General features: G+C 71.0%; 114 protein-coding genes and 1 tRNA gene (2 of these 115 cut by a window edge). 69 read left to right on the top strand and 46 right to left on the bottom strand.

The window, feature by feature from the left end; translation table 11 throughout:
* From J3S20_RS04540 to J3S20_RS04515, 6 genes are all read left to right on the top strand, one after another.
* Positions 1-458: the end of a respiratory chain complex I subunit 1 family protein gene (locus J3S20_RS04540; protein WP_216834995.1), read on the top strand. The gene continues 502 nt to the left of window position 1, outside the view; the window shows 458 of its 960 coding nt (coding positions 503-960); its start codon lies off the left edge, out of view; its stop codon occupies positions 456-458.
* Positions 459-648: 190 nt separating this feature from the next.
* Positions 649-1,323, top strand: coding sequence for a hydrogenase-4 component E (locus J3S20_RS04535; protein WP_216834994.1), 675 nt, complete (start codon positions 649-651; stop codon positions 1,321-1,323).
* Positions 1,323-2,777, top strand: a complete 1,455-nt coding sequence (locus J3S20_RS04530) for a hydrogenase 4 subunit F (RefSeq protein WP_216834992.1) — start codon at positions 1,323-1,325, stop codon at positions 2,775-2,777. The genes J3S20_RS04535 and J3S20_RS04530 overlap by 1 nt, the downstream gene beginning before the upstream one ends.
* On the top strand, positions 2,774-4,282 hold the full coding sequence (locus J3S20_RS04525; RefSeq protein WP_216834991.1) for a hydrogenase large subunit: 1,509 nt from the start codon (positions 2,774-2,776) through the stop codon (positions 4,280-4,282). Before J3S20_RS04530 ends, J3S20_RS04525 begins: the two co-directional genes overlap by 4 nt.
* Positions 4,283-4,667: 385 nt before the next feature.
* Entirely contained in the window at positions 4,668-4,904 is a 237-nt protein-coding gene (locus J3S20_RS04520; RefSeq protein WP_216834989.1) for a hypothetical protein, read from the top strand.
* A gap of 14 nt (positions 4,905-4,918) precedes the next feature.
* Complete coding sequence (locus J3S20_RS04515; RefSeq protein WP_216834987.1) at positions 4,919-5,452, top strand: NADH-quinone oxidoreductase subunit B family protein; 534 nt, start codon at positions 4,919-4,921, stop codon at positions 5,450-5,452.
* A gap of 22 nt (positions 5,453-5,474) precedes the next feature.
* Here J3S20_RS04515 and J3S20_RS04510 read toward each other — a convergent pair whose 3' ends face one another.
* Positions 5,475-5,801, bottom strand: a complete 327-nt coding sequence (locus J3S20_RS04510; protein WP_216834986.1) for a hypothetical protein — start codon at positions 5,799-5,801, stop codon at positions 5,475-5,477.
* A 125-nt stretch (positions 5,802-5,926) separates the two neighbouring features.
* Positions 5,927-6,862 (bottom strand): threonine/serine dehydratase, encoded by a 936-nt coding sequence (locus tag J3S20_RS04505; RefSeq protein ID WP_216834984.1) that lies wholly within the window; start codon positions 6,860-6,862, stop codon positions 5,927-5,929.
* Between the two features lie 133 nt (positions 6,863-6,995).
* On the opposite strand from J3S20_RS04505, the gene J3S20_RS04500 reads away from it, so the two are divergent.
* The 6 genes from J3S20_RS04500 (at position 6,996) to J3S20_RS04475 (ending at position 11,432) form a co-directional block, all read left to right on the top strand.
* Entirely contained in the window at positions 6,996-7,463 is a 468-nt protein-coding gene (locus J3S20_RS04500) for an HPr kinase/phosphorylase (protein WP_216834983.1), read from the top strand.
* On the top strand, positions 7,460-8,380 hold the full coding sequence (rapZ, locus tag J3S20_RS04495; protein WP_216834981.1) for an RNase adapter RapZ: 921 nt from the start codon (positions 7,460-7,462) through the stop codon (positions 8,378-8,380). The genes J3S20_RS04500 and rapZ overlap by 4 nt, the downstream gene beginning before the upstream one ends.
* A complete protein-coding gene (locus tag J3S20_RS04490) occupies positions 8,377-8,841 on the top strand; it encodes a PTS sugar transporter subunit IIA (protein ID WP_216834978.1) in 465 nt (154 codons plus the stop codon). Before rapZ ends, J3S20_RS04490 begins: the two co-directional genes overlap by 4 nt.
* A gap of 104 nt (positions 8,842-8,945) precedes the next feature.
* The gene (locus J3S20_RS04485) at positions 8,946-9,209 is read left to right on the top strand and encodes an HPr family phosphocarrier protein (RefSeq protein ID WP_246602255.1); all 264 of its coding nucleotides are present in this window, start codon (positions 8,946-8,948) and stop codon (positions 9,207-9,209) included.
* Between the two features lie 15 nt (positions 9,210-9,224).
* A complete protein-coding gene (gene ptsP, locus J3S20_RS04480) occupies positions 9,225-11,054 on the top strand; it encodes a phosphoenolpyruvate--protein phosphotransferase (protein ID WP_216834975.1) in 1,830 nt (609 codons plus the stop codon).
* Between the two features lie 102 nt (positions 11,055-11,156).
* Positions 11,157-11,432 (top strand): hypothetical protein, encoded by a 276-nt coding sequence (locus J3S20_RS04475; protein ID WP_216834974.1) that lies wholly within the window; start codon positions 11,157-11,159, stop codon positions 11,430-11,432.
* Positions 11,433-11,443: 11 nt separating this feature from the next.
* On the opposite strand, the gene J3S20_RS04470 is transcribed toward J3S20_RS04475, so the two are convergent.
* Positions 11,444-12,052, bottom strand: a complete 609-nt coding sequence (locus J3S20_RS04470; RefSeq protein ID WP_216834973.1) for a DUF938 domain-containing protein — start codon at positions 12,050-12,052, stop codon at positions 11,444-11,446.
* Positions 12,053-12,195: 143 nt separating this feature from the next.
* On the opposite strand from J3S20_RS04470, the gene J3S20_RS04465 reads away from it, so the two are divergent.
* Genes J3S20_RS04465 through J3S20_RS04455 form a run of 3 tightly spaced genes read left to right on the top strand, consistent with a single transcriptional unit; the run spans position 12,196 to position 15,297 of the window.
* Positions 12,196-13,416 (top strand): PQQ-dependent sugar dehydrogenase, encoded by a 1,221-nt coding sequence (locus J3S20_RS04465; protein WP_216834972.1) that lies wholly within the window; start codon positions 12,196-12,198, stop codon positions 13,414-13,416.
* Positions 13,413-14,021 carry a c-type cytochrome gene (locus J3S20_RS04460; protein ID WP_216834971.1) on the top strand — a complete coding sequence of 203 codons (609 nt, stop codon included), beginning with the start codon at positions 13,413-13,415 and terminating at the stop codon, positions 14,019-14,021. Before J3S20_RS04465 ends, J3S20_RS04460 begins: the two co-directional genes overlap by 4 nt.
* Positions 14,022-14,052: 31 nt before the next feature.
* On the top strand, positions 14,053-15,297 hold the full coding sequence (locus J3S20_RS04455; RefSeq protein ID WP_216834970.1) for an MgtC/SapB family protein: 1,245 nt from the start codon (positions 14,053-14,055) through the stop codon (positions 15,295-15,297).
* Between the two features lie 6 nt (positions 15,298-15,303).
* Here the strand turns inward: J3S20_RS04455 and J3S20_RS04450 are convergent, their stop codons facing one another.
* Complete coding sequence (locus J3S20_RS04450) at positions 15,304-16,887, bottom strand: bifunctional metallophosphatase/5'-nucleotidase (RefSeq protein ID WP_216834969.1); 1,584 nt, start codon at positions 16,885-16,887, stop codon at positions 15,304-15,306.
* A 219-nt stretch (positions 16,888-17,106) separates the two neighbouring features.
* Between J3S20_RS04450 and J3S20_RS04445 the strand changes: the two genes are divergently transcribed.
* The 5 genes from J3S20_RS04445 to J3S20_RS04425 all read left to right on the top strand — a co-directional run bounded on the left by J3S20_RS04445 (position 17,107) and on the right by J3S20_RS04425 (position 20,804).
* Positions 17,107-18,015 (top strand): sulfite exporter TauE/SafE family protein, encoded by a 909-nt coding sequence (locus J3S20_RS04445; protein ID WP_216834968.1) that lies wholly within the window; start codon positions 17,107-17,109, stop codon positions 18,013-18,015.
* The gene (locus J3S20_RS04440) at positions 18,012-18,770 is read left to right on the top strand and encodes a TIGR02186 family protein (RefSeq protein WP_216834966.1); all 759 of its coding nucleotides are present in this window, start codon (positions 18,012-18,014) and stop codon (positions 18,768-18,770) included. The genes J3S20_RS04445 and J3S20_RS04440 overlap by 4 nt, the downstream gene beginning before the upstream one ends.
* A 37-nt stretch (positions 18,771-18,807) precedes the next feature.
* Complete coding sequence (locus tag J3S20_RS04435; protein ID WP_216834964.1) at positions 18,808-19,302, top strand: universal stress protein; 495 nt, start codon at positions 18,808-18,810, stop codon at positions 19,300-19,302.
* A gap of 218 nt (positions 19,303-19,520) precedes the next feature.
* Positions 19,521-20,087 (top strand): NifU family protein, encoded by a 567-nt coding sequence (locus J3S20_RS04430; protein WP_216834962.1) that lies wholly within the window; start codon positions 19,521-19,523, stop codon positions 20,085-20,087.
* A gap of 120 nt (positions 20,088-20,207) precedes the next feature.
* Positions 20,208-20,804, top strand: coding sequence for a malonic semialdehyde reductase (locus J3S20_RS04425; RefSeq protein ID WP_216834960.1), 597 nt, complete (start codon positions 20,208-20,210; stop codon positions 20,802-20,804).
* Positions 20,805-21,086: 282 nt separating this feature from the next.
* On the opposite strand, the gene J3S20_RS04420 is transcribed toward J3S20_RS04425, so the two are convergent.
* The 7 genes from J3S20_RS04420 to sdhC all read right to left on the bottom strand — a co-directional run bounded on the left by J3S20_RS04420 (position 21,087) and on the right by sdhC (position 27,155).
* Positions 21,087-21,890, bottom strand: a complete 804-nt coding sequence (locus J3S20_RS04420) for an undecaprenyl-diphosphate phosphatase (RefSeq protein WP_216834958.1) — start codon at positions 21,888-21,890, stop codon at positions 21,087-21,089.
* An 89-nt stretch (positions 21,891-21,979) separates the two neighbouring features.
* Complete coding sequence (locus J3S20_RS04415; protein WP_216834956.1) at positions 21,980-23,068, bottom strand: TRAP transporter substrate-binding protein; 1,089 nt, start codon at positions 23,066-23,068, stop codon at positions 21,980-21,982.
* Positions 23,069-23,173: 105 nt separating this feature from the next.
* Positions 23,174-23,593 (bottom strand): DUF4149 domain-containing protein, encoded by a 420-nt coding sequence (locus tag J3S20_RS04410; RefSeq protein ID WP_216834954.1) that lies wholly within the window; start codon positions 23,591-23,593, stop codon positions 23,174-23,176.
* Between the two features lie 25 nt (positions 23,594-23,618).
* Complete coding sequence (locus J3S20_RS04405) at positions 23,619-24,401, bottom strand: succinate dehydrogenase iron-sulfur subunit (protein ID WP_216834952.1); 783 nt, start codon at positions 24,399-24,401, stop codon at positions 23,619-23,621.
* Positions 24,402-24,417: 16 nt separating this feature from the next.
* Complete coding sequence (sdhA, locus tag J3S20_RS04400; protein ID WP_216834950.1) at positions 24,418-26,235, bottom strand: succinate dehydrogenase flavoprotein subunit; 1,818 nt, start codon at positions 26,233-26,235, stop codon at positions 24,418-24,420.
* A gap of 72 nt (positions 26,236-26,307) precedes the next feature.
* Complete coding sequence (sdhD, locus tag J3S20_RS04395; protein WP_216834948.1) at positions 26,308-26,700, bottom strand: succinate dehydrogenase, hydrophobic membrane anchor protein; 393 nt, start codon at positions 26,698-26,700, stop codon at positions 26,308-26,310.
* An 11-nt stretch (positions 26,701-26,711) separates the two neighbouring features.
* Positions 26,712-27,155: a succinate dehydrogenase, cytochrome b556 subunit gene (gene sdhC / locus J3S20_RS04390; RefSeq protein ID WP_216834946.1), complete on the bottom strand. Its 444-nt coding sequence runs from the start codon at positions 27,153-27,155 to the stop codon at positions 26,712-26,714.
* A gap of 157 nt (positions 27,156-27,312) precedes the next feature.
* Between sdhC and J3S20_RS04385 the strand changes: the two genes are divergently transcribed.
* Positions 27,313-27,471, top strand: coding sequence for a hypothetical protein (locus J3S20_RS04385; protein WP_216834944.1), 159 nt, complete (start codon positions 27,313-27,315; stop codon positions 27,469-27,471).
* 25 nt (positions 27,472-27,496) lie between these two features.
* On the opposite strand, the gene J3S20_RS04380 is transcribed toward J3S20_RS04385, so the two are convergent.
* From J3S20_RS04380 to J3S20_RS04370, 3 genes are all read right to left on the bottom strand, one after another.
* Positions 27,497-28,519, bottom strand: coding sequence for an aspartate-semialdehyde dehydrogenase (locus J3S20_RS04380; protein WP_216834942.1), 1,023 nt, complete (start codon positions 28,517-28,519; stop codon positions 27,497-27,499).
* Between the two features lie 83 nt (positions 28,520-28,602).
* A complete protein-coding gene (locus J3S20_RS04375) occupies positions 28,603-30,870 on the bottom strand; it encodes a methyl-accepting chemotaxis protein (protein ID WP_343215150.1) in 2,268 nt (755 codons plus the stop codon).
* A gap of 209 nt (positions 30,871-31,079) precedes the next feature.
* Positions 31,080-32,072: a TAXI family TRAP transporter solute-binding subunit gene (locus tag J3S20_RS04370; RefSeq protein WP_216834938.1), complete on the bottom strand. Its 993-nt coding sequence runs from the start codon at positions 32,070-32,072 to the stop codon at positions 31,080-31,082.
* Between the two features lie 128 nt (positions 32,073-32,200).
* On the opposite strand from J3S20_RS04370, the gene J3S20_RS04365 reads away from it, so the two are divergent.
* Positions 32,201-32,626, top strand: a complete 426-nt coding sequence (locus J3S20_RS04365) for a DUF1489 family protein (RefSeq protein WP_216834936.1) — start codon at positions 32,201-32,203, stop codon at positions 32,624-32,626.
* A 123-nt stretch (positions 32,627-32,749) separates the two neighbouring features.
* The gene (locus tag J3S20_RS04360; RefSeq protein ID WP_216834934.1) at positions 32,750-33,244 is read left to right on the top strand and encodes a hypothetical protein; all 495 of its coding nucleotides are present in this window, start codon (positions 32,750-32,752) and stop codon (positions 33,242-33,244) included.
* Positions 33,245-33,282: 38 nt separating this feature from the next.
* On the opposite strand, the gene J3S20_RS04355 is transcribed toward J3S20_RS04360, so the two are convergent.
* The gene (locus tag J3S20_RS04355; protein WP_216834932.1) at positions 33,283-33,933 is read right to left on the bottom strand and encodes a CoA transferase subunit B; all 651 of its coding nucleotides are present in this window, start codon (positions 33,931-33,933) and stop codon (positions 33,283-33,285) included.
* 183 nt (positions 33,934-34,116) lie between these two features.
* Positions 34,117-34,818 carry a CoA transferase subunit A gene (locus J3S20_RS04350; RefSeq protein WP_216834930.1) on the bottom strand — a complete coding sequence of 234 codons (702 nt, stop codon included), beginning with the start codon at positions 34,816-34,818 and terminating at the stop codon, positions 34,117-34,119.
* 166 nt (positions 34,819-34,984) lie between these two features.
* On the opposite strand from J3S20_RS04350, the gene J3S20_RS04345 reads away from it, so the two are divergent.
* Positions 34,985-35,060 (top strand) — tRNA-Ala (locus J3S20_RS04345).
* Between the two features lie 153 nt (positions 35,061-35,213).
* Positions 35,214-37,427 (top strand): catalase/peroxidase HPI, encoded by a 2,214-nt coding sequence (katG, locus tag J3S20_RS04340; protein ID WP_216834928.1) that lies wholly within the window; start codon positions 35,214-35,216, stop codon positions 37,425-37,427.
* 62 nt (positions 37,428-37,489) lie between these two features.
* Here katG and J3S20_RS04335 read toward each other — a convergent pair whose 3' ends face one another.
* The 6 genes from J3S20_RS04335 to J3S20_RS04310 all read right to left on the bottom strand — a co-directional run bounded on the left by J3S20_RS04335 (position 37,490) and on the right by J3S20_RS04310 (position 44,715).
* Complete coding sequence (locus tag J3S20_RS04335) at positions 37,490-37,864, bottom strand: hypothetical protein (protein ID WP_216834926.1); 375 nt, start codon at positions 37,862-37,864, stop codon at positions 37,490-37,492.
* Between the two features lie 49 nt (positions 37,865-37,913).
* Positions 37,914-39,758 (bottom strand): potassium transporter Kup, encoded by a 1,845-nt coding sequence (locus J3S20_RS04330; protein WP_216834924.1) that lies wholly within the window; start codon positions 39,756-39,758, stop codon positions 37,914-37,916.
* A 355-nt stretch (positions 39,759-40,113) separates the two neighbouring features.
* Entirely contained in the window at positions 40,114-40,908 is a 795-nt protein-coding gene (locus J3S20_RS04325; RefSeq protein WP_456305688.1) for an amino acid ABC transporter ATP-binding protein, read from the bottom strand.
* 8 nt (positions 40,909-40,916) lie between these two features.
* Entirely contained in the window at positions 40,917-42,059 is a 1,143-nt protein-coding gene (locus J3S20_RS04320) for an amino acid ABC transporter permease (protein ID WP_216834922.1), read from the bottom strand.
* Between the two features lie 108 nt (positions 42,060-42,167).
* Positions 42,168-43,373 (bottom strand): amino acid ABC transporter permease, encoded by a 1,206-nt coding sequence (locus tag J3S20_RS04315; protein ID WP_216834920.1) that lies wholly within the window; start codon positions 43,371-43,373, stop codon positions 42,168-42,170.
* 310 nt (positions 43,374-43,683) lie between these two features.
* Positions 43,684-44,715, bottom strand: a complete 1,032-nt coding sequence (locus J3S20_RS04310; protein ID WP_216834918.1) for an amino acid ABC transporter substrate-binding protein — start codon at positions 44,713-44,715, stop codon at positions 43,684-43,686.
* A 243-nt stretch (positions 44,716-44,958) separates the two neighbouring features.
* Here J3S20_RS04310 and lhpI point away from each other — a divergent pair, with 243 nt between their 5' ends.
* Positions 44,959-45,867, top strand: a complete 909-nt coding sequence (gene lhpI / locus J3S20_RS04305; protein ID WP_216834916.1) for a bifunctional Delta(1)-pyrroline-2-carboxylate/Delta(1)-piperideine-2-carboxylate reductase — start codon at positions 44,959-44,961, stop codon at positions 45,865-45,867.
* Positions 45,868-45,889: 22 nt separating this feature from the next.
* On the opposite strand, the gene J3S20_RS04300 is transcribed toward lhpI, so the two are convergent.
* Positions 45,890-46,150 (bottom strand): hypothetical protein, encoded by a 261-nt coding sequence (locus J3S20_RS04300; protein WP_216835507.1) that lies wholly within the window; start codon positions 46,148-46,150, stop codon positions 45,890-45,892.
* 125 nt (positions 46,151-46,275) lie between these two features.
* On the opposite strand from J3S20_RS04300, the gene J3S20_RS04295 reads away from it, so the two are divergent.
* Positions 46,276-47,871, top strand: a complete 1,596-nt coding sequence (locus tag J3S20_RS04295) for an alpha-amylase family glycosyl hydrolase (protein WP_216834914.1) — start codon at positions 46,276-46,278, stop codon at positions 47,869-47,871.
* Positions 47,872-47,884: 13 nt separating this feature from the next.
* Here the strand turns inward: J3S20_RS04295 and J3S20_RS04290 are convergent, their stop codons facing one another.
* Positions 47,885-48,640 carry an SDR family oxidoreductase gene (locus J3S20_RS04290; protein ID WP_216834913.1) on the bottom strand — a complete coding sequence of 252 codons (756 nt, stop codon included), beginning with the start codon at positions 48,638-48,640 and terminating at the stop codon, positions 47,885-47,887.
* 163 nt (positions 48,641-48,803) lie between these two features.
* Here J3S20_RS04290 and J3S20_RS04285 point away from each other — a divergent pair, with 163 nt between their 5' ends.
* A complete protein-coding gene (locus tag J3S20_RS04285) occupies positions 48,804-49,511 on the top strand; it encodes a ribonuclease activity regulator RraA (protein WP_168049130.1) in 708 nt (235 codons plus the stop codon).
* A gap of 33 nt (positions 49,512-49,544) precedes the next feature.
* Here J3S20_RS04285 and J3S20_RS04280 read toward each other — a convergent pair whose 3' ends face one another.
* Entirely contained in the window at positions 49,545-50,453 is a 909-nt protein-coding gene (locus J3S20_RS04280) for a LysR substrate-binding domain-containing protein (RefSeq protein ID WP_216834911.1), read from the bottom strand.
* A gap of 79 nt (positions 50,454-50,532) precedes the next feature.
* Here J3S20_RS04280 and J3S20_RS04275 point away from each other — a divergent pair, with 79 nt between their 5' ends.
* Both J3S20_RS04275 and J3S20_RS04270 read left to right on the top strand, forming a co-directional pair.
* A complete protein-coding gene (locus J3S20_RS04275; RefSeq protein ID WP_216834910.1) occupies positions 50,533-51,681 on the top strand; it encodes a mandelate racemase/muconate lactonizing enzyme family protein in 1,149 nt (382 codons plus the stop codon).
* 28 nt (positions 51,682-51,709) lie between these two features.
* Positions 51,710-52,687 (top strand): Bug family tripartite tricarboxylate transporter substrate binding protein, encoded by a 978-nt coding sequence (locus J3S20_RS04270; protein ID WP_216834908.1) that lies wholly within the window; start codon positions 51,710-51,712, stop codon positions 52,685-52,687.
* 45 nt (positions 52,688-52,732) lie between these two features.
* Here J3S20_RS04270 and J3S20_RS04265 read toward each other — a convergent pair whose 3' ends face one another.
* From J3S20_RS04265 to J3S20_RS04240, 6 genes are all read right to left on the bottom strand, one after another.
* Positions 52,733-53,848, bottom strand: a complete 1,116-nt coding sequence (locus tag J3S20_RS04265; protein ID WP_216834906.1) for an NADH:flavin oxidoreductase/NADH oxidase — start codon at positions 53,846-53,848, stop codon at positions 52,733-52,735.
* A 17-nt stretch (positions 53,849-53,865) separates the two neighbouring features.
* The gene (locus J3S20_RS04260) at positions 53,866-54,684 is read right to left on the bottom strand and encodes a DUF2272 domain-containing protein (RefSeq protein ID WP_216834905.1); all 819 of its coding nucleotides are present in this window, start codon (positions 54,682-54,684) and stop codon (positions 53,866-53,868) included.
* 24 nt (positions 54,685-54,708) lie between these two features.
* The gene (locus J3S20_RS04255) at positions 54,709-56,631 is read right to left on the bottom strand and encodes a hypothetical protein (RefSeq protein WP_216834903.1); all 1,923 of its coding nucleotides are present in this window, start codon (positions 56,629-56,631) and stop codon (positions 54,709-54,711) included.
* 268 nt (positions 56,632-56,899) lie between these two features.
* Complete coding sequence (locus J3S20_RS04250; RefSeq protein WP_216834901.1) at positions 56,900-58,300, bottom strand: NAD(P)H-dependent flavin oxidoreductase; 1,401 nt, start codon at positions 58,298-58,300, stop codon at positions 56,900-56,902.
* A gap of 173 nt (positions 58,301-58,473) precedes the next feature.
* Complete coding sequence (pnp, locus tag J3S20_RS04245; RefSeq protein ID WP_216834900.1) at positions 58,474-60,702, bottom strand: polyribonucleotide nucleotidyltransferase; 2,229 nt, start codon at positions 60,700-60,702, stop codon at positions 58,474-58,476.
* A 377-nt stretch (positions 60,703-61,079) separates the two neighbouring features.
* The gene (locus tag J3S20_RS04240) at positions 61,080-61,712 is read right to left on the bottom strand and encodes a LolA family protein (RefSeq protein ID WP_216834898.1); all 633 of its coding nucleotides are present in this window, start codon (positions 61,710-61,712) and stop codon (positions 61,080-61,082) included.
* Positions 61,713-61,873: 161 nt separating this feature from the next.
* Here J3S20_RS04240 and J3S20_RS04235 point away from each other — a divergent pair, with 161 nt between their 5' ends.
* From J3S20_RS04235 to J3S20_RS04225, 3 genes are all read left to right on the top strand, one after another.
* Entirely contained in the window at positions 61,874-62,152 is a 279-nt protein-coding gene (locus J3S20_RS04235; protein ID WP_216834897.1) for a hypothetical protein, read from the top strand.
* Positions 62,153-62,214: 62 nt separating this feature from the next.
* Complete coding sequence (locus J3S20_RS04230; protein WP_216834896.1) at positions 62,215-63,003, top strand: hypothetical protein; 789 nt, start codon at positions 62,215-62,217, stop codon at positions 63,001-63,003.
* Between the two features lie 8 nt (positions 63,004-63,011).
* Positions 63,012-63,404, top strand: a complete 393-nt coding sequence (locus J3S20_RS04225) for a hypothetical protein (RefSeq protein WP_216834895.1) — start codon at positions 63,012-63,014, stop codon at positions 63,402-63,404.
* Here J3S20_RS04225 and J3S20_RS04220 read toward each other — a convergent pair.
* The gene (locus tag J3S20_RS04220; RefSeq protein ID WP_216834893.1) at positions 63,389-63,607 is read right to left on the bottom strand and encodes a hypothetical protein; all 219 of its coding nucleotides are present in this window, start codon (positions 63,605-63,607) and stop codon (positions 63,389-63,391) included. The two genes, J3S20_RS04225 and J3S20_RS04220, sit on opposite strands and share 16 nt — an antisense overlap.
* Before the next feature lie 148 nt (positions 63,608-63,755).
* Here J3S20_RS04220 and J3S20_RS04215 point away from each other — a divergent pair, with 148 nt between their 5' ends.
* The 4 genes from J3S20_RS04215 to J3S20_RS04200 all read left to right on the top strand — a co-directional run bounded on the left by J3S20_RS04215 (position 63,756) and on the right by J3S20_RS04200 (position 70,844).
* On the top strand, positions 63,756-65,006 hold the full coding sequence (locus J3S20_RS04215; RefSeq protein WP_216834891.1) for a putative DNA modification/repair radical SAM protein: 1,251 nt from the start codon (positions 63,756-63,758) through the stop codon (positions 65,004-65,006).
* Positions 65,006-66,499, top strand: coding sequence for a UdgX family uracil-DNA binding protein (locus tag J3S20_RS04210; RefSeq protein ID WP_216834889.1), 1,494 nt, complete (start codon positions 65,006-65,008; stop codon positions 66,497-66,499). The genes J3S20_RS04215 and J3S20_RS04210 overlap by 1 nt, the downstream gene beginning before the upstream one ends.
* Positions 66,500-66,576: 77 nt before the next feature.
* The gene (locus J3S20_RS04205) at positions 66,577-70,320 is read left to right on the top strand and encodes a Calx-beta domain-containing protein (RefSeq protein WP_216834886.1); all 3,744 of its coding nucleotides are present in this window, start codon (positions 66,577-66,579) and stop codon (positions 70,318-70,320) included.
* A gap of 119 nt (positions 70,321-70,439) precedes the next feature.
* Complete coding sequence (locus tag J3S20_RS04200; protein ID WP_216834885.1) at positions 70,440-70,844, top strand: hypothetical protein; 405 nt, start codon at positions 70,440-70,442, stop codon at positions 70,842-70,844.
* A gap of 227 nt (positions 70,845-71,071) precedes the next feature.
* Here the strand turns inward: J3S20_RS04200 and J3S20_RS04195 are convergent, their stop codons facing one another.
* From J3S20_RS04195 to hisB, 9 genes are all read right to left on the bottom strand, one after another.
* Positions 71,072-71,926 carry a SirB1 family protein gene (locus tag J3S20_RS04195; protein ID WP_216834883.1) on the bottom strand — a complete coding sequence of 285 codons (855 nt, stop codon included), beginning with the start codon at positions 71,924-71,926 and terminating at the stop codon, positions 71,072-71,074.
* 3 nt (positions 71,927-71,929) lie between these two features.
* Entirely contained in the window at positions 71,930-72,316 is a 387-nt protein-coding gene (locus J3S20_RS04190; protein ID WP_216834881.1) for a histidine triad nucleotide-binding protein, read from the bottom strand.
* Positions 72,317-72,385: 69 nt separating this feature from the next.
* Positions 72,386-73,012: a phosphoribosyl-ATP diphosphatase gene (locus tag J3S20_RS31220; protein WP_216834880.1), complete on the bottom strand. Its 627-nt coding sequence runs from the start codon at positions 73,010-73,012 to the stop codon at positions 72,386-72,388.
* Complete coding sequence (gene hisF / locus J3S20_RS04180; RefSeq protein WP_216834878.1) at positions 73,012-73,782, bottom strand: imidazole glycerol phosphate synthase subunit HisF; 771 nt, start codon at positions 73,780-73,782, stop codon at positions 73,012-73,014. Before hisF ends, J3S20_RS31220 begins: the two co-directional genes overlap by 1 nt.
* Before the next feature lie 137 nt (positions 73,783-73,919).
* On the bottom strand, positions 73,920-74,645 hold the full coding sequence (gene hisA, locus J3S20_RS04175; RefSeq protein WP_216834876.1) for a 1-(5-phosphoribosyl)-5-[(5-phosphoribosylamino)methylideneamino]imidazole-4-carboxamide isomerase: 726 nt from the start codon (positions 74,643-74,645) through the stop codon (positions 73,920-73,922).
* A 9-nt stretch (positions 74,646-74,654) separates the two neighbouring features.
* Positions 74,655-75,233 (bottom strand): GNAT family N-acetyltransferase, encoded by a 579-nt coding sequence (locus J3S20_RS04170; protein WP_216834874.1) that lies wholly within the window; start codon positions 75,231-75,233, stop codon positions 74,655-74,657.
* A gap of 10 nt (positions 75,234-75,243) precedes the next feature.
* A complete protein-coding gene (hisH, locus tag J3S20_RS04165; RefSeq protein WP_216834871.1) occupies positions 75,244-75,900 on the bottom strand; it encodes an imidazole glycerol phosphate synthase subunit HisH in 657 nt (218 codons plus the stop codon).
* Positions 75,897-76,295, bottom strand: a complete 399-nt coding sequence (locus tag J3S20_RS04160) for a DUF2628 domain-containing protein (RefSeq protein WP_216834870.1) — start codon at positions 76,293-76,295, stop codon at positions 75,897-75,899. The genes hisH and J3S20_RS04160 overlap by 4 nt, the downstream gene beginning before the upstream one ends.
* A gap of 1 nt (position 76,296) precedes the next feature.
* Positions 76,297-76,893 carry an imidazoleglycerol-phosphate dehydratase HisB gene (gene hisB, locus J3S20_RS04155; protein WP_216834868.1) on the bottom strand — a complete coding sequence of 199 codons (597 nt, stop codon included), beginning with the start codon at positions 76,891-76,893 and terminating at the stop codon, positions 76,297-76,299.
* 161 nt (positions 76,894-77,054) lie between these two features.
* On the opposite strand from hisB, the gene J3S20_RS04150 reads away from it, so the two are divergent.
* From J3S20_RS04150 to J3S20_RS04090, 13 genes are all read left to right on the top strand, one after another.
* The gene (locus J3S20_RS04150) at positions 77,055-78,158 is read left to right on the top strand and encodes an ABC transporter ATP-binding protein (RefSeq protein WP_343215149.1); all 1,104 of its coding nucleotides are present in this window, start codon (positions 77,055-77,057) and stop codon (positions 78,156-78,158) included.
* Positions 78,151-79,062, top strand: a complete 912-nt coding sequence (locus J3S20_RS04145) for a carbohydrate ABC transporter permease (RefSeq protein WP_246602252.1) — start codon at positions 78,151-78,153, stop codon at positions 79,060-79,062. Before J3S20_RS04150 ends, J3S20_RS04145 begins: the two co-directional genes overlap by 8 nt.
* Complete coding sequence (locus tag J3S20_RS04140; RefSeq protein ID WP_216834862.1) at positions 79,055-79,891, top strand: carbohydrate ABC transporter permease; 837 nt, start codon at positions 79,055-79,057, stop codon at positions 79,889-79,891. Before J3S20_RS04145 ends, J3S20_RS04140 begins: the two co-directional genes overlap by 8 nt.
* Positions 79,892-79,916: 25 nt before the next feature.
* A complete protein-coding gene (locus tag J3S20_RS04135) occupies positions 79,917-81,188 on the top strand; it encodes an ABC transporter substrate-binding protein (RefSeq protein WP_216834860.1) in 1,272 nt (423 codons plus the stop codon).
* Between the two features lie 4 nt (positions 81,189-81,192).
* The gene (locus tag J3S20_RS04130; RefSeq protein WP_216834859.1) at positions 81,193-82,020 is read left to right on the top strand and encodes a metallophosphoesterase family protein; all 828 of its coding nucleotides are present in this window, start codon (positions 81,193-81,195) and stop codon (positions 82,018-82,020) included.
* A gap of 161 nt (positions 82,021-82,181) precedes the next feature.
* Positions 82,182-82,760, top strand: a complete 579-nt coding sequence (hslV, locus tag J3S20_RS04125; protein WP_216834857.1) for an ATP-dependent protease subunit HslV — start codon at positions 82,182-82,184, stop codon at positions 82,758-82,760.
* A complete protein-coding gene (gene hslU, locus J3S20_RS04120) occupies positions 82,757-84,073 on the top strand; it encodes an ATP-dependent protease ATPase subunit HslU (RefSeq protein WP_216834855.1) in 1,317 nt (438 codons plus the stop codon). Before hslV ends, hslU begins: the two co-directional genes overlap by 4 nt.
* A gap of 98 nt (positions 84,074-84,171) precedes the next feature.
* Entirely contained in the window at positions 84,172-84,396 is a 225-nt protein-coding gene (locus tag J3S20_RS04115) for an AbrB/MazE/SpoVT family DNA-binding domain-containing protein (RefSeq protein WP_216834853.1), read from the top strand.
* Between the two features lie 13 nt (positions 84,397-84,409).
* Positions 84,410-84,799, top strand: a complete 390-nt coding sequence (locus J3S20_RS04110) for a type II toxin-antitoxin system death-on-curing family toxin (RefSeq protein ID WP_216834851.1) — start codon at positions 84,410-84,412, stop codon at positions 84,797-84,799.
* Between the two features lie 18 nt (positions 84,800-84,817).
* On the top strand, positions 84,818-85,639 hold the full coding sequence (locus J3S20_RS04105) for an EcsC family protein (protein ID WP_216834849.1): 822 nt from the start codon (positions 84,818-84,820) through the stop codon (positions 85,637-85,639).
* Positions 85,640-85,685: 46 nt separating this feature from the next.
* The gene (locus J3S20_RS04100) at positions 85,686-86,363 is read left to right on the top strand and encodes an AzlC family ABC transporter permease (protein ID WP_216834847.1); all 678 of its coding nucleotides are present in this window, start codon (positions 85,686-85,688) and stop codon (positions 86,361-86,363) included.
* On the top strand, positions 86,360-86,683 hold the full coding sequence (locus J3S20_RS04095) for a hypothetical protein (protein WP_216834846.1): 324 nt from the start codon (positions 86,360-86,362) through the stop codon (positions 86,681-86,683). The genes J3S20_RS04100 and J3S20_RS04095 overlap by 4 nt, the downstream gene beginning before the upstream one ends.
* A gap of 57 nt (positions 86,684-86,740) precedes the next feature.
* Positions 86,741-87,757, top strand: coding sequence for a PAS domain-containing sensor histidine kinase (locus J3S20_RS04090; protein WP_216834844.1), 1,017 nt, complete (start codon positions 86,741-86,743; stop codon positions 87,755-87,757).
* Here J3S20_RS04090 and J3S20_RS04085 read toward each other — a convergent pair.
* On the bottom strand, positions 87,742-88,593 hold the full coding sequence (locus J3S20_RS04085; protein WP_216834842.1) for an amidohydrolase family protein: 852 nt from the start codon (positions 88,591-88,593) through the stop codon (positions 87,742-87,744). The genes J3S20_RS04090 and J3S20_RS04085 overlap by 16 nt on opposite strands.
* A gap of 67 nt (positions 88,594-88,660) precedes the next feature.
* Between J3S20_RS04085 and J3S20_RS04080 the strand changes: the two genes are divergently transcribed.
* The gene (locus J3S20_RS04080; protein ID WP_343215148.1) at positions 88,661-89,671 is read left to right on the top strand and encodes an NAD(P)-dependent oxidoreductase; all 1,011 of its coding nucleotides are present in this window, start codon (positions 88,661-88,663) and stop codon (positions 89,669-89,671) included.
* The gene (locus tag J3S20_RS04075; RefSeq protein WP_216834838.1) at positions 89,668-90,432 is read left to right on the top strand and encodes a hypothetical protein; all 765 of its coding nucleotides are present in this window, start codon (positions 89,668-89,670) and stop codon (positions 90,430-90,432) included. Before J3S20_RS04080 ends, J3S20_RS04075 begins: the two co-directional genes overlap by 4 nt.
* Here J3S20_RS04075 and J3S20_RS04070 read toward each other — a convergent pair.
* The 3 genes from J3S20_RS04070 to J3S20_RS04060 all read right to left on the bottom strand — a co-directional run bounded on the left by J3S20_RS04070 (position 90,416) and on the right by J3S20_RS04060 (position 93,404).
* Complete coding sequence (locus tag J3S20_RS04070) at positions 90,416-91,576, bottom strand: MFS transporter (RefSeq protein WP_216834836.1); 1,161 nt, start codon at positions 91,574-91,576, stop codon at positions 90,416-90,418. The genes J3S20_RS04075 and J3S20_RS04070 overlap by 17 nt on opposite strands.
* A 126-nt stretch (positions 91,577-91,702) precedes the next feature.
* Positions 91,703-92,893, bottom strand: coding sequence for a 23S rRNA (adenine(2503)-C(2))-methyltransferase RlmN (gene rlmN / locus J3S20_RS04065; RefSeq protein WP_343215147.1), 1,191 nt, complete (start codon positions 92,891-92,893; stop codon positions 91,703-91,705).
* A gap of 4 nt (positions 92,894-92,897) precedes the next feature.
* Positions 92,898-93,404 carry an invasion associated locus B family protein gene (locus J3S20_RS04060; protein ID WP_216834833.1) on the bottom strand — a complete coding sequence of 169 codons (507 nt, stop codon included), beginning with the start codon at positions 93,402-93,404 and terminating at the stop codon, positions 92,898-92,900.
* Positions 93,405-93,555: 151 nt separating this feature from the next.
* On the opposite strand from J3S20_RS04060, the gene J3S20_RS04055 reads away from it, so the two are divergent.
* The gene (locus J3S20_RS04055; protein WP_216834831.1) at positions 93,556-94,800 is read left to right on the top strand and encodes a class I SAM-dependent methyltransferase; all 1,245 of its coding nucleotides are present in this window, start codon (positions 93,556-93,558) and stop codon (positions 94,798-94,800) included.
* A 4-nt stretch (positions 94,801-94,804) separates the two neighbouring features.
* On the top strand, positions 94,805-95,317 hold the full coding sequence (locus J3S20_RS04050) for a YdcF family protein (RefSeq protein ID WP_216834829.1): 513 nt from the start codon (positions 94,805-94,807) through the stop codon (positions 95,315-95,317).
* A gap of 27 nt (positions 95,318-95,344) precedes the next feature.
* Here J3S20_RS04050 and J3S20_RS04045 read toward each other — a convergent pair whose 3' ends face one another.
* Positions 95,345-95,668, bottom strand: coding sequence for a TIGR02300 family protein (locus J3S20_RS04045; protein ID WP_216834827.1), 324 nt, complete (start codon positions 95,666-95,668; stop codon positions 95,345-95,347).
* A gap of 114 nt (positions 95,669-95,782) precedes the next feature.
* Between J3S20_RS04045 and J3S20_RS04040 the strand changes: the two genes are divergently transcribed.
* From J3S20_RS04040 to J3S20_RS03970, 15 genes are all read left to right on the top strand, one after another.
* Positions 95,783-97,159: a 3-phosphoshikimate 1-carboxyvinyltransferase gene (locus J3S20_RS04040; RefSeq protein WP_216834824.1), complete on the top strand. Its 1,377-nt coding sequence runs from the start codon at positions 95,783-95,785 to the stop codon at positions 97,157-97,159.
* Entirely contained in the window at positions 97,156-97,791 is a 636-nt protein-coding gene (cmk, locus tag J3S20_RS04035; RefSeq protein ID WP_216834822.1) for a (d)CMP kinase, read from the top strand. Before J3S20_RS04040 ends, cmk begins: the two co-directional genes overlap by 4 nt.
* Before the next feature lie 275 nt (positions 97,792-98,066).
* Complete coding sequence (gene rpsA, locus J3S20_RS04030) at positions 98,067-99,776, top strand: 30S ribosomal protein S1 (protein ID WP_216834820.1); 1,710 nt, start codon at positions 98,067-98,069, stop codon at positions 99,774-99,776.
* A 7-nt stretch (positions 99,777-99,783) separates the two neighbouring features.
* The gene (locus J3S20_RS04025) at positions 99,784-100,344 is read left to right on the top strand and encodes a YdcF family protein (protein ID WP_216834818.1); all 561 of its coding nucleotides are present in this window, start codon (positions 99,784-99,786) and stop codon (positions 100,342-100,344) included.
* A 130-nt stretch (positions 100,345-100,474) separates the two neighbouring features.
* Positions 100,475-101,395: a signal peptide peptidase SppA gene (sppA, locus tag J3S20_RS04020; RefSeq protein WP_216834817.1), complete on the top strand. Its 921-nt coding sequence runs from the start codon at positions 100,475-100,477 to the stop codon at positions 101,393-101,395.
* A gap of 53 nt (positions 101,396-101,448) precedes the next feature.
* Positions 101,449-101,784 carry an integration host factor subunit beta gene (ihfB, locus tag J3S20_RS04015; RefSeq protein ID WP_216834815.1) on the top strand — a complete coding sequence of 112 codons (336 nt, stop codon included), beginning with the start codon at positions 101,449-101,451 and terminating at the stop codon, positions 101,782-101,784.
* 93 nt (positions 101,785-101,877) lie between these two features.
* Positions 101,878-102,210 carry a LapA family protein gene (locus J3S20_RS04010; RefSeq protein WP_216834813.1) on the top strand — a complete coding sequence of 111 codons (333 nt, stop codon included), beginning with the start codon at positions 101,878-101,880 and terminating at the stop codon, positions 102,208-102,210.
* 2 nt (positions 102,211-102,212) lie between these two features.
* Positions 102,213-102,908, top strand: coding sequence for an orotidine-5'-phosphate decarboxylase (gene pyrF, locus J3S20_RS04005; RefSeq protein ID WP_216834810.1), 696 nt, complete (start codon positions 102,213-102,215; stop codon positions 102,906-102,908).
* Positions 102,908-103,543, top strand: coding sequence for a phosphoribosylanthranilate isomerase (locus tag J3S20_RS04000; protein WP_379793625.1), 636 nt, complete (start codon positions 102,908-102,910; stop codon positions 103,541-103,543). Before pyrF ends, J3S20_RS04000 begins: the two co-directional genes overlap by 1 nt.
* Positions 103,543-104,088, top strand: a complete 546-nt coding sequence (locus J3S20_RS03995; RefSeq protein WP_216834808.1) for a GNAT family N-acetyltransferase — start codon at positions 103,543-103,545, stop codon at positions 104,086-104,088. Before J3S20_RS04000 ends, J3S20_RS03995 begins: the two co-directional genes overlap by 1 nt.
* A gap of 165 nt (positions 104,089-104,253) precedes the next feature.
* On the top strand, positions 104,254-105,492 hold the full coding sequence (trpB, locus tag J3S20_RS03990; RefSeq protein ID WP_216834806.1) for a tryptophan synthase subunit beta: 1,239 nt from the start codon (positions 104,254-104,256) through the stop codon (positions 105,490-105,492).
* 1 nt (position 105,493) lies between these two features.
* Positions 105,494-106,312, top strand: coding sequence for a tryptophan synthase subunit alpha (gene trpA / locus J3S20_RS03985; protein ID WP_216834805.1), 819 nt, complete (start codon positions 105,494-105,496; stop codon positions 106,310-106,312).
* A gap of 16 nt (positions 106,313-106,328) precedes the next feature.
* Positions 106,329-107,381, top strand: coding sequence for a gentisate 1,2-dioxygenase (gene gtdA / locus J3S20_RS03980; protein ID WP_216834803.1), 1,053 nt, complete (start codon positions 106,329-106,331; stop codon positions 107,379-107,381).
* A gap of 66 nt (positions 107,382-107,447) precedes the next feature.
* The gene (locus tag J3S20_RS03975) at positions 107,448-109,523 is read left to right on the top strand and encodes a S8 family serine peptidase (RefSeq protein WP_216834800.1); all 2,076 of its coding nucleotides are present in this window, start codon (positions 107,448-107,450) and stop codon (positions 109,521-109,523) included.
* 111 nt (positions 109,524-109,634) lie between these two features.
* A protein-coding gene (locus tag J3S20_RS03970; protein WP_216834799.1) for a hypothetical protein crosses the window boundary here: on the top strand, positions 109,635-109,695 show its 5' portion. The gene runs 269 nt beyond the window's last position; only the first 61 of its 330 coding nucleotides appear in the window; it begins with the start codon at positions 109,635-109,637; the stop codon falls past the right edge of the window.

Raw genomic sequence — 109,695 nt, 5'->3', positions numbered from 1 at the left:
TCCAGGATGGCAGCCTCGGTCTGCGGGTCTCGCTGGGGCTGGCGCTGGTGGCGCTGCTGGCGGTGGCGCTGGCGGAAAATGGCCGCATCCCGGTGGACAATCCGGCCACGCATCTCGAACTCACCATGGTGCATGAGGCCATGGTCCTCGAAGCCTCGGGCCGGCATCTGGCGCTATGGGAGGCCGCCGCCGCGCTGCGGCTGACGCTGTGGCTGGCCCTGCTGGCGGCGATCTTTTTCCCCTTCGGCACGGCGCCGGTGGGCTTCGCGCCGCTCGGCTGGCTGGTGGGGCTGCTGGCCTGGGGCGCGAAGATGGCGGTGCTGTGCCTGGCGCTGGCGGGGCTGGAGAGCGCGATCGCCAAGATGCGGGTGTTCCGGGTGCCGGAGTTTCTGGGGACGGCGCTGCTGCTCGGGCTGCTGGCGGCGCTGCTGCTGTTCCTGTCGACGAGGCTGGCGTGATGCGGAAGGCGGGCCTTTTCGGCGCAGCCCCCCCACCCAACCCTCCCCCCCCCGTAGGGGGGAGAGGGCTCCTGTGCTGCTGGCAAAGCCCTCTCCACCCGCAGGGGGGGGAGGGTTGGGTGGGGGGGGCTGCGCCAGACCTGGCACCGGCTTCCCCGCCCGCGGCGCAGATTCACCGGGACGCCCCGCCATGACCTTCGGCAGCACCGGCTACGACATCGCCCACCTCCTCGGCGGCGGCATCCTGCTGCTGTCCTTCGTGCTGCTGTATCAGCGGCGGCTCGATGCGGTGATCAATGCCTTCGCGGTGCAGGGCGGGCTGCTGGCGGCCGCGGCGGCCTGGCAGGCGCATCTGCAGTCCGAACCCGGCCTCTATGTCACCGCCCTGCTCGCCTTCGGCGCCAAGGCGTTGCTGATCCCGCTGGCGCTGCGGCTGCTGCTGCGCAGGCTTGGCCTGCATCGCACGGTGGAGACGGCGCTGGGCATCGGGCCCTCCCTGCTCGCCGCCGCCGCGCTGGTCGGGCTCGCGGTGATGGTGGTGCTGCCGGTCACCGCCGGCCAGGCCCAGGCGCTGACGCGCGAGAACCTGGCGCTGGCGCTGTCCGTGGTGCTGCTGGGCATGCTGATGATGATCGCGCGGCGCAATGCCATCAGCCAGGTGATCGGCCTGCTGAGCCTGGAGAACGGCCTGGTCCTGGCCGCGATCGGCGTGCAGGGCATGCCGCTGGTGGTGGAACTGTCCACCGCCGCCCTGGTGCTGATGCTGGCGCTGGTCGCGGGCATCGTGGTCTTCCTGCTGCGCGACCGCATGGCGACGCTGGATACCGGCTTGCTGGACCGCCAGCGCGGCGAGGGCCCGCCCTGATGGCCGATTTCTTCCCCCTGCCCTGGCTCATCGTCTTCCTGCCCTGGGCCGGCGCGGTGGTTCTCGCCCTGCTGGCACCGGGCGGGCGCTGGCCGCCGCTGGTCAATTGCGGCGTCTCCGCCGCCAGCGCCGCCCTCGCGCTCGGGCTGCTGGCGGCGCCGGAGGGGGTGCAGGGCTGGACCCGGGTGGATGGGGTGAACCAGCCGCTGGTGGCGCTGGGCGGGATCATCGGCCTGGCCACGGCCCTGTTCTCCGCCGCCACGGTCGAGGCCGAGCGCTTCGACGGGCTGCGCGCGCGGGCCTATCACGCCGCCTTCCAGATCTTTATGGGCGCGCAGTTCCTGGCGCTGCTGTCCGACAATCTCGGCGTCATGTGGGTGGCGATCGAGATCGCGACGCTCGCCTCGGTGCTGATGGTGGCGGTGCATGGCACGCCGGCGGCGATCGAGGCGGCGTGGAAGTTTTTTGTTCTATGCGGCGTCGGCATCGCCCTGGCGCTGTTCGGCACGATCCTGCTTTATCTGGCGGCGCAGCCGCTGGTCGGCCACGGTGATCCGGGTCTGTCCTGGGCCGCCTTGCGGCTGGTGGCGGATCGCTGCGATCCCGGGATCCTCTCGCTCGCCTTCGTCTTCCTGATGGTGGGCTATGGCACCAAGGCCGGGCTGGTGCCGCTGCATGGCTGGCTGCCGGATGCCGAGGCCGAGGGGCCGCTGCCGATCTCTGCCGTGCTGTCGGGCCTGTTGCTGAACGCGGCGCTGGTCGCGGTGCTGCGGGCCAAGGCGATCGTCGGGATCAATCCCGGGGCGCTGGAACCGGGACCGCTGCTGCTGGGCTTCGGCCTGGCCTCCCTGCTGCTGGCCTCGCTGGCGCTGTGGCGGCGGCGGGATGCAAGGCGGCTGTTTGCCTGGAGCAGCATCGAGCATATGGGCCTGTCCGCCATCGCCTTCGGGCTGGGCGCCCATGTCGCGGGGATGCTGCACCTGATGGGCCATTCCCTGGTGAAGAGCGCGGTCTTCTTCGGCATCGGCGCCGCGGCGCAGCTCAAGGGCAGCCAGAAGATTTCGGACATTGGCGGGCTGGCGGGCAGCCATCCGGCGCTGGGTTGGGGGCTGGCGCTGGGCATTGCGGGCCTCGCCGGGTTGCCGCCCTTCTCGCTCTTCGTCTCGGAATTCCGGCTGGTGACGGCGGCGGCGGCGGCGCAGCCCTGGCTGCTGCTGCCGCTCGGCCTCGGCCTGCTGCTGGCGGGGGCGGCGCTGGTGCGGGTGATGCAGTCACTCTGCCTCGGCCCCGCCACGCCGGATGCGCCGGTGGCGGGCGCCTTCGCGCGGCCCGGCGGGCTGTGGTGGGCCAGCGGGCCGGTCTGGGCGCTGCTGGCGCTGTCCGTCCTGCTCGGCTTCGCGCTGCCGGCCTGGTTCGCGGCGCTGCTCGGCGATGCGGCGAGGCTGCTGGGATGAGCGTCAGCGCCCTGATCCGCCGCGGCACCCCCCAGCCCTGCCGCCCCGTGCCGCGCCACCTGCTGGCGCCCGAGGATTTTGCGCGGTTGCCGGTCGCGCTGCTGGAGGAGCCGGGGGTCGCGCTGCTGTCGATGTGGGCGGAGCCCGGCTTCGTGCATGTCGCGCTACTGGAGGAAGCCAGCGCCACCCTGCTGCTGGCCAGCAGCCCGGCGGAGGGCGGCCGCTACCCGGCACTCTCCCCCGCCCGGCCCGGCGCGGTGCGGTTCGAGCGGATGATCCGCGACCTCTGGGGCCTGCAGGCGGAGGGCGCGGCGGATCTCCGCCCGTGGCTCGACCACGGCCGCTGGCCGCTGACCGCGCCGCTGTCCGCGCGCCCGCTGCGGAACCAGGTGCCGGCGGAGCAGCCGGTGTTCCTGCCCGTGGAGGGCGAGGGCTGGCACCAGATTCCGGTCGGGCCGGTGCATGCCGGCGTCATCGAATCCGGCCATTTCCGCTTCACCGTGCAGGGCGAGCTGGTGGTGCGGCTGGAACAGCGCCTCGGCTACAACCACAAGGGCACGCTCGGCCTGATGCTCGGCAAGTCGCCCCGCACCGCGGCCCGCTTCGCCGCCCGCCTGTCCGGCGACAGCACCGTGGCGCATTCCCTGGCCTTCGCGGAAGCCGCCGAGGCCGCCACCGCCACCACGCCACCGCCACGCGCCATCTGGCTGCGCGCGGCGATGCTGGAGCTGGAGCGGATCGCCAACCACCTGGGCGACTGGGGCGCCGTCTGCAACGACGCGTCCTTCGCCTGGCCGCAGGCCCGCTGCGGCTTGCTGCGCGAAGGCCTTTTGCGCGCGAACTTCGAGGCCTTCGGACACCGGCTGATGATGGACCGGGTGACGCCGGGCGGCGTGGCGGCGGAGCCGATGCCCTCCGGCATCGCGGCGATCCTGGCCGCGCTGGCGGCGGTGGAGGCGGAGCTGCCGGCGCTGGCGGCCGTCTATGACAGCCATGCCAGCCTGCAGGACCGGGTGGTGGGCACCGGGGTGGTGACGGCGGCGCTCGCCGCGGGATTCGCGGCAGGCGGCGTGGTCGGCCGCGCCTCCGGCCGCGGCTTCGATGCGCGCCTCGCCTTCCCCAATGGCCCCTATGCCGGCGGCCCGCCTCGCCTGGCGCTGCGGGAGGAGGGCGACGTGGATGCCCGGCTGCGGGTGCGGGCTGCGGAAATCCCCGAAAGCATCCGCCTGGTCCGCCGCATCCTGGCCACCCTGCCGCCGGGCGAGATCTACGCGCCCCTGCCGCAGCAGGGCGGCGAGGGGCTGGCGCTGGTCGAGGGGTTCCGGGGCGAGATCGTCACCTGGATGGCGCTGGACGATGGCGGGCTTATCCGCGCCGTCTTCCCGCGCGACCCGTCCTGGCTGCAATGGCCACTGCTGGAAGCCGCCATGCAGGACAACATCGTCGCGGACTTTCCCTTGTGCAACAAGAGCTTCAACTGTTCGTACAGCGGGGTGGACCTGTGACGGCGCACCCCGCCTCCCCGCGCCGGCGGCCGCAGGCCGAGGCCGCGAAGGCGGCCCGCGCCCAGACGAGCCGCCCCGCCCGGCGCACCAGTGCACCGGCGCGAAGCCAAGGCCGCGGATGCGGCCGCCCGGCGTCTGAGGGCACAGGACAAATCCAGGCCGCGAAGGCGGCCCGCGCCCAGACCCACCGCCCCGCCTGGCGCACCAGTGCACCGGCGCGAAGCCAAGGCCGCGGATGCGGCCTCCCGGCGTCTGAGGGCACAGGACAAATCCAGGCCGCGAAGGCGGCCCGCGCCCAGACGAGCCGCCCCGCCCGGCGCGCCAGTGCACCGGCGCGAAGCCAAGGCCGCGGATGCGGCCGCCCGGCGTATGAGGGCACCAAAAGATGAGTGGGCGCCATCCGTCGCGCGCGGGGGCGGCGCAGGGGGCCTCGGGGCTCTTCACCATCACCCTGATCAAGCCGGGCCCGGGCCGCGGCATCCTCGAACACTGGGCCTATGACGACCGCGCCCATGCGCTGGACGAGATCGGATGGCTGGCCGAGCGGGTCGCCCCCGGCACCGAACTCGTTCTCCGCGACCCCGAGGGCAACGACCTGTTCCGCGTGGCAAGAACGGCATGAGGAGTGGCGAGAAAATGCTCTGGCCCAAGCTCGCACGCGCCCTCACCTCCCGCCCGCTGAGCGAGCCGGTGCAGGCGCCGCCGGAGGAGGTGGTGCAGGCGCTGGCGGCGAAGCTGGAGACGACGGCGCGCACCCGGCTCGGCCGCAGCCTTTCGATCCGGCATGTCGATGCAGGGTCCTGCAATGGCTGCGAGCTGGAGATCACCGCCCTATCCGGCGTGCTCTATGACCTGGAGCGTTTCGGGCTGCGCTTCGTCGCCTCCCCCCGCCATGCCGATGTGCTGCTGGTGACCGGCCCCGCCAGCCGGAACATGCGGGAGGCGGTGGAGCGCACGCGCGCCGCGGCGGCGGAGCCCTGCTGGGTGGTGGCCGCCGGGGATTGCGCGGTGGATGGCGGCGTCTTCAAGGGCAGCTATGCGGTGGAAGGCGGCATCGCGCAGCTGCTGCCGGTGGACCTGCTGATCCCCGGCTGCCCGCCCAGCCCGGCGCAGATGCTGGAAGGGCTGCTCGCCCTGATGCAGGCCCAGGCCGCCCCCGCCTCGCGCTGAGGCGGCCCGGATCGCGAAGGGATCAGCCGACCGGCGTGGTGGCCGGCTGGCGGCTGCGGCGCGACTGGCCAGGCTGGCGCGTGGCGCGGGCGGTGCGGGTTTCCGCGCTGCGGGCGCGGCGCGCCTGGGCGGTCTGACGGCGGCTGCTGCTGCGGGTGGCAGCGCTGCGGCTGCGCCGCGGCGTGGTGCTGGCGCTGCGGCGGGTGCGGCGCGGCGTGGTGGCCTGGGGCGCTGCGCCCTCGGTCACCTGCGGGGTGGTGGACTGGGCCTGGGCCGGTGCGGGCGCGGAAAGCCAGAGCGGTGCGCCCAGCAGGGCGGCGGCGAAAAGCAGGCGAAGCGTCTTGCGCATGAAGGTGGTCCTCTCCGGGGTGCAGCGGTTTCGCGGGCAACCGGGGGGAATCGCCATCGAAGAAGGCCATCCTGCGCGCCGCCGCCTGACGGCCGCATGGGGCGGCGCTGAATTCGCGGTAAGCCTCAGGCCACCTTCGCCGGATCCGTGTTCGAGCCGCAGAGAATCACGGCCACCCTGGCGCCCGGCGGCGGGATGAAGGCGCCGCTGGTGAGCGCGGCCAGCGCCGCGGCCCCGCCGGGCTCGGCCACCAGGCGCAGGGCGGAGAACAGCCGGCGCTGGGCATCGGCGATCGCTGCATCCGGCACCAGCACGGCCTGCGCCACATGCTGCCGCGCGACCGCGAAGGACAGCGCGCCGATCTGCTTCGCGCCGAGACTATCCGCCGCCAGGCCACCGACCGGGGCGGGCAGCGGATGGCCAGCTGCCAGGGCGTGGTGCAGGGCCGGGCAGCCCTCCGGCTCCACGCTGATCACCTGCGCGCCCTTATCGGCATACCAGGCGGCGATGCCGCCGATCAGCCCGCCGCCGCCGGTCGCCACCAGCACATGGGTCGCCTCCGGCGCGTCCTGCCACAGCTCCAGCCCGACGGTGCCCTGGCCGGCCAGGATTTCGGGCTGGTCATAGGCATGCACCAGCAGCGCGCCGGTCTTTTGCGCATGCGCCTCGCTGGCGATGCGCGCCTCGTCATAGGCGGCGCCCACCCGATGCAGCTTGGCGCCGTAGCTCTCGATCCGCTCGGTCTTGGCGGCCGGCGTCGGCAATGGACAAAAGACCTCCGCCCGATGGCCCAGCGCGCGGGCGGCATAGGCCACCGCCGCGCCGTGATTGCCGCCGGAGGCGGTGACCACCCCGGCTTCCGGCACCGGCACCGACAGCATGCGGTTGAAGGCGCCGCGCGGCTTGAAGGACCCGCTGGCCTGCAGCAGTTCCAGCTTCAGGATCAGCGGGATGTCCAGCCCGAGATCAACGCCGGCCATGCGCAGCACCGGGGTGCGCCGGATGTAGGGGGCCAGGCGGGCGGCCGCCGCTTCGATGGTCGTTTGGCTGGGTTCGGTCATGCGGCCGGAAGCTGGCAGGGCGATCCCAGGCTGGCAACCGGTCTGGCAACCGCTCGCGCTTTCGGGAGTCCCCTTTAACCCCCGCCACCTTTCTGCCATGGTCTGGCCGACCAGACGAGGTTAACTGCCTGTCATGTCGCTGCATGGGTCCTGCGTGGCCCTGGATGAGCAAGGGGTTCTGATCCTGGGTCCTTCGGGCAGCGGGAAATCCGATCTCGTCCTGCGCCTGCTCGGCCGGGGCTGGGATCTGGTGGCGGACGACCAGGTGGAGGTCGCGGCGGCGGATGGCGCGCTGCTGGCCGAAGCCCCGGCACCGCTGCGCGGCATGCTGGAAATCCGCGGCCTTGGCCTGATGCAGGACCTGCCGAGCAAGGGCCCCGTCCGGCTGCGGCTGGTGGCGCGGCTGCTGCCCGAGGGGGCGCCGATGCCGCGGCTGCCGGCGCCCGCCAGCTACGAGGCGCTGGGCCTGTCCCTGCCCATGGTCGCGCTGCACGGCCTGCGGGCCTCGGCGCCGGACCGGTTGGGCTTCGCGCTCGCCGCCGCCTGCGGCCGGGCGCGGATGGCGGCCGGCGCCTTCGAAACGGGCGATGCCCTGGCATGAGCGCGCGCCCCGTCCTCCTGGTCACCGGCCTGTCCGGCGCCGGCAAGGCCAGCATCCTGCGCACCCTGGAAGACCTCGGCTTCGAGACGGTGGACAACCCGCCGCTGCAGATCCTTGACGAGCTGGTGGCGGATGGCGACGCGCCGCTGGCGATCGGCGTCGATACCCGTTCCCGCGGCTTCGATGCCTCCGCCCTGCTGGGCCAGCTGTCGCGACTCCGGGCCGATCCGCGCATCGCCGCCAACCTGGTCTTCGCCACGGCGGAGGAAGGGGTGCTGCTGCGCCGCTTCTCCGAAACCCGCCGCCGCCACCCGCTCGCCCCCGGCGGCGCCCTGGGCAGCCGCGTCACGGAAGGCATCGCGCGGGAGGCGGCGCTGCTGGCGCCGCTGCGGGATGCGGCGGATTGGGTGGTCGATACCTCCGAATTGCCGCTGCCGGAGCTGCGCCGGCTGATCGAGCGCCGCTTCCGGCCGGAAAATGCGGCGGGGCTGGCCATCGGCATCGTCTCCTTCGGGTTTCCGAAAGGACTTCCGCGCGAAGCTGACCTGGTCTGGGACGTGCGCTTCCTGCGCAACCCGCATTACGACCCGGCGCTGCGCCCGATGACGGGGCGCGATGCGCCGATCGCCGCCTTTGTCGAGTCCGATGCCGCCTTCACCCCATTCTGGGACCGCATGACGGGGATGATGGAGCTGCTGTTGCCGCGCTACGCCGCGGAGGGGAAGAAGTACCTGACAGTCGCGATCGGCTGCACCGGAGGGCGGCACCGCTCCGTCCTTGTGGCGGAGCGTCTGGCATCCCATCTGGCGTCTCTTGGCTGGCGGGTGGACCTGATCCACCGCGACCTGGCCACCCCCCCTTCTGCAACCGGGGGGGCATCGACTGCGGGGCGGGAGGCCCTGGCGCACATATCATGATCGGTCTCGTGCTCGTCACCCACGGCCGCCTCGCCGAGGAGCTTCGCCTCGCCATGGAACACGTGGTGGGGCCGCAGGGCGCCGTCGCGACGGTCTGCATCTACCCCGAGGACAAGCTGGAAGCGCGGCGGGAGGATATCCGCCACTGCATCGCCCGCGTCGACCAGGGCGATGGCGTGGTGGTGCTGACCGATATCCTGGGCGGCACCCCCTCCAACCTCGCCTTCCAGCTGTGTGACCACCGCACGGTGGAGGTGATTGCGGGCGTGAACCTGCCGCTTCTGGTGAAGCTCGCAAAAATTCGCGGCACGGAGCCCTTGCCGGAGGCTGTCGCGCATGCGACCGCGGCAGGGCGGAAATACATCGCCAGTGCCGCGGATATGTCGGACGGCGCCAGGACCATGCCGGTGAACGGCCATGCCACGCCGGAGGGAGGCCCCAAACGGGGAGACGACCAATGAACGAATGGCCCGACGAAGCCGGCGAATCCAAGGCCGGCTCGCAGCCGCCCTCCCTCACGGCCGAGCCCGGGCCCTGCGGCTGCGACCCTTCGGGGGGGTTGGCCATGCGGAAAACCGTAAAGATCATCAACAGCCGCGGGCTGCATGCCCGGGCCGCGGCCAAGCTGGTCACGGTTGCGGAACGCTTCTCCGCCTGCGTCAATGTCTCCCGCCACGGGCAATCGGTGCCGGCCTGCTCCATCATGGGGCTGATGATGCTGGGCGCCGGCCAGGGCAGCGAGGTGGTGGTGGAGGCCGAGGGCTGGGACGCCAAGGAGGCGATGGAGGCCATCGTCGGCCTGATGGAGGCCGGGTTCCATGAGGACTAGCCCCCGGGACGTCAGATGAAGGCGGAAAAGCCGGAAGCCAGGCGCGCGCCGCGCCGCACCAAGGAAATCGTCATCCGGGGCATCCCGGTGTCGCAGGGCATCGCCATCGGCGCCGTCTTCGACACCACCGAACCCCCGGCCGAGGCGCCGCGCCGCAGCATCGCCGAAGCGGCCGTCGAATCCGAAAAGCAGCGCCTGGCGGCGGCCGTCAGCGCCTCCCGCAAGCAGGTCGCCAAGCTGAAGATGCGCCTCGGCGTGCTGCCGGAGGAGGCGCAGGAAGAACTCGAACCCCTGCTCGACGCCTATGCCATGATGCTGGGCGACAGTCGCCTGATCCGCGGCGCCCGCAAGCGCATCGAATCCGGCCTGCTGGCGGCCGAGACCGCGGTGGGGGACGAGGCCGATGCGATCGCCGAGGTCATCCTCTCGGCCCGCGACGACGACAAGAACGGCCTGAAGCGCCGCGCGGGGGAAGTGCGGGAGATCGCCCGGCGCCTGACCCGCAACCTGACCCAGAACCCCTTCCGCAGCTTCAAGGACGTGCCGGAAGGCGCGATCCTGGTGGCGGAGGAAGTCACGCCCGCGGATGCCGCGCTGCTCGACCCCAGCCGCATCGCCGGCGTGGCGACGGAGGAAGGCGGCGCCGATGGCCATACCGCCATCATGCTGCGGGCGCTGGGCATCCCCGCCGTCCTCGGCGCGCATGGGCTGACGGAAGCCGCGCGCCGCGGCGACCAGATGGTGCTGGACGGCGCGGCGGGGACCATTGCCCTGCACCCCACCCCGGCCACCCTGGTCTGGGCCAAGGACCAGGTCGCCGGCTACGCCAAGGAACGCACCCGGCTGGCAAAACTGCGGCGGCTGCCGGCGGTGACCACGGATGGCGAGGCGGTGGAGCTGCTCGCCAATATGGAAATCCCGGCGGAGCTGCCGCTGATCGCCCAGGCCGGCGCCCAGGGCATCGGCCTGCTCCGCACCGAATTCCTCTTCATGAACCGCGAGGACCTGCCGGACGAGGAGGCGCAGCTGGCCGCCTACGGCCCCATCGTCGCGGCCATGGCGGGCGACCCCGTGACCATCCGCGTGCTGGACTGGGGCGGGGAGAAGGACATGGAGGCGCTGGCCGCCGGCATCGAGCCGCTGCATGCCAGCCCCAACCCCGCGCTCGGCCTGCGCGGCATCCGCATGCTGCTGAAGCGGCCGGAGCTGCTGGAGGCGCAATTCGCCGCCATCCTCCGCGTCGCCGGCGGCGCGCCGGAAGGGGCGGTGCGCGTGCTGCTGCCGATGGTGACCATCCCGTCCGAGGTGAAGCAGGCGCGCGAGATCTATGAGCGCGTCGCCCGCCGCCTGCGCCGCCGCGGCGAGAAGCTGCCGGAAAAACTGCCCGAGCTGGGCGCGATGATCGAGACGCCGGGCGCCGCCCTGGCGGCGGATGCCATCGCGCTGGAGGCCGATTTCTTCGCCATCGGCACCAATGACCTGGCCATGTACACCTTGGCGGTGGATCGCGGCGATGCCGAGGTCAGCCATCTGTACGACCCGTTGCACCCCGCCGTGCTGCGGCTGATGCAATTCGCCACGGAAGCCGCGCTGCGGCTGCGCATGCCGGTCTCCGTCTGCGGCGAGATGGGCGGCAATCCGCGGCTGGTCCCCCTGCTGCTGGGGCTCGGCATCCGTTGCCTGTCGATGAATGCCAGCGCCATCCCCCGCGTGAAGCAGGCGGTCCGCGCGCTGGATATCGGCGACTGCGCCCGCTTCGCCCGGCGGGTGATGGAACAGTCGGATCCGGCCCGGATCAGGGAGTTGGTGGACGGGTTTGCCACGGGGGTGACGGAACGCGGCTGATCGCGCTGGCGTGATGGCCTGCCGCTTTGTCGCCACGCGGGTGCCACCCATGTGCCCCGCCAAGCCGGCGCAATGGGCGGGCATCACGGAAGGATCCGCCACATGCGCCATATCCGCCGCGCCGCCGTCACCGGCCTTCTCGCCGTCTGGCTCGCCCCGCTGGGCGCCATGGCCGAAAGCCAGTCCTCCAACAGTTCCTCCAACTGCTCGAATGGTCGCTGCAGCCGGGTGGAAACCCTGGTGGTGGAGGATGAGCGTGGTCGCAGTGGCTGGACGCGCATGGAACGCTGGCGGGAGGATGACGACCGCCGCCGCGACGCGGACCGCCGCACCCCGCGGCGCGACCGCGACGATGATGACGACGACGACGACGATTGAGCCGGCCGCGCTCAGCCGCGCCGGAAGGCCACCAGCAGGTTATTCGCCGGCATCGCGCTGACGGTGGGCGGCCCGAAGCCCGCCGCCGCGGCCGCCGCCGCCACATCCTCCAGTTGCCTGAGGCCCCAGGCGGGGTCGCGGGCGCGCAGGCTGGCATCGAAATCGAGGTTGCTCGGCGCCGTCGCCACCCCCGCCTGGAGATAGGGGCCGTACAGCACCAGCGGCCCGCCCACCGGCAGCAACCTGGCGGCGCCGCGCAGCAGGCCCTCCGTCGCGGCCCAGGGCGCGATATGGATCATGTTGATGCAGAGCACGGCATCCGCCGCCGCCAGCGGCCAGTCGCCGGTGGCATCCAGCGCCAGCGCCGGGCGGATGTTTGCCGCACCGGCGCACCAGGCATCGATGCTGGCCCGCGCCCCGGGCTCCGGGTCGCTCGGCTGGAAGGTCAGGCCCGGCAGCGCCTCGGCGAAGTGCCGCGCATGTTCGCCGCTGCCGCTGGCCACCTCCAGCACCAGGCCGGCCGCGGGCAACAGGGGGCGCAGCGCGGACAGGATCGGGTCCCGGTTGCGGGCGGCGGCGGGGGCGATGCGACGCGGGTCGCCTTGGGAAATCTCCGACATGCCGGCCGTTTCCGCCGCACTGGCGCAGACGTCAACCAGCCACAGGCGCAAACGGTTGCAAAGCCGCTTGAAGCCTCGCCGCCCCCGGTTGCATCCTGCCCCGTGAAGCGGGCCGCCAAGGTCCGCAAGGAGGGGAAAGAGACATGGTCCGAACCCGTTTCGCCGCGGCAGGCCTGCTGGCGGCGCTCTGCCTGGCACCCGCCGTCCAGGCCCAGCAACCCGCCGCGCCCGCCCCCGCCTGGGCCATCGGCCGCGAGGGCAGCGGCATGGCCGCCACCCTGGCCCCGCATGCCCCGCGCCTGACGGTGACGCCGCGCGAGCAGCTGCCGCTTTCCGCCATCCGCCTGCCGCAGGGCTTCACCGCCGAAATCTATGCCCATGGCATTCCCGGCGCGCGGATGATGGCGGAAGGCCCCAACGGCACCATCTTCGCCGGCAGCCGCACCATCGGCCGCGTCTATGCCATCACCCGCAACCCGGATGGCACCACGCGCACCCGCACGCTGCTGCAGGGGCTGAACCAGCCCAACGGCATCGCGGTGATGGACGGCAATCTCTACGTCATCGCCATCAACCGCGTGCTGCGCTTCGACAATATCGAGCAGAACCTGGACAATCCGGGCAGCGGCACGGACCTGACCGCCGCCTTCGCCCTGCCGACGGAGGAGCATCACGGCTGGAAGTTCGTGACGCCCGGCCCGGATGGGCGCCTCTATATGAATGTCGGCGTGCCCTGCAATGTCTGCGACTTCGACCGCGACCGCTTCGCCCTGCTGGTCTCCTTCCGCCCCGATGGCAGCGACCGGCGGATCGAGGCGCGCGGCATCCGCAACAGCGTCGGCATGGACCACCATCCGCAGACCCGCGAGCTCTGGGCCACCAACAATGGCCGCGACTGGGCCGGCAACGACATCCCCAATGACACGCTGCACCGCGTCCGCCGCAGCGGCGAGGATCACGGCTTTCCCTTCTGTGTCGGCGACTGGGCCGACCCCGGCGCGCCGGCGCAGCGCAACTGCAGCGAATTCGCCCAGCCCGCCGCGCTGCTCGGCCCGCATGTCGCGGCACTCGGCATGCGCTTCTACACCGGCACGATGTTCCCCGAGGCCTATCGCAACCAGATCTTCATCGCCCGCCGCGGGTCCTGGAACCGCGAAAGGCTGAACGGCTACGACGTGGTGGTCGCGAAGCTGGATGCGCAGGGCAATGTCACCGGCATCGAGCCCTTCCTGGAAGGCTTCCGGGACGAGGCCAACCAGCGCTTCCTCGGCCGGCCCGTCGATGTGCATGTGATGCGCGACGGATCGCTGCTGGTGGCGGAGGAACAGTACGGCGCGATCTACCGGATCACCTACCGCCAGTGACCTTTCTGCGAAGCGCCCTGCTGGCGGCCGCACTGGCCGCCGGCGCCTTGACCCCCGCCGCCGCGCAGGATGCGGCGCGGGGCGCTGCCCTCGCCGAGGCGCGCAACTGCGCCGGCTGCCACGGCGCGGCCGGCATCAGCGAATTGGAAAAGATCCCCTCCCTGGCGGGGCAGCCGGCGGAGTTCATCACGCTGCAGATGATCCTGTTCCGCGAGAACCTGCGCCAGGCGGAGCCGATGAACCAGCTCTCCCAGGGGCTGACGGACCAGCAGGTGGAGGACCTGGCCGCGCATTTCGCCGCGCTGGCCCCGGCGCCGCCGCCGGACCTGGCACCGCGCGACGCCGCCTTGGCCGAGCGCGGCCAGCAGCTTTCGGCCAGCATGAATTGCGGCGTCTGCCACCTGCCGGACTATCGCGGCCGCAACCAGATCCCGCGCATCGCCGCCCAGCGCGAGGATTTCCTGCGCCACACCCTGGCGCAGTACCGGGACAGCCAGCGGCGCGGCACGGACACCAACATGAACGCGGTGATGTACGGCGTGCCGGACGACGCCATCGCGGCGCTGGCACATTACCTGGCGCATCAGCCGGCGCGGGCGGAGTAGCGTTCCGCGCCGCGCCGCGGCATGAGGGTGCATGGATGACCTGATCCTCCGCCTCGGCGTCGCGCTCGCTATCGGCCTGCTGGTGGGGCTGGAGCGCGGCTGGCGGGAGCGGGCGGAAGCGGATGGCCGGCGCACCGCCGGCATCCGCACCCATGGCATTGCCGCTTTGCTCGGCGCCGTCCTCGCCGCGCTGGCCACCAGCCTGCAGGCGCCGCTGGTCCTGGCGCTCGGCTTCCTCGGCTTCGCCCTGGTCTTCGGCTGGTTCCAGGCGCGGGAGGCGATGGCGGAGGACAGCCTGAGCGCCACCAGCGCCATCGTCGGCCTCTGCACCTTCGCCCTCGGCGCCCTGGCGGTGGCGGGGGATCATCGCGCGGCGGCGGCGGGCGGCGCCGCGCTGGCCGCGGTGCTGGCGAGCCGGGAGATGCTGCACGCCGCGCTGCGGCGCCTGAGCTGGGTGGAATTGCGCTCCGCCCTGATGCTGGCGGTGATGACCACCATCATTCTGCCGCTGCTGCCGGACCGCACCATCGACCCCTGGGGCGGGCTCAATCCGCGCGAGATCTGGTTCTTCACGGTCCTGACCGCGACCATCTCCTATCTCGGCTATATCGCGGCCCGCATCCTGGGGCCGCGCCGGGGCGTGCTGGCGGGCGGGCTGCTGGGGGCGGTGGTCTCCTCCACCGCCGTCACCCTGGCCTTTGCCCGCAGCGCGGCGGCGGGGGCGGAAAGCCGGGCGCTGGCCGGGGCGGCCTCGCTGGCCGCCATGGTCTCCGTGCTGCGGGTGACGGGGCTGGTGCTGATCCTGCAGCCCGCGGTGCTGGCCAGCATGGCACCCGCGGCGCTGGCCGCCGCCCTGGTCTTCGCCCTGTGCGGCGGCCTGCTGGTCTGGCGCGGTGGCGAGGCGGCGGCGGCGCCCGGCCCGGACCGCAACCCCTTCGACCTGGGGCCGCTGCTGGTCTTCGCCGCCGGCTTCGCCCTGGTCTCCACCGCCAGCGCGGCGCTGGTCGGCAGCTTCGGCACGGCCAGCCTGCTGGGCAGTTCCGCCCTGTCCGGCGCCTTCGACGTGGATGTCGCGGTGCTCAGCGCGCTGCGGCTGGAGGATGTGCCGCGCTCGGCCATCGGCCAGGCGGTGCTGGCGGCGCTGGCCGCGAATGCGCTGGTGCGGCTGCTGCTGGCCGCCGCCGCCGGGCCGCGCGCCTTCGCCTGGCCGCTGGCCGGCGCCACGCTGGCGGCGCTTCTGCTGGGCGGCGCGGTGGCCTTCGCCCTGCCGGGCTGAACCCGTTCAGCGCGCCGTGATGCGCCCCTCCAGCCGCGCCGGAACGTCGCCCAGCGCCGCCAGATGCGCCGCGAAGGCATCCTCCAACGGCGGGCCTGCGTCATAGGCCTCCAGCGCGGCATCGCGCAGCATGGCGTAGCCATCGCCGCCGCGGCGCAGGAAGTCGTTGGTCGCCACCAAGTAGTCGGCCTCCGCGTCGATCGGGCCGGGACGGCGCGCGGTGGTGATGCGCGCCTCCGCGATGCGCTGCCCGGCCGGCGCCAGCGGGTTCCAGGTGAAGGCGAGGCCCGAAACCTGCGGGAAGCGCCCGCTGCCGGGGTTGGAAACGCCATTCTCCAGCGCCGCCAGCAGCACGGCGCCGCGCAGCCGCGCGGTGGCGAGCGTGTTGGAGAAGGGCAGCGTGGTCAGCACATCGCCCAGCGTGATCTGGCCCGCCGGCAGGCCGGTGCGGATGCCGCCGGCATTGGTCAGGGCACAATCCGCCTGCGGCGCCGCGCGCAGCAGCGCATCCGCCAGCAGATTGCCGATGGCGCATTCGCCGAGCCGGCAGGTGGTATTCTCCAGCCCCCCGGCATTGCGCGCCACCGGCCGGGCGCGGAGTTCCCCGAGCGGCGCGGCGAAGCCCGCGACCAGCCGGGCCGTCGCCGCATCCTCCGGCATCTCGGCGGTGATTTCCTCCGACCCGCCGGCATGCGCGGCCACCCTTCCATCCGCGGCCAGGTCGAGGTCGAGCCGGCCGCGCCAGCGGCCCAGCGCACCGGCCTGCACGATCCGCACCGGCCGGTCCGCGCCATCCGCCAGCTGGGGCGGCGAGACCAGCGTATGCGAATGGCCGCCGACGATGACATCGATGCCCGGCACCGCCGACGCCAGCGCCTGGTCCGCCGACAGGCCGCGATGCGACAGCACGACGATGCTGGCCGGGCCCTGCGCGCGGATCGCCGCGATGGCGCGCGCCACCGCCTCCTCCGCCGCGGTGAAGCGCAGCCTGGGACCGGGGGAAGAGATCTGCGGGATATTCTCCAGCGTCAGCCCGACCACGCCGATGCGCGCGCCGCCGACCGTGAAGACGTGGTAGGGCGCGACCAGCCCAGCCAGCTCCGGCTCCGCCGCCGCATCCAGGTTGGCGGCCAGCAAGGGCACGCCGAGCGCCCGCAGATAGGCGCCGAGCACCGCCGGCCCGCCATTGAAGTCGTGGTTGCCCGGCGCCATGGCCTGCACGCCCCACTGCCGCTGCACCGCGGCCTCCGCCATCCCCTTGTGCAGCGTGTAGAACAGGCTGCCGAGGAACTGGTCCCCCGCATCCAGCGCCAGCACCGCGCGGCCTTCCGCCACCGCCGCCGCACGCGCCGCATGGAAGCCGGCCACAAGCCGCGCCGCTCCGCCGGCGCAGGGCGCGCCCGCGCGGCAGGCGGCGCCGGAGGGCTGCGCCCCCTCATGCCGGCTGTGAAAGTCGTTCAGATGCAGCAGCGTCACACGCGCCGCGGTCTGCGCCGCGGGCGCGCGCAGCGCCGGGGCGGCAAGGGCGAGCGGCAGTGTGGCGAAAAGCCGGCGACCCAGAATGGGGCCCAGGATGGGGTGCTGCGTCATGGCGGCATGCTCCGGTTCGCGCCCCGGATAGCGGATCGGCCCCGCCGCGTCATGCGCATCCTGGTGACAGGTGCAACAGGTGACGGGCGCAACAGGCGCGCGCACGCCGATCTGACCGAAACGACCACACTTCCCGCGCCTGCCCGGGTTGCGGCCCCCTGCGCAGAGGTTGATACCGCCTTCTTGTCGCCACGCCGCCAGCCGAGACTCGCCCGCGGAATGCAGGTCTATCTGCCGATTGCCGAAATGTCGGTCGATGCCCTGCTGCTGCTGGGCATCGGCTTTGGCGTGGGCTGGCTCTCGGGCCTGTTCGGCGTCGGCGGCGGCTTCCTGCTGACGCCGCTGCTGATCCTGATCGGCATTCCCTCGCCCGTCGCCGTCGGCTCCGGCGCCAACCAGACGCTCGGCGCCTCCGTCTCCGGCCTCATCGCGCAGTGGCGGCGCGGCAATGTCGATGTGCGGATGGGCACGGTGCTCATCATCGGAGGCTTCCTCGGTTCGCTCGCCGGCGTGCAGCTGTTCGCCTGGCTGCGCCGCGCGGGGCAGGTCGATCTCGCCGTGGCCATCTTCTACGTCGTCGTGCTGGGCAGCGTCGGCGGGCTGATGGTGCGCGAAAGCCTGACCGCGATCCTGCGCCGCAAGCGGGCGCGGCCGCAGCGGCTGCACGAGCACCTCTGGATGCACGGCCTGCCCTTCAAGATGCGGTTCCGCAAGTCGCGGCTGTACATCTCGGTCATCCCGCCGCTCGGCATCGGCTTCGCCATCGGCGTGCTCTCCGCCGTCATGGGCGTGGGCGGTGGCTTCATGCTGGTGCCGGCGATGATCTACCTGCTCGGCATGCCGACCGCCGTCGTGATCGGCACCTCGCTGTTCCAGGTGGTCTTCGTCACCGCCAATGTCACCTTCCTGCAGGCCATCCAGGTCGGCAGCGTCGATGTCGTGCTGACCCTGCTGCTGCTGGCCGGCGGCGTCTCCGGCGCGCAATTCGGCGCCGCCATGGGCACCAAGCTGCGCGGAGAGGAGATGCGCGCGCTGCTCGGCGCGCTGGTGCTGGCCGTGGCGCTGTCCCTGCTCTGGGACCTGCTGCGGGTGCCGGAGTCGCTCTTCGTTATCGGCCCGGTTCCATGATGCGGGCGGCTTGCCTGCTGCTGCTGCTGCTACTGGGCCTGCCCGCGGCCCGGGCGCAGGAGGCCGCGGCGGTGCCGCCTTCCCTCACCGCCGAACTCTCGGTGCGCCGGGTGGAAGTGACCACCGCCTTCTCCGGCGCCGAGATCCTGGTCTTCGGCGCCACCGAACGCCTGATCGGGCCGGAGGGGGACGAGGTGCTGGTGCTGGTCATCGGGCCCGAGACCTCGATGATGGTGCGCCAGAAGGTCAATGCGATGGGCTTCTGGATCAACGGCCCCTCCGCCCGCTTCAACCGGGTGCCGAGCTACTGGGCCCTGGCCTCCACCCGCCCGCTGACTGCGATGCTGGACCGGGTGGAGCGCGCCGACCTGCGCCTGGCGCTGGACCAGCTGCCGCTGGTGCAGCTCGGCGCGCAGGGGCCCACCTTCCGCAATGCCCTGGCCAATCTGCAGCAGGAGGCCGGGCTGTGGGTGGACCGCGACCGCCCGATCGAGGTCTCGGGCGGCCGGCTGTTCCATGCCCGCCTGCCGCTGCCGGCCACGGTGGCGCATGGGCTGTACCAGGTGCAGGTGATGCTGGTGCGCAACCGCCGCGTGGTGGCGCGGCAGGAGCTGCGGCTGGATGTGGTGCGCACCGGCACCTCCGCCTTCATCGCCGACGTCGCGCGGGAGCAGCCTGTGTTGTATGCCATCGCCTGCATCATCATGGCGGGCCTGGCCGGCTGGATCGGCAGCGTCGTCTTCCGGCGCGGCTGAGGGGCCACCCGTCCCGGCGACTTCTGGGGTATCGAGCATGGGCGAAACGGCGGAAGCGGCGCAGGCGCGACGGGACCGGGTCTTCCTGGTGGTGGTGGATGACAGCCCCGAACGCAGCCTGGCGCTGCGCTACGCGGCGCTGCGGGTGCGCAAATCCGGCGGCCGCGTCGCCCTGCTGCGGGTGATCGAGCCCGCTGGCCAGGTGGAATGGGCCGGCGTCGGCGCCATGCTGGCCGAGGAACGGCGGGAGGAGGCGGAGCGGCTTCTCTCCGGCCTCGCGGCCGAGGTGAACGAGCTGACCGGCGGCCTGCCCATCCTGCTGATCCGGGAGGGCGATCCGCGCGACGAGCTGCTGGCCCTGCTGGCGGAGGATCCGCGCATCTCCATCCTGGTGCTGGCCAGCTCCACCGGCGGCTCCGGCCCCGGCCCGCTGATCCAGGCGCTGACCGGCCGCTACGCCACCAAGCTGCTGGTGCCGATGACCATCGTGCCCGGCGGGATGAGCGATGCGGAGCTGGAGCGGGTGACTTAAATGCTTGCCCTCAAACGGCGGGCGCGCGCTCCGCGCGCTTGCCTTCGCGGCATGAGCCGCGGGCGCCGTTCGGCGCCTCGGCCCGCCTGAAGCGCGGCGGGCCGCCTCTCCTGGGACCGTCGGGACACGCTTCCAACCTCCCCAAAGCCACCGGTTGCAGCAGGCCCTAAAACGGACCACATAGGTCAGGTATCGCCAGCACCGCGGAACTCAGAAGAATGTTCATCGAGACGGAAGCCACGCCGAACCCCGCCACATTGAAGTTCCTGCCGGGCCGCGATGTCATGGCGAGCCGCGGCACCGCGGACTTCACCTCGGCCGAGGACACCGCCGGGCGCAGCCCGCTGGCGGCCCGCATCTTCGCCGTCGGCGACGTCGCCCGCGTCTTCCTCGGCCAGGATTTTGTGACTGTCACCAAGGCTGAGTCTGCCGACTGGCAGATGCTGCGTCCCCGCATTCTCGGCGCCGTCATGGAACACTACCTGGCCGGCCTGCCGGTGATGGAAGGCGAGGACGCCGTCGCGGAGGAGGAGGACTTCGCCGCGGAGGACGAGGAAATCGTCACCCAGATCAAGGAACTGCTCGACACCCGCGTGCGCCCGGCGGTGGCCGGCGACGGCGGCGACATCGTCTTCCGCGGCTTCCGCGAAGGCGTCGTCCGCCTGCATATGCAAGGCGCCTGCGCCGGCTGCCCCTCCTCCCGCGCCACGCTCAAGCACGGGGTCGAGACCATGCTGCGGCACTACGTGCCGGAAGTGGTCCGGGTGGAGCAGGTGGAGGCCTGATCCACCCCGCCGTCCATTGCACCGGCGGATGACGGATATGGCGGCGGGCGATTGGCCCGCCGCGCCAAAGCATCGTATCCCCGCGCCAAGGCCGCCCCGGCGGCGACAACGGAGATTGCGATGACGGACCGCACGACCCTCGACGACCAGGCCCTGGACACCCTGTTCCGCGAGGCCCGCACCGCGAACAAGTGGCAGGACCGCCCGGTTCCGGACAGCAAGATTGAGGAGATCTACAACCTCCTGAAATTCGCGCCCACCTCGGCCAATTCCTCGCCCGCGCGCTTCGTCTTCATCCGCACGCCGGACGCCAAGGCCCGCCTGAAGGAAGCCCTCTCGCCCGGCAACCTCGAAAAGACCATGACGGCGCCCGTCATCGCCATCGTGGCCCACGACACCGCCTTCTACGACAAGCTGCCCTTCCTCTTCCCGCACGCCGACGCACGGTCCTGGTTCGCCGGCAACCCCGCCCTGGCCGAAACCACCGCCTTCCGCAACGGCACCCTGCAAGGCGCCTACCTGATCCTGGCCGCCCGCGCCGCCGGCCTCGACGCCGGCCCGATGAGCGGCTTCGACAACGCCAAGGTCGACGAACTCTTCCTGGCCGGCACCACCTGGAAATCCAACTTCCTGGTCAACCTCGGCTACGGCGACAACACCGGCCTCTTCCCCCGCAGCCCGCGCCTGAGCTTCGATGAGGCGGCCCGGCTGGAATAGGCTGCGCGAGTGGCTCTGCAGGGGGACGCTGTCCCCCATCGGACGCATGCGTCCGATCCCCTGCCAAGGGGCAGTGGCCCCTTGGAACCCTTGAATCATGAGTAGAAATGGAGAGGGGGCCAGCGGTACCGCAGATCATGCGGCAGCCACGGCCCCCTCTCCATTTCTACTCAAAGGTCCTGAGGTCCAGGAGGCCACTGCCTCCTGGCGGGGAGGGTGCGGGAGGGGCAGAGCCCCTCCTGCAAACCACCCAGCGCCGCCTGCCTCCAGCCGCGGCCGGCCTCAGCGCAGGATGAGGAAGGCGAGCATCAGGGTGCCGAGGGCGATGCGGTAGTAGCCGAAGGGGGTGAAGCCGATGCGGGAGATCACGCGCATCAGCCAGCGCACGATCACCAGGGCGACGATGAAGGCGGTGATGAAGCCGATGCTGATCTGGCCGAGGTCGGAGAGGTCGAGGTCGGCGCGGGCCTTGTAGAGGCTGTAGGCTGTGGCGGCGGCCATGGTGGGGATGGCGAGGACGAAGCTGAATTCGGCGGCGGTGCGGCGTTCGACGCCGACGAGGAGGGCGGTGATGATGGTGGCGCCGGAGCGGGAGGTGCCGGGGATCATCGCCAGCGCCTGGCCGAGGCCGATCAGCAGGGCGGCGAGGGGTCCCATCTGGGGGACGGAGTGGATGCTGGGGTTGGGTCGCCAGCGTTCGATGGCGATGATGGCGATGCCGCCCAGGATCAGCGCGAAGCAGACCACCCAGGGGCTGAACAGCAGCCGGGTGATGGTGCCGTGCAGGGTGGCGCCGATGACGGCGGCGGGCAGGAAGGCCAGCAGCAGGTTCTGGGCGTAGAAGCGTTCCGGTCCGGGTTTCCAGGCCAGGGTGGCCAGGCGCCAGAGGGTGGCGCGGAAGACTACCACCACGGCGAGCACGGCGCCGAGCTGGATGCAGATTTCGAAGGTCTTGCCCGGCGGGCCTTGGAAGCCGATCAGCTCGCCGAGGAGGATCAGGTGGCCGGTCGAGGAGATCGGCAGGAATTCGGTCGCGCCTTCGACCACGCCCATGGCCAGGGCGGAGAGCAGTGTCCCGAGATCCATCCGCGCGTCGTCCCTGTTGGTTCGCGCGGGCTATAGGGCAGGCGGCGGCGCGCTGCGATGCGCGCCGCCGTCGGATGGCCTCAAATTTATCAGCGGACCGTCTGGGCGGCCGAGAACGCAAAATTGTCGTAGCTGTTCTCGGCGATGCGGAACCACTGGAACTGCTCGGTGCGGAAGCGGTTGTAGCTTTCCATGATCTTGGCGAAGCGCGGATTGCCGCGGGCCAGGTCGGCGTTCAATTCCTCATTCGCCTTCCAGGCGGCTTCCAGCACCGGGCGCGGCCAGAAGCGCAGCTGGGCGCCGGCGGCGACCAGGCGGCGCAGCGCCTGCGGGTTCAGGAAGTCGTAGCGCGCGACCATCTCGGCATCCGCCTCGCCGCAGGCCACTTCCAGCGCGTGCTTGTACTGGTCCGGCAGGGCGTTCCAGGCGCGCATATTGGACATGAAGTGCAGCCGCGCGCCCGGCTCCCAGAAGCCCGGGGCGTAGTAGAAGCGCGCAACGCGGACGTAGTTCGCGCGCTCATCGTCATGCGGGCCGACGAATTCGGCGGCGTCGATCACGCCGCGCTCCAGCGAGGGGTAGATGTCGGCGGGCGCGATCAGCGTGGGCGCGGCGCCGAGGCGGGTAAACAGCTGGCCGGCCAGGCCCGTGATGCGGAACTTCAGGCCGCGCAGCTGGTCCACCGAGGTGATCTCGTTGCGGAACCAGCCGCCCATCTGCGCGCCGGTGTCGCCGCAGGTGATGCCGTGGATGTTGTACTCGTTGAAGAGCTCCGCCGCGAGCTGGTTGCCGCCGCCATGGCGGAACCAGGAGGTCAGCTGGCGGGTGTTCAGGCCGAAGCACATGGCGGTGAAGGGGGCAAAGCCCGGCTCCTTGCCGATGTAGTAGTAGGAGGCGGTGTGCCCGGCCTCGATGGTGCCGGCCTGGACGGCGTCCAGCACCTGCAGCCCGCCGACGATCTCGCCGGCCGGGAAGGTCTGGATGCGGAACTTGCCCTCGGTCAGCTGGGCGACGCGGGCGGCCACCTTCTCGAAGGTGCCGTAGAGCACGTCGAAGACGCGGGGGAAGGAGGAGGCGGCGCGCCAGCGCACCTCCGGATTGGCCTGGGCCAGGGCGGGCGTGGCGAGGGCGAGGGGCGCGGCCGCGGCGGCGGCGCCCAGCATGGCACGGCGGTTCATGGAACTTCCTCCCGGATGGGCGCGCGGGCCGGCTGCCCGCTTCTGCCGCTAGAATTAAGCGATCCTGCAGCCGCCGGAAAGTGGCGGTTTATTGCGGCGGAAACCTCAGAAGACGAATCCCGCAAGCACCACGCCGGCCGCCACCAGCTGCAGCAGATTGGCCGCGACGGAGAGGCGGTGACCGGTGTCGAAGCCGCGCTGGGCAGTGGTGTCGCCGGCCTTCACGCGGTCCGACAGCGCATTGATGCGCGGCATCAGCATCTGGCGGAGGAAGACGGTGAGGCCCGCGATGGCCGCCATGATGCCCGCATCGATCTTGGACAGCGGGAACAGCGCCACGCAGGCCGCCGCCGAGGTGGCGAGCACCCAGAGGTAGTAGGGCGGGAAGACGCTGCGGATGAAGCGCCCGGCCATGTCGCCGGGCAGCACGCGGAAGACGATGGGCGCGATGAGGGCGGCGAAGAAGGCCATGCCGCCGAACAGCAGCGCCGTGCAGAACAGCGCGATGACGAGCAGGGCGGTCATGGTCAGGCCGCCCTGCTTCCCAAAATCACACCACCCGCTCGGCGAGCATCTTCTTGATGTCACCGATGGCCTGGGCCGGGTTCAGCCCCTTCGGGCAGGTCCGGGTGCAGTTCATGATGGTGTGGCAGCGATACAGCTTGAAGGGATCCTCCAGCGCATCCAGCCGCGCGCCGGTGTGCTCATCGCGGCTGTCCGCGATCCAGCGATAGGCCTGCAGCAGCACGGCCGGGCCCAGGTAGCGGTCGCCGTTCCACCAGTAGCTCGGGCAGGCGGTGGAGCAGCAGAAGCAGAGGATGCATTCCCACAGCCCGTCGAGCTTGGCGCGCTCCTCCTTCGACTGCAGGCGCTCGCCATCCGGCGGCGGGGGGGTGTCGGCCTTCAGCCAGGGCTCCACGCTGCGCAGCTGGGCGTAGATCTGGGACAGGTCGGGCACCAGGTCCTTCACCACCGGCATATGCGGCAGCGGGTGGATGCGGACCTCGGCCTTCACATCCTCGATCGGCTTCAGGCAGGCCAGGGTGTTCAGCCCGTCGATATTCATCGAGCAGGAGCCGCAGATGCCCTCTCGGCAGGAGCGCCGGAAGGTCAGGGTGCTGTCGACCTCGTTCTTGATCTTGATGAGGGCGTCGAGAACCATCGGCCCGCACTTGTCGAGGTCGACGTCGTAGGTGTCGGTGCGCGGGTTCTCGCCGGAATCCGGATCCCAGCGATAGATCTTGAAGGTCCGCACCTTCGTCGCGCCGGCCGGCGCGGGGAAGTGCTTGCCCTTGGTGATGGTCGAGTTGCGCGGCAGCGTGAAGGTGGCCATGGCTCTGATCGGGCTCCTAGTACACGCGCGCCTTGGGCGGGAAGACCTGGACCTCGTTGGTGAGCGTCCGCATCTTCACGTCGCGATAGTCCAGCTTCACGTTCCGCTTGTCGTCCACCCAGGCCAGGGTGTGCTTCATCCAGTTCGCATCGTCGCGCTCGGGGTAGTCCTCATGCGCATGGGCGCCGCGGGATTCCTTGCGGGCCTCGGCGCCCACCACCGTGGTCAGCGCATTGCCGATCAGGTTGTCCAGCTCAAGCGCCTCCACGAGGTCGCTGTTCCAGATCAGGCTGCGGTCGGCGATGCGGATATCCTCGTAGCCCGAGGCGACCTTCGCCATCTTCTCCACGCCTTCCTTCAGCAGTTCGGAAGTGCGGAAGACAGCGGCGTGTTCCTGCATGGTGCGCTGCATCTGCAGGCGGACGTCGGAGACGGAGGAGCCGCCCTTGGCGTTCCGCACCTTGTCGAAGCGCGCCCAGCTGGAGTCGCCGGCGCCTGCGGGCAGCGGCGGCTGGCTGGCGCCGGGCTTGATCGTCTCCGCCGCGCGATGCGCGGCAGCGCGGCCGAAGACCACCAGGTCGAGCAGGCTGTTGGTGCCGAGGCGGTTGGCGCCGTGGACCGAAACGCAGGCCGCCTCGCCCACCGCCATCAGGCCGCGGACCACGCGGTCCTGGTCCTGGCTGGTGGGGTTCAGCACCTCGCAATGGATGTTCGTGGGAATGCCGCCCATGTTGTAGTGCACGGTCGGCAGCATCGGGATGGGCTCCTTCGTCACATCCACGCCCGCGAAGATCTTGGCGGTCTCGGAGATGCCGGGAAGGCGCTCATGCAGCAGGTCGGCACCCAGGTGCTCCAGGTGCAGGTGGATATGGTCCTTCAGCGGGCCGACGCCGCGGCCCTCGCGGATTTCCATCGACATGGCGCGGGAGACGACGTCGCGGGAGGCGAGGTCCTTCGCCGTCGGCGCATAGCGCTCCATGAAGCGCTCGCCCTCGGAATTCGTCAGGTAGCCACCCTCGCCGCGCGCGCCCTCGGTCACCAGGCAGCCGGAGCCGTAGATGCCGGTCGGGTGGAACTGGACGAACTCATTGTCCTGCAGCGGCAGGCCAGCGCGCAGCACCATGCCGCCGCCATCGCCGGTGCAGGTATGGGCGGAGGTGCAGGAGAAATAGGCGCGGCCATAGCCGCCGGTCGCCATCACCACCGTCTGAGCGCGGAAGCGGTGCAGGCTGCCGTCTTCCAGGTTCCAGGCGGTGACGCCGCGGCAGACGCCCTCATCGTCCATGATCAGGTCGAGGGCGATGTATTCGACGAAGAACTCGCAATTGGCCTTCAGCGCCTGCTGGTACAGCGTGTGCAGGATGGCGTGGCCGGTGCGGTCGGCGGCGGCGCAGGCGCGCATAGCCGGCGTCTTGCCGTAGTCCTGCATGTGGCCGCCGAAGGGGCGCTGGTAGATCTTGCCGTCCTCGGTCCGGCTGAAGGGCACGCCGTAGTGCTCCAGCTCGATGATCGCCGGGATCGCCTCGCGGCACATGTATTCGATGGCGTCCTGGTCGCCCAGCCAGTCCGACCCCTTCACGGTGTCGTACATGTGCCAGCGCCAGTCATCCTCGCCCATATTGCCGAGCGCGGCGCCAACGCCGCCCTGCGCGGCGACGGTGTGCGACCGCGTCGGGAAGACCTTGGTGATGCAGGCAGTCTTGAGGCCGGAGGCCCCCATGCCGAAGGTGGCGCGCAGGCCCGCACCGCCTGCGCCGACCACGACCACGTCATAGGTGTGGTCGACGATCCGATAGGCTCCGCCGCCGATTGCGGGCTTGGAGATGGCGTTCATCTGGTCTGCCGTCCATCCGTGTGGCGGGGCGAAATGGCCCGCGCCGGTTAGACCCGAGTTTGGTCCGATACCTCAGACCGCAAGGCGCAAAACGGCCAGGGCGGCCGCCAGCGCCAGCAATGCGCACACCGCCTTCACCGCGAGGATGGAGGCGATCTTCACCCATTCCGGCTTGGCATAGTCTTCCAGCACCACCTGCAGCCCGGCCGCGGTGTGGTGGAAGGTCAGGCCGATCAGCGCCAGCAGCAGCACCGCATTGACCGGGTGCCCGATCCAGGCCGCGGCCTCGAGATGCGTCAGGCCGGCCGAGGTGGCGAGCGAGACGATGAACCAAATCGTCAGCGGCAGCAGCGCCAGCGAGGTGACGCGCTGCATCCACCAGTGATGCGTGCCGGACTTCGCCGAGCCCGAGCCGCGGACGCGGCCGAGCGGGGTGCGCAGCGTGGTGGCGCGTGTCGGTTCCATGGTCTCGCCCCTCACCAGGAGATCAGCAGCGCGAGCCAGGTCAGCGCCGTCAGCACGGCGGTGCCGACCAGCACTATCCGGCCGGATTTGTAGGTGGTCGGGATGTCGTAGCCATAGCCCGCATCCCAGAACAGGTGGCGCACCCCGGCCAGGGTATGGAACCAGGCCGCGGCGGTGACGCCCATCAGCACCAGGATGCCGAGGAAGGAGCCCAGGAACCACTGCACCCAGGCGAAGGCCTCGGGGCCGGAGGCGGCGGCGACCAGCCACCACACCATCAAGGCGGCGCCGGCGGTCCAGGCGATGCCGGTGGCGCGATGCGAGATGGAAAGCGCGCTGGTCATCTGCATCATGTCGTAGACCTGCAGATGCGGCGACAGCGGCCGGCGCACCGGCGTGCCATCGGTACGGCGACCCAGCATGGTCGCGTCGCTTGCGTCGGGAACTGATGACATGCGGTGCCCGCTCCTCATCGCGCGCCTGATTGCGGGGCGCGCGCACACTGTTGACAGGCTTTTATGGTGCAGCGCGCCATAGCGTCAACGCAGGCTGGCAGGAATAGGAGAACAAATCGTGTATGGCGCGCATGATTAGGAATGATATCCTCAGGCCATGCGCCCCCGCGATCCGCCACCCCGCCTGCCCCGCTTCGCCCCGCGCGAGCCCCGCCCCGAGGCGGCTCGCCCGGCGCGGACGACGGTGCTGGACCTGGTGCACAAGCTGCTGACGGCCGGCGCGGCCCTGGCGACGATCCTGCGGGTGCTGTTCTGAAGGCGGGGTTAAGGCCGCAGGGGGCTCAGCCCCCCAGAAGCCCTTGCGCCACCAGTTCCTCCGCAATCTGCACCGCGTTCAGCGCCGCGCCCTTGCGGAGGTTGTCGCTGACGCACCAGAAGGCCAGGCCGTTCGGCACGGTCAGGTCGCGGCGCAGGCGGCTGACATAGACGGCGTCCTCGCCGGCGATCTCGGCCGGCGTCGCATAGCCGCCATCCTCCCGCCGATCGAGCACGATGATGCCCGGCGCCTCCCGCAATGCGGACCAGGCATCGGCCTCGGTGATCGGCTCCTCGAATTCCACATGCACCGCCTCGGCATGGCCGATGAAGACCGGCACGCGCACGCAGGTCGCCATCACCGCGATGTCCGGGCTGAGAATCTTGCGCGTCTCCTCCGCCATCTTCGTCTCCTCCCGGGTCGAGCCATCGGCCAGGAAGTTGTCGATATGCGGGATGACGTTGAAGGCGATCTGCTTGGTGAATTGTTCCGAGGGCGGGGTCTCGTTCACATAGACGCCGCGGGTCTGCGACCAGAGCTCGTCCATCGCCTCCCGCCCCGCGCCGGAGACGGATTGGTAGGTGGAGACCACCACCCGCTTCACCCGCGCCAGGTCATGCAGCGGCTTCAGCGCCACCACCATCTGGATGGTGGAGCAGTTCGGGTTGGCGATGATCCGCCGCTTCCTGAAGCGGGCCAGCGCCTGCGGATTCACCTCCGGCACCACCAGTGGCACGTCGGGGTCCATGCGGAACTGGCTGGTATTGTCGATCACCACGCAGCCGGCCGCCGCCGCCCGCGGCGCATGCACCGCGCTGACCGCCGCGCCGGGCGAGAACAGCGCGATGTCGATGCCCTTGAAGTCGAAGCTGTCGAGCGACTTCACCGTCAGCACCTGGTCGTCGCCGAAGGAGACCTGCTGCCCGGAGGAGCGGCCGGAGGCCAGCGCCACCATGCTGTCCACCGGGAAGCTGCGCTCCGCCAGCGTCTTGAGGATCTCGCGCCCCACCGCCCCGGTGGCGCCGACCACGGCCATCCTGTAGCCCATCTGCCGCTCCTGCCTCATTTTCGCAGGCGGGCTTAGGCGCTTCCGCCCCGGCGCGGCAAGCGCCTGGGCGGATCGCGCCTCGGCTACATGGCCCGGACGGCGCGCAGGAAGCTGTCGGTCTTCTCCCGCAGCTGGGTGGCCTGGTCGGCCAGGGTGCCGCTGTCGTCACGCATCGCCGTGGCGGCGGTGCCGGTGGCCTGGGCCGCGCCGCGCACACCCTCGATCCGCCGCGCCACGGTCTGCGTCGCCTCCGCCACCTGGCCAGCGCTGCGCGCGATCTCCTGCGTCGCGGCGCCCTGCTGTTCCACCGCGGCGGCGATGGCCGTCGCAATCTCGCTGGTGCGTTCCACCGTGCTGCCGATGCCGCGGATGGCCGTCACCGCCTGGGTGGTGGCCGTCTGCATCTGGCTGATCTGGGCCGCGATCTCCTCCGTCGCCTTGGCGGTTTGGCCGGCCAGCGACTTCACCTCGCTCGCCACCACCGCGAAGCCCTTCCCGGCCTCCCCGGCGCGGGCCGCCTCGATCGTCGCGTTCAGCGCCAGCAGATTGGTCTGGCCGGCGATGTCGCCGATCAGCCGGACCACGTCGCCGATGCGCGTCGCCGCCTCGGACAGGCCCTGCACGGTCGCATCCGTGGCGCGCGCCTCCTCCACCGCGCGGCCGGCGACCTGGGCGGCCTCCCCCACCTGGCGGGAGATTTCGCTGACGGAGCTCGCCATCTGCTCGGCGGCCGCGGCCACCGCCTGCACATCGCCCTGCGCCCGGCTGCCCGCCGCGGCCACCGCGGCGGCTTCCTCGCCCGAGGTGGCGGCGGTGCCGGAGAGTGCGATGGCGGATTGCTGCAGCCGTTCCGCCGATTGCGCCACGGCAGTGACGACGGCGCCCACCTCGTTCTCGAAGGTATCGGCCAGGCGCACCTGCTCGGTCGCCAGGGTCCAGGTCAGCATCGCGCCGCTATAGGCGCCGGCGGCGTCGCGGATGGCGGAGACGCGCAGCTCCAGCACCTCCTTCCCCAGGTTGATCCGCGCGCTATGCGGCAGGCGGGACGGGTCGGCCAGCAGCGCCAGCTGCTTCTGCGGGTGCTTGTGGAAGATGTCGATGCTCTGGCCGACCATCTCCTCCGGCGCGCAGGGCAAAAGCTGGCGCAGGCTGCCCATCAGGCGCTGCGATTCGGCGTTCATGTAGGTGATGCGGAAGCCGTCGCGCGGATCCGCGCTCATCACCGCCGAGGGCAGCTGCTCGATCATCTGGCCCTGGGCGAAGGCGCGGTTGACGGTGGCGCGCAGGCCTTCCAGCGCCTCCGCCATCTGGCCGATCTCGTCGCGTCGGCCGCGATCGGGCACCGTCACGCCGGCCTCGCCGGCCGCGATCCGCGCCATGACGGCGGAGAGCCTGCGCATCGGCGCGCCGATGCCGCGGGCCATGGCGAGGGAAGAGAGCAGCAGCACCAGGCCGATGGCGCCGCCGGACCACAGGGCGCCGGACCGCACCAGCTCGGCGCGCTGCATCACCTTCTCGCGCTGCGTCGTGGCCAGGTTAAGTCCGGCCGTGCCCAGCGCCTCCACCGCCTGCTGCAGGGCCTCGCGGGCCGTGGCGACCTGTTCGCGTCGCGCCTTGGTCACCTCCTCCCCGGCATCGAGGATCTTGGCCGCCGCCGCGCCGATGGCCTGGGCGCGTTCGGCCAGGCGGTTCACATCTTCCCGCAGCCGGCCCGGCGCTTCCAGCGAGACCAGGCCGCGGCTGTGCACGCGCGCCTGGGCGATGCCGCGCCGCACCCGGCGCAACTGCGCCTCGTCGCCCGTGGCCAGCAGCCGCTGCACGCCGATGCGCACATCGTTCACCGCGCCATGCACGGTCAGCAGGCGGTGCCGCGCATCATCCTGCTGGTCCGCCGGCAGGTCGAAGCCGAAGCTGGCGGAGACGGCCTCGAACAGCGCGTCGTAATCGGAGGAGAGGGGGAACAATTCCTTGTCGCGCGCCTGGATGATCAGCAGGCGCTGCTGCGCCACCCGCTCCAGCGCCGCGCGATAGACCTCCGCCGCCTGGCCCAGCCGATCCACGGCGGCGGCCATGACAGGCGCGTCGAGGCCGGTGAGCGAGGCGCGGACGGCGCTGACACCCTCGCGGATCGCGGCCTCGATGGCGGCCCAGGCGGGGGCCTGGCCGGCTTCCTCATGGGTCAGCAGCAGGTCGCGCTCCAGCATGGCGACCTCCCGCAGCTGGTCGGCGCCATGCTCCATCCGGTCCATGGAGGTCTGCACGCGGGCGGACACCTGCTGCTCGTCCAGGATGCCGCTGGTTTCCTGCCAGATCACCACGACCAGTCCCAGCAGCAGAAGCAAGGCAAGCACTGCCGAGGCCGCGAGTTTACGGCCGACCGACAAGTCGAGGAGAAAACGCATATTGCAGGCTCCACGGATGGCGAGCCCGCAGTGTCGCAGAGGCGTCTTGCCAGCAGGTGAACGTCCGCGGCCTGGCGGCCGGGCCGGTCAGGCCAGGCGGGGCCGCAGCCCCGCTTGCAGGCAAGGCGGGAGCCGTGGCCCCGCCCGCCGCCCCGGCCTCAGGCCATTACGAGATTGTCCGGCACCTGCTGGCCGACCTCGCGCAGGTAGCGCGCGGCGCCCGGATGGAAGGGCAGGAAGGTGTTCTTGGTCCAGTTCGCCGCCACCGTCTCCGACGCCGCGGAAATCGCCGCCTTGAAGCGGGCATTCTGCGACAGCACGGATTTGGTGATCTCATAGGCCAGGTCATCGGGCAGCGACTTGTGGCCGATGGCGAAGTTGTACATGCCGACGATGCCGAGCGGCCGCTGCTGGGTGCGATAGGTGCCGACCGGCAGCGCGCCGCCGGCCAGCTCCGGGAACTTCGCCGTCAGCTTCGCCACCTCCTCCTGCGTGAAGTCGAGGAAATTCACCTCGGCCTGCACCTCGATCTCGGAGAAGGCCGGCACCGGCACGCCGGAGGCGAAGAGGAAGCTGTCCAGCAGCCCGTCCTGGATCTGCCCGACGAGGTCCGAGGCCGAGCCATAGCGCACGGCGGACGGCGTGATGCCCAGCTCCTGCAGCAGCAGCGGGTAGTAGGTGCCGGGCGTGCCGCCGCGCGGGCCGACGCCGACGCTCTTGCCGTTCAGGTCGGCATGCTTAGTGATGCCGCTGCGCTTCAGTGCGATGCCGTGGAAGGGCGTGTCATACATCGGGAACAGCGCGCGGATATCGCGGAAGCGGTTGCCCTGGGTCCAGGCGCCGTTGCCGTTCCAGGCCTGCAGGGCGACCCCCATGGTCACCATGCCCAGCTCCACCTCCTTGCGGTTCACCAGGATGATGTTCTGGTTCGGGCCCTGCGTCGTGCGATAGGAAATCTGCACGCCGGTCGCTTCCTGCGCGATCTGGCCCCAGGCCGGCCCATACAGCGCATAGGTGCCGCCCGGCGCGGCGGTGCCCATGTTCAGGGCGCGCGGCCAGGCGGCATTGCGCGGCTGGGCCAAGGCGGGGGTGAAGAGCCCGGGCGCGGTGGCACCGAGCACGGTGGCGGCCAGCAGGTTGCGGCGAAGCATGTTTCGTCTCCCTGGGACTGTTTTATTGCTTCCGCTTAAGCCGGGATGGGTTTCGGGGCAAGCGCCCGCGTGCCTGGGAGCTGTCCGGGGCTTGCGCGGACTCGGCGCCAGGCCACATGCATCGGCCCATGCTGCATCTTCTGAAACTCTGCGTCGGGCCGAAGGAGGTGGCGGAGCTGGCCGCCGGCCAGGCGCGCCGCGCCGCGCTGGACCCGCCGCTGCGCCACCAGACCCGCATGGTGCCGAAGCGCGCGGCGGAGCTGGTGGAGGGCGGTTCGCTCTACTGGGTGCTGTCCGGCTTCATCCGCGTGCGCCAGCGGATCCTGGAGGTACGGGAGGAACGCTGGGACGACGGCACCAGCTGCGCCGGCCTGGTGCTGGACCCGGAACTCGTCCTGCTCGAGCCGCGCCCCCAGAAACCCTTCCAGGGCTGGCGCTACCTGACCGCCGAGGCGGCGCCGCCCGATGCGCCCCGCGGCCAGGCCGCCGCCGGCGGGCTGGACGCCCTGCCCCCCGCCCTGCGGCGGGAGCTGGAGGCGCTCTGCCTGCTATAGGAGGCGCCTGCCGGCCTGATCCGGCTTTCCTTGCTTGTGCGCCGCGGCCGGGCCGGTCATCTTCGCGCCAGCACGCGCCACCCCGCGCCGCCAGCCTCCTGTTCCAGACTGGGACCCCGCCCGATGCGCCGCTTTGCCCTTCTCGCCTTGCCCCTCGTCCTGTTGGCCGCCGCGCCGGCCGCGGCGCAGCACTGGAACGACGCCGGGCCCGGGCGCGACCTGCTGAGTTCCACCGTCACGGATTTCGACAGTTTCCGGCAGCGCACGCCGAATGCCCCGGCCTTCACCCCGAATGCCCCGGCCGGCGAGGCGCAGGCGCGGGGCCCGATTCCGCTGCTGGACTGGGTGCCGCCGCCGCCCGTGCCCGCCGCCGCCCCGACGACGACCCGCCGCAGCACGCCGCGCCGCACGGTCCGCCGCGCCCCCGTGCGCCAGGAGGCGCGGGAGACCACCCCGCTGCCCGCCGCCGCGCCCGCCCCCAGCCGCACCCAGGCTTCCGGCGGGCAGGACTGGGAGCGTTCGATGGCGGAGCGGGAGCGCGAGCTGGAGCGGCTGCGCCGGATCCTGGAGGAGGACCGCCTGCGCTACCAGCAGGCGCGCCAGCCGCAGCTGCAGTAATCCTTTCGTCGGGGGGCGCGATCCGCCCCCCTCGCCGTTCAGGCATTGACCAGGGCGGAGACGAAGTCGGCCTCGGTCTTCTCGCGCACCTCGGCCTCGGTGACGCCGGGCGCCAGTTCCAGCAGGCGCATCGGGCCATCGCCCTTCTTGTCGATGGCGAAGACGCCCAGCTCCGTCACCACCACATCCACCACGCGGCGGCCGGTCAGCGGCAGGGTGCACTGCTTCAGCAGCTTGGGTTTGCCGCCGGCGGTGTGCTCCATCAGCACGATCACCCGCTTCACCCCGGCCACCAGGTCCATGGCGCCGCCCATGCCCTTCACCATCTTGCCGGGGATCATCCAGTTCGCGAGATCCCCGTTCTGCGCCACCTGCAGCGCACCCAGGATGGACAGGTCGATATGCCCGCCGCGGATCATGGCGAAGGACTGGGCGCTGTCGAAGAAGCTGCTGCTGGGCAGCTGGGTGATGGTCTGCTTGCCGGCATTGATCAGGTCCGGGTCCTCCTCCCCCTCATAGGGGAAGGGGCCGAGGCCGAGCATGCCGTTCTCCGACTGCAGCTGCACCGTCATGCCGGGCGGCACGTGGTTCGCCACCAGCGTCGGGATGCCGATGCCGAGGTTGACGTAGAAGCCGTCCTGCAGCTCGCGCGCCGCGCGCGCCGCCATTTCGTCGCGGGTCCAGGGCATTTTTATCTCCAGGAAAAGGCGAGGGCGGCACGCGCCACTTCGCGCGGGCCGAGGCCGCGAATGCGGCCCGCGCACAGACCGACCTTGCGGCGCAGACCCCCAGCGGCCTGCGCGGAGCCAAGGGCGCGGAGCGCCCGCCCGTCACGCCTTTGGCGTGCCTGCGGCACGACTGAGGGCATCATGTCAGCGTTTCGTCACGGTGCGCTGCTCGATCCGCTTCTGGAAATCGGCGGGCAGCGCGATCATGCGCTTCACGAAGATGCCGGGCGTGTGGACGTGGTCGGCGTCGATCTCGCCATTCGCCACGATGTGCTCGACCTGCGCGACGGTCACCTTCGCCGCGGTGGCCATCACCGGATTGAAATTCCGCGCGGTCTTCCGATAGACGAGGTTGCCCTCCTGGTCGGCCTTCCAGGCATGGATGATGGCGAGATCGGCGAACAAGCCGCGCTCCATCACATAATGCTCGCCATCGAATTCCCGGGTCTCCTTGCCCTCCGCCACCGCCGTGCCGTAGCCGGTCTTGGTGAAGAAGGCGGGGATGCCGGCGCCGCCGGCGCGGATGCGCTCGGCCAGCGTGCCCTGCGGGTTGAATTCGATCTCCAGCTCGCCCGCCAGGTACTGCTTGGCGAAGGTCGCGTTCTCACCCACGTAGGAGCTGATCATCTTGCGGATCTGCCGCGTATGCAGCAGCAGGCCGAGGCCCGCATCGTCGATTCCGGCATTGTTGGAGATGACGGTGAGGTCCTTCACCCCGCTCGCCCGGATCGCCTCGATCAGCACCGAGGGAATGCCGCTGATGCCGAAGCCGCCGGACATGATGGTCATGCCATCCCGCAGCAGCCCGGCGAGTGCCGAGGTCGCATCCCCGTAGATCTTGCTCATCCTGCCCCTGCCACCCTTCCACGCTTCGGGGCGAAACTATGCGGGTCTGGGCCCTCACGGAAGAGGTCGCGGAAGAGGTTGCGAAGGGGCTGAAGAAAGCCGCGGGGGGCAGGCTTGCGCAGCCCCGGACCGGCCGCTATACGGCCGGCCTCGCGCTTCGGCGTGCGGGGCCATAGCTCAGTTGGTAGAGCGCTTGAATGGCATTCAAGAGGTCAGGGGTTCGACTCCCCTTGGCTCCACCAGGTTTCAGACCGCCAGTCCCGGCACCGGGGCTGGCGGTTCTCATTTGGGGCCGGTTCAATCGACGCAGTCGATGATTCTGATCGTTAGAAATCATTTCCCTGATCAGTGCCCGGCGCCTAGCCTCCCTCCACACCACAGGGAGTTCCAACGCCATGGACACCAACGTCCCCTCGCCCTCCGGCTGCCCGATGAGCAAGAAGCCGGCTGCCATGCGGTCCCTGCTGGGCCGCACCAACCGTGACTGGTGGCCGAACCAGCTTTCGCTCGACATGCTGCATCAGCACGGCCTGTCCGGCGATCCGATGGGCGACGACTTCGACTATGCGAAGGAATTCAAGTCGCTCGACTACGCCGCGGTGAAGCGCGACCTGCATGCGCTGATGACGGACAGCCAGCCCTGGTGGCCGGCCGACTACGGGCACTATGGCCCCTTCTTCATCCGCATGGCCTGGCACAGCGCCGGCACCTATCGCACCGGCGATGGCCGCGGCGGCTCCTCCTCCGGCTCGCAGCGCTTCGCGCCGCTGAACAGCTGGCCGGACAATGCGAACCTGGACAAGGCGCGCCGCCTGCTCTGGCCGGTGAAGCAGAAATACGGCCGCAAGCTGTCCTGGGCGGACCTGATGATCCTGGCCGGCAATGTCGCCATCGAATCCATGGGCGGCCCGGTCTTCGGCTTCGGTGGCGGCCGCAAGGACATCTTCGAGCCTGAGAAGGACATCTACTGGGGCACCGAGGAGAAGTGGCTGGGCGATACCCGCATCGCCGAGGACAAGGTGCTGGAAAGCCCGCTGGCCGCCATCCAGATGGGCCTCATCTACGTCAATCCCGAAGGCCCCGGCGGCGACCCCAACCCCGCGCTCTCCGCCCGCGACATCCGCGAGACCTTCGCCCGCATGGGCATGAATGACGAGGAAACCGTCGCGCTGACCGCCGGCGGCCATACCTTCGGCAAGTGCCACGGCGCCGGCGATGCCTCCCTGGTGGGCGCGGAGCCGGAGGGATCGGACATCGCCCAGCAGGGCCTCGGCTGGCAGAGCGGGCATGAGAGCGGCATCGGCGACCACACCATCACCAGCGGCCTCGAAGGCGCCTGGACGCCGAACCCCATCCAGTGGGATGGCGGCTATTTCCACATGCTGCTGGACTACGACTACGAGCTGGTGCGCAGCCCCGCCGGCGCCCAGCAGTGGCAGCCTATCAACCAGAAGCCGGAGGACATGGCGCCGGGCGCGCACAGCCCGCATCGCCGCCTGCCGACCATGATGACCACCGCCGACATGGCGATGAAGGTGGACCCGGCCTATCGCAAGATCTCGGAGCGGTTCCGCGCCCACCCCGAGCAGTTCGCCGATGCCTTCGCCCGCGCCTGGTTCAAGCTGTGCCACCGCGACATGGGCCCGAAGGCCCGCTACCTGGGCCCGGAGGTGCCGGCCGAGGACCTGATCTGGCAGGACCCGATCCCGAAGGCGGACTACGTCCAGATCTCCGCCACCAATGTCGCGACGCTGAAGGAGAAGATCGTCGCCTCCGGCCTGACCACGGCGGAGCTGGTGGCCACCGCCTGGGCCTCGGCCTCCACCTATCGCGGCTCGGACCACCGCGGCGGCGCCAATGGCGGGCGCATCCGCCTGGCTCCGCAGAAGGACTGGGAGGTGAACGAGCCCGCCCGCCTGGCCAAGGTCCTGGCCGTGCTGGAAGGCATCAAGGCGGAATTCGACGCGAAGGCCGTGGGCGGCCGCAAGGTCTCGCTCGCGGACCTGATCGTGCTCGGCGGCAACGCCGCCATCGAGCAGGCGGCCAAGGCGGCCGGCCACGGCATCGAGGTGCCCTTCACCCCGGGCCGCACCGATGCGACGGCCGAGCAGACGGACGTGGAAAACTTCCAGCCGCTGGAGCCCCGCGCGGACGGCTTCCGCAACTACCTGCAGGTGGAATTCAACGTGCCGACGGAGGAGCTGCTGGTCGACCGCGCCCAGCTGCTCGGCCTCAGCGCGCCGGAGATGACCGTGCTGGTGGGCGGGCTGCGTGTGCTGGGGGCCAACCATGGCGGCCAGAAGCACGGTGTCTTCACCGACCGGCCGGGCCAGCTGACGAACGACTTCTTCGTCAACCTGCTGGACATGAACATCGCCTGGAAGCGCATCGACGACCATGCGGACGAGGTCTACCAGGGCACCAACCGCGCGACGCATGAGCCGAAGTGGACGGCCACCCGCACCGACCTGGTCTTCGGCTCCAATTCCCAGCTGCGGGCGCTGTCGGAGGTCTATGCGGCCGCCGATGCCAGGGAGAAGTTCGTGAAGGACTTCGTCACCGCCTGGAACAAGGTGATGAACGCGGACCGCTTCGACCTGGCGGCCTGATCGGTCCGGGGGCGCGTCCCCCTCACCCAACTCTCTCCCCCTGTCAGGGGGAGAGGGCTTTTTCAGGCAACGCCGACGATCCGCCAGGCGGCCTCGCCCTCGGGGCCGGCAATCGTCACCACCTCACCCGGCCGCAGCCAGCCGGGACCGCCGAAGATGCGGTGCAGCGGTGCCTCGCTCAGCGCCCCGCCCTCGCGCGGGAAGCGCAGCGACCAGCCTTCCTCATCATGCGCGACATCGCCGTGCCGCACCGGCTCGCCCGGCGTCTCCTGCCGCGCCGGCCATGGGTCGGGGTCGGCCAGCCAGGCCGCGGCATCGGGGCCGCCCTGCGAATCCAGCGCCATGGCAAAGACGATGCGATATCCGGCATGCCCCTCGGGCTCGGCCGGACTCCAGGTCATCGCCAGGGTCACTTCCACCAGCTTCGCCGCGGTCACGGGCCCCTCCCTCGTCAGCCTCCTGCAACGCAGCAGAGCGCCACCGGGTTCAGATGGCCACCCGCACGCCAAGCTCCACCACCCGGTCCGAGGGGATGCGGAAGAATTCCGTGGCCGGCAGCGCGTTGCGGCTCATGATGGTGAACAGCCATTGGCGCCAGCGCGGCATCTTCGGCACCGCCGCCGCCACCACCGTCTCCCGCCCCAGGAAATAGCTGGCCTGCATCGGCTCGAAGGGAATGCCGATGTCGCGCAACGCCTCCAGCTCCCGCGGGATATGCGGGCTTTCCAGGAAGCCGTAGCGCAGGATCACGCGATGGATGTCGGGCGCCAGCTCCGTCACCTCCCGCCGCTCCTCGACGCGGGGAATGTCCTCGTTGATCACGGTGACGAAGAGCACGCGCTGATGCAGCACCTTGTTGTGCTTCAGATTGTGCAGCAGCGCCCCCGGCACGAAGTCCGCCTGGCCCGTCATGAACACGGCAATGCCCGGCACCCGCGTGGTGCGGGACTGCGGCAGCCGGGCCAGGAAGGACTTCAGCGGCAGGCTGTCCTGCCGGAAGCGGGCGAACAACAGGTCCCGCCCGCGCCGCCAGGTCAGCATCAGCGTCAGGATCAGCAGGCCCAGGATCAGCGGCACGTAGCCGCCCTCCGGGATCTTCAGCGCGGTCGAGATGAAGAAGGCCAGGTCCAGCAGCAGCAGCGGGCCGAAGACCGCGATCACCAGCACCCAGGACCAGTTGAACACCCGCCGGAACACCAGCAGCGCCAGGCAGGAAGTGCAGACGAAGGTGCCCGTCACCGCCAGGCCATAGGCCGCCGCCAGGCTGTCGCTGTTCTTGAACTCCAGCACCAGGATGACCACGCCGATCAGCAGCAGCATGTTCACCTGCGGCAGGTAGATCTGGCCCTGCTCCGTCTCGCTGGTGTGATGCACCGTCAGCCGCGGCAGGAAACCCATCTGCACGCACTGCCGCGCGATGGAGAAGGCACCCGAGATCATCGCCTGGCTGGCAATGATGGTCGCCATCGTCGCCAGCACCACCAGCGGCAGCCGCGCCCATTCCGGCGCCAGAAGGAAGAAGGGATTCTCGATCGCCGAAGGATCCGACAGCAGCAGCGCCCCCTGGCCGAAATAGTTCAGCGCCAGCGCCGGCAGCACGAAGGCCACCCAGGCCAGCTGGATCGGCTTGCGGCCGAAGTGGCCCATATCGGCATACAGCGCCTCCGCCCCCGTCACCGCCAGCACGACGGAGCCGAAGGCGATGAAGGCCGCCAAATGATAATAGGCGCAGAACTGGATGGCATAGCTGGGCGACAGCGCCACCAGCACCTGCGGCTCCCGCACCACCTCGATCAGCCCCAGCAGCCCGATCACGCCGAACCACAAGGCACAGATCGGGCCGAAAATCCGCCCCATGCTGCCCGTGCCACGCCACTGCACCAGGAACAGCGCCAGCAGGATGCCGAGCGCGATCGGCACCACCGCCTCCTCGAAGGCCGGCGAAATGACCTTCAACCCCTCCACCGCCGAGAGCACCGAAATGGCCGGGGTGATGATGCCATCGCCGAAGAACAGGCTGGCCCCGGCAATGCCGATCAGCGCCACCAGCCAACGCCCCCGCTCCGTCCGCGCCTGCCGCTGCGCCAGGGCCATCAGGGCCAGAATGCCACCCTCGCCCCGATTGTCGGCGCGCAGCATGAAAATCACGTACTTGACCGTGACGGTCAGCACCAAGGACCAGAAGATCAGGCTGAGAAGCCCCAGAATCTCCCACCGCTCGATGCCATCGGCCGAGAAATGCAACAACGACGCCCGCAAGGCATACAACGGGCTGGTGCCGATATCGCCATAGACGACACCCAACACACCAATCAGGGCAGCCAAGGTCACAGGACGCTCAGCCGCGGGAGAATGACTCAAAGGCGTCGCTCCACATGCGCAACCGGCGGAGCCATAGGACCGATGCCAGGGCCGGCGCAAGCAGGGCGGCAGGGGGGTGGCGCGGGCGATGCGGGGAGGGCCTTGCCCTCCCCGCACCCCACCCACCAAAGGCCAGTGGGCCTTTGGAAACCTTGACTCAAGGGGAGGGTGGAGGAGGGGCCGCGGGCGCTTCGGCCGTGCGGTCGCTCAGGCCCCTCCTCCACCCTCCCCTTCATCCCTGGGTTCAAAGGGCCAAAGCCCTTTGTGGTGGGGGTGCAGGGGGAGGCAAAGCCTCCCCCGCAATCGCCCCGCGCAACCTCCTGCCTCAGTGCCCGCGCAGGATCTGGCTCAGGAACAGGCGCAGGCGGTCGGTCTTGGGGTCGGAGAAGAGGGCTTCGGGTTCGCCGCTTTCGACGATCTCGCCGCGGTCCATGAAGACCACGCGGTCGGCCACCTGGCGGGCGAAGCCCATTTCGTGGGTCACGCAGATCATGGTCATGCCGGTTTCCGCCAGCATCACCATGGTATCCAGCACTTCCTTGATCATTTCCGGGTCGAGGGCCGAGGTCGGCTCGTCGAAGAGCATGATCTTGGGTTTCATGCACAGTGCCCGGGCGATGGCGACGCGCTGCTGCTGGCCGCCGGAGAGTTGGCCCGGGTATTTCTTGGCCTGTTCCGGGATGCGCACCCGGGTCAGGTATTCCATCGCCAGTTCCTCGGCTTCCTTCTTCGGCATCCGGCGCACCCAGATCGGGGCGAGGGTGCAGTTCTCGAGGATGGTGAGGTGCGGAAACAGGTTGAAGGACTGGAACACCATGCCGACTTCGCGGCGGATGGCGTCCAGGCTGCGCAGGTCGTCGGACAGTTCGATGCCGTCGACCATGATCTTGCCCTGCTGGTGTTGTTCCAGCCGGTTGATGCAGCGGATCATGGTGGACTTGCCGGAGCCGGAGGGCCCGCAGACCACCACGCGTTCGCCGGTCGAGACGGTGAGGTTGATGTCGCGCAGCACGTGCAGCGCGCCGAACCACTTGTTCACGTCCTGCAGCACGATGGCCGGCGGCGTGTCGGTCCGCATGGCGGAGGCGAAGCGGGCCTCGTGGTCGATGGTTTCGCTCATGGTCGTTCCTAGCGGCGGCGGTGTTGGTTGAGGTCGCGTTCCAGGTCCTGGCTGTATTTCGACATCGCGAAGCAGAACACCAGGTAGATGGCGCCGACGAAGACGTAGACTTCCACGCCGAAGCCCTGCCAAGCGGGTTCGACGATGGCGGTCTTGCCCGCGGTCAGCAGGTCGAAGATGCCGATGATGAGCACGAGGCTCGTATCCTTGAAGAAACCGATGAAGGTGTTCACCAGCGGCGGGATCACCAGGCGCAGCGCCTGCGGCAGGATGATGAAGCCGGTCTTCTGCCAGTAGGACAGGCCGAGCGCCTCGGCGGCCTCGTACTGGCCGCGCGGCAGGGTCTGCAGGCCGGCGCGGACCACCTCGGCCAGGTAGGCGCCGGCGAACAGGGTGATGGCGACCTGGGCGCGCAGCAGCTTGTCGATGTTCATGCCTTCCGGGAGGAAAAGCGGGAACATCACGCTGGCCATGAACAGCAGGCTGATCAGCGGCACGCCGCGCACCAGTTCCACGTAGAGCACGCAGAGCATCTTGATGGCCGGCAGGCGCGACCGGCGGCCGAGTGCCACCAGGATGGCCAGCGGGAAGGCGAAGGCCAGGCCGAAGGTGGACAGGATCAGCGTGATCGGCAGCCCGCCCCAGCGTTCCTGCGGCACGTAGGACAGGCCGAGGACCCCGCCCCACATCAGCACGCCGATGACGGTCAGCGTGACGATCCAGATCGGGACCAGCACCCAGTTCCAGAAGCGCCGCATGGCGGAGACGATATAGAGGCCGATGAACAGGGCGCAGACCAGCAGCGGCCGCCAGTGTTCCTCATAGGGGTAGGTGCCGAACAGGATGAAGCGGTGCTTTTCCTCGATCACGGCCCAGCAGGCGCCCGTCCCGCGGATCTCGCGGCAGGCGGCGGTATCGGGCACGTTGCCGTTCATCGGCACGGTCCAGATCGCGTTCACGAAGGCCCAGTCGATGAAGCCCATGGTCCAGCGCACGACCAGGTAGCCGAGCGCCAGGGTGACCGCGGTGTTGATCCAGGAGGAGAAGAGATTGGCCCGCAGCCAGGCCGCGGCGCCGGTGGTGGCGACGGGGGCGGTACGGGGGGCCGCTTCCGCATTGGCGGTGGCGGCGTTCAGCGTCACGTCGCTCATGCTTGGCGCTCCACCGGGATGATGCGCGCGCCGCCTTCGGCCGGGGGCTGAAGGCGCCGGGATGGGGATGATGCGCCAGGGGCGCTGCGGATCGGGCAGGGCATGGCTTTACCGCTCCACCAGCGCGATCTTGGCGTTGTACCAGTTCATGAACAGGCTGATCGACAGGCTGATGGTCAGGTAGACCAGCATGATGATGGCGATGCCCTCGATCGCCTGGCCGGTCTGGTTCAGCGTGGTATTGGCGATGCTGACGATGTCCTGGTAGCCGATGGCGACCGCGAGCGAGCTGTTCTTGGTCAGGTTCAGGTACTGGCTGGTCATCGGCGGCACGATCACCCGCAGCGCCTGCGGCAGCACGATGCGCTTCAGGATATCGCCGCGGCGCATTCCCAGCGCCTGGGCCGCCTCCCACTGCCCCTGGTTCACCGCCAGGATGCCGGCGCGGACGATCTCGGCGATGAAGCCGGCGGTGTACGTCACCAGGCCCAGCAGCAGCGCGAAGTATTCCGGCGTCATGGCGATGCCGCCACGGAAGTTGAAGCCGCGCAGTGCCGGCACATCCGGCGTGAAGGGCGCGCCATAGGCGATCCAGACCAGCAGCGGCAGCCCGACCATCAGGCCCAGCGCCGCCGGCCAGATCTTGCGCGGCTGGCCATCGGCATATTGCCGGGCGCGCATCGCCTTGGAATAGAGGAAGGTGCCAATCAGCCCCGCCACCAGCGCCACCAGCGCCCAGCTATGCGCCGGCAGCCATTCGATGAAGGGCAGCAGCAGTCCGCGATTGGACAGGAAGACGCCATCCACCGGGTTCAGCGCCTGGCGCGGCGGGGGCAGGCTCTGCAGGATGGTGTACCAGAACAGCAGCTGCAGCAGCAGCGGCAGGTCGCGGATCAGCTCGACATAGACGCCGGCGATCTTGGACAGCAGCCAGTTCTGCGACAGCCGGGCGATGCCGACCAGCGTGCCCAGGATGGTGGCCAGCACCACGCCCACAACCGCCACCTTCAGCGTGTTCAGCACGCCCACCATCAGGGCGCGGCGGTAGGTATCGGTGGGGTCGTAGTCGATCAGGGTCTCGCCGATCGGCAGCCCTGCCTCGCGGTCCAGGAAGCCGAAGCCGGTCGCGATCCGGCGCACCTCCAGGTTGTGCACCGTATTGGACCACAACCAATAGAAGATGACGCCGACGACACCGACCACCAGCACCTGCCAGACGATGCCGCGCAGGCGCTCATCGGACCAGGACAGGCGGATCGGTCGTCGTGGCGGCCCGGCCTTCGACAGGCGCGGATCGAGGGTCGAGGAGGACATGCAGCATCCCTGTTGCGGATTGGCTCCTGCGGGTTGGCTCCCGCCGGTGGTCTCTCTGGGGGTGTCTCATCCTGCGGGCCGTGGAGACCCGGCGGATGCAATAGGGGTGGAGGCTCGGGACGGACATGCAAGAGCGGGGCCGGCGAGAGCAGGGCGGATCGCCGGCCTGGCCCGCCGGGTTCTGCCAGGCGGCGGCGGCGGTTCGGCCGGCCCGCAGCCGGCGCCGGGACGGGGCCCGGCGGCGGGACCGGGCGGCTTCTCGCCGCCCGGCCCTCATCTCACGCGGCGGCGCCGCGTGCGGGGTCTGCCTTCAGCGCAGCGGCGGCGCGTATTGCAGGCCGCCATTGGTCCAGAGCGCGTTCGGGCCGCGCTGCAGGCCGATCGGCGCCAGGTTGCGCTCGAAGATCTCGCCGTAATTGCCCAGCGTGCGGATGATGTTGACCATCCACAGGTTGTCCACGCCCAGCATCTGGCCCAGCTCGCCGCTGCGGCCGAGCATGCGCTGCGCGTCCGGGCGGGCGTCGGACTGCGCCGCCTGCTGCACATTGGCGGCGGTGATGCCCAATTCCTCGGCACCCACCAGGCCGAAATGAATCCACTTCACCAGATCGGCGAAGCGCTGGTCGCCATGGCGCACGGCCACGCCCAGCGGTTCCTTGCTGATGACATCCGGCAGGATCATGTGCTCGGCCGGGCGCGGCTGGGCCGAGCGGGTGGAGGCGAGGCCGGAGACGTCGGTCGTATAGGCATCGCAGCGGCCGGAGACATAGGCGCCCACCACTTCCTCCAGCCGCTCGATCACCACCGGGGTGAAGCGGATGCGGTTGGCACGCGCCCAGTCGCTCAGGTTCTGCTCGGTGGTCGTGCCGGGCTGCACGCAGATGGTGGCGCCCTGCAGGTCGCGCGCCGTGCGCACGCCGGCCGAGGTCTTCACCATGAAGCCCTGGCCGTCATAGAAATTGGTGGTGGAGAATTCGAGGCCCAGCGAGGTGTCGCGCGACAGCGTCCAGGTCGTGTTGCGGGCCAGCATGTCGACCTCGCCCGACTGCAGCGCCGTGAAGCGGTTCTGCGCGGTGGTCGGCACGTAGCGGACCTTGGTCGGATCGTTCCACAGCGCGACGGCGACGGCGCGGCAGTAATCCACATCGAAGCCGCGCCACACGCCCTGGCTGTCCGGCTGCGCGAAGCCGGCAAGGCCGGTATTCACGCCGCAGATCAGCGTGCCACGGGCGCGGATCGCGTCCAGCGTGGGCGACTGCGTGGGGGCCTGGGCCATGGCTGGCATGGCCAGCATGGCCACGCCGCCCATCATGGCGGTCAGGGCCAGGCGAAGAGCCTTCATTCGGTCAACTCCCTCAATCTCAATGCGAAGCCTCTGGCCCGCCGGTTGGCCCGACGGCATTCTTCCCGGGGTGACCCCAGAGGCCGCATGCTGCGCCAGCCCGGTTCCGGGATCAACGCGCAAAACAGCGCGTGACGGGGCTTCGCTAGGCGGCGGCCGGCTTCCTGTCAAACCGTCCACTTTCCTGCCTCCGCGTGCCGCGGCAGGGTGCGAAGGCGGCAGCCCGAGAGGTATCATCCATTCATGCGGATCATTTCGGCGGAACAAGTGAAGGCGTCCCTGCCCTGGGCCGCGCTGGAAGCGGCGCTAGAGGCGATGTTCCGGACCGGCTGCGAGGCACCGCTGCGCCACCGCCACCCTCTGCCGGAAGCCGGGATGCTGCTGCTGATGCCGGCCTGGACCGCCCGCCATACCGGGGTGAAGACCGTGCATGTGCTGCCCGGCAATGGCGCCCGCGGCCTGCCGGCGGTGCAGGCGGTATATCTGCTCTCCGATGCCGAGACCGGCCAGCCGCTGGCCATGCTGGATGGCGGGGAGCTGACGGATCGCCGCACCGCCGCCGCCAGCACGCTCGCAGGGCGCTTCCTGGCCCGGCCGGACAGCCGCCGCCTGCTGGTGCTCGGCGCCGGCCGCGTCGCCACCGCACTGGCCGAGGCCTGGTGCGACCGCTTTCCCATCGAGCAGGTGGCGATCTGGGCCCGCAACCCGGCGCAGTCCCATGCCTTGGCGAAGCGGCTCGCGGCGCATGGCCTGCCGGCGGTGGCCGCCGCCAGCGCCGATCCGGAGGGCTATGACATCGTCTCCGCCGCCACGCTCTCGGAAACACCGCTGGTGCGGGGTGCCGCGGTCTCGCCGGGCACGCATATCGACCTGGTCGGCGCCTTCCGGCCCACCATGCGGGAGTGCGACGGCGCTCTGATGGCCCGCGCCACCCTGGTGCTGGACACCCGCGCCGGCGGCCTGGCGGAGGCCGGCGACGTGGTGCAGGCGATCGCCGAAGGCGCGATCACGGAGGCCCATGTCGCCGCCGACCTCTTCGACCTCTGCCGCGGCACGCATCCCGGCCGGCGCGACGCGGCGGAGGTCACGGTCTTCAAGTCGGTCGGCTGGGCCGGGGAGGATCTGGCGGCGGCAGTGCTGGCCACCGCCTGAGCGGGTTCAGCGCCGCCTGGATCTAGCGCCGGTGCAGCCGTTCCGGCGCGATATCCACCGGGCCGCCGCGCAGCTGGGCCTGTTCCACGGCCTCGCCCGGCTGGGCCTCGCCTGGGTGGATCGGGTCCTCGACGGTGCCGGCGGCGCGTTCATCCTCGCCGTCATCGATCGCATCCGGCGCATCGCCACTCTCACCCTCCCGCACCCGCTCGCCGCCGGGCAGGGTCGGCCGCAGCGCATCCTCCGAGCCCCGGGCCTCGTCCAGCCTGTCCTTGTCGTCCATGGCGCCTGCTCCTTATCCAAGGTTGGGGCAACGCCCTGGCCGGGCCACCGGTTCGCCCGGGACTTCGCGGGGGAACCCGGGCGCCGGCCGGGCTTTCTGACCTTGCAACGGCGCGGAGCAGGTGCATGAGTTCATGGTGGCAGGGTGCGGTGATCTACCAGGTCTATCCAAGGTCCTTCCGGGATGCGGATGGCGACGGGGTGGGCGATCTGCGCGGCCTGCTGGCGGGGCTCGACCATATCGCCAGCCTGGGCGTGGATGCGCTATGGCTTTCGCCCATCTACGTCTCGCCCCAGGCCGATTTCGGCTATGACATCGCCGACCACTGCGCCATCGACCCGGCCTATGGCACCCAGGCGGATTTCGACGCCCTGGTGGAAGCCGCGCATGCGCGCGGGCTGAAGGTGATGCTGGACCTGGTGGTGGGCCATACCAGCGTGCAGCACCCCTGGTTCATCGAAAGCCGCGCCCGCCGCACCGGCCCGCTGGCGGATCGCTACATCTGGGCCGATCCGCGGCCGGATGGCTCGCCGCCCAACAACTGGCTTTCCGTCTTCGGCGGCCCCGCCTGGCGGTGGGAGACGCGGCGCCGGCAATACTACCTGCACCACTTCCTGGCCGATCAGCCGGCGCTGAACCTGGCCGAGCCCGCGACGCGCGATGCGGTCGGGGAGATCATGCGCTTCTGGCTGTCCCGCGGCGTGGACGGTTTCCGCATCGACGCGCTGGACTTCATGCATCGCGACCCGCAGCTGCGGGACAACCCGGCGGCGCCGCCCAAGGCCGAGACCCCGTCAAAGCTCTTCGGGATGCAGCTGCACCAGTACGACATGATGGGGCCGGAGACGCCGACCATCCTGCGGCATTTCCGCGCCACGGCGGATGCCTTCCCGGATCGCGCGCTGCTGGGCGAGCTTTCCTCCCAGCCCGGGGCGCATGCGCGCGTGGCCCGCTCCACCGGGCCGGGGCTGCTGCACATGGCCTATACCCTGGCCCCGCTGCGCGGCGCCTTCGACCATCCGATCGCCACGGCCCTGGTGCAGGCGGCGGCCAATCCGGAGGGCTGGGCCTGCTGGTGCTTCAGCAACCACGACGTGGTCCGCACCGCCACGCGCTGGGCGCCGGGCCAGGTGCCGGATGCCCGCGTCACCCGCCTGCTGCTGGCCCTTCTGCTGACCCTCCGCGGCAGCATCTGCGTGTATCAGGGCGAGGAGCTCGGCCTGCCGGAAGCACAACTGCCCTTCGAAGCCCTGCGCGACCCCTTCGGCATCGCCTTCTGGCCCGATTTCGCCGGCCGCGACGGGTCCCGCACGCCCATGCCCTGGCGCGGCGCCGAACCGCATGCCGGCTTCACCACCGGCACGCCCTGGCTGCCGGTGCCCGAGGCGCATCTTCCTCTCGCGATCGACGCGCAGGAGGCCGACCCGGACAGCGCGCTGCACTTCACCCGCGCCCTGCTGAAGCTGCGCCACAGCCACCCCGCGATGATCACCGGGGACCTGGAGCCGCTCGACCTGCCTGCGCCGCTGCTGGGTTTTGATCGCGTGGACGCCGAAAGCGGCGCCCGGCTGCGCTGCCTGTTCAACCTCTCGGGCCAGCCGGCGCCGGTGCCCCCGGCGCTCCTGCTGGACGCCAAGCCGCTGGCCGATGCGATCCTGCCCGACCCGCAGGGCACGTTGCCGGCCTGGGGTGTGGCGCTCGCACGGGTGGCGAGGGCCTGACCCCGGGACGGTTTCACATGAGTCGGACCGAGATGCCGCCGTCCACCAGCATCGGGCTGCCCGTCATGAACGAGGACCGGTCCGACAGCAGGAACAGCGCTGCCTGCGCAATCTCATCCGCCGTGGCCATACGCTGCATCGGGTGAAGCGCGGCGATCAGCGCCAGGGTCGCCGCATTGCCCTCGCCCCCGGCCGGCGTGACCGTGCCACCCGGCAGCAGAGCGTTGACGCGGATGTCGGCTGCCGCGTGATCCGAGGCCAGGGATCGCACCAGGCCGATCAGCCCGGCCTTGGAGGCGGCATAGGCCGCCATCCCCGGCATGCCTCCATTGCTGAACCCCACGAAGGAGGAGGTGAAGACGATCGAGCCCGGGCCCTGACCGAAGGCCGGAATCTGAGCTTTCGCCGCCCGGAACGCGCTGGTCAGGTTGACGTCGATGATCTCCTGCCAGGTTGCCAGCTCCATGTCGGCCACGGCGCTCAGCGGGCCGACGATGCCGGCATTGTTGAAGGCGCCTTGAACTCCGCCGAACTCGGACCTGGCGGCATCGACCAGCGCCTCGGCGAAGCCCTCCTCCCGCACGTCGCCAGCCACTATGGCGGCGCGGCCGCCCATCCCTTCGATGTCCCGGGCCAGTTGCTCGAGCAACGCCGCCCGACGTGCGCCGAGCACCACATTCGCGCCTTCCGCAGCGAACAGCAGCGCCGCCGCCCGGCCGATGCCGCTGCTGGCCCCAGTGATGATGATGGTCTTGTCCTTCAATTCCACTTCGGCATCTCCGCATGACGCCGCGGGCTATGCGGGCGTTTGCCGGCGGACACCCTCCGCTCGTTGCGCCGCAATCGAAGCCCTTGCCGATCGCCGCACCCTGGACGGCCGGCCCGCATCGCGCTTCAAGCTTCGCGATCGAAGCACGGAGCCGCCCGAAGCCATGACCCCCGCACAGCGCGACGCCCTGATGGGCGTGACCACCGCCACCCTGACCACAGTGCTGCTGAAGAAGGGCGTGCGTTTCTGCTACATCGCCGGCAGCCGCCCGCTGGAGCCGGGCCCCACGAAGCGCATCGTCGGCCCCGCCTTCACGCTTCGCTTCACCCCGACGCGCGAGGATCTCGCCACCGTCGATAGCTGGGCCTCCCCCACCTCCACCCGCGCCGCGATCGAGGCGATGCCGGAAGGCGCCGTCGCCGTGGCGGATGCCATGGGCAGCACCGCCGCCGGCATCTTCGGTGACATCCTGTGTGCCCGCATGGCGAAGAAGGGCGTCGCCGGCCTGGTGACGGACGGCATGGTGCGCGACGGCGCCGGCGTGATCGGCACCGGCCTGCCGGTCTTCTGCCAGGGCTATGTCGCGCCGGCCTCCGTCGCCGCGCTGAACTTCGTGGGCTGGCAGGAGACGATCGGCTGCGGCGGCGTCACCGTGGTGCCGGGCGATATCGTGGTGGCGGACCAGGACGGCGCCGTGGTGATCCCGGCCGCGCTGCTCGATGCCGTGGTCGATGCCGCGGTGGAGCAGGAGCGGCTGGAGGCCTGGATCATGGTCGAGGTCGGCAAGGGCGTGGCCCTGCCCGGCCTCTATCCGGCCAATGCCGAGACCAAGGCCCGCTACGAGGCCGACAAGGCCGCCGGCCGGGCCTGACCGCCCCAAGGCCCGCATCACTCCGGGCGCGCGTCACCCCGCGCGCCCCTCCTCCGCCACCACCGCATCCAGCACCGCGCAGAAATCCTGCTCCAGCCGGGATGGCGCGCGGTGCCGCGGCCGCAGCAGGCTGACGGCCAGCCGCGTGCGCGGCAGCAGGCGCCGCACCGGCAGCCCCTGCGCTTTCGCCTCCTGCAACCCCACCCCATCCAGCACCGCCACCCCCGCCCCCTCCCGCACCAGGGCGCAGGCGATCGAGGATTGGGAGACTTCCATGGCGATCCGCCCGCGATGCCCGGCCTCCGCCAGCGCGCGGTGCAGCACGGCGCCCACCGGCTGCTGCGGGCCCAGCGAGATCAGCGGCTGATCCAGGATATCCGCCAGATGCAGCGCCCGTCGCGCCGCCAGCGCATGGCCGGGCGGCAGGGCGCAACCGATCTCGGAGGCGAAGAGGCTGCGCGCTTCCGCCCTTCCATCCACGGTGGTGCCCAGAATCAGCGCCAGGTCGGCGCGGTGGTCCGCCACCAGGTTCACCGCCTCCATCGCCGTCACCGCCCGCAGCGCCAGCGCCACCTCCGGCCGGCCGGCGCGGAAACGGGCGATGGCGCGCGGCAGCAGCGTGGTGGTCAGCGCCGGCACCGCCACCAGCGTCAGCAAGCCGGTCCGCCCGCCGCGCAGATCCTCCGCCAGCCGCCCGAGGTCATCCAGCGCGGTGAAGGCGCCCACCAGCTCCGGCAGCAGCGCATGCGCTTCCGCCGTCGGCACCAGGCGTTTTCGCTGGCGCAGGAACAGGGCGAAGCCGAGCCGTTCCTCCGCCTGCTGCAGCATCTTGCTGGCGCTGGGCTGGGACATGCCGAGCGCCGTGGCGGCGGCGGTGACGCCGCCCGCCTCCATCACCGCGCGGAAGACCTGCAGCTCCCGCAGATTGAGGGTCATAGCCATTCGGGCATGATGTCAGCCGGACTTGCTATTTGACAGCATGTTTCCCGCGCCGCAGCCTTCCGGCCCAGGGAGAAAACGCATGACCATCGCCAGCATCGAGGGTTTTCACGCCGGCTTCAGCCCGCAGCCGGCGCTCGGCAATGCCTCCACCTTCATCCGCCGGCGCGATTTCCTGCTGGTCCGCGTCACCACGGAGTCCGGCGTGGTGGGCTGGGGCGAGGTCTTTGCCTCGCCCTTCGCCGCCGCGGCGCTGATCAAGGCGAAGCTGGCGCCGCTGGTGCTGGGGCAGCCGGTGCGGGAGTACGGCCGGATCTACCAGGCGATGCTCGGCACGCTGGGCTATGACCGGCGCGGCCCGGCGATGATGGCGGCCTCCGCCATCGACATGGCGCTGCACGATGCCGCCGCCCGCGAGCAGGGCCTCAGCGTGGCGGCGATGCTGGGCGGGGCGCTGCGCGACCGGGCGCTGGCCTATGCCAGCGGCCCCTTCATCGCCGAGGGCGGCTCGCCCTACGGCGCTTATCCGGAGCAGATCGACGCCCTGCTGCGCCGCGGCTTCCGCGCCCTGAAACCGCGGGCCGGCTTCGACCCGCGCGCCGATGGCGCGATGACCCGGGCGATGCGCCGCCAGGTGGGGGAGGACATCGCCCTGATGGTCGATATCAACCAGGGCTACGGCGTCGGCTCCGCCATCGAATCCGCGAAACGCATGGAAGAGGCCGGGCTGCTCTGGATCGAGGAGCCTTTGCAGCCGGAGGACATCCCCGGCTACCAGACCGTCGCCCGCGCCGTGCCCTGCGCCATCGCGGGGGGCGAGGCGCTGGCCAGCCTGGCCGCCTTCCGCGATTTCCTGGCCGCCCGGACCTTCTCCGTACTGCAGCCGGACCTGACCGTCTGCGGCGGCTTCTCGGGATTCCGCAGGGTCGCCGCCCTGGCAGACGCCTATGACCTGCCGGTGATGCCGCATGTCTTCGGCACGCTGGTGAATTTCCGGGCGGCGCAGCAGATGGCGGCGCTGCTGCCGGCGCGGCGCGGCGGCGGGCCGGCGCCCTATCCCTTCCTGGAATACGACGCGACGCCCAATCCGCTGCTGACCCTGCTCGGCACGCCGGAGCTGGATGCCGCCGGCATGATCGCGCTGCCGGAGGGGCCGGGCATCGGTCTGGAGCTGGACCCGGAGCGGCTGGCGCCCTGGCTGACCGAAAGCTGGACCCTCGGCCGGAACTGAAAACAAGAACAACGGAAGGAAACAGCCGATGACCAACTCACTTCGCCGTCGCAGCCTGCTGGGCGCGGCGCTTGCCACGGGCTTTGCCGCGCCGGCCCTGGCCCAGACCTATCCTTCGCGCCCGGTGCGGCTGGTGGTGCCCTATCCGCCCGGCGGCGCCACGGACATCACCGCGCGGCTGCTGGCGCAGGAGCTGTCGCAATCGCTCGGCCAGTCCTTCGCGGTGGAGAATCGCGGCGGCGGCGCCAGCGTCACCGGCACCCAGGCGGTGGCCACGGCGCCGGCGGATGGCCACACGCTGGGCGTCTTCGACAGCGCCTTCGTGGTGAATCCCGGCCTGCTCGGCAGCCGGCTGCCCTATGACACGCGGCGGGACTTCAGCTTCGTCTCGGTGCTGGTGCGCTCCCCCTTGGTGCTGGTGGTGCCGGCCTCCGCCGCCTGGCAGGACATCGCGGCGCTGGTGCGGGATGCGAAGGCGCGGCCGAACGAGCTGACCTTCGGCTCCGCCGGCAATGGCACCGCCGTGCATATGGCCGGCGAGCAGTTCCGCCTGGCTGCCGGCTTCACCTTCCTGCATGTGCCCTATCGTGGCGGCGGGCCGATGATCACGGACCTGATCGCCGGCCGCGTCCAGATGGCCTTCGGCACCATCCCCGCCATGGCCGAGCATGTGCGCGCCGGCCGGCTGCGCGCCCTGGCCATCACCGGCGACACCCGCGCCGCCCTGCTGCCGGAGGTGCCGAGCATGGCGGAGGCCGGTTTCCCGGCGGTGGATGCGGCGCTGATCAACGCGCTGGTCGGGCCTGTCGGCCTGCCGGCGCCGGTCCTGGCCCGGCTGGCCGAGGCATCCCAGCAGGCCGTCACCAGCCAGGCCATGCGGTCGCGGCTGACCGAGCTGGGTTTCGCGCCAGTGGGCAGCACCCCGGCCGAGGCCTCATCCCAGTTGCTGGCGCAGATCGGGCAGTGGGAAAGGGTGATCCGGGAGGGCGACATCAAGGTGGATTGAGGCGTTCTTCTCCTCTCCCCCCGACGGGGGGAGAGGTCTTGAGGGTCATCCCAGCGGCGGCATCGGGCTGCCGGTTTCCAGCCGCATCCCCATGCGGGCGATGCTGCCCCAGGCGCGGTCGTATTGCGGCGGGGTGCGGATGGCATCCACCCGGCCCAGCGCCACGGCGGCGCGCATCGGCCAGTAGGGGTCGCGCAGCGTGGCGCGGGCCAGCAGCACCAGGTCCGCCTTGCCCTCGGTGACGATGGCCTGGGCCTGCTCGGGCTCCGTGATCAGCCCCACGGCCGCCACCAGCACGCCGGCGCCCTGCTTCACCGCCTCCGCCCCCGGCACCTGGTAGCCCGGGCCGAGCGTGATCTTCTGGGACGGGTCGATGCCGCCGGAGGAGACGTCGATCAGGTCCACGCCCAGCGCCGCCATGCGCTTCGCCAGTTCAATGCTTTCCGCCGTCGACCAGCCGCCCTCGATCCAGTCGGTATGGGAGATGCGGAGGAACAGCGGCACTTCCTCCCCCACCGCCTTGCGCACCGCAGCCGCGATGGCCAGCGGCAGCCGGGTGCGGCCTTCGAAATCGCCGCCCCAGCGGTCGTTACGCTTGTTGCTGATGGGCGAAAGGAACTGGTGCAGCAGGTAGCCGTGGGCGCCATGCAGCTCGATGATCCGGTAGCCGGCGGCCACCGCGCGCTTGGCCGTGGCGGCGAAGGCGGCGGGAAGGTCGAGGATCTCGGCCTCCGTCATCGGCCGCGGCGCGGCGAAGTGGCCCATCGGCAGGTTGCTGGCGGAGGTGATCTCCCAGCCCGGACTCGCCGGCTCATCCACCCAGGCCGGCGCCCGGCTGGCCTTGCGGCCGGCATGGCCGATCTGGATGGCGGGCACCGCGCCGGCATGGGCGATGGCGGCCGCGAGGCGCGCATGGGCCGGGATCTGCGCATCCTCCCACAGCCCGACATCGCCCGGCGTGATGCGGCCTTCCGGGGAAACGGCGGTGGCCTCCACCATCACCATCCCCGCCCCGCCCAGCGCCCGCTGCAGCAGATGCGCCAGGTGCCAGTCGGTGGGCCGGCCGTCATCGCCGCAGCAATACTGGCACATCGGCGAGATGCCGATCCGGTTCGGCAGGGTCACGCCCCGAATGGTCAGCGGGGAAAACAGGTCGGTCATGGGGGCAAAAATCCTGGTCAGGGCGCGAAGGGGGGGAGGCGGCCGAGGCGGCTTTCCATCACCACCAGCAGGGGCAGCTTGCCGGGCGGCGCCGGCAGGATGCGCCCGGCGGCATCGGTGGGGTAGCGCGTCAGCGTCACCGTGTCGCCCACATTGCCGCCCACCACCTCCACCACCCCCGGCGCCACCGCGGTGACGATGTCGCAATGCATCGGCCGCGGCACCCCGGCCTCCGCCAGGCGCTCTGTCCAGTGGCTCAGCCGGTTGCGGCTGCTGCGGTCGAAGCAGACCAGGTCGGCCGGCCGCGGCGCGTATTCGCCCGGCGCATGCGGCAGGAAGGGCGCGGTGGCGGGGAAGGCCCTGGCATCGGCGATCAATGCATCCAGGTAAAGCGAGTGGGTGGCATTGGGCGGAAACTCCCGCGCATCCACCCCCGCCCCGCGATAGGTCCAGGAGATGAAGGCCGCCGACCAGGCCGGGTTGGACCAGAGCGTGCTGCTGCCCAGGCCCCAGACCGCGGCGGCATAGACCTGGCGGTTGTCGCGGATCGCGCCCTCATCGTCCTCCACCGCCCGCCAATAGGCGAGCACGCGGGGGAAGTTGCCGATGGTGGATTCGGGCGGCAAACTTTCCGGTGCTCCCCCTGGCGCTTCCGACCAGGCCTCCCGCACCGTGCCGCCCCAGTCGCGCCATTCCGCCAGCGCCAGCCGCACCACCCGCTCCGCCGCCGCCGGCGGATAGGGCAGCGGTGGGGTCGCCTGCTGCGGCACCGGCGCAGGCACACGCCCGGCACAGGCGGAAAGCGCCAGCAGCAGCGCCGCGGCGAAAAGCCTCATGCGGAATTCCTCACACCCGGATGGTCACGCGGGCACCGCCTGGCGGGGCAGCGGCAGGCGCAGGATCGCGGCATCGGGCGCCATCAGCCCCATCACCACCGCGGCCTGCGCCGCCGGATGCGCGGTGCCGCCGAGCGGCGAGGGCACCACTTCCAGCGCCGTGCCCCGTGGCCGCACCAGGGGGCGCAGCAGCGCCACCGCCTGGCGGTGCAGCGCCTGGGCCTGGGCCAGGACCTCGGCGGGCAGGGCCTCCGGCCGCGCCTCCCCGGCCAGGGCCACCGTGCCGGCGGCGCGCGCCAGCAGGCCGATCGCCTCCGCGTGGTCGCGCAGCGGGGCGGGGGTGGCGCCGTCCAGCGCCAGCCCCTCCAGCCGCACGAGGCGGCCGCCGTCGCTGAGCTCCGCCGGGCCGGGCTTCACCGCGGCGATCGCCCGGCCGATCGGCCCGGCCAGCAGCAGCGGGTCCAGATGCGGCAGGGCGCGGGCCATCGCCAGCAACGCCGCCGCATGGCCGGCGAGCGTCGCCGGCCTGCCCCCTGCGCCCGGCGGACCATCCCGGAAGCCGCCGGAGGGCGTCTGCCGCGCCAGCAAGGCCGCGACAAGACTGGCCAGCGGCGGCTGCGCCCCCGCGCGCAGCCGCGCCTCCACCGCTAGCACGGCGAAGGCCAGGTCCGCCAGCCCCGGCTGGCCCGCCTGCAGCGCCGCTAGTTGGCGGTCGAACCAGCCTTCCAGCGCCGTCATCCGCTCCGCCGGCAGCGGCAGGCGGTAGCCGTCGCGCGCGGCCAGCAGCAGCTGCGTCGCCACGGCATTCAGGGAGGCCCCGTTCGGTGGCAGCGGATCGAGGTCCAGCCCCGCCAGCTGGTCGCCCGTCGCGCCGGCGGCCGCCATCACCCGCGCCGCCTCCGCCGCCCCGGTGCCGGCGGCCAGCAGCCGATCCTCCCGCACCACCAGCGCCTCACCGGGGGCCAGCTTCGCGGGGCCATGCCGCAGGATCACCCAATGCAGCGCGCCCGGCCGCGCAGCGATGGCGCGCGCGGACATGACCTGGCCCGGCGCCTGGGGGCGGAGGTGCAGCGTGGGCCCGCCGGCGGGCCAGCCGGCAGGGCCGATCGCGACATGCGGCACCGGCCCGGCCTCGGCCCAGACCGTCATGCCGGCCGCCTGTGGCACGCCGAAATCGCGCCAGGCCCCGTCCTGCTGGCCCAGCCGCCCCTCCGCCATCTCCAGCCCGCCGCTGCCCAGCTGGTCCAGCGCGGTGGAGACGCGCAGGCGGGTGACGCGCTGGCCGGCGGCGGCGGTGAAGGTGACGGTCAGGCGCAGCAGCGGCGAGCCCGCGGTGATCTCATACTCATAGCGCAGCCGCCCCGCCTCGACGGTTCGGGCGCGGAAAAAGCCGGCCTTGCCGGTGATGCGGCTTTCATGGCTCAGCACCACGCTGCCGCTGCGGCGGCTGATGGCGAAGTCGCGGATCGTGTCCTCGGCATCGACGCCGTTGCGGAAGCGGCCGAGGCGGAATTCGACGAGGTTGCCGGTATGCAGCATCGGCGGCCCGCCCTGGCCGCGCAGCTGCTGGCGCACCATCCCGGCGGAGAGGTCGCCGGTGAAGCGGTGGAAGGGGGTCAGGATCTCGAAATCCCGCGGATCGTCGCGCAGCATCTCGATGCCGCCCGCGGCGGCGCGGCGGCAGGGGATCGGCGCCTCCGCCATGGCCATGACGAAATCCAGCAGGCCATCGGCGAAGGCCGGGTCGGCATCGCGGATGTCCGGCTGGGCCAGCAATTCGGCGGCCTGGGCATTGGCGGGCACGGCGCAGAAGCTGCCGCTTTCCGGGCCATCGCCTTCCGCCAGCGCCATCAGCCGGCGCCCACCCAGTGTGACCTCTCGCAGCAGCGCACCGCGGAGGTGGGCGATCAGGCGGTCACGGTCCGTCGCGTGCAGCAGGTTGCGCATGTGAGGCGATGGAGCTCCCCGGATCTGCCGCAGGATACCTTCGCGGGGGGGGCGTCGTGAAGGGCATGCGATGCCGTTGTGCCGGCCTGCGAGACACTTCTGACCTAGGCTTCACCCGTCTGTCACGAAATCGTGAGCCGCCCTCGGGCAGACTGCCAGGGTCAGGGCGGTGCCTCGACGTTTTTCTCCCGGCGGCTCCGCAGCCCGTGAGAGCCGAACGCCTCGCCCCGGCACCGGAAGGTGCCGGGGTTCTTTTTGTCCGCTTGCCTCAGCGGCCGGTCATGATCCGCTCGACCAGCTGCTTCGCCGTCGGGATGAAGCCGTTGGAGTAGAAGGGGTCGCCGGCGAAGCGATAGGCATTGTGGCCGGCGAACATCAGGTTGCGCTCCAGCGCCCCGTCATGCGCCACGTCCTGCAGCGTCTTCTGGATGCAGAAGCTGCGCGGATCGGCCTTCTTGCCGGTGGAGAAGTCCGGCTCCGTCTGCGCCCAGTTCGAGAACCGGCAGTGGCTGAGGCAGCCCATGCAGTCGATCTGGTCCTTGGTGATCTCCCGCGCATTCTCCGGCGTCACGAAGATCAGCGTATGGTCCGGGGTGCGCATCGCCTCGATGAAGCCCTCGGCCTCCCAGTGATGCACCCGGGCGCGGTCATGCGGGGTCAGGTAGACCAGCCGCTTGCGCGGGCCCACGCCGTATTCGGAGATATGGTCGCCCACTGGTTCGCTGGTGAAGGCCACCTGGCGCTCGTTGCGGCCTTCCAGCTCGCGCAGGAATTCGTTGCGAATGGCGCTGGAATAGAAGCCGGTCGGGGAGAAGGGCTGCAGCGAGACATCGCCCGGCTTCAGCGTCAGCAGGCGCTGCTTCCAGGCCTCGCTGATCGGGCTTTCCTGGGTCAGCAGGGGGCGGGTGCCGAACTGGAAGGCGATGGGGCCGAGGTCGGGATTGTCGATCCAATCCTCCCACTCCTCCAGCCACCAGACGCCGCCGGCCATGATGATCGGCACGTCGCCCAGGCCGAATTCGCGCATCTGCTGGCGCAGCTTCAGCACGCGGGGGAAGGGATCCTCCGGCCGCTTCGGATCCTCGGAATTGGACAGGCCGTTATGGCCGCCCGCCAGCCACGGATCCTCATAGACCACGCCGCCCAGCCATTCCCGCGTCTTGGAATAGGCGCGCTTCCACAGCGCGGAGAAGGCGCGGGCGGAGGAGATGATGGGGTAGTAGTGCACCCCGTAGTCGCGGGCGATATCGGCCAGGCGATAGGGCATGCCGGCGCCGCAGGTGATGCCGTGGATGAGGCCCTTGGCCCCTTCCAGCATGCCACGCGCCACACGCTCCGCGCCGCCCATCTCCCAGAGGATATTGGCATGGATGCGGCCCTGGCCGCCGGCGCGCTCATAGGCTTCCTTCGCCTGGGCGATGCCGCCGGCGATGCCATAGGCCACCAGCTCCTCATGCCGCTCCCGCCGGGTGCGGCCGGAATAGGTTTGGCGGATCAGGTTGCCTTCGGCGTCGTAGCTGTCGGCATTGACCGCGGAAAAGGTTCCGACGCCGCCGCCGGAAGCCCAGCCGCCACAGGTTGCGCCATTCGAGACGGCGACGCCCTTGCCGCCTTCCACCAAGGGCAGAACGTCCACGCCACCCATGCGGATCGGGTTGATGACCTTCAAGGATCAGGGCTCCGCGTACTGTGCTTATGACGGCGCCACATTCGGGATGACGCTCGCGTGATGTGAATATGGCGTGTCAGGGCCCGCAGGGGGAGGCCCCCCGCGGGATTGTTTGTTCGCGAACCACGCTGTGGCCTGGGGGGGGCCCGAAGGGGGGCATCCCCCGGGCGGGATCAGCCCTCGTCGCGGCGCGGGCGGAAATTGCGCTCGCCGTCGCGGCGCGGCGGACGGTCGCCGCGCGGGGCACGCTCCCCGCCGCCCTCGCCGTCCTCGCGCGGGCGGCGGGCGCCGACCTGCTCGGAGATGTCGGCGCCGGTGGCCTGGTCCACCACGCGCATGGAGAGCTTCACCTTGCCGCGGTCGTCGAAGCCGATGACCTTCACCTTCACCGCATCGCCGTCCTTGACCACGTCGGTGGTCTTCTGGACGCGCTCGTTCTGCAGCTCGGAGATGTGGACCAGGCCGTCCTTGGCGCCGAGGAAGTTCACGAAGGCACCGAATTCGGCCGTCTTCACCACCTTGCCGTTGTAGATCTTGCCGATCTCCGGCTCGGCGACGATGCCCATGATCCGGTCGATGGCCTTCTGGGCCGCCTCCACCGTCGTCGCCGCCACCTTGATGGTGCCGTCGTCGTCGATGTCGATCTTGGTGCCGGTCTGCTCGGTGATCTCACGGATCACCTTGCCGCCGGAGCCGATCACGTCGCGGATCTTGTCCTTGTTGATGTTGATCACCGTGATTCGCGGCGCCGTCGCGGCCACGTCACCGCGGGCGCCGGACAGGCCCTTGGCCATCTCGCCCAGGATGTGCAGGCGGCCGTCCTTGGCCTGGCCGAGCGCGATCTTCATGATGTCGAAGGTGATGGAGGTGATCTTGATGTCCATCTGCAGCGCGGTGATGCCCGCCTCGCTGCCCGCCACCTTGAAGTCCATGTCGCCCAGGTGGTCTTCGTCACCCAGGATGTCCGACAGCACGGCGAAGCCGCGGTCTTCCTTGATCAGGCCCATGGCGATGCCGGCGCAGGGGCGCTTCAGCGGCGCACCCGCATCCATCAGCGCGAGCGAGGTGCCGCAGACGGTCGCCATGGAGGACGAACCGTTGGACTCCGTGATCTCGGACACGACGCGCATCGTGTAGGGGAACTTCTCCTTCTCCGGCAGCAGCGGGTGCAGCGCGCGCCAGGCGAGCTTGCCATGGCCGATCTCGCGGCGGCCCGGGCTGCCCATCCGCCCGGTCTCGTTCACCGAGTAGGGAGGGAAGTTGTAGTGCAGCATGAAGTTCTCGCGGTATTCGCCCGCGAGGGCATCGATGATCTGCTCATCCTGCCCGGTGCCGAGGGTCGCGACGCAGAGCGCCTGCGTCTCGCCGCGGGTGAAGAGCGCGGAGCCATGGGCGCGCGGCAGGATGCCGACCTCGGCCAGGATCGGGCGGACCGTCTTGGTGTCGCGGCCGTCGATGCGCATGCCGGTGTCGAGGATCGCGTTGCGGACCACATCCGCCTCGAGCTCCTTCAGCAGGCCCTTGGCGGCGCCGGCATCCAGGCCCTCGGCCTCGAGCTGCGCGACCACCTGCTTCTTGGCAGCACCCACCTGCGCCTGGCGGGCCAGCTTCTCGGTGATCTTGTAGGCCTCGATCATCGGGGCGCGGCCGAGCTCGCTGATGCGGGCCTTCAGCGCCTTGGTGCTGTCGGCTTCCTCGGGCAGCGCCCAGGGCTCCTTGGCGGCCACCTCGGCCAGCTCGATGATCCCCTGGATCACCGCCTGGAAGGACTTGTGGCCGAATTCCACGGCGCCGAGCATCACGTCCTCGGACAGCTCCTGCGCCTCGGATTCCACCATCAGCACGCCCTCGGCGGTGCCGGCGACCATCAGGTCGAGCTGCGACTGCTGCATCTGGGCGGCGGTCGGGTTCAGCACATAGCCGCCATCGATATAGGCGACGCGGGCGCCGGCGACCGGGCCGAAGAAAGGAATGCCGGACAGCGTCAGCGCGGCGGAGCAGCCGACCAGCGCGACGACATCCGGGTTGTTCTCCAGGTCATGCGACAGCACCGTCGCGACAACCTGGACCTCGTTGCGGAACCCATCCGGGAACAGCGGACGCAGCGGACGGTCGATGAGGCGGGAGACCAGGGTCTCGTTCTCGGAGGGACGGCCCTCGCGCTTGAAGAAGCCGCCCGGGATCTTGCCGGCCGCGAAGGCCTTTTCCTGGTAGTTCACCGTCAGCGGGAAGAAGTCCTGGCCCGGCTTCACGGACCGCGCGCCGACCACGGTGCAGAGCACGATGGTATCGCCCAGGCGGGCCATCACGGCGCCATCCGCCTGGCGGGCGATCTTGCCGGTCTCCAGCGTCAGAAGCTGGCCGCCCCAGGAGATGTCCTTGCGGAAATACTTGTCGAACATGGATCGTCCTTCTTGGACCCGCCGGATGCGGGCCCACAGCGTATGGCCACCCGCCGCGGAATCGCGCGGGCAGCCGGAACGCGACGAAGGCGGATGCCGGGGAACGGGCCGCACCCAGGAGATGCGCGGCGACTCGGGCGGCATGGGTCCCACCGCGACCGGACCCGAAGGCGGCGCGATGGGGACGGCGTGAGAAGGGCCGCCCATGTGGCCGGAGGCGCCGTCATCGCCCCATCCGGGCGCGGCTGGTCCGCAAGGCATCCGCTGCCATCGCAGCGAAGGTCATGCCCCAAAGCGGACAGACCCGGCGGCCCTATGGCACGATGCCCGGCGAAAGGCCAGCGGAAAGGGATGAACGGAACCGGGCGAAGGCCGGCTCAGCGCCGGGCCGCCTCGGCCTCCAGGAAGCGCGGGTCGTTGAAGTCGAACAGGCGGTTCTCCAGCGGAATGCCGGTTTCCACCTCGTACAGCGTCACCCGCGTCTCCCGCCCCTGGGCGTCCAGCACGGTCCATTGCCGCAGTTCCATCGGCGCTTCGGCGAAGGACAGCGTCAGCAGCCCCTCCGCCCGCGCCCCGGTGCGATGCAGCGCCACTCGCAGGAAGCCGCCGCTGCGCTCCGTGCCGACCACGGTGATATTGCCGGACAGCCGGATCTCGGGCGTCAGCAGCAGGCCGAGCGGGGTGGAGGAGGCCGGCACGGCCGTCGGCTGGCGCAGTTCCCGGTCATACATCAGCACCTGGCCGCCGGAGGCCACCAGCAGCAGCGGCTCCGGCGGGTCGTAGTCGAAGCGCATGCGGCCTGGGCGGCTGATCAGCGCGGTGCCCTGGGCCGAGGCGCCGTTCTGCGCCACCTGCAGGAAGCGGGCGCGCAAGGTGCGCAGGCTGTTGAGATAGGCCTCGACCCGCCCCAGCGCGGCACGGTCGATGGCCCCCTGGGAATGGCCGGGGCGGGACAGGGCGGGGGTCAGCGCCAGGGCGGCGACGGCCTGCAGCAGGTGACGACGGGTCATGCCTTGGCAGATGGCCCATCGGGGCCCTCCCGGAAAGGCCCCGCCACGTTAACCTCATCTCAATCCCGCGCGGGCTGTAATGCGCCGACGCCGATGGCCAGAACCGCCATCCCTCGCCCGAAAACCGGGTTCAAGGCGCCTCGCAACCGCGGAGCCCGCCCATGCCCTTCGATTTCGTCCCGCCCGGCAGCCTGGCACCCCTGCCGATCGATGCCGGCACCATCCACGGCGTGCCGCGGCATGAGCTGGTGGCGCATGCGCTGGAACAGATCAGCCCCGCCCTGCGCGGCGCGGTGGCGGAGATCGAGGTCAGCGGCGGCGGCCAGTTCGTGCATATGGGCATGGTCTTCGACCAGGTCGCCTGGCGCGCCATCTGGCGCCGCCCCGGCCTGCCGGTGGCCAGCGGCAGCTTTCCCGTGTGGAACGGCAGCCCGGTCTGACAGCCGGTTTCGCGCCGGCCGCCGCCGTCCTAGGCTCCTCGCAATACCCGCGGAGAGCCCGAGTGTTCGAGACCGAAGCCACCCCCGAATCGCGCATCGCCGGCGCCGCCGCCCTGCTGGCCGAGATCCGCCGCGGCCGCCGCGCCCCCATCCCCGGCCTGCCCGAGGCGCTGCGCCCCACCACCATCGCCGAGGCCGAGGCGATGCAGGTGGCGACCTATGCCGCGCTCGGCTGGCGCATCGCCGGCTGGAAGGTGGGCCGCACCCAGGGCCAGCCCATCGCCGCCCCGCTGCCCGCCGAATTGCTTTCCCCTGTCACCGAGGCACCGCTGCGCCTGCCGCGCGGCACGGCCATGGAGCTGGAAGTGGCGCTGCGCCTGCGCCAGGGCCTGGACCGCGCCGCCCTGGCCGCGCTGCAGCCGGCGGATCTGCCGGCCATCGCCGACCTCGTCCTGCTCTTCGAATTCGTCGAAACCCGCTTCACGCCGGACCATCCGGCCGGCGACCTGGAAAAGCTGGCCGATTGCGTCTCCAACGGCAGCTGCGTCTTCGGTCCCGACACCGGCGCCTGGACCTGGCCGGATGCGGAGGCGCTGGAGATGCGCCTGGCCGTGGACGACATCACCGTGGCTCACCACGCCGGCCCGCATCGCGCCGTGCCGCTGGCGGAGCTTCTGGCCGGCTGGCGCGACCGCTGCCTGGCGCTCGGCCACCTGCCGCGGGCGGGGGAGGTGATCACGCTGGGCAGCCAGACCGGGATGCTGCCGGTGCCGGCGGCCGGCGGGCTGCTGCTGGGCGAGATGAAGGGGCGCGGCAGCCTGGCCTGCCGCGTCGCCCCGCTCGGCAGCTGATGGTGGCGGTGGGCGACCCCGCCGGCGACGCGCCGCTCGCCCGGCTGCACGGCATGGGCGGGCATCTGCTGCTGTATCCGGACCGCATCCGCCTGCTGCGCCACGGCCCCTGGTTCACCGCCATGAACCTGCTGGCGCATCTGGAGCGGGAGATGGAATCGACCATCCTGCTGCGCGACCTCGTGGCGGTGCACATGGTGCGGTCGCTGCTGCTGGTGCAGTTCCTGCGCCTGACCTATGCGGGCTGCCCGAACCCCACCGGGCATTACCTGCGCGACGCCTTTGCGGAGAATGCCTTTCTTTTCAGCCTGGCGGACAACCGCCCGCTGCTGGAGATGCAGCGCCAAATCACCGCGGCCACGCTGCGGCTGCAGGGCGGGGCGCCTCAGGGCGCGCGGTAGTCCGGGCGCGCCGGCAGCGGCCAGGTCTCGGCCTCCAGCCGGTCCGCGGTGCCGGCGATCTGCGCCGCGGCCAGCGGATGGCCGGCATCCAGCGCCGCCACGGCCAGCTGCCGCAGCCGGGCCAGGATCGTGGCCAGGCTTTCGCCCGCCGGCGGTGCGGGAAGCAGTTGGGACGGGTCGATTTCGGAAGGGCGCGCCATCATCGTCGATCGTGACTTCGAAAGTTTGTCCGGACAAGCAGCGGCAGGCATGCAGGGCACGAGCCCATCACCTTTCCGCGAATAGCCGGCCCCTTGTCAGGCGCGCTATAGAACATAACATGAACTTACAATACTTTCGGATGTGCTACCCATGGAGCTGCTCCGCAAGCTCGAGATCCTGGCCGACGCCGCCAAATACGATGCCTCCTGCGCCTCCTCCGGCACAACCAAGCGCAACAGCCTGAAGGGCGGGCTGGGCAGCACGGAGGGCAGCGGCATCTGCCATGCCTATGCGCCGGACGGGCGCTGCATCTCGCTGCTGAAGCTGCTGCTGACCAATGCCTGCGTCTTCGACTGCGCCTATTGCATCAACCGCGCCTCCTCCAACACGCCGCGCGCGCGCTTCACGGTGGAGGAGGTGGTGCAGCTGACGCTGGGCTTCTACCGGCGCAACACGATCGAGGGGCTGTTCCTCTCCTCCGGCATCATCCGCTCCCCGGACTACACCATGGAACAGGTGGTGCGGGTGGCCCGCGTGCTGCGGCTGGAGCACGGTTTCCGAGGGTATATCCACCTGAAGACCATCCCCGACGCGGCGCCCGAATTGCTGGCGGAGGCCGGGCTCTATGCCGATCGCCTCTCCATCAACATGGAGCTGCCGACCGTCGCCGGCCTCGAATCCCTCGCCCCCGAGAAGGATTTTCGCCGGATCCGCCACGCCATGGCGGGGCTGCGGACGCGCATCGAGGGCGCGCAGGAGGAGGCGAAGACCGCCCGCCGCGCGGCCCCGAAGCGATTCGCGCCGGCGGGGCAGAGCACGCAGATGATCGTGGGCGCCGATGGGGCGGATGACGGCGCCATCCTCGGCACGGCGACGGATCTCTACGCCGGCTACCGGATGCGGCGGGTCTACTACTCCGCCTATTCGCCCATCCCCGATGCCTCCCGCCTGCTGCCGCCGGCGGCGCCGCCGCTGGTGCGGGAACACCGGCTGTACCAGGCCGATTGGCTGCTGCGCTTCTACGGCTTCTCGCGCGAGGAGATCCTGGCCGGCGGGCAGGGCGGCATGCTGGACCTGGAGCTGGACCCGAAGACCGCCTGGGCGCTGCAATCGCGCCAGGATTTCCCCGTGGACCTGAACACGGCGCCGCGCGAAATGCTGCTGCGCGTGCCGGGGCTGGGGGCCAAGACGGTGGACCGGCTGATCGCGGCGCGGCGGCACACGCGGCTGCGCGCGGCGGACCTCGCCCGGCTGCGCGTCAGCCTGGCCAAGGTGCTGCCCTTCGTGGTGCTGGCCGACCATGTGCCGCGGGGGCTGGAGGGGGCAGGGCTGCGAAGCCGGCTGCTGCCCGCCACCGCCTTCGCGGCGGCCGCTCGCCCCGTGCAGATGGCGCTGTTCTGATGCCCGCTTTGGCCCTGCGGCAAGGCGTGGCGGTGACGCTGCCCGGCCCCGCCGATTTCACCGCCTGGCGCCAGGCAGCGCGCGGGCTGGTGGCGGCCGAAATTCCGCCCGAACAGGCGGAATGGGTGGTGGCCGGCGAGCTGCCCGGCCTGCTGGCGGAAGCGCCGGCGCCGCCGCCTTCCGCCGCGCCCTTCAGTGTGCCGCGCGCCTTCCTCGACCAGGCGGAGATCGCCATCCGCCACAGCGACCGGGAACGCTTCGCGCTGCTCTACGGCCTGCTCTGGCGCCTGACCCATGGCGAGCGCCACCTGATGCAGGCGGCCACCGACCCCGCGGTGATCCGCCTGTCCGCCCTGGTGAAGGCGGTGCGGCGCGATGCGCACAAGATGCACGCCTTCGTCCGCTTCCGCGAAGTGCAGGCGGAGGACGGGCCGCGCCACATCGCCTGGTTCGAGCCCGACCATCATATCGAGGAAGCGGAGGCGGACTTCTTTGTCCGCCGTTTTGCCAGCCTGCGCTGGTCCATCGTCACGCCGCGCCGCAGCGTGGCCTGGGACGGGCAGGCGCTGGACTTCGGCCCTGGCGGGCGGCGCGCCGATGTGCCGCCGGACGATGCGATGGAGCCGCTCTGGCGCGCCTACTACGCCTCCATCTTCAACCCCGCGCGCCTCAAGCCGGGCGCCATGCGGGCCGAGATGCCGCGCAAATACTGGCGCAGCCTGCCGGAGGCGGCGGAGATCCCCCGCCTGATGGCGGAAGCGCCGCGGCGGGTGGCGGAAATGGTCGAACGCGCCGCCGCCGCGCCCAATCCGCGCCCGCAAAAGCCGCGGCATCTTTCCATGCCGCCGCACGTTTTGCGGGACATGCCGACGCCGATCGACGCCCCCGCCGACCCCGCCATGGCCCTGGCCGCGCTGCGGGAGGAATTGCTCTCCCGCCCCGACCTGCCCGCCTTTGCCGCCCGCGCCACCCAGCCGGTCTTCGGCGAGGGCCCGGTCGGCGCGGCCCTGATGTTCGTCGGCGAGCAGCCGGGGGATGAGGAGGATATCGCCGGCCGCCCCTTCGTCGGTCCCGCCGGCCGGCTGCTCGACCGCGCCCTGGCCCAGGCCGGGGTGGAGCGGCGGGACGCCTATCTGACCAACGCCGTGAAGCACTTCAAATTCACGCCCACCGGCAAGCGGCGCATTCACCAGTCGCCCGATGCCGGCGACATCACCTACTACCGCCCCTTCCTGGCGCGGGAGGTGGCGGCGGTGGCACCAAGGCTGGTGGTCTCATTGGGTGCCTCGGCGCTGACCGCGCTGACCGGCAAGAAGCTGCCGGTGCTGAAGACTCGCGGCCAGGTGGTGACGGCGTTGGGCGGCCAGCCGGTCTTTGCGACGGTGCATCCCAGCTACCTGCTGCGGCTGCCGGATGCAGAGGCGCAGGCGGCGGGCTTCGCCGATTTCGTGGCGGACTTGCGGGCGGCGCAGGCGCACACGCAGGGGTTGTGATTGCGCAGAATATACCATATTGGCGGTTTTGACGCCCGCTGCTAGGGATTCGATGACTCATCGAAAGCAGACGGACCATGGTACAGCGCAGTCCCAGTTGGCCGGCCGAATACGCCGCTGCGGTCCGCAATCTCTACAACAGCGTCGACAGCGCGCTGACCTTCACGCCCGTCTCCGGCCAGGATGGCGCCGACCGCACCGGCCAGGTCTTCGACAGCATCCCCGCCCCGCTCGGCCTCGACTTCGTTCGGGTCCAGCTGGAAACCGGCAGCGCCTATGACTTCCGCGCCTCCGGCAGCAGCGGCACGCTGGAACTGACCATCCTCGACGCCTCCGGCTATCTGCTGCTGCACTACGATTCGGACGGCAACTTCGGCAGCGCCATGAGCACGCTGCTGGACTTCGTGCCGGACTATTCCGGCACCTATTACCTGGGCTTCGCCTTCACCAGCGCCGATTCCGGCAGCTACCAGGTCAGCGGCGTCCAGGACGTCTATGCCGATGGCGTCAACGGCCCGCCGTCCCGGCTCAACGTCAACCCCGTGCCGACGCAGCGGACGGAGGGCGATCAGAACGCGACCGATTTCCATGTCACCATCGAGCGGAGCGGCAACCTCGGCGTCAGCACCACCGCCACCTGGCGGGTGTCCGGCCAGGGCGGCCAGCCGACCGACGCGCGGGATTTCGTCACCAATGGCGGGCAGGTGACGTTTGCGCCGGGCGAATCCTCCAAGATCGTGACGATCAGGGTGCGGGGCGACCTGGAGGTCGAGCCGAACGAGACCTTCGTCTTCACGCTGAGCGACGCCCGCGGCGCCCTGATCGGCAATGCCACCGTCGCCGGCACCATTTTCGACGACGACAGCAACCCCGCCTATGTCAGCCTCACGCCGCTGAGCACGGATTACGCGGAGGGGTCGGATGGCGGCGCCTCCACGCACAGCTTCCTGGTGAAGCGCAGTTCCGGCAGCGGCACCGCCGAGCTGGGCTGGATGGTGCAGAACTTCTCCCTCACCGGTGTCGATGCCACGGACTTCGTCGGCAATGTCATGCCCTCCGGCCGGGTCAGCTTCGCCGAAGGCGAGACGCAGAAACTGGTGACGCTGCAGCTGCGCGCCGATCGCCTGGCGGAGACGGACGAGACCTACAGCTTCGTCCTGCGGGACCTCCCCTCGGGCTACCGCTTCACCAACAGCTCCGCGCAGATCACCGTTCGCGACGACGACGCGCCCCTGGCCCAGCTCGCGATCGGCGTGGATCAGGACAGCGTGATGGAAGGCACGGGCACCGGCGTGCGCGTGGTCTCCTTCACGGTGACGCGCAGCGGCGACCTGTCCCTGGCCAGCACCGCAGCCTGGCGGGTCGTGACCGAGGCCGGCGGGGCCGGTGCCGCCGACTTCCTGGGCGGCGTGCTGCCCTCCGGCACCGTCAGCTTCGCCGCCGGCGAGGCCTCGCAGACCATCAGGGTGCGGGTGCTGCGAGATGCCGAGATCGAGGCCGATGAGCGCTTCGGCGTGGTGCTCGACACCCCATCCCATCGTACCGGCATCTCGGCGGATTCGCAGGCCTGGACGACGGTGCTCGATGATGACGCGCCCGCACCGCCGCCGCCGCAGATCATCACCATCGAGGCGCTGGAGCCGGATGGAGTCCTGGAGGGTACGGGCGGCAGCGGGAGCATCCACCAGTTCCGCATCAGCCGCAGCCATGCCGAGACGGCGACGCCGACCCTGTCCTGGGAGATCGACTTCGGCCGCGGCCCGGACACGCGGGACTTCCGAGGTCCGGTCGCGGGCAGCGTGACCTTCGCGGAAGGCGAGCTGGGCCGGATCATCCAGGTCGAGATCGCCCCGGATGCGGAGGTGGAGAGGGATGAGGTCTATCAGATCGGCTTCTCCAGCCTGCCGGCCGGCATCTCCTTCGGCAACCTCGGCACCTATGGCACCATCCTCAACGACGACGGTCTGCAGCCGCGGCTCTACAACCTGTACCGGGGCTCGCCCGAGGCCGTGACGGAGGGCACCGGCTCCGGCACCACGCCGGTGACCTTCCACATTTCGCGCAGCCAGGACATGACCACGGAACAGGTCAGCTGGCGGATCGTGACCCGGCAATCCGACGGGACGGGCTATGCGGAAGCCTCCGCCGCGGACTTCGCGCCGGGCCAGGCCCTGTCCGGGGTCGCGACCCTGGAATATGCGCGGTGGTTCACCAGCGTCACGGTGCACCTGGCGCCGGACGCCCTCATCGAGATGGATGAGGGTTTCACCTTCCAGCTGAATGACGGCCGGCCCTATGCCGACGGCACCAGGCTCGAGCTGCATACGCGGATCATCGACGACGATGCCGCCGCCTCGCTGGATATTGCGGCGACCATGACCAGCCGCGCGGAGGGCACCGGCAGCGGCGTGGCGGTGCACGAATTCCTGGTCACCCGCAGCGGCAACCTCAATATCGCGGCCACCGCGCGCTGGTCGGTGCAGGGCGACAGCAACCTTCCGGTCGATGCGGCGGATTTCCTGGGCGGGTTGCTGCCCAGCGGCACCGTCAGCTTCGCCGCGGGCCAGGACAGCCAGATCATCAAGGTGCGCACGCTGCGCGATGGCACCGCCGAGCGGGACGAGGGCTTCCGCGTCACCCTGCATGACCCCGGCAAAGACGTGGTGCTGTCCACCGCCAGCGCCAGCGTGACCTTGCTGGACGACGACACCCAGCGCGCCACCTACGCGGTCACCCCCGCCAGCAGCAGCCGTCCAGAAGGCACAGGCAGCGGCGTGACGGTGCATGAGTTCACCGTGACGCGGGCGGGCGACCTCTCTGCCGCGCAGGTCGCGTGGTCCGTCGCGGGCAGCGGCCCGTCGGCGGCCAATGCGGCCGATTTCATGGGGGGCGTGCTGCCGGGCGGGACCCTCGCCTTCGCCGAGGGCCAGGCCAGCCAGATGCTCAAGGTGCGCGTGCTGCGCGATGCGACGGTGGAGGCGGACGAGGCCTTCGCCGTCACGCTCCGCGCCATCGGCGGCCCCTCTGGCGGGCAGGTGCTGGCCACCGCCAGCGGCAGCATCGGCAATGACGACCAGCCGCCGCCGGCCTTCGCGGCGACCCTCACCGCCACCGCCGCGGGCCGTCCGGAAGGCACTGGCAGCGGCGTGACGGTGCACGAATTCATGGTGACCCGCAGCGGTACGCTGTCCGCCGCGGAGCTGACCTGGTCCGCCGCCGGCAGCGGTGCGGCGGCCGCCGATGCGCTGGACTTCCTGGGCAATGTGCTGCCCGAAGGCCGGCTTACCTTCGCCGAGGGCCAGGCCAGCCAGATGCTCAAGCTGCGCGTGCTGCGCGATGCGACGGTGGAGGCGGACGAGGCCTTCGCCGTCACGCTCCGCGCCCCCGGCGGCCAGGTGCTGGCCACCGCCAGCGGCAGCATCCTGAACGACGATGCGCCACCCGTCAGCTACACCATCGCGCCCGGCAGCCTGGGCCTGGCGGAAGGGACGGGCAGCGGCGTCTCCGTGCACAGCTTCACCATCACCCGCCAGGGCGACCTCTCCTTCGCGAGCCAGGCCAATTGGTCGGTGGCGGGCTTCGGCGCGGATGCGGCGGAGGCCTCGGACTTCCTCAATGGCGTGATGCCCGGCGGCCGCCTCGACTTCGCCGCCGGCCAGGAAAGCCAGGTGCTGAAGGTCCGCGTGCTGCGCGACGCGGTGGCGGAGGGGGATGAGGGCTATGTGCTGCGCCTGCCGGGCGCGACCGCGACGGGCCTGATCCTGGACGACGACACCGCCCGCCTTGCCGCGGCCCAGGCCGACCTGCAGCTGATCGGTTGAGGCCGCGTCACCCAGGCATTGCCTATATGCATAATCGGAACTGTTGCATCGACCGGGGCACCGTTCCGGGACATGGTGGCGGGGCACGGCAACCCCGCCACCAGCAAGAGATCAATCCAATGCGCAAGACCACGATGGCCACGCTGCTGCTCGGCGGCCTCATCACCCTGGCCCCGGGCATGGCCTCGGCCCAGGCCGCCTATACCTGGCAGGGGCCGACGCTGCTCTCCGCCGGCAACACCCTGAACGGCTGCCGCCTGCGCACGCCGATGGCCACCCATACCGGCAGCCTGGCCCTGAGCAACATCTTCCTGACGGTGAGCAATACGGGGCAGCAGCCGGTGCGCATCACCGCCGATGTCGAGCTCTCCGGCAACAACAGTCGGAAGTCCGCCACCATCAGCTCCGGCGTGATCCCGGCCGGCAGCCAGGCCTCCATCCAGGTCTTCACCCCCGGCGGCTCGACCCGGGACGGCACGACGCTGCGGGTAAGATTCACCAGCTGCGTGGTCGTCCCAAACTGACAGCAGGGCGGCGCCGGCGGCTTGGAGCTGTTTCGCCGAAAGCGAAGACGGTGAAACAGCTCTAGCTCATTGTCTTGACGCGTTTTCCGAGTCGCCTTGCGAAGCCGCAAGGCTTGAAAACGCTCTACAGCACGATCTGTCCGAATGGACAGATCTCGTGCTGTAGAAGCTATTGTTTCTAAAGCACGAAATCGGTTCACACTGATTCAGTGTGAACCGATAGTTCTTTAGTTCAGCCGCTGGCGCAGCTCCTCCAGCAGGCCGCGCACGCGCATCGCCTGCAGCCCCTCCGGCGCCAGCACCAGGAAGCGTTCCAGCGCCGCGATGGCGGCGCCGATGCTGTCCAGCCGCTGGTGCATCAGCCCGGCCTCGCGCCACAGGGGCGCGGCCTCGGGGGCGATGCGCAGCATGTCTTCCGTGCAGGCCAGCGCGCCGGGCAGGTCGCCGTCGCGCAGGCGGCGCACCTTGATGTTGTTCTGCAGCCGCAGCAGCACACCGCGCTTGTCCATCGGCGCCAGCGCCGCCGGGCCGAGCTCCGCCTGGTCCCCGGCGAAGCGCTTCAGCGTGGCGCGCAGCGCGCGGGCATCCAGCGCCTCCCCGCCCGCGAAGACATCCACCACCACCTTGCCGCGCCCCGCCAGGGCCAGCAGGAAATGACCGGGGAAGTCGAGGCCATGCGCCTCCCACCCCGCCGCCTCCGCCGCATGCAGCCAGAGGATGCCCAGCGCCACGGGCAGGCCGCGGCGGCGCTCCATCACCCGCAGCAGATTGGCATTGGCCAGGTCGTCATAGGTCTCCCCATCGCCGCCATAGCCGAAGCGGCCGTGGATCACCTCGGCCAGCACGGCGCGGCGGCGCTCGGCATCGCCGGCATCGGCCGTCTCATCCGCCGCTGCGGCTTGCACCGCCTCCCGCGCCAGGGCGGTCAGGTGCTCGGCCCCGGCGCGCCAGTCAAGCTCCGGCGCATCGATGCGCGCCAGTTGCAGCGCGGCGGCGCCGATGTCGATCTCGGCATCCGGTAGCGTGCCGATGGCGGCCAGCGCCGCCCGCGCCTCCGCCACGCCCGGGACGGCCTCGCTCATCGGTCAGCCCGCCGAGGGGACCATCCGGCCCAGCCGCCGGCCACCGAAGATATGGACATGGAAATGCGGCACCTCCTGCCCGGCATCCTCGCCCATATTGGACAGGATGCGGTAGCCATTCGCCTCCAGTCCCAACGCCTTGGCCACGCTGCCGACCGCACGCCAAAATCCGGCGATTTCCGCATCGCTGGCATTCGCGGCGAAATCCGCCTGGCTGACATAGGCGCCCTTCGGGATCACCAGCACATGCACCGGCGCCTGCGGGTTGATGTCGTGGAAGGCGAGGGCGAAGGCATCGTCATGCACCGTCTTCGCCGGGATCTCCCCGCGCAGGATGCGGGCGAAGATATTCTTCGAGTCGTAGGGCGGCAGGCCGGTCACGCGCGTCATCGTCGGGGGCTCCGGGGCGTCGTCAGGCACCCTGTTCTGGCCGCGGGCCCGGCCCGACGCAAGTCGGGCTCAGGGAAGCTTCGTGGTCCGCGCCGCCCGCACCAGCGCCTTCGGCCGGGCCGCCTTTTCGGCAATGCCGGAAATGCCCTGCCGCCGGGCGAGTTCCGCCCAGACCTCCTCCGGCGCGATGCCGGCATCCACCCAGACGACGACCAGGTGATACAGCAGGTCGGCGCTTTCCAGCACCGTGGCGTGGCGGTTGCCCAGCGTCGCCTCGATGACGCATTCCACCGCCTCCTCCCCCAGCTTCTGCGCCACCTTCGCGGTGCCGCGTGCCAGCAGCCGGGCGGAGTGGGAGATGGCGACATCGCCGGCGGCGCGCCGTGCCTCCACCGTGCGCCACAGCGCGTCCAGGATCGCGGCCTCCGCCCCCTCCACCCGGAAGGGCTCCAGCGCGCCCGCGCCGGCCGCCATGGCGCGCGGCTTGGCCAGCACCTGCGGCGCCGGGATGGAGGCGGGCAGCGGCAGGGCGGCAGCCACCTTGGCGGATTTGCGCCGCGCCTTGTCCAGCTTCGCCTTGGGGGCGGGCTTCTGCTTCGGTGGCTTCACCTTCGCCGCGGCCTTGGCCGGCTTGGCCTTGGGGGCCGGGGCCTTGGCACCCTTGGCCGTCGCGGCCCGCTTCACCGTCTTGGCCATCAGCCTGCCTCCGCCAGGGGTCGCACCGGCAGGCCAGCGGCCTGCAATGCCGCCTTCGCCTCACCGATCCGCATCTGGCCGTAGTGGAAAACACTGGCCGCCAGCAGCCCGGTGGCCCCGGCCCGCGCGCCATCGACGAAATGCGACGCCTCCCCCACCCCGCCGGAGGCGACGATCGGCAGCCGCACCGCCGCCCGCACCGCGCGCAGCAGCGCCAGGTCGAAGCCCGCCCTTGTACCGTCGCGGTCCATCGAGGTCAGCAGGATCTCCCCCGCGCCGCGTTCTTCCGCCTGGCGGCACCATTCCACCGCATCGATGCCGGTGCCGCGGCGGCCGCCATGGGTGAAGACCTCCCAGCCCCCCTTGCCGTCGCCGCGCGCATCCACCGCGACCACGATCGCCTGGCTGCCGAAGGCCTCGGCGCCGCGCGTCACCAGCGCCGGATCGGTGACGGCGGAGGAATTGATGGAAATCTTGTCGGCGCCCGCCAGCAGCAGCCGGCGCATATCCTCCACGCTGCGCACGCCGCCGCCGACGGTCAGCGGGATGAAAACCTGCGCGGCGGTGCGAGAGACGACGTCCAGAATGGTGTCGCGTCCTTCGTGGGAGGCACCGATATCGAGGAAGGTGACCTCATCCGCCCCTTCCCGGTCATAGATCCGCGCCTGCTCCACGGGGTCCCCCGCATCGCGCAGCTCCAGAAAATTCACGCCCTTGACGACGCGGCCGTCCTTCACGTCGAGGCAGGGGATCACACGCAGGGCCAGCACCGGCAGAACTCCGGAGGGGGAGGGGGGACAAATTCCCGACATGTCGCTTGCCGCACCGGTCCGGCGGGCGATCCGGGGCGAAGCGCGTGATTGCGACGCGACCGCGCCGCGGTCAAGCGCGCAGGCGGCGTCCCGGGCTAGGCCGCCAGCCGCAAGGCCGCCGCCGGATCCACCCGCCCGTCATACAACGCCCGGCCGAGGATGGCCCCGGCCACCACGCCATCCGCCCTCAGCGCCACGATATCGTCGGTGGAGGCCAGGCCGCCCGAGGCGATGACCGGGATCGGCACAGCGCGGGCCAGCGCCGCGGTCGCCGCGACATTCACGCCGGTCAGCATGCCGTCGCGGGCGATGTCGGTGTAGATGATGGCCGCCGCGCCGCTTTCGGCGAAGCCGGTGGCGAGCTCGGTCGCTGTGGTACCGCTGGTCTCGGCCCAGCCCTCCGTCGCCACGAACCCGTCCCGCGCATCGATGCCGAGCGCGACGCGCCCGGGGAAGGCGCGGCAGGCGGCGCGGGCGAAATCGGGGTCCTTCACCGCGGCCGAGCCCAGGATGATGCGGGTGACACCGGCGGTGAGCCAGGCCTCCGCCGTCGCCATGTCCCGGATCCCGCCGCCGAGCTGCACCGAAAGCCCCGGCACCGCCGCGATGATGGCCTGCACGGCCGCCGCATTGGCCGGCTTGCCGGCGAAGGCGCCGTCCAGGTCCACCACATGCACCCAGGCGAAGCCGGCACGGGCGAAGTCCGCCGCCTGGGCCGCGGGATCCGCATTGTAGATGGTGGCCTGCGCCATGTCGCCGCGCTTCAGCCGCACCACCTGGCCCGCCTTCAGGTCGATGGCCGGGTACAAGGTCAGTCCCATGCGCGTGTCCTATCTGACGCTGATCAGGCTGTCCGTGCTGCGGCCGCGCCCGGGCTCCAGCAGCTTGTGGTAGAAATGGCCGGCAACGGTGCGGCCATCGACCCGCGCATAGGCGGGGTGGGTACCCCAGCGCGTATAGCCCAGCGCCTCGAACAGCGAGATGGCGCTTTCCTGCGTCTCCCGCACGTCGAGGTTCAGCACGCGGATGCCCGCGCCCGCGGCGAATTCCTCGACGCGGGCCACCAGCTGCCGCGCCAGGCCGAAGCCGCGGGCATAGGGGGCGATATAGGCGTGGGTCAGCTGGGCGGCGAAGGCCTGGGCCTCGTTGTTGCGGGGCGGGCGCAGCAGCTGGGCGCTGCCGACCACGGTGCCGTCGAGGCGCGCGATGAACAGGCTGCGGTCCGGCACCAGCAGCACGCCGCGGAAATGCCGCGCCAGCGCGGCCCGGTCCTGGCTCTGCACCCAGCCGAAGCCGCCACCCTCGATGATCGCGGCGTTCGTCGCCTCGCAGAGGTCCGCGAGGTCGTGCGGCGTCAGCCCGGTGGCGAGCTCCACCGAGAGATCATGCCCGCCGGCCCGCGCGGTCATCGGGCCCATTTCAGGACGGGGCCCATGTCAGGAAATTCGCCAGGATGCGCAGGCCGACCAGGCTGCTTTTCTCCACGTGGAACTGCGTTCCGGCCAGGTTGTCCCGCCCGACGATGGCCGCGACCGGGCCGCCATAGCTCGTACTGGCCAGAAGCTGCGCAGGATCGCCGCCCGCCAGGGCATAGGAATGCACGAAATAGGCGTGCTGGCCGGGGGCGAGGCCGGCCAGCAGCGGATGCGCCGGCTGGGCCAGGTCCAGCCCGTTCCAGCCCATCTGCGGCAGCGGCAGGGCGGTACCATCCGTCCCGCGCGGGTCCATCGGCGCGATCTCGCCGGCGATCCAGCCGAGGCCCGGCGTCACCCCATGCTCCAGCCCGCGCGCCGCCATCAGCTGCATGCCGACGCAGATCCCGAGGAACGGCTTTTTTTCAGCGATCACCGCGTCGTTCAACGCCTCGACCATGCCGGGCAGGGCATCCAGCCCGCGGCGGCAGGCGGCGAAGGCGCCCTGGCCGGGCAGCACGATGCGGTCGGCGGCCCGCACATCGGCGGCGAGCGTGGTGACGGCGATCTCGGCCGGCAGGCCGGATTCGCCGGCCACCCGCTCCAGCGCGCGCAGCACCGAGGCGAGGTTGCCCGAGCCGGGGTCGACGATGGCAATTTTCATGGCGCGCTGCGCACCAGGTCCGGCCGCTGCTGCATCAGGCGGAACCACGCGATTTCGAGGTCGGGCGCCGCCACCACGCCGGCCAGCTTCTGGCCGCGGCGGGCCAGGCGGGCGCGCAGGCGGTCCCGCGCCTCGAAGCCCGCCAGCACATGCAAAGCGGGCACCACGACGCCGGCCAGCGCCTCCGGCAGCAGCAGGCTGGCAGCCGCGATCAGCAGGAAGAGGCCCAGAGCCTCCCACCACAGCCGGTTCCAGGCGAACCACAGGGGGCCGAAGATGGCGGCGGCCAGGGAAAAGCCTTCCTTCACCAGGACCGGCGGGCGCGCCTTGGGCTCGGGCCAGCCTTCGGGGCCCGGCGGCGGCGGGGCTTCGGCGTGGACGGTGTAGAGCTTCATCTCAGCCCTCCAGCGAACCCTTGGTGGAGGGGATTTCGCCCAAAGTCCGCGGGTCCATCTCCACCGCCATCCGCAATGCGCGCGCGACCGCTTTGAAGCAGGCCTCCGCCACATGGTGCGCGTTGGTGCCGGCCTTCAACGTCACATGCAGGGTGATGCCGGCATTGAAGGCGAAGGCCCGGAAGAATTCCTCAACCAGCTCGGTGTCGAAGGTGCCGATCTTGGGGCGCTGGAAGGCGACGGACCAGGCGAGGTAGGGCCGGCCCGAAATGTCGATGGCGGCCTCGGCCAGCGCCTCGTCCATCGGCAGCAGGCATTGGCCGAAGCGGCGGATGCCGCGCTTGTCTCCCAGCGCCTGGCGCAGCGCCTGGCCGAGCACGATGCCCACATCCTCCACCGTATGGTGATCGTCGATATGCAGGTCGCCCTTGGCCGCCACCGTCAGGTCGACCAGGGAATGCCGGGCGAGCGCCGTCAGCATATGGTCGAAGAAGCCGACCCCGGTCGCGACATCGGCGCTGCCGCGGCCATCCAGGTCGAGCGTCAGGCGGATATTCGTTTCCGAAGTGGCGCGGGCGAGGCTGGCTTGGCGCGTCATGGCGTTGCACTAGCCGATAGGGCGGGCCGGGTCCACTTGTGGCTGGGGGAGGGTCGGTCCGGAAGCGGCCGCGCCTGCAACCCAAGTTTCACCCAATTCGCATCCTGGCGTCATCGGCCGCCCCGATAAGGCGCGCCATGGCGGGTATCCAGATTTCCTCGGTGGCCAAGCGCTTTGGCGCGGTGGCTGCCCTGAACGACGTGTCGCTGACGGTGGGGCAGGGCGAGTTCATCGCGCTGGTCGGCCCCTCCGGCTGCGGCAAGACCACCCTCATGCGGATCGTGGCCGGCATCGAATCGGCCGATGCGGGACGGATCCTGGTGGGCGGGCGGGACGTGACCCGAAGCCGCGCGGCGGACCGGGACATCGCCATGGTCTTCCAGTCCTACGCCCTCTACCCGCATCTGACGGTGGCCCAGAACATCGCCGTCCCGCTGGCCATGCGGCGCCTGTCGGGCGCGGACCGGCTGCCGCTGCTCGGCCGCTTTCTGCCCGGGGCCGCCCGCCGCCGCGCCGCCATCGCGCAGGATGTGGCCGCCGTCGCCCGGTCCCTTGGCCTGGAGGCGATGCTGGACCGCCGGCCCGGCCAGCTCTCGGGCGGCCAGCGGCAGCGGGTGGCGCTGGCCCGCGCCATCATCCGCCGCCCCGCCGCCTTCCTGATGGACGAGCCACTGTCCAACCTCGATGCCGCGCTGCGGGTGCAGACGCGGCGGGAGATCGTGGACATCCACCGCGCCGCCGGCGTCGCCACCCTCTATGTCACGCATGACCAGACGGAGGCCCTGACCATGGCCGACCGGGTCGCGGTGATGATGGCAGGCCGCATCCTGCAGGTGGCCACGCCGGAGGAGATCTACGCCGACCCGCAGGACCTGCGGGTGGCCACCTTCATCGGCAGCCCCCGCATCAACACTTTGGCCGCTGAGGCCGGCGCTGACGGCGTGGTGCGGCTGGCCGGCGAGGCGGTGGGCCTGGTGGCCACGCCCGGTCCGCTGACGCTGGCGCTGCGGCCCGAGGATCTGTGGATCGCCGAATCCGGCATTGCCGCCACGGCAGAAGCGGTCGAATTCCTGGGCGAAAGCGTGCTGCTGCATGCCCGCCACGCCAGCGGCGAGCCGGTGATCCTGCGCCTGCCGCCCGAGGCCCCGCGCCCGCGCCCCGGCACCGCGCTGCGCCTGGGCTTCGACCCCGCCCGCGCCCTGCTGTTCGATGCGGCGGGCCGGCGCGTCGCCGCGCATGCGCCGGCGGAACGCGCCCTTGTCTGACGCCGTCCTTCCCCTCCGCCGTGCCGCGCCAATCGGCGAGGCGCTGGCCGGGCTGATGCTGACCGCGCCGGCGGCCATCGCCTATGCGGTGATGCTGCTGCTGCCGACGCTGGCCGCCGTGGCGCTCGCCTTCACCGACTACGAGCTCGGCATGCCGGGCTTCGCCTGGATCGGGCTCGACAATTTTTCGGAGCTGCTGGCGGATCGCGGTTTTGCGGTCTCGCTGCGGAACACCGTCATCTATGTCGGCATCGTCACGCCGCTGTCGATCGCGCTCGGCCTCGGCGCCGCGCTGCTGATCGAGGCCGGTATCCGCGGCCGGGCGCTGTTCCGCGCAGTGTTCTTCCTGCCGGTCGTCTCGCTGACCGTCGCCATGGCGGCGGCGTGGCAGTACCTGCTGCACCCCACCATCGGGCCGCTGAACGCGGCGCTGCGGCGCCTCGGCATCGCCGATCCGCCCTTCTGGCTCTCCTCCTCCGACTGGGTGCTGGCGAGCCTCGCCGCGATCGGGGTGTGGGAGAATCTCGGCTATACCATGGTGCTGTTCCTGGCGGGGCTGACCGCCATTCCGCGAGAGCTCTATGCGGCGGCGCAGATGGATGGCGCGCGGCGCGCTGTGGACCGCTTCCGCCTGGTGACCTGGCCGCTGCTCGGCCCCACCACGCTCTTCGTCGTCACCATCACGCTGATCCGCAGCGTCCGCGTCTTCGACACGGTGGCGGTGCTGACGCAGGGCGGGCCGAACCGCGCCTCCGAAGTACTGCTCTACACCATGTACCGCGAGGGCTTCACCTATCTGCGGCTCGGCTATTCGGCGGCGATCACGCTGGTGTTCCTCGTCATCGTGCTCGGCTTGGTCTGGCTGCAGACCAAGGCCTTGGACCGGAAGATCCATTATGGATGAGCGCCGTTCCTGGCTCGCGGATGCGCCGCGGCTGCTGCTGCTGGCCGCCCTCGGGCTGCTGGTGCTGGCGCCCTATGTCTGGATGGTCTCGGCCAGCCTGAAGCCACTGGACGAGCTGTTCCGCGCCAGCCTCGCACTATGGCCCGAACGTTTTTTCGCAGTCGAGAACTACGGCAAGGTCTTTGCCCGCGTCCCGGTGTTCCAATACATCTGGAACGGCATCGTGGTCTGCGCCGGCATCCTGGCCTTCCAGCTGCTGTTTGCCGTGCCAGCCGGATATGCGCTGGCAAAACTGCGCTTTCCGGGGCGGGACATCGCCTTTGGCGCGGTGATGCTCGGCCTGCTGGTGCCGCCGCATGTGCCGGCGCTGCCTTTGTATGTCGGCTTCAGCCAGCTCGGGATGCTGAACACCTACGCCGCGCTGATCCTGCCCTTCACCATCTCCGTCTTCGCGATCTTCCTGTTCCGCCAGTTCTTCAAGGCATTGCCGGATGAGCTGATCCATGCCGCGCGGCTGGATGGCATGTCCGAGGCCGGGATCGTCTGGCGCGTGGTGCTGCCCAATGCCTGGCCGGCGGCCACCGCCTTCGCGATCTTCTCGGTCGTCGCGCATTGGAACGACCTGTTCTGGCCGCTGATCGTGGTGGAGGGGCCGTCCCGCGCCACCCCTGCCCTCGGCGTGCTGTTCTTCCGCTCCGACGAGGCCGGCGACGATTTCGCCGCGCTGATGGCCGCCGCCGTGATCATGACGGCGCCGCTGGTGCTGGCCTTCCTGTTTGCCCAGCGCCGCTTCGTCGAGGGCATCGCCACCACCGGCCTCAAGGGCTGATTTTTTGTCAATCGGAGACACGCGCATGATCACACGCCGCCTCGCGCTGACCACCGGCGCCGCCCTGCTTGCCGCTCCCGCCCTGCGTGCGCAGCAAAGCACGGAAATCACCGTCCACTACGCGCAGCCGCAGATCTACAAGGAATGCTACGACGCGATCGCGGCGGAATTCGCGAAGCGCGAGCCGGGCATCCGCATCAACTTCATCACCACGCCGAACTACGAGGAAGGCACGCAGCTGGTGCTGCGCCAGGCCGCGACGAACCAGCTGCCGGACCTGTCCTACCAGGGCTTCAACCGCCTGCGCGTCTTCGCCGAGCGCGGCATCGCGCAGGACCTGGCGCCGCTGCTGGCGCGAGAGGGTGACCCGGCCGCGCAGGGCTACACGCCCGGCCTGCTGGCGCTGGCGCATTTCGGCGGCTTCCAGTCCGGCCTCGCCTTCGCGGCCTCGAACCCCATTTCCTACTACAATGCCGACCTGTTCCGCCGCCTCGGCGTCGATGCCGACCCCGCGGCCTTCCCGAAGAGCTGGGACGGCGTGATCGAACTGTCCGCGCGGATCGAGGCGCTGCGCGACGGCACCGACGGCATGTGGTTTCAGTGGCCCGGCGACGACTGGATGTTCTCCGCCCTGCTGTTCAGCCATGGCGCGCGGATGCTGACGCCGGATGAGCGCGATGTCGGCTTCGCCGGCCCCGAAGGCCTCGCCAGCCTGCGCCTGCTGCGCCGCATGGTGACCGAGGGCGGCATGCCCAACCTGAACGCGACCACCGCGCTTCAGGCCTTCGCCGCCGGCAAGCTCGGCATGCGCTTCGGCAGCACCGCCTTCCTGCGCAACATGATCCAGTCTACCGGCCGCAATTTCGAGCTGCGCACCGCGCACTTCCCGCAGGTGGCACCGGACGGCAAGCTGCCGACGGGCGGCGCGGCGGGCATGCTGACGGCGCGCGATGCGACGAAGCGCGAGGCCGCCTGGAAGTTCCTGCGCTTCTCCACCAGCCCGGAAGGCACGGCGCTGATGGCGAAGAACACCGGCTATGTCCCGGTGAACCAGATCGCGATCGACGACCCGCGCTACCTCGGCGAGTTCTACCGCGAGAACCCGCTGTTCCGCACCGCGACCGAGCAGGTGGACCGCATGATCCCCTGGTATGCCTTTCCCGGCACGCAGAGCGTCCGCGTGACGCAGGTGATGGTGGACAGCATGGCCCGCGTGGTGGAGGGCCAGGCGACCCCCGAGGTGGTGCTGCCCGAGATGGCCGCCGAGGTCCGCCGCCTGCTGCCGCGCCGGAGCTGACACGGTGCCGTCGATCCTGCAGCTCAGCGACGCGCATCTCTCGCCGCGGAACGACCTGTTCCGCGGCAATCTGGCCCGCATCCGCACCCTCGCGGAGGCCTCGCCGCCGGACCTGATCGTGGCCTCCGGCGACCTGTCGCTGGATGGCGCGGACCATGACGAGGATCTGGTGCTGGCCGCCGAACTGCACGGCGTCTTCCCGGCGCCGCTGCTGGCGCTGCCCGGCAACCACGACACCGGCAGCCATCCCCACACCATGCCGCGCCAGCCTTTTGACAGCGCGCGGCTGGACCGCTTCCGCGCCCATTGCGGGCCGGGCCGCGGGGTGGTGGACCTGCCCGGCTGGCGCGTCATCGGGCTGAATTCCGAGGTGATGGGCACCGGCCATGCGGAGGAAGCCGCCCAGGCCGATTTCATCGCGGAGGCCGCGGCCGGCGCCGGCGACCGCCGCATCGCGCTGTTCCTGCACAAACCGGTCTTCGTGACGAAATTCGCCGATCCGACCTTCGACTACTGGTCGGTGCCGCCCCAGGCCCGCGCCGCGCTGCTGCCGGTGCTGGAGCATCCCGGGCTGCGGCTGGTTGCCTCCGGCCATCTGCACCTGCACCGGCAGGTGATGCTGGGCCGCGTCAGCTACGCCTGGGCCCCGCCGCTGTCCTTCATCGTGGATCCGTCCGAACAGCCCGGCCTGCCCGGCGCAAGGGTGTGTGGGGCGCTGCTGCACCACCTGCATGAGGACCATGTGGAGACGGTGCTGCTCTCGCCCGAGGGGATGGAGACGCCGAGCCTCGACGACCTGCGGGCGCAGACCTACCCGCGCGCCGCCGCGTAAAGCACTATCGGCTCACGCTGATCCAGTGTGAGCCGATTTCGTGCTTTCCCAGAACCATAGCACCTACAGCACCAGATCAGTCCATTCGGACAGATCTGGTGCTGTAGGCGCCCGGGGCGGGGTGGCTTGCCGCCGGCCCTGCCCCGCGCCATCTGGGCGGGATGCACGCGACACACGCACCTCCCTCCTCCCCCCACGACCCCTTGGGCTGGCACGGCACCACCATTCTCTGCGTCCGCAAGGACGGACGCGTCGCCATGGCCGGCGATGGCCAGGTCTCGCTCGGCCAGACCGTGGTCAAAGGCAATGCCAGAAAAGTCCGCCGCATCGCCCAGGGCAAGGTCCTGGCCGGTTTCGCCGGCGCCACGGCGGATGCCTTCACCCTGCTGGAACGGCTTGAGGCCAAGCTGGAACGCTTCCCGGACCAGCTGGAGCGCGCCTGCGTCGAGCTCGCCAAGGACTGGCGCACCGACCGCTACCTGCGTCGGCTGGAGGCGCTGCTGGCCGTCGCCGACGGCAAGCGCAGCCTGCTGCTGACCGGCCAGGGCGATGTGCTGGAGCCGGAGGACGCCATCATCGGCATCGGCTCCGGCGGCAATTTCGCCCTCGCCGCCGCGCGCGCGCTGCTGCCGGTGGAAGGGCTTTCGGCCGAGGAGATCGCCAAGCGATCCATGGCCATCGCCGCCGGCATCTGCGTCTACACCAACGGCAATATCGTGCTGGAGACCATCGAATCGTGACGGAAACCGTGAATCTCTCCCCGCGGGAAATCGTCAGCGAGCTCGACCGCCACATCGTCGGCCAGAACGACGCCAAGCGCGCGGTCGCCATCGCGCTGCGCAACCGCTGGCGCCGCCAGCAGCTCGCCCCCGGGCTGCGGGAAGAAGTGGTGCCGAAGAACATCCTGATGATCGGGCCGACCGGCTGCGGCAAGACGGAAATCGCCCGCCGCCTGGCGCGCCTGGCCAATGCCCCCTTCCTGAAGGTGGAGGCGACCAAGTTCACCGAGGTCGGCTATGTCGGCCGCGACGTCGAAAGCATCATTCGCGACCTGATCGAGGTCAGCATCACCCAGACGCGCGACCAGTCCCGCAAGGCGGTGCAGGCCAAGGCGGAGCTGAATGCCGAGGAACGGCTGGTGACCGCGCTGGTCGGCGAGGGCGCCGCCGGCGAAACCCGCCAGAAATTCCGCCGCATGCTGCGCGAGGGCAGCCTCGAGACGCGCGAGATCGAGGTGCAGGTGGCCGAACAGGCCGCGCCCATCGGCATGATGGACATGCCCGGCATGCCCCCGCAGATGGGGAACATGCAGGAGATGCTGGGCAAGATGTTCGGCGGGCGGACGAAGCCGCGCAAGATGCAGGTGGCGGAAGCCCGCCAGCATCTGATCAAGGACGAGGCCGACAAGCTGCTGGACCAGGAGGCGCTGACCCGTGAGGCGATCTCCAATGCCGAGAACAACGGCATTGTCTTCATCGACGAGATCGACAAGGTCTGTGCCCGCACCGGCGAGGGCGGCGTGCGCGGCGGCGACGTGTCCCGCGAAGGCGTGCAGCGGGATCTGCTGCCGCTGATCGAGGGCACGACGGTGACGACGAAGCACGGGCCGGTGAAGACCGACCACATCCTGTTCATCACCTCCGGCGCCTTCCACCAGGCCAAGCCGAGCGACCTGCTGCCCGAACTGCAGGGCCGCCTGCCGATCCGCGTGGAACTCTCCGCCCTGACCCGCGAGGACTTCCGCCGCATCCTGAAGGAGCCGGAGCATTCATTGGTAAAACAGTACATCGCGCTGCTGGGGACGGAGGGCGTGACGCTCGACATCACCGAGGGCGCGACGGATGCGATCGCCGACCTCGCGGCCGAGATCAACGCGACGGTCGAGAACATCGGCGCGCGGCGGCTGGCGACGGTGATGGAGCGGCTGCTGGACGAGATTTCCTTCACTGCCTCGGACCGGGGCGGGGAGAGCATCTCGGTGGATGCCGAGCTGGTGCGGACCCGCGTGGCGCCGCTGGCGGGGAATGCGGATCTGTCGAAGTTCATCCTGTGATGTCGCGGTAAGCGCGAAGATTAGATGGACTAATCTTTGGCCTGAAGTTATAACTTCCGTTGACACATCGGTCGTTCCGATGGACGATGGAGGCATGCGTGGCAACCCTCAAGCTGCGGGCGATCGGCAATTCGGTCGGGGTCGTCCTACCGAAGGACGTGCTCTCGAAGCTCGACCTTCGGGAGGGCGACACGCTGCACCTGGTGGACAGCCCGGACGGTATTCGCCTGAAGCGCGCCGATCCGGAGTTCGAGCGGCAGATGGAAGAAGCCCGCGCGGTGATGCGCCGCCGGCGCGCAGTGCTGCGCGAACTCGCCAAGTGACGGCATCCAGGTGATGGCCGACATCACCTGGATCACGATCGACGTCGCGCTGGCCATCCATGAGGAACAGATCGCCGAACATGGGGGCGGCGAAGGCCTGCGGGATCGCGGCCTTCTGGAAAGCGCGCTGGCCCGGCCGCTGAACCTCCAGGCCTATGAAGCCGCGGACCTTCCCGCCCTCGCCGCGGCGCTCGGCTGCGGCATTGCCCGCAACCATCCGTTCATCGATGGCAACAAGCGCACAGCTTTCGTGGCGGTCGAAGCCTTCCTCGGACTGAATGGCCTGGACCTGACCGCCGACGACGCGAACTGCGTCCTCACCATGTTGTCAGTCGCAACGGGCGAAATGTCCGAAAGCGACTTCGCAATTTGGCTGCGCGCCCATACCGGACCGCGCCCCTGACACCCCATATCCTGCTTCATGTCCATCACCCTCGCCCCCCCGCCTCCCGACATCCTGCCCGCCGAGGCCCGTGCCGAGCTGGCGCGCGCCGTGGCGCAGCTGGAGGATGTCTCCCTCGCCGCCCGCTTCTCGGCCGCCATCGGCACGCCGATCGAGGCGCTGAAGAACCGGCTGCCCGGCGCAGCGCAGTCCATGCTGGACGGCGCGGTGAAGCGCGCCCTCTCCAGCGCCATGCAGGCCGCGCTGAAGGCGCAGCCTTCGGCCAATCCCACGCCGCTGCCTTCTGCCTGGTTCCACCGGGGCCTGGCGGCGGCGGCCGGCGCGGCGGGCGGCGCCTTCGGCCTGCCGGGCACGCTGGTGGAACTACCGGTTTCCACCACCCTGCTGCTGCGCCAGATCGCGGCGGTGGCGGAGGCGAATGGGGAGACGCTGGAGGACCCGCTGATCGCCGCCGAATGCCTGAAGGTTTTTGCGCTGGGCGGCCGGGACAAGCAGGATGACGCCTCGGACTCCGGCTATTTCGCCGTCCGCCTGGCGCTGGCGGAGGCGCTGAAGGGCGCCGTCGGCAAGGGCATGGCCGGCGCGTTGCTGCCCGGCTTCCTTGGCACCATCGCGGCGCGCTTCGGCGGGCCGGTGGCGCTGAAACTCTCGGCCCAGGCGGCGCCGGTGATCGGCGCGGCGGCGGGGGCGGCGGTGAACATCGCCTTCCTCGAGCATTTCCGGGGCATCGCCGAGGGCCATTTCACCGTCCGCCGGCTGGAACGCCTGCATGGCAAGGTCGCGGTGAAGGCCGCGTATGAGGAGCTGGCCACCCAGCGCGACGCCCGCTTCATGAACTGACCCGCCGGGGCTGACACCGGCGGGGGCGCGGGCCACTCTGCCGCGCATGGCAGCGGGCGCGGCACGGCAGGGAATGGCGCAGGCGCTGGGTGCGCCGGCGCTCGCCATGGGCGCCACCTTCCTGGCCTTCGGCGCCGCGGTGGCGGAGGCCGGGCTCTCGCTGCCCTGGGCGCTGCTCTGCACCGGCGCGGTCTATGGCATGGCGGGGCAGCTGGTGCTGCTGCAGCTGGCGGCCGGCGGCGGCGCCGCGCTGCCGGCCACCATTGCGGCGACGGCGGCCAATGCGCGCTTCCTGCCCATGGCGGTGGCCATCGCGCCGCTGCTCGGCCGCGGCGGGCGGCGCTGGCTGGTGCTGCCCTTCATCGCCATCACCCCCTGGGCCGCCGGCATGCGCGTGCTGCCCGGCCTGCCGGACGCCGCGCGCCTGCCCTGGTTCCTGGGCTTCGCCCTGGCCTCCTGGTGCGCCGCCATGGCGGCCACCGCCGCGGGGCATCTGGCCGCGCCGCTGCTGCCGGCCGAATTCCGCGCCGCGCTGCTTTTCGCCAATCCGCTCTATTTCGCCCTGCTGCTGGCCGCCGATGCGGCGCGGCCCGGCGTCGCGCCGGCGCTGCTGGCCGGCATCCTGGCCGCGCCGCTGGCCTTCGCGGTCGGCGGCGCCTGGGGGCTGCCGCTGGCCGGGCTGCTGGGCGGGACCCTCGCCTTCCTCTGGAACCGCCTGCGGTGAGCCAGGCCGATGCGGCGCTGGCCTTCACCATCGGCATCGGCCTGGCGCTGCGCGGCTGCGGCCTGCTGCTGGGCGGTGCGCTGCGGCCCGATCATCCGGCCATCGCCTGGGCCTCCGCCGTCTCCGTCGCCACGCTCGCCGCCTTCGTCACCCTGGCCATCGCGGCGCCGGCGGGGCTGCTGGCGACGGTGCCGCTGGCGGCGCGGCTGGCGGGGCTGGCGGCCGGCTTCCTCGCCTTCCGCCTGCTGCCGGGCCGCCTGCTGCCCGCCATGGGCGCCGGCCTGGCCGCGCTGCTGCTGGCCCGGGCGTTAACGGGCTGATACACTTCTGGTTGAAGAAGGGGGGAAGGGTCGCAGCCTGCGGGGATTGGGGCGCGCATGATCGGGTTCGACCTGGGCTCCGAGGCGGGGCAGGAACGCGCGCGCCTGGCGATGGAAAACTTCGGCATCGCATTCTTCGAATCCAATATGACCACCGGGCAGGTGGTGGTCTCGCCCAATGCCTTCGCCATGTTCGGCCTGCCCGTGCCGCCTAAGATGCCGGTGGATCGCACCGGCTTTTGGGACTGCTACCACCCCGACGAACTGGAGGCCGCCCGCGCCACCTTCGCCGCCGACCTGCGCGGCGAACGCGACCGCGACATCTATTGCGAGCGCGTCCGCATCATCCGCCAGACCGACCGCGCCATCCGCCATATCGAATTCCTGGGCCGCATGTTCGGCCCGCCGGGCGCCCGCACCCATATCGTCGGCATGCTGCGCGACGTGACCGAGCTGGTCGAGGCCGAGGCACGCCGCAGCCTTCTGGTGCGGGAGGTGAACCACCGCGCCAACAATACCTTGGCCGTGGTCCAGTCCCTGGTGCGGCTGACGCAGGCGGAGGATCTGCCGGACTACAAGCGGCGGCTGGAAGGGCGGATCCATTCGCTCGCCCGCACCCAGACACTGCTCGACCAGGCCATGCAGCACCCGGCCGCCTTCGCCCTGCTGGTCGCCTCCGAACTCGCCGCCTATCGCGACCATATCACGCTGGAGTCGGAGGATGTGCCGGACCTGGTGGCGCAGTCGGTGCAGCCGGTGGCGATGATCCTCTATGAGATGGCGACCAATGCCGCGAAGCACGGCGCCCTGGCCGCGGCCGAGGGCGTGGTGCGGATCGTGGCGCGCATCGAGGGGGCGGAGGTGGTGCTGCGCTGGGCGGAGCAGGGCGGCCCGCCGCTCGCCGCGCCGCCGCTCCGCAAGGGCACGGGCATGGCGGTCATCCAGTCGCAGATCCGCCGGCTGGGCGGCACGCAGCGGCTGGACTGGGCCCCGGATGGCTTGCGGGCGGAGCTGCGCTTTCCCCTGGCCTGCTGGGCCGGGCCGCCGGGCGATGGCGCTCAGCCGAAGCCGTAGAGTTGCGCCGGGTTGTCCACCAGGATCGCCTGCCGGGTCGAGGCCTGCGGCGCCCAATCCGCCAGCAGGTCGAGCAGCGCGGCATCGTCCGGGATGGCTTCCGCATTGGGATGCGGCCAGTTGGTGCCCCAGACCATCCGCTCCGGCGCCGCCTCCACCAGCGCGCGGGCCAAGGGGCCCACCGCCTCCGGGCGGGCCTGGTCCAGGCTGTAGGGGGAGGACAGCTTCACCCAGCCGCGCCCGGCCTGGACCAGATCCATCACCACGCCCCAGGCCGGATGCGCGGCCCAGTCGGACAGCGGTAGCTGAGCGAAATGGTCGAAGACGACGGGGCAGGGGGCCGCGCGCAACACCGGCGCCAGCTCCGCGATCAGTGCGGCACTCGCAAAAATCTGCAGGTGCCAGCCGAGATCGGCCATGCGTCGGGCCAGCGGCGCCACATCCGCCGGCGCCAGCGGAATGCCCTGCACCAGATTGGCCCGCGCGCCGACCACGCCGGCCGCTGCCATCTCTCGCGCCATCCCGGCATCGAAATCCGGCCGCACCACCGCGACCATGCGCGCCCGCGCCGGCCCGGCCTGCCGCAACGCCGCCAGATGCAGCGCGTTGTCGAGGCCATAGGTGGAGGGCTGCACCAGCACATGCCGATCCACGCGGAGCCTCTCCAGCAGCCGCGCATGGTCCGCCAGCCTGGCGCTGCCATGCGGCCGGGCGCCGGGGGCCACGGGGGCGGCGGCGTCATAGATGTGGTGGTGGCAATCCACCGCGCCGGGCGGCACCGCCAGGCGCGGCGGCGCCAAGGCTTCGGTAAAGGGAATTTTGGCGGCATCATCCATGACGTCTAGGCTAGCGCCACAGGACAGGCCGCCGGAAGACCGGCGCGGCCAGGGGGGACGAAACATCGTGCTGCGGGTCTTTCTCACGCATACGCCGGAAATGCGCGACGGCTACTACGCCGCGGCACCGCTCGCCGCGCTGCGCCAGGTGGCGGAGGTCACGCTGCACACCGGCGATGCGCCGCTTTCGGGTGCCGCCCTCGCCCGGGCCGCCGCAGGCTGCCAATGCATCGTGGCGGATCGCGCCACCCCCGGCACGGCCGAGACCTTTGCCCATGCCCCGGACCTGCTCGCCTTCCTGCGGGTGGCGGTCGATATCTCCACCATCGAGGTGCCGGCCGCCTCCGCCGCCGGGGTGCTGGTGACCCAGGCGACGCCTGGCTTCGTGGACAGCGTGGCAGAGCTGGCCATCGGCATGATGATCGACCTGGCGCGCGGCGTCTCGCCGCTGGCCGGCGCCTATCACCGGGGCCAGCCGCCTGGCTCCCGCATGGGCACGCAGCTTTCGGGCAAGACGGTCGGGATCATCGGCTGGGGCCGCATCGCCCGCCGGCTGGCAGAGCTGGCCGCAGCCTTCCGGATGCGGGTGCTGGTGCACGACCCCTACAGCCCGCCGGACCAGCCCGGCATCGAGGCGGCAGGCAGCCTTCAGCAGGTTTTTGCGCAGGCGGATTTCCTGGTGCCGCTGGCGGTCTCCACGCCGGAAACCCGTCACATCGTCGGCGCCCCGGCCTTCGCGGCGATGAAGGACGGCGCCTTCCTGGTGAACCTTTCGCGCGGGGAGCTGGTGGACGAGGCGGCGCTGGCCGCGGCGCTGGATGGCGGCCGGCTGCGCGGCGCCGCCATGGATGTCGGCAGCGCACCGGACCAACGGCCGGACCCGGCGCTCGCCGCCCGACCCAATGTGGTCGCCACGCCGCATATCGGCGGGCTGACGCCGGAGGCCGCCGAGCACCAGGCGATGGATACGGTGCGCCAGGTGGCCGCCCTGGCCCGCGGCGAGATGCCGCCCGGCGCGGTGAATGCCGAGGCCGCGCACCGGCTGCGCCGCTGGTGGCAGGGCCAGGCGGCACCGTGAGGCTTCGCCGCCTTCGCCTCTCGCCCGGCCGGCAGACCATCGCCGACCTGTCCTGGGCCTCGCTGCGCGTGCCGCGCTGCACGCTGACGGCGCGGCTTGCGATTCCCCAGGCCCTCGCCGCGCGGCGTGCCCTGCCGGCGCCGCGGCCGCCCTGGACAGTGCTCTTCGCGAAAGCCTTTGCGATCGCGGCCGCGACCCAGCCGGCGCTGCGGCGGCTGCATGCCACCCTACCCTCGCCCCGGCTGCTGGAAGTGCCGCATGCCATCGGCTGCGTGCTGGTGGAACGGCAGCATGAGGGGGTGGCGACGCTCGCCATCGCCCGCTTCACGGAGCCGCATGCCACGCCGCTCGCCACCCTTGCGGCCCAGCTGCACCATGCGAAGACGGCGCCGGTCGGGGACTGCCGGCCCTTCCACCGCCTGCTGCGCTTCGCCCGCCTGCCCTGGCCGCTGCGCCGGCTGATGCTGCGCTGGGCGCTGGCCAGCGCCACGCCCCTGCTGCGCTATGGCGGCACCTTCGCCATCTCCTCCCTGGGGGGGGAGGCGGTGATCGTCGACAGCGTCAGCGTGCTGCCCTGCTTCCTCTCCTACGGCCTGATCGGGGCGGATGGCGGGGTGGAGGTCTTCCTCTCCTTCGACCATCGCGTGATGGACGGCGCCGATGGCGCCGCGGCGCTGCAGGGGCTGGAGGCGGCGATGGAAACCCTGGTGGCCGAGGAGCTGCGCGGCATGGCGCCGCGGCAGCTCAGCCTGGCTGGTTGAGCAGCCGCGCCCGCGCCCAGATCGCCAGCCCCAGCACCCCGGCGCCGGAGACCAGGAAGGCGGTGGCATAGCCGGTGGCGACGATCAGGCTGCCGAAGACCACGGAGCCCAGGCTCTGGCCGAAGAACAGCGCCATGGCGAAGGCGGCCACCGCAGTGCCGCGCGCCTCGGGCAGGGCCTCGGTCGCGCGGGCCTGCAGCACGCCATGCAGCATGAAGAACAGCAGCCCCACCGCGCATTGCGCCAGCGCCACCATCCACCAGGCGCCGGCGAGCGCGAAGACCACCATGGCGCAGGTCAGCCCGATACCGCCCCACAGCACCTGCCGCCTTTCCCCCAGCCGCCGGGCCAGCCCGGCGGCACTCTGGGTATAAACGAAGGACCCGATCCCGAAGCTCGCCACGACCAGCCCGGCGGTGGCCGCCGTCAGGCCGAAGCGTTCGATCAGCAGGGAGGCCAAAAAGGGAAAGGCGCCACCGAACAGGAAAAACCCGTCCGCAGCGGCGGCCATCAGCAGTCGCCGGCCGGGCCGCCGTTCCAGGATGCGCAGGAAGCCCGAAAGCCCCATGGTGCGGCCGCCCCCGGCTGGCCGCTGCCAGAGCCCGGCGCCCTGCTTCACCGCAAAGAACAAGGTCATCCCCAGCGTCATCAGGCCAAGGCCGAGGAAGGCGGTGCGCCAGCCGGCATATTCCGCGACGGTGCCGGACAGCGGCGCCGCCAGAAGCTGGGAGGCGACCATGCCGGTCATCAGCTGCCCGATCATCCCCTGGCGCTGGTCGTAGGGCACCTGGTCGCCGATATGCGCCATGAACAGCGGCATCACCGCCGCGCAGCCGAAGCCGGCCAGCACCCGCACCGTCAGCAGCGTGCCGAGGTCGCCGGACATCGAGGCCGCGATCTGGGTCGCGCCATACAGCCCCATGGAGATCGTCACGATCCGCATCTTGCCGAAGCGGTCGCCGAGCGGCCCCATCACCAGCTGGCCGATGCCATAGGCCAGGGCGAAGCCGCCGATCAGCGGCGCCACCGAACCCAGCCCCACGCCGAATTCCCGCGCCAGCATGGGCAGCAGCGGGTCCAGCATGCGCATGCCGCAGCCGATGGTGAAGGCGGCCAGCGCCATCAGCCAGATGGGGGGATTCATATGCGGTCGGCCCTTCGGGCCGCCCTCAGGCGCCGGGCGGCGGCTCCGCCGCCTTGGCTCGCCGCATAGGCGGCGGCGCCCATTCGGGCGCTCAGACCGGTCATCCGACCGGTCTGCCGAAACCTGTCACGCGGCGTCAGCCTTCACGCGCCGCACCCGCTCGCTTTCCGTCTTCAGCTGCCCGCAGGCGGCGGAGATGTCGCGGCCGCGCGGGCGGCGGACGGGGCTGGAATAGCCGCCGGCCTCCAGGATCTCGGCAAAGGCGCGCACAGCCTCCCCGGTGCTGGTTTTGTAGGGGCTGCCCGGCCAGGGGTTGAAGGGAATCAGGTTCACCTTGGCCGGCAAGCCCTTCAGCAGCCGCACCAGCTCATGCGCCTCCGCCGGGCTGTCATTGACGCCGCGCAGCATGACGTATTCGAAGGTGATGCGCCGCGCGTTCGAGGCACCCGGATAGCGCCGGCAGGCGGCCATCAGCTCCTCGATCGGGTATTTGCGGTTCAGCGGCACGATCTCGTTGCGCAGCTCATTCGTCACCGCATGCAGGCTGACCGCGAGGTTCACGTTCAGCTCCGCGCCGCAGCGGTCCATCATCGGCACGACGCCGGAGGTCGACAGCGTGATGCGCCGGCGGGAGAGCGCGATGCCCTCATTGTCCATGACGATGCGCATCGCCTTGGCGGTGTTCTCGTAGTTGTAGAGCGGCTCGCCCATGCCCATCACGACGATATTGGACAGGTGCCGCGCCGTGCCGTCCTTCGGGCTCGGCCATTCGCCGTAGCTGTCGCGGGCGGCCATGAACTGGCCGACGATCTCCGCCGCGCCCAGGTTCCGCACCAGCTTCTGGGTGCCGGTGTGGCAGAACTTGCAGGACAGGGTGCAGCCGACCTGGGTGGAGATGCAGACGGCGCCGCGATCCTCGTCCGGGGAGGGGATATAGACCGTCTCCACCTCCTGCCCGTCGCGATAGCGGAACAGAAACTTGCGGGTGCCGTCGGTGCTGGTCTGCACCGTCGTGGCCTCCGGCCGCCCGACCACGAAACGCTCCGCCAGCTTCGCCTGCATCGGCTTGGCGATGGAGGGCATGCGGGAGAAATCGGTGACGCCCTGGTGGTAGATCCAGTGCCAGAGCTGCTTGGCCCGGAAGGGCTGCTCGCCGATCGCCACCATCTCGGCGGCCAGCTCGTCCCGCGTCAGGCCGACCAGGTCGCGCCGGCCATCCGCCAGCGTGGCCGGCGGCGGGGCGAAGAGCGCGGCCTTGGCCAGGATGCGCGCGCGCTCGCCCTCCGACAGGTCGGTATCGGGGGCGGCTTGGCTCACGATATCAGCGGCGCCCGGCCGGACATTCGCGGGAGATCGCCTCATAGGCCGCGGTGAAGCCGGAGAGGGAGAAGGTGTCGCTCACCGTCGCGCGGCCGGCGCCGGGGCTGCGCACCACCGCCTCGCGCCCCGCGCGGAAGGCGTTGATCAGACCGTCGCTGCTCTGGAAGAAGGCGCTGGACTGCACGGTACCGTAGCTCTGGTACTCGTTGCTGCCCACCGTCATCTCCACCTGCGCCTGGCGCGGCAGCGGCGCGCCGAGGGACACGGCCACCTGGTCGCGCCCCGCCGGGCGATGCGTCACGGTCAGCGTCACATTCTGGCGAGACTGCGCCGCGGCACCTTCGGCCTGGGCGCGGGTGAAGGCGTAGCAGACCTTCTGGCCATTCTCCTGGTGCGTGGCGGCCGTCCAGGCATTGTGCGCACCCAATCGCTGCGGCTGCGCACGCTGCGCCTCCGCGGCAAAGGGAAGGACCAGTGCGGCGATGAGGGGAAGGGCGATACGGACCATGCGCAGCTAGATACGGCGCCACCCAGGGCGGGGCAACCCGCGAAGCGCAGGACCCAGCGCCCCGTTTCCGCCCAGGCCGCGGAGCGGCCATACCGCCAGGGCTGCGGAGCGGCCATACCGCCTCGACCGCGCTTGCTCTATGCAGGCGGGGATGACCGCACGCGACCCGACCGACGCCCAGCTCGCCGCCCAATACGAGGCCTATCCCTATCCCGCGCGCGATGCGCGGGACGAGGCGAAGCGCCTGGTGATCGGCAGCCCCTCCCATCTGCGGGAGATCGACCACTGGGTTTTCGGTGGCCGCCGCCCCGCGACGCAGCCGCTGCGCGCGCTGATGGCCGGCGGCGGATCGGGCGATGGCAGCATCATGCTGGCGCAGCAGATGACGACGCTGGGCCGGCCCGGGGACGTCACCTGGCTCGACCGCTCCGCCCAGGCGAAGCGCGTGGCGCAGGCCCGCGCCGCGGCGCGTGGGCTGCAGAACATCCGCTTCGAGGATGGGTCGCTGCTGGACCTGCCGGGCTCCGGCCTCGGCCCCTTCGACTACATCGATTGCTGCGGCGTGCTGCACCACCTGCCGGATCCGGCCGAGGGGCTGGCGGCGCTGGCCTCCGTGCTCGCCCCCGGCGGTGGCATCGGCATCATGGTCTATGCCCCGCATGGGCGCACCGGCGTCTATATCCTGCAGGACGCGCTGCGCCTGCTGGCCCCGCCCGAGGAAGCGCCCGCCGCCCGCGTCGAACTGGCAAAACGCCTGTGGAAGCAGACGCCGGAGACGGCCTGGCTGCGGAAAAATCCCTGGATCGACGACCACATCAAGGGCGGCGATGCCGGGCTCTATGACCTTCTGCTGAACCCGCGCGACCGCGCCTATACCGTGCCGCAGCTGGCCGCGCTGGTGGCCGGCGCCGGGCTGCGCATCGCCTGCCTGGTGGAGCCGCTGCGCTACGACCCGGACAGCTACCTGGCGGACCCGAAACTGCGCGCCCGCACCGCCGGCCTCGACCCCATCGCCCGCGCCGCCTTGGCGGAGGCGATCTGCGGCAATATGGGCATCCACATCGCCTACCTCACCCGCGACCGCGTCCCGCCCGCCCCCTGGCAGGAGGATTCGGCCGTGCCGGTGCTGCGGGAGCTGGACGGGCCGGCGCTGGCCCGGTCCCTGCGGCCGGATGGCGTGCTGCCGGTCAGCTTCGACGGGCTGCGCGTGGCCGTGCCGCTGCCGCGCCTGGCCGCCGCCCTGCTGGCGCGGATCGATGGCGCCACACCCTGGGGCGCGATCCTGGATGGCGTGGTGGCCGCCGGCGCCTCCCGCGAGCAGGCGCTGCGCGATAGGGATGCGCTGGTCCACGCCATGGAGCGGATGAACCGGCTGCTGGTCGCGGCGCCTGCCTGACCGCATGAGCCAGGCCGCCGTCATCATCCTGGGCGCGGCGGTGCGGCCGGATGGCTCGGCCAGCCCGGCGCTGCGGGCGCGGGTGCAGGCGGCGCGCGCCTGGGGCGAAAGGCAGACGCCGCCGGCCCTCTATATCCCGACCGGCGCCATCGGCCGCCATCCGCCGGCCGAATGCGTGGTGATGACGGCGATCCTGATGGAGGCGGGGGTGCCGGAGGACCGCATCCACCAGGAGCCGACCGGCACCGATACCTTCTCCTCCGCGCTCGCCTGCATCGCGCTGCTGCGCCGGATCGGCCACCGGGGCGAGGTGCGGCTGGCGACGCATCGCTACCACCTGCCGCGCTGCCTGGCGCTGTTCCGCCTGGCGGGGGTGCGGGCGCGCGGCGTGCCGCCGCCGGCCGGGCCTTCCGAGACCGGCCAGCCCCGCCGCTGGGCCTGGCGGCTGCGGGAGGTGCCGGCGCTGCCCTATGATGCCGCGCTGATGGTCTGGGCGCGGCTGCGCGGGCGGGTGTGACCCCGCCCCGTTACCCCGTTGGCTGGATCAGACCTCTTCCTCGCGGTCTGACTCGACCACCAGGTCCTCGCCCAGCTCCTCATCCGCATCCTCCAGCTCCTCGGCGTCCTCGATCGCCTCGTCGCCGTCATCCGTCTCGACCTCGACGCCCTCGTCGGAATCGGCATCGGGCACCGCGGCGCGCTTCTTGATGCGGTCATCCGGCAGCGGCGCGGCACGCTTCAGGCGCGGCTGCTCGGCCGGCTGTTCGGTACCGCATTTGGGGCAGATCGCGGGCTGGCGGGTCAGGTCGTAGAACTTCGTGCCGCAGGACACGCAGACGCGCTTCAGTCCAAGTTCGGGCTTCGCCATGGGGAAGAAGAGCCTCGTGCCAGGCCAAGGCGGCGCGCAGAGGTCCGCGAGCAGCCGTGGCGTAAAGGGTGCGCGCGATTGCCACTTGCCGGCCTGCATGTCAAACGCCGCGCGATGCAGGCCTCGCCCGAAATCGACCAGTTGCCGCCCCGCGGCGGCCCGCACGGGCTGCGCGCCACGCCCCCCGGGCGCCCCCTGGCCGGGCGCATCGCCCTGCCGGGCGACCCCTTCATCGGGCAGGTCGCCCTGATGCTGGCCGCCCTCGCCGCCGGCACCAGCAGCCTCACCGGCCTGGTCGAAACCCCGGAGCTGCGGCGCACCGCCGCCGCGCTACGGGCGCTGGGCGCGCGGGTGGAAAGCCTCGGCGCGGGGTCCTGGCAGGTGGCCGGGCGGGGCATCGGCGGGCTGGTGGAACCGGCGGAGGTGCTGGAGCTCGGCCCCTCCAGCCTCGCCGCGACGCTGTTCTGCGGCCTGCTGGCGGGCCATCCGGTCTTCGCCGTGCTGACCGGCGAGGCCGCGCTGCGCCGCCACCCCATGCACCAGGTGACGCAGCCGCTGACGGCCATCGGCGCCCGCTTCACCAGCAGCGCCGGCGGGCGCCTGCCGCTGGCGGTGGAAGGGGCGGCGGATCCGCTGCCGATCGACCATCGCCTGGCACGGCCCTCGGCGCCGGTGAAGGCCGCCCTGTTGCTCGCCGGCCTCTGCGCCCGCGGCACCACCCGCCTGGCGGAGGCGGTGGCGACCCCCGACCATGCCGAACATCTGCTGCGCCAGTTCGGCGCCGAGCTGCGCGTGGCGCCGGAGGGTGTCGGGCAGGTGATCGAGCTGCTGGGCCAGCCCGAACTCCGCGCGGCCGAGGTCGCGGTGCCGGGCGATGCCGCCGCCGCCGCCTTCCCGGCCGTGGCCGCGTTGCTGGTGCCGGGATCGGCCATCACCCTCACGGGGCTCGGCCTGAACCCGCTGCGCACCGGCCTTTTCGCCGCCCTGCACGAGATGGGCGCCGAGTTGGCGGAGGAGAATGTCCGGATGCAGGCAGGGGAGAGGGTGGCGGACCTGTCGATCCGCGCCAGCGCGCTGACCGGCCTCGACCTGCCGGCGGAGCGCGCGGCGGGCCTGCTGGAGGATTATCCCCTCCTCGCCGTGGCCGCCGCCGGCGCCCGCGGCACCACCCGGCTCCGCGGCCTGGCGGCGCTGCGCGGGGCGGAGGGCGAGCGCCTGGCCGCGACGGCCGCCATGCTCGCGGCCAATGGCGTGGCCTGCAGCACGGAGGGCGAGGATGTGATCATCGAGGGTCTGGCCGGCCCGCCTGCCGGCGGGGGGCTGCTGCGGGGGGCGGTGGAGCCGCGCCTCGCCATGGCCGCCCTGGTGCTGGGCCTGGCCGCGCGCCAGCCCGTGCGGGTGGAGGAGGCCCACGGCATCGAAACCGAATTCCCCGGCTTCGCCGCCCTGTTCAACCGCCTGGCCGGCGCCGATGCCATGGTGGCAGCATGACCCGGCGCCTGGTGATCGCCGTGGATGGGCCGGCCGCCGCCGGCAAGGGCACGCTGGCGCGCCGCCTGGCGGCGGAGCTGGCGCTGCCCTATCTGGATACCGGCCTGCTCTACCGCGCCGTCGGCCGCCGCCTGCTGGACCGCGGCGCCGATCCCACGGATCCGGTCGCCGCCGCCGCTGAAGCCTGCGCCCTGACCCATGAGGATCTCGGCCGCGGCGACCTTCGCGGGCCGGAAGCCGATCGCGCCGCCAGCGCGGTGGCCACCATTCCCGCCGTGCGCGCCGCGCTGCTGGACTGGCAGCGCGATTTCGGCCAACGCCATGGCGCGGTGATGGATGGCCGGGACATCGGCACCGTGGTCTTCCCCGAAGCGCCCGTGAAGCTCTTCGTCAGCGCCAGCCCCGAGGAACGCGCCCGCCGCCGCTGGGTGGAGATGCAGGCGCGCGGCCAGGCCCTGCCGCTGGACCAGGTGGAGGCGGAAATGCGCGCCCGGGACGCGCAGGACAGCGCCCGCAGCGTGGCGCCGCTGAAGCCGGCCGAGGATGCCGCGCTGCTGGACACCACCAGCCTGGATGCGGAGGCGGCCTTCGCCGCCGCCCTGGCGCTGGTGCGCGCCCGCATGCAAGGCTGAGCCTCCGCGCCGGCCCGATTCTCCTTGACTCCGCCGGACCCCTGGGCGTAACCGCCTGACCCAGCCGCGCCCCCAGGGCCGCGGCGCTCGCGCATTTCCGCAGGGAAGGCCGGGCCGGCATGGGTGGACCGAACCTTCCGCCTTCATTCTCGGGTCCCGGATTCCTGCAGATGGAATCGGACCAGGTCGTGTCCGCGGTAGGGAATTCCCTGCACCGTGGAGGCGCAAGCCCCATGCCCCGCGATCGGGGCATCTGATCGGGAAACAACCGCTACATGGCAACCGCCACCGCCTTCGCTGATCCTGGCGAAGATTTTGCCGCCCTGCTCGACGCCACGCTGGGTGAGAACACGTCCTTCCACGGCTCCGTCATCTCCGGCAAGGTCATCCGCATCGATGACGACTTCGCCGTGGTCGATGTCGGCCTGAAGTCCGAGGGCCGCGTCCCCCTCAAGGAATTCGCCCCGCAGGGCCAGAAGCCCGAGATCAAGGTCGGCGACGTCATCGAGCTCTTCGTCGAGCGCTACGAGGATCGCGACGGCGCGATCATCCTGTCGCGTGAGAAGGCCCGCCGCGAGGAAGCCTGGACCAACCTGGAGAAGTCCTTCACGGCGCAGCAGCGCGTGAACGGCGTGATCTTCGGCCGCGTGAAGGGTGGCTTCACCGTCGACCTCGGCGGCGCCGTGGCCTTCCTGCCGGGCAGCCAGGTGGACATCCGCCCCGTCCGCGACGTGACCCCGCTGATGGGCAGCCCGCAGCCCTTCCAGATCCTCAAGATGGACCGCGCCCGCGGCAACATTGTTGTCTCTCGCCGCGCCGTCCTCGAGGAGACCCGGGCCGAGCAGCGTTCCGAGCTCATCCAGGGCCTGAAGGAAGGCATGGTTCTCGACGGCGTCGTCAAGAACATCACCGACTACGGCGCCTTCGTGGACCTGGGCGGCGTGGACGGCCTGCTGCATGTCACCGACATCGCCTGGCGCCGCATCAACCACCCCAGCGAGGCGCTGACCATCGGCCAGCAGGTCAAGGTGCAGGTCATCCGCTTCAACCCGGAGACGCAGCGCATCAGCCTTGGCATGAAGCAGCTGATGTCCGACCCCTGGGAAGGCGTCGCCATCAAGTACCCGGTGGGTGGCAAGTTCAGCGGCCGCGTGACGAACATCACCGACTACGGCGCCTTCGTGGAGCTGGAGCCGGGCGTCGAGGGCCTCGTGCACGTCAGCGAGATGTCCTGGACGAAGAAGAACGTCCATCCGGGCAAGATCGTCGCCACTTCGCAGGAAGTGGACGTGATGATCCTGGACGTGGACGGTCCGAAGCGCCGCATCTCGCTGGGCCTGAAGCAGGCGCAGGGCAATCCCTGGGAGCTGTTCGCCGAGGCCAACCCGCCCGGCACGGTCATCGAGGGCGAGATCCGCAACATCACCGAGTTCGGCCTGTTCATCGGCCTGGGCCCGGATCTCGACGGCATGGTCCATATGTCCGACCTCTCCTGGGATCTCCCGGGCGAGCAGGCGATGGCCAACTTCGAGAAGGGCTCGACCGTCAAGGCCAAGGTGCTCGACGTCGATGTGGAGAAGGAGCGCATCTCCCTCGGCATCAAGCAGCTTGAGGCCGACCCGGCCGCCGAAGTGCTGGACCGGATCAAGAAGGGCGATGTCGTCACCTGCACCGTGACGAAGATCGAGCCGAACGGCATCGAGGTGAAGGTCGACGAGGTCCTCATCGGCTTCATCCGCCGCGCCGAGCTGGCCCGCGACCGTGGCGACCAGCGCCCCGACCGCTTCGCCGTGGGCGAGAAGGTCGATGCGAAGATCACCGCCGTTGACCGCGCCGGCCGCCGCCTGGCCCTGACCATCAAGGGCAAGGAAGTGGAGGAGGAGCGCGAGGCGGTCCGTGAATACGGCACCACCGACAGCGGCGCCTCGCTCGGCGACATCCTGGGGGCTGCGATCCGTCGCCGGAACCAGGGCGGCGAGGAGTAATCCAGCCTTGAGCGCGCTCGATCCCGCCGGGATCGAGCGCGACCACTGCCTGCATCATCCGCGTGAAGCGGCCGACCTGGCCTTCGTCTTCGGCAACCGCATCGCGGTGGCGGAGATGGCGGCGGCGGCCGCTTCGCTGTTTCTGGAGGGGCTGGTGCCCCGCCTCCTCGTCTCCGGCGGCGCCACGCCGGGCGGGCCGGGGACGGAGGCGGAGGCGATCGGCGCGGCGATCCGCGCCCGCGGTGTTCCACGTGAAGCATTGCTGCTGGAACGCGCGGCGACCCATACGGGCGAGAACGTCACCCTCTCCCTGCCCATCCTGGCCGCGGCCGGGCTGCTCGACTCGAAAAGGGTGATCTGCGTCGGGCTGTTCTGCACCGGGCGTCGCTACGCCATGACGCTGCACCGGCACTGGCCCGGGCCGGAAAAGCGCTGCCTGCCGGTGGAATACGGGCCGGTCCGGCGCGGCAGCTGGCACCTGCACCCGGAGGCCCGGGCGCGGGTGCTGGGGGAGGTTGCGAAGGTGCCGGCCTATCTGGCGGCCGGGTTCATCGCGGAATTCGCGTAAGGTCGGGGAGAAGGTATTCTCCCCGAACCCCTCATCTATTTTTGGCAATGGGGGCTGGCTCGGCAGCCGGCGCCAATTGGCCACAAACGCCCCTGGCCTCCCGCCAGGCGCCTTACCAAGTGATCGCACCATGCCCCTTGATGCCGACCTCCTGCTCGACCGCCGCCGCCTGAAGCGCCGGCTTTCCCTGTGGCGCGCCGCCGCCGTGCTGGCGGTGGCCGGCGTGGTGCTGGCCCTGACGCTGGCCGATGACCGCGGCGCCGGCCTGCTGCCGGGGCGGGAGCATGTCGCCCGGCTGAATGTCGAGGGCTTCATCGGCGACGACCGCAAGCTGCTGGAGGAGCTGGACCGGCTGCGCGAGGACGCCTCCGTGCGCGCCGTGCTGGTGGCCATCGACAGCCCCGGCGGCAGCGTGGCCGGCGGCGAATCCCTCCACGCCGCGCTGACCCGCATGGCGGAAGCCAAGCCGGTGGTGGCGGTGATGGGCGGCACCGCGGCCTCGGCCGGCTATATGGTGGCGCTGCCGGCCCAGCGGATCTTTGCGCGGCACTCCACCGTCACCGGCTCCATCGGCGTGATCCTGCAGAGCTTCGATGCATCCGGCCTGCTGGCCTGGATCGGCGTGACGCCGGAGACGGTGGCCAGCGGCCGCTTCAAGGACCAGCCCAGCCCCCTCCGCCCGCTGACCGAGGAAGGCCGCGCCGAACTGGCCCGCGTGGTGCAGGACCTGCACGCGCAATTCGTCGCCATGGTCGCCGCCGGCCGCCGGATGGAGCCGGCGCGGGTGCAGGACCTGGCGGATGGCCGCGTCTTCACGGGCCGCCAGGCGCTGGAGCTCGGCCTGGTGGACGCGATCGGCGGGGAGGCCGAGGCGCGGACCTGGCTGGCCGAGACCCGGGGGGTGCCCGAGAACCTGCCCGCGCGCGATGTCGAGATTCGTGGGCTCGCGGAACGGACTTTTGGCGCGGCACTCGGATTCTTCACGAAAACCATTGCGAATGAATGGGTTGGCGTTGACCGCGTGCGCGCGCTTTGGCAGCCTTCACTGTAGAACCAAAACTTCCGGGCCAGGCGCGCCCGGAGGGCGGTGCGCCGAGGACCAAGATGACCAGGTCGGAACTCATCGCGCAGCTCGCTGCGGCCAACCCGCATCTGCGGCAGCCGGATGTCGAACTGATCGTGACCACCATCTTCGACGAGATCATCGGCGCGCTCGCGCGCGGCGACCGGGTGGAGCTGCGCGGCTTCGGCGCCTTCTCCACCAAGCGGCGGGACCCGCGCACCGGGCGCAACCCCCGCACCGGCACGGCCGTCGCGGTGGACGGAAAGGCGGTGCCCTATTTCAAGCCGGGCAAGGAATTGCGGGAACGCGTGAATGGCGGCCCGCTGCAGGACCCGCCGCGCCGGCCGCGCGCCGCGGCGGCCGCCGCGAAGGCCTGAACCGCCAGGGCACAAACGGTCGTGCGCAGGCCGAAGCTTCCGTAACCGCGCCGAGCCGGGTAGGACAGGCCGCGACGATCGGAGAGGCCCCCCATGCGCTGGCTGTTGTTCCTGCCGCTGCTCATCCTCCTCGCGCTGTTCGCGCTGTCCAATATGCAGGAGGTCCAGCTGCGGCTGTGGCCCTTCGACCTGGCCTGGGCGACGCCGGTCGGCGTCGGGGTGCTGCTGCTCTCGGGCATCGGCTTCCTGCTGGGCGCCACCCTCGCCTGGGCCGCCGGCCTTCCCGCCCGCCGCCGGGCGCGGGAGATGGAGTCCGCCGCCAAGCTGCTGGAGGCCGAGCTGGCCGTGATGAAGGCCAGGCAGGCCCAGGCGCAGCATGAGGGCGCCCCGGCGCCGATGCAGCTGACCCTGCCGGCGGCGCGCTGACCATGCGCCGCTGCGGCCTCTGCGTGGCGCTCGATGCGCCGGACCTCGCCACGGCCGAGGCCTGGGCGGCCGCCGTGGCGCCGCATGCCGGGCTGCTGAAGGTGGGGCTGGAGCTGTTTTCGGCCGAGGGCGGATTGGCGGTGCGGCGAATCGCGGCGCATCGGCCGGTCTTCCTGGACGTGAAGCTGCACGACATCCCGAATACGGTGGCCGGCGCCATCCGCTCGCTGGCCCCGCTCGGCCCGGCCTGGATCACCATCCATGCCGCCGGCGGCCCGGCCATGGTGGAGGCCGCGCGGCGCGCGGCGGAGGCCGCGGGGGGCGCCGCCCGGCCGCGCATCCTGGCGGTGACGGTGCTGACCAGCCTGGATGCCGCGACCCTGGCGGAGATCGGCGTCTCCGGCGGGCCGGTGCAGCAGGTGCTGCGCCTGTCGCGCCTGGCCATGGCCGCGGGCGCCGATGGGCTGGTGTGCTCCCCGCGGGAGGTCGCGCCGATCCGCGACGCGCTGGGCGAGCTGCCGGTGCTGGTGGTGCCCGGCGTGCGCCCGGCCGGCAGCGCGGCGGATGACCAGGCCCGCACGGCAACGCCGGAACAGGTGGCGAAGGATGGCGCCGACTGGATCGTGGTCGGCCGCCCCATCACCCGCGCCACCGATCCCGCCGCCGCGGCCGCGGCCATCGCGGCCGCGCTCGGCTGATGCAGACCAAGATCTGCGGCATTTCGGACGAGGCCGGGCTGCGCGCGACGCGGGAGGCCGGCGCCGATTTCTGCGGCTTCGTCTTCTTTCCACCCTCGCCGCGCGCGGTAACCCCGGCGCGCGCCGCGGCGATTTCGGCCGCGGTGCCGGGCGGGCCGCGGCGGGTCGGGCTGTTCGTGGACCCAACCGATGCGCTGCTGGCCGAGGTGCTGGCCGCCCTGCCGCTCGACATGATCCAGCTGCATGGCGAGGAGACCCCCGCCCGCTGCGCCGAGATCCGCCAGGCTTTCGGGCGGCCGGTGATGAAGGCGCTGGGCATCGCCCAGGCTTCGGACCTGGATGCGCTGGCGGATTATGCGCCCGTGGTCGACTGGTTCCTGCTGGATGCCAAGGCCCCGCCGGGGGCGCCCCTGCCGGGCGGCAATGCGGCGCCCTTCGACTGGACGCTGACCGCGGGGCGGACCATGTCGCGCCCCTGGCTGCTGGCGGGCGGGCTGACGCCGGCCAATGTGGCGCAGGCCATCGCGGCCAGCGGCGCGCCGGGGGTGGATGTGTCTTCGGGGGTCGAGGCCTCGCGCGGGGTCAAGGATCCGGCGCGCATCGCGGCCTTCGTGGCGGCCGCGCAAGCCGCGTGATGTCCGCCGCCGGCGGCGGGCTGATCAGGCCCGCCCTGTCCGCGGATGCGCCGGCGCTGGGCGAGATGCATGCGCGGTCCTGGGCCGAGACCTATCCGGGCCTGGTGCCTGAAAAGCTGCTCGCGGAAATGACCGACCCCGCCCGCCGCCGCGCCGCCTGGGCGCGCAACCTCGCGCAGCCGCTGCTGCCCGGCGGCACGCTGGTGGCGGAGGACTTGGAAAAACGCATCCTGGGCTTCGTCTCGGTCTGCGGGGCGCGGGAGGCAGCGCTCGGCACCTCCGGCGAGGTCTCGGGCCTCTATCTGCTACGCGCGGCGCAGGGGCGGGGGCTCGGGCGGGCCCTGCTGGCGGCGGGGGCGCGGGTGCTGCTGGCGGCCGGCCATGCCGATGCGGCGGCCTGGGCGCTGGATGCCAATAGGCGCGCGGCCGGCTTCTACGCCGCCACGGGCGCCACCCCCGGCACCAGTCGCATCGGTTTCCACGGCACCATCGCCCTGGCCGAGACCGCCTGGGTCTGGCCCGATCTGCGCCTTTTGCCGGCCTGAGGCGCACGGTTTCGGCTTTCGGCGCGTTTGTCGCCCGGCAGGTGATTTCGCCGCGCCCGAAAAGGCTCTAGATCGTGCCCGGCCCCGTATCTTCGGGCCGACCAGGGTCCAGCCATGGTCCCACCCCCGTGGGGGTTGACCATGCCCACGTCCAGGACAATGCCCGTGAACAAGCCGATTCCGAATTCCTTCCGCCAGGGCCCCGATGCCCGCGGCCGCTTCGGCCCCTTCGGCGGCCGCTTCGTCGCCGAGACGCTGATGCCGCTGATCCTGGAGGTCGAGGCCGCCTATGAGGCCAGCAAGACCGACCAGGCCTTCCAGGACGAATGGCGCCGCCTGCTGACCCATTACGTCGGCCGCCCCAGCCCGCTGTGGTTCGCCGAGCGGCTGACCGCGCATCTGCGCAAGGACGCCGCCCCCGGCATGGGCGCCAAGGTCTATTTCAAGCGGGACGAGCTGAACCACACCGGCGCGCACAAGATCAACGCGGTGCTCGGCCAGATCCTGCTGGCCAAGAAGATGGGCAAGACGCGGATCATCGCGGAAACCGGCGCCGGCCAGCATGGCGTGGCCACCGCCACCGCCTGCGCGCTGATGGACCTGCCCTGCGTGGTCTATATGGGCGCGACCGATGTGGAGCGGCAGCAGCCCAATGTCTTCCGCATGAAGCTGCTCGGCGCCCAGGTGGTGCCCGTGACCTCCGGCGCCGCGACGCTGAAGGATGCCATGAATGAGGGGCTGCGCGACTGGGTCGCCAATGTGCGCGACACCTACTACTGCATCGGCACCGTTGCCGGCCCACACCCCTATCCCGCCATGGTCCGCGATTTTCAGAGCGTGATCGGCATCGAGGCGAAGGCCCAGATGCAGGAAGCGGAAGGCCGCCTGCCGGATGTGCTGGTCGCCGCCGTCGGCGGTGGCTCCAACGCCATGGGGCTGTTCTACCCGTTCCTGGACGATGCCGATGTGGCGATGATCGGCGTCGAAGCCGCCGGGCGTGGCCTGGACTCGGGCGAACATGCCGCAGCGCTGTCGCGCGGCCGGCCGGGCGTGCTGCATGGCAACCGCACCTATCTGCTGCAGGATGGCGACGGCCAGATCACGGAGGCGCATTCCATCTCCGCCGGCCTCGACTATCCCGGCGTCGGTCCGGAGCATTCCTGGCTGCATGAGCTGGGCCGCGTGCAATACACCGGCGTGACCGACGACGAGGCGCTGGCCGCCTTCCAGCTCTGCTCGAAGCTGGAGGGCATCATCCCGGCGCTGGAGCCCGCCCATGCGCTGGCCGAGGTGCTGAAGATGGCGCCCACCATGCCGGCGGACAAAATCATCCTGATGAATCTGTGCGGCCGTGGCGACAAGGACATTTTCACCGTGGCGAAGCACCTGGGCGAGAAGATCTGAGATGAGCCGGATTGCCCAAAAGTTCGCCGCGCTGAAGGCGGAGGGGCGCGGCGCGCTCATCCCCTTCCTGGAGGCTTTCGATCCGGACCGCGAGACCGCCATGGCGATCCTGCGCGGCATGCCGGCGGCGGGTGCCGACCTCATCGAGATCGGCGTGCCCTTCACCGATCCGATGGCGGATGGTCCGACCGTGCAGAAGGCCGGGCAGCGCGGGCTGAAGGCCGGCGCCACGGTCGCCGGCGCGCTCGGCATGGTGCGGGAGTTCCGCCAGGGCGATGCGGCAACGCCCATCATCCTGATGGGCTACTTCAACCCGATCCTGTCCTATGGCGTCGCCAAATTCTGCGCGGATGCGGCGGCGGCCGGCGTCGATGGGCTGATCGTGGTGGATGTGCCGCCCGAGGAAGCCGATGAGATCGCGCCCGATGCCACCGCCAACGGCCTCGACCTGATCCGCCTGGTGGCGCCGACCACCGGGGAGGATCGACTGCCCAAGGTGCTCTCGGCCACGACGGGCTTCGTCTATTACGTCGCCATCACCGGCGTCACCGGCACGCGCAGCGCCAGCACGGATGACCTGGCGGCGGCCATTCCGCGCATCCGGAAATACACCGACCTGCCGATCGCCATTGGCTTCGGCGTTCGCACGCCGCAGCAGGCGGGCGAGGCCTCGCGCATCGCCGATGGCGCCGTGGTCGCCTCCGCGCTGATCGACGGCATGCTGGCCAGCCTGGATGCGGAGGGCCGCGCCACGCCGGCCACCGTGCCCGCGGTGCTGGACCGGGTGCGGGAATTGGCGGAGGCTGTGCGCAAGGGATAAGCGCGCGAGGAAGGCCATGGACGGGAGCAACGACCCGAAGGCTCTGTTGCAGGGTCTCTATGCCGAGATGGCGCCGCAGCACCTTTTCCCGCTCTGGGAAGTGCTGCATGCGCTGGTCACGCCGACCCCCGCCTCCCCCGTCCAGCCCCACCTTTGGCACTACGACACGGCGCGGGCCCATCTGCTGCGCGCCGGGGACCTGATCACCGCCGAACAGGCCGAGCGCCGGGTGCTGATCCTGGAAAATCCGGGGCTGCCCGGCAGCTCCTCCGTCACCACCAGCCTCTATGCCGGCTTGCAGCTCATCCTGCCGGGCGAGGTCGCGCCCTGCCATCGCCACACGCAATGCGCGCTGCGCTTCGTGATGGAGGGCGATGGCGCCTTCACCGCGCTGGATGGCGAAAAGGCCGTGATGCGGCCCTTCGACCTGGTGCTGACGCCGAACTGGCAATGGCATGACCACGGCAATGCCAGTGGTGCGCCGATGATCTGGCTGGACGGCCTCGACATCCCCACCGTCCGCCACTTCGCCGCCAGCTTCGCAGAGCGCCTGCCGGATGGCGCGATGGCGCATGCCGAAACGGCGCCGGCCGGCGACACCGCCGCCCGCTACGGCCGCAACCTGCGCCCCTATGGCGGCACTTTGGGCGCGCGGCGGCCCAAGAACCTGCCGCTGTTCCACTATCCCTATGCGGAATGGCGCGAGAGCCTGGCCGCCATGGCGCGCGCCGGCGACCCCGATCCGCATCTCGGCCATGCGCTGGAATTCATCAATCCGGCGGATGGCGGCCCGGTGATGCCGACCATCGCCGCCCATGTCCGCCTGCTGCCCGCCGGTTTTGCCACGCGCCCCCGCCAGGCGACGGATGCGATGGTGCTGGTGGTGGTGGAGGGCACCGGCACCGCCACCGTCGCCGGCCGCGACTACGCCCTGGCGCCGCGGGACCTGCTGGTAGTGCCGTCCTGGGCCGCGTTGACGCTCGCGGCCGAGAGCGAGCTGGTGCTCTTCGGCTATTCCGACGCCGCCGCGCAGCAGAAGCTGGGCCTGTGGCGCGAGGCGCGGGGGTAGCCTTCACCTCCGCTTCACCTTTCTCCCGGAAAACGGGGCATCAGGCCCCTGAATCCCGGAGGATGCGTGTCGATCTCAAGAATCAGCCTCGCCGAGGCCGGAGATGTCGCGCTTCCGGCGGATGAGCCGGCGCAGGGCCAGGTCTTCCAGCCGGCCCTCGGCCTGCCCGGGCGCGAGGCTGCGCCAACTGAGCTACCCTCCCACGCCACGATCCCGCTGGCGGAGGCGCCCGAAGCCCCGCCCGCCGCGCCGCTTCCCAAGGCGCCGGCCCCCGCCGAGGAGCTGCTGGTGCAGTTCCAGCCCGGCCTGGATCCGGCCCTGGTCGAACAGGCGCTCGCCCGCGTCGCCGCCACCCCGCTTGAGGTCATCCGCGGCGCCCTGCCGGGCCAGGAGGCGGAGGGGCTGCTGCTGCGCGTCGCCCTGCCCGAGGGGGCGGAGGAGGCGGAGGCCATCGCGCTGCTTTCCGTCCGGCCCGGCGTCGATTTCGCGGAGGAGAATTTCACCGTCTCCGTCGCCGCGGTCTCGAATGACGGCAGCTACACCAGCGGCGCCCTCTGGGGCATGTATGGCGATGCGACGGCGCAGAAGAATGCCTTCGGCAGCCAGGCCGGCGAGGCCTGGGCGGCGGGCGCGACCGGGTCTTCCAAGATCGTCGTCGGCGTCATCGACAGCGGCATCAACTACACCCATGCCGACCTGTATCTGAATGTCTGGATCAACCAGGGCGAGATCCCCCTCAGCTTCCGCAGCCGGCTGGCGGATACGGATCGCGACGGCCAGATCACCTTCCGCGACCTGAACGCGACGACCAATGCGGGCTTCGTCAGCGACCTCAACCGGAACGGCCGCATCGATGCGGGCGACCTGCTGCGCGACACCCGCTGGGCGAACAAGGACGACCAGGACCGCAACGGCTATCGCGACGACCTTTTCGGCTGGGATTTCGTCAACAACGACAACGACCCCTTCGACGACAACGGCCACGGCACGCATGTCAGCGGCACCATCGGCGCGATCGGCGGCAATGGCACGGGCGTCGCGGGCGTCGCCTGGAACGTGCAGATCCTGGCGCTGAAGTTCCTCGGCGCCAATGGCTCCGGCTCGCTCGGCAATGCCGTGAAGGCGCTCGACTATTACACGGCGGCCGGCAAGGCGACCTCGGTGCAGGATTTCGTGGCCACCAACAATTCCTGGGGCGGCGGCGGCTATTCCAGCGCCATGCAGGCGGCCATCGACCGCACCGCGCAGGCGGGCAACCTGTTCATCGCCGCCGCCGGCAATTCCGCCTCCGACACCGATCGCTTCGGCAGCTACCCGGCGAATTACAGCACGCTGGCCAGCGCGGGGTATGAGGCGGTGGTCTCCGTCGCCGCGCTGACCAGCAGCGGCACGCTGGCCGGCTTTTCCAACTACGGCGCCACCACGGTGGACCTGGCGGCGCCGGGGCAGGGCATCCTCTCCACCACCGCCAATGGCGGCTATGGCACGATGAGCGGCACCTCCATGGCCGCGCCGCATGTGACCGGCGCCGTCGCGCTCTATGCCGCGGCGAATGCGGGCGACAGCGCGGCGGACATCCGCGCCGCCCTGCTGGGCTCCGCCACCGCCACCGCCTCCCTCGCCGGGCGCACCGCCACCGGTGGCCGGCTGGATGCGGAGGCGATGCTGCGCGCCGGCGATGGCGACACGACGCCGACCCCGCCGCCCGCGACCGGTGGCAGGCTGTATGGCACCGCGGCCTCCGAGACGCTGACCGGCACGGCCGGCGCCGATATCCTCAGCGGCCTGCCGCAATCCGGCAGCTTCCTCGGCAAGGGCACGATCGACGCGCTGCGCGGCCTGGCCGGCAACGACATCTTCATCCTCGGCGATGCGCGCGGGCTGTTCTACAATGACGGCCTGGCCAGCCAGGCCGGACGCGCGGATTACGGCCGCATCCTGGATTTCCAGCGCGGCGACCGCATCCAGCTCTCGGACGATGTCGGCGCCTATTTCCTGCGCCTGGAGACGCTGGCCGGCGCGGCGGGCACGGCGATCTACGCGGATACCGATGCCAACCGCCGCTTCACCGCGGCGGATGAGCTGGTGGGCCATGTAGTGGGCACCACGACGCTCGGTGCCGCCGATTTCCTCTTCGCCTGAGGGACGGCGATGAGCGCGCATCTCGCACGACTGGCCGCCCTGGGCGCCGGCCCGGGGCCGAACTTCTGGGGGCGCCAAGCGTTACGCTGGCTCACAGAGGGGAACCCCATCATGCAGAAGCCCAGCGACGGCAAGACGCAGAAGGATGTCGAGATCAGCGTCCGCGACAGCT

Source organism: Falsiroseomonas tokyonensis (genome assembly GCF_019024325.1).
Lineage (GTDB): Bacteria > Pseudomonadota > Alphaproteobacteria > Acetobacterales > Acetobacteraceae > Falsiroseomonas > Falsiroseomonas tokyonensis.
This window is presented reverse-complemented; position numbering and strand designations above follow the sequence as displayed.

Excerpts from the sequence above, each read along its gene's own strand:
- rpsA (WP_216834820.1), top strand. The coding sequence starts at position 98,067 with ATGGCAACCGCCACCGCCTTCGCTGATCCTGGCGAAGATTTTGCCGCC.
- J3S20_RS04285 (WP_168049130.1), top strand. The coding sequence starts at position 48,804 with ATGACCCCCGCACAGCGCGACGCCCTGATGGGCGTGACCACCGCCACC.
- J3S20_RS04055 (WP_216834831.1), top strand. The coding sequence starts at position 93,556 with ATGACCGCACGCGACCCGACCGACGCCCAGCTCGCCGCCCAATACGAG.
- J3S20_RS04135 (WP_216834860.1), top strand. The coding sequence starts at position 79,917 with ATGATCACACGCCGCCTCGCGCTGACCACCGGCGCCGCCCTGCTTGCC.
- J3S20_RS04235 (WP_216834897.1), top strand. The coding sequence starts at position 61,874 with ATGCCCTTCGATTTCGTCCCGCCCGGCAGCCTGGCACCCCTGCCGATC.
- J3S20_RS04070 (WP_216834836.1), bottom strand. The coding sequence starts at position 91,576 with ATGAATCCCCCCATCTGGCTGATGGCGCTGGCCGCCTTCACCATCGGC.
- cmk (WP_216834822.1), top strand. The coding sequence starts at position 97,156 with ATGACCCGGCGCCTGGTGATCGCCGTGGATGGGCCGGCCGCCGCCGGC.
- J3S20_RS04195 (WP_216834883.1), bottom strand. The coding sequence starts at position 71,926 with ATGAGCGAGGCCGTCCCGGGCGTGGCGGAGGCGCGGGCGGCGCTGGCC.
- J3S20_RS04455 (WP_216834970.1), top strand. The coding sequence starts at position 14,053 with ATGGATGACCTGATCCTCCGCCTCGGCGTCGCGCTCGCTATCGGCCTG.
- J3S20_RS04215 (WP_216834891.1), top strand. The coding sequence starts at position 63,756 with ATGGAGCTGCTCCGCAAGCTCGAGATCCTGGCCGACGCCGCCAAATAC.
- J3S20_RS04320 (WP_216834922.1), bottom strand. The coding sequence starts at position 42,059 with ATGAGCGACGTGACGCTGAACGCCGCCACCGCCAATGCGGAAGCGGCC.
- J3S20_RS04105 (WP_216834849.1), top strand. The coding sequence starts at position 84,818 with ATGTCCATCACCCTCGCCCCCCCGCCTCCCGACATCCTGCCCGCCGAG.
- J3S20_RS04535 (WP_216834994.1), top strand. The coding sequence starts at position 649 with ATGACCTTCGGCAGCACCGGCTACGACATCGCCCACCTCCTCGGCGGC.
- J3S20_RS04010 (WP_216834813.1), top strand. The coding sequence starts at position 101,878 with ATGCGCTGGCTGTTGTTCCTGCCGCTGCTCATCCTCCTCGCGCTGTTC.
- J3S20_RS04160 (WP_216834870.1), bottom strand. The coding sequence starts at position 76,295 with ATGAAGCTCTACACCGTCCACGCCGAAGCCCCGCCGCCGCCGGGCCCC.
- sdhD (WP_216834948.1), bottom strand. The coding sequence starts at position 26,700 with ATGGAACCGACACGCGCCACCACGCTGCGCACCCCGCTCGGCCGCGTC.
- J3S20_RS04040 (WP_216834824.1), top strand. The coding sequence starts at position 95,783 with ATGCAGGCCTCGCCCGAAATCGACCAGTTGCCGCCCCGCGGCGGCCCG.
- J3S20_RS04475 (WP_216834974.1), top strand. The coding sequence starts at position 11,157 with ATGCGCCATATCCGCCGCGCCGCCGTCACCGGCCTTCTCGCCGTCTGG.
- J3S20_RS04385 (WP_216834944.1), top strand. The coding sequence starts at position 27,313 with ATGCGCCCCCGCGATCCGCCACCCCGCCTGCCCCGCTTCGCCCCGCGC.
- J3S20_RS04085 (WP_216834842.1), bottom strand. The coding sequence starts at position 88,593 with ATGGATGATGCCGCCAAAATTCCCTTTACCGAAGCCTTGGCGCCGCCG.
- J3S20_RS04530 (WP_216834992.1), top strand. The coding sequence starts at position 1,323 with ATGGCCGATTTCTTCCCCCTGCCCTGGCTCATCGTCTTCCTGCCCTGG.
- J3S20_RS04415 (WP_216834956.1), bottom strand. The coding sequence starts at position 23,068 with ATGAACCGCCGTGCCATGCTGGGCGCCGCCGCCGCGGCCGCGCCCCTC.
- J3S20_RS04220 (WP_216834893.1), bottom strand. The coding sequence starts at position 63,607 with ATGATGGCGCGCCCTTCCGAAATCGACCCGTCCCAACTGCTTCCCGCA.
- J3S20_RS04430 (WP_216834962.1), top strand. The coding sequence starts at position 19,521 with ATGTTCATCGAGACGGAAGCCACGCCGAACCCCGCCACATTGAAGTTC.
- J3S20_RS04100 (WP_216834847.1), top strand. The coding sequence starts at position 85,686 with ATGGCAGCGGGCGCGGCACGGCAGGGAATGGCGCAGGCGCTGGGTGCG.
- J3S20_RS04450 (WP_216834969.1), bottom strand. The coding sequence starts at position 16,887 with ATGACGCAGCACCCCATCCTGGGCCCCATTCTGGGTCGCCGGCTTTTC.
- J3S20_RS04315 (WP_216834920.1), bottom strand. The coding sequence starts at position 43,373 with ATGTCCTCCTCGACCCTCGATCCGCGCCTGTCGAAGGCCGGGCCGCCA.
- rapZ (WP_216834981.1), top strand. The coding sequence starts at position 7,460 with ATGAGCGCGCGCCCCGTCCTCCTGGTCACCGGCCTGTCCGGCGCCGGC.
- J3S20_RS04490 (WP_216834978.1), top strand. The coding sequence starts at position 8,377 with ATGATCGGTCTCGTGCTCGTCACCCACGGCCGCCTCGCCGAGGAGCTT.
- hisA (WP_216834876.1), bottom strand. The coding sequence starts at position 74,645 with ATGGGACTGACCTTGTACCCGGCCATCGACCTGAAGGCGGGCCAGGTG.
- J3S20_RS04525 (WP_216834991.1), top strand. The coding sequence starts at position 2,774 with ATGAGCGTCAGCGCCCTGATCCGCCGCGGCACCCCCCAGCCCTGCCGC.
- lhpI (WP_216834916.1), top strand. The coding sequence starts at position 44,959 with ATGCGGATCATTTCGGCGGAACAAGTGAAGGCGTCCCTGCCCTGGGCC.
- J3S20_RS04510 (WP_216834986.1), bottom strand. The coding sequence starts at position 5,801 with ATGCGCAAGACGCTTCGCCTGCTTTTCGCCGCCGCCCTGCTGGGCGCA.
- ptsP (WP_216834975.1), top strand. The coding sequence starts at position 9,225 with ATGAAGGCGGAAAAGCCGGAAGCCAGGCGCGCGCCGCGCCGCACCAAG.
- J3S20_RS04445 (WP_216834968.1), top strand. The coding sequence starts at position 17,107 with ATGCAGGTCTATCTGCCGATTGCCGAAATGTCGGTCGATGCCCTGCTG.
- J3S20_RS04255 (WP_216834903.1), bottom strand. The coding sequence starts at position 56,631 with ATGCGCAACCTGCTGCACGCGACGGACCGTGACCGCCTGATCGCCCAC.
- J3S20_RS04190 (WP_216834881.1), bottom strand. The coding sequence starts at position 72,316 with ATGACGCGCGTGACCGGCCTGCCGCCCTACGACTCGAAGAATATCTTC.
- J3S20_RS04210 (WP_216834889.1), top strand. The coding sequence starts at position 65,006 with ATGCCCGCTTTGGCCCTGCGGCAAGGCGTGGCGGTGACGCTGCCCGGC.
- sdhC (WP_216834946.1), bottom strand. The coding sequence starts at position 27,155 with ATGTCATCAGTTCCCGACGCAAGCGACGCGACCATGCTGGGTCGCCGT.
- J3S20_RS04050 (WP_216834829.1), top strand. The coding sequence starts at position 94,805 with ATGAGCCAGGCCGCCGTCATCATCCTGGGCGCGGCGGTGCGGCCGGAT.
- J3S20_RS04205 (WP_216834886.1), top strand. The coding sequence starts at position 66,577 with ATGGTACAGCGCAGTCCCAGTTGGCCGGCCGAATACGCCGCTGCGGTC.
- J3S20_RS04470 (WP_216834973.1), bottom strand. The coding sequence starts at position 12,052 with ATGTCGGAGATTTCCCAAGGCGACCCGCGTCGCATCGCCCCCGCCGCC.
- J3S20_RS04465 (WP_216834972.1), top strand. The coding sequence starts at position 12,196 with ATGGTCCGAACCCGTTTCGCCGCGGCAGGCCTGCTGGCGGCGCTCTGC.
- J3S20_RS04410 (WP_216834954.1), bottom strand. The coding sequence starts at position 23,593 with ATGACCGCCCTGCTCGTCATCGCGCTGTTCTGCACGGCGCTGCTGTTC.
- J3S20_RS04090 (WP_216834844.1), top strand. The coding sequence starts at position 86,741 with ATGATCGGGTTCGACCTGGGCTCCGAGGCGGGGCAGGAACGCGCGCGC.
- J3S20_RS04325 (WP_456305688.1), bottom strand. The coding sequence starts at position 40,908 with ATGAGCGAAACCATCGACCACGAGGCCCGCTTCGCCTCCGCCATGCGG.
- J3S20_RS04260 (WP_216834905.1), bottom strand. The coding sequence starts at position 54,684 with ATGAGGCTTTTCGCCGCGGCGCTGCTGCTGGCGCTTTCCGCCTGTGCC.
- J3S20_RS04110 (WP_216834851.1), top strand. The coding sequence starts at position 84,410 with ATGGCCGACATCACCTGGATCACGATCGACGTCGCGCTGGCCATCCAT.
- J3S20_RS03995 (WP_216834808.1), top strand. The coding sequence starts at position 103,543 with ATGTCCGCCGCCGGCGGCGGGCTGATCAGGCCCGCCCTGTCCGCGGAT.
- J3S20_RS04240 (WP_216834898.1), bottom strand. The coding sequence starts at position 61,712 with ATGACCCGTCGTCACCTGCTGCAGGCCGTCGCCGCCCTGGCGCTGACC.
- J3S20_RS04355 (WP_216834932.1), bottom strand. The coding sequence starts at position 33,933 with ATGCCCTGGACCCGCGACGAAATGGCGGCGCGCGCGGCGCGCGAGCTG.
- J3S20_RS31220 (WP_216834880.1), bottom strand. The coding sequence starts at position 73,012 with ATGGCCAAGACGGTGAAGCGGGCCGCGACGGCCAAGGGTGCCAAGGCC.
- J3S20_RS04270 (WP_216834908.1), top strand. The coding sequence starts at position 51,710 with ATGACCAACTCACTTCGCCGTCGCAGCCTGCTGGGCGCGGCGCTTGCC.
- J3S20_RS04380 (WP_216834942.1), bottom strand. The coding sequence starts at position 28,519 with ATGGGCTACAGGATGGCCGTGGTCGGCGCCACCGGGGCGGTGGGGCGC.
- J3S20_RS04360 (WP_216834934.1), top strand. The coding sequence starts at position 32,750 with ATGCGCCGCTTTGCCCTTCTCGCCTTGCCCCTCGTCCTGTTGGCCGCC.
- pyrF (WP_216834810.1), top strand. The coding sequence starts at position 102,213 with ATGCGCCGCTGCGGCCTCTGCGTGGCGCTCGATGCGCCGGACCTCGCC.
- J3S20_RS04365 (WP_216834936.1), top strand. The coding sequence starts at position 32,201 with ATGCTGCATCTTCTGAAACTCTGCGTCGGGCCGAAGGAGGTGGCGGAG.
- J3S20_RS04280 (WP_216834911.1), bottom strand. The coding sequence starts at position 50,453 with ATGGCTATGACCCTCAATCTGCGGGAGCTGCAGGTCTTCCGCGCGGTG.
- katG (WP_216834928.1), top strand. The coding sequence starts at position 35,214 with ATGGACACCAACGTCCCCTCGCCCTCCGGCTGCCCGATGAGCAAGAAG.
- J3S20_RS04295 (WP_216834914.1), top strand. The coding sequence starts at position 46,276 with ATGAGTTCATGGTGGCAGGGTGCGGTGATCTACCAGGTCTATCCAAGG.
- J3S20_RS04170 (WP_216834874.1), bottom strand. The coding sequence starts at position 75,233 with ATGACCGCGCGGGCCGGCGGGCATGATCTCTCGGTGGAGCTCGCCACC.
- J3S20_RS04300 (WP_216835507.1), bottom strand. The coding sequence starts at position 46,150 with ATGGACGACAAGGACAGGCTGGACGAGGCCCGGGGCTCGGAGGATGCG.
- J3S20_RS04265 (WP_216834906.1), bottom strand. The coding sequence starts at position 53,848 with ATGACCGACCTGTTTTCCCCGCTGACCATTCGGGGCGTGACCCTGCCG.
- J3S20_RS04515 (WP_216834987.1), top strand. The coding sequence starts at position 4,919 with ATGCTCTGGCCCAAGCTCGCACGCGCCCTCACCTCCCGCCCGCTGAGC.
- gtdA (WP_216834803.1), top strand. The coding sequence starts at position 106,329 with ATGGACGGGAGCAACGACCCGAAGGCTCTGTTGCAGGGTCTCTATGCC.
- J3S20_RS04310 (WP_216834918.1), bottom strand. The coding sequence starts at position 44,715 with ATGAAGGCTCTTCGCCTGGCCCTGACCGCCATGATGGGCGGCGTGGCC.
- trpA (WP_216834805.1), top strand. The coding sequence starts at position 105,494 with ATGAGCCGGATTGCCCAAAAGTTCGCCGCGCTGAAGGCGGAGGGGCGC.
- J3S20_RS04440 (WP_216834966.1), top strand. The coding sequence starts at position 18,012 with ATGATGCGGGCGGCTTGCCTGCTGCTGCTGCTGCTACTGGGCCTGCCC.
- J3S20_RS04425 (WP_216834960.1), top strand. The coding sequence starts at position 20,208 with ATGACGGACCGCACGACCCTCGACGACCAGGCCCTGGACACCCTGTTC.
- hisH (WP_216834871.1), bottom strand. The coding sequence starts at position 75,900 with ATGAAAATTGCCATCGTCGACCCCGGCTCGGGCAACCTCGCCTCGGTG.
- J3S20_RS04435 (WP_216834964.1), top strand. The coding sequence starts at position 18,808 with ATGGGCGAAACGGCGGAAGCGGCGCAGGCGCGACGGGACCGGGTCTTC.
- J3S20_RS04405 (WP_216834952.1), bottom strand. The coding sequence starts at position 24,401 with ATGGCCACCTTCACGCTGCCGCGCAACTCGACCATCACCAAGGGCAAG.
- J3S20_RS04505 (WP_216834984.1), bottom strand. The coding sequence starts at position 6,862 with ATGACCGAACCCAGCCAAACGACCATCGAAGCGGCGGCCGCCCGCCTG.
- J3S20_RS04485 (WP_246602255.1), top strand. The coding sequence starts at position 8,946 with ATGCGGAAAACCGTAAAGATCATCAACAGCCGCGGGCTGCATGCCCGG.
- J3S20_RS04520 (WP_216834989.1), top strand. The coding sequence starts at position 4,668 with ATGAGTGGGCGCCATCCGTCGCGCGCGGGGGCGGCGCAGGGGGCCTCG.
- sdhA (WP_216834950.1), bottom strand. The coding sequence starts at position 26,235 with ATGAACGCCATCTCCAAGCCCGCAATCGGCGGCGGAGCCTATCGGATC.
- J3S20_RS04045 (WP_216834827.1), bottom strand. The coding sequence starts at position 95,668 with ATGGCGAAGCCCGAACTTGGACTGAAGCGCGTCTGCGTGTCCTGCGGC.
- hisB (WP_216834868.1), bottom strand. The coding sequence starts at position 76,893 with ATGACGCGCCAAGCCAGCCTCGCCCGCGCCACTTCGGAAACGAATATC.
- pnp (WP_216834900.1), bottom strand. The coding sequence starts at position 60,702 with ATGTTCGACAAGTATTTCCGCAAGGACATCTCCTGGGGCGGCCAGCTT.
- J3S20_RS04200 (WP_216834885.1), top strand. The coding sequence starts at position 70,440 with ATGCGCAAGACCACGATGGCCACGCTGCTGCTCGGCGGCCTCATCACC.
- hslV (WP_216834857.1), top strand. The coding sequence starts at position 82,182 with ATGCACGCGACACACGCACCTCCCTCCTCCCCCCACGACCCCTTGGGC.
- J3S20_RS04420 (WP_216834958.1), bottom strand. The coding sequence starts at position 21,890 with ATGGATCTCGGGACACTGCTCTCCGCCCTGGCCATGGGCGTGGTCGAA.
- J3S20_RS04500 (WP_216834983.1), top strand. The coding sequence starts at position 6,996 with ATGTCGCTGCATGGGTCCTGCGTGGCCCTGGATGAGCAAGGGGTTCTG.
- J3S20_RS04060 (WP_216834833.1), bottom strand. The coding sequence starts at position 93,404 with ATGGTCCGTATCGCCCTTCCCCTCATCGCCGCACTGGTCCTTCCCTTT.
- J3S20_RS04350 (WP_216834930.1), bottom strand. The coding sequence starts at position 34,818 with ATGAGCAAGATCTACGGGGATGCGACCTCGGCACTCGCCGGGCTGCTG.
- ihfB (WP_216834815.1), top strand. The coding sequence starts at position 101,449 with ATGACCAGGTCGGAACTCATCGCGCAGCTCGCTGCGGCCAACCCGCAT.
- J3S20_RS04140 (WP_216834862.1), top strand. The coding sequence starts at position 79,055 with ATGGATGAGCGCCGTTCCTGGCTCGCGGATGCGCCGCGGCTGCTGCTG.
- J3S20_RS04370 (WP_216834938.1), bottom strand. The coding sequence starts at position 32,072 with ATGCTTCGCCGCAACCTGCTGGCCGCCACCGTGCTCGGTGCCACCGCG.
- J3S20_RS04275 (WP_216834910.1), top strand. The coding sequence starts at position 50,533 with ATGACCATCGCCAGCATCGAGGGTTTTCACGCCGGCTTCAGCCCGCAG.
- sppA (WP_216834817.1), top strand. The coding sequence starts at position 100,475 with ATGCCCCTTGATGCCGACCTCCTGCTCGACCGCCGCCGCCTGAAGCGC.
- J3S20_RS04000 (WP_379793625.1), top strand. The coding sequence starts at position 102,908 with ATGCAGACCAAGATCTGCGGCATTTCGGACGAGGCCGGGCTGCGCGCG.